Below are 88,663 nucleotides of genomic sequence, written 5' to 3'. Positions count from 1 at the left end.
TTAAATGCTTGGTTGTATTTAGTCATAAAAATCTGCACCTTACTTAGTTGGTTATTAGTCCAACTTTTGGGGTGCAGATCATTTTCACCGCAGTTTTTTGCGATTAGGTTAACGAAAATTGTAAAAATTCGACAAAATGATCCGCCCAATGTTTTTCATGGTGGATCTCATTAGCCATGATACGTAAACAGAGTTTATCGACAGGGTGGCCAGTTCTGATTAAGGATTGATAATAACGCAAGGTGCAATCAATATAGGATTGGCTCATATTGGAAATATATTGCGCATCAGCGTCGTCGCCCTCATTGGTCCCCACCTGAATAAACACACGGCTAGCACGATCAATCGGATTGTGATGGGTGAAATGCAGAAAATCCCCCTCACAAAACCACGAGGCCAAGGAAAACACGCCTAAGTGGCCGAAAATATGTGGATAAGCGGAACCCATATAAGCGGTAATAATCCCCCCCATGGAACTGCCTGCCAATAAGGTATGTTCACGTTCGGGTTTGGTACGATAATGTTGGTCAATAAAAGGTTTGACGGTATTTACCACCCAATCTCCATATTCACCGCCTTTTCCCCCTGTTTGACGAGCTTGTTCGGTGAAACCAACGCTGGCTTGCCAAGGGGAATATTCATCTAGTCTGTCTGAACCGGCGTTGTCTATGCCAACAATGATTAATTTGGGAAATTCTTTATGTTTTTTGATGGTGGGAATAATTTTCCAAGAATAGCCAGAATAAGATTCTTTACTATAAAATACGTTTTGGCCGTCGTGCATATACACCACAGGATAATGCTGCCATTGATCTTTGTGATAGCCTTTCGGTAGTAACACTCGCACACGGCGGTGATGATCGTAATAGGGAACATATAAAAAATGTTCTTCCATTTTTAAATAAAAGCGTTCCGAAACCATTTATTTTCCTTATATCTCAATATAAAAGTGCGGTTATTTTAAAACAAAAAAGAGAAGATGAATATCTTCTCTTTTAGAAGTTACTCATTTCTTTAATCACAAACCACTTTAATCGCCAAGCCACCTTGTGATGTTTCACGGTATTTGGAATTCATGTCCTTGCCCGTTTCATACATGGTTTCAATCACTTTGTCTAGCGTGACTCGTGGGTTAGTGGTACGGCGTAAGGCCATGCGACTGGCATTAATAGCTTTAACTGAGGCAATGGCATTACGTTCAATACAAGGCACTTGCACTTGCCCACCCACAGGGTCACAGGTTAAACCTAAATTATGCTCCATAGCAATTTCAGCGGCAATACAGACTTGCTCAGGGCTACCGCCTAGGATTTCTGCTAATCCAGCCGCAGCCATAGAGCAAGCCACACCCACTTCGCCTTGGCAACCGACTTCCGCCCCAGAGATAGACGCATTCATTTTGTACAATGAACCAATCATGCCACAGGCCAGTAAATAGCGTTCAATAATTTCTTGGCTAATCGGAGAAATAAATTTCTCATAATAAGATAATACCGCAGGAATAATACCACAAGCCCCATTGGTTGGTGCTGTCACTACACGACCGCCAGCCGCATTTTCTTCATTCACGGCTAACGCATACATATTCACCCAGTCAATCACACGCATTGGATCATTGGATAGGTTCGTGTTCGCTTGTAACATACGGTACAAAGTTGCAGCACGTCTTGGCACTTTTAATGGGCCGGGTAAAATGCCCTCAGTATGTAATCCACGTTCAATACAGGCTTGCATGGTGTTCCATACACGAAGTAAATGCTGTTCCGTGGCCGCTTTACCGTTCAAGGCAATTTCATTTTCCATGGCAACGGTGGAGAACGCTAAACCATTTTCTTTGCAATGTTTTAAAATATCCACCGAATTTTGGTAAGGAAACGGAATTTCAATGTCCCGCTTTTCTTCTTGCCCAAAATGTTCTTCATCCACAATAAATCCACCGCCGATAGAATAGTAGGTTTTTTGGTAGATCACCTTGTTTTGTTCATCAAGTGCGGTGATTTTCATGCCATTTTCGTGTAATGACAAAAAGGTTTGATGAAACATCATATTTTCATCAAAATTAAAGATCACCTTTTTTTGGCCTTGAGCAATCGGTAAGAGGGCGGTTTTTTTTAATTCGGCTACAAATCGAGGAATTAACTCAATGTCCACGTCATCTGGCAAATAACCGGCTAATCCCATAATAATCGCCGTATCTGTATTATGGCCTCGACCTGTCATCGATAACGAACCATACACATCAACGTGAATTTTGCCCACTTGTTCAAATAATTGTTGGGAAAGCAAATCATCTACAAATTGCTTTCCTGCTTTCATTGGTCCCACCGTGTGTGAGCTAGACGGACCAATGCCCACTTTAAACATATCAAATACGCTAATCATATTATACTTCTTATAGAGTATTCCCTTTCTCATACCATGAAAAAGGGAATTTGATTATACAAAAAAGAGTGGCATTTTAGCTTAAATTCTAAAATAGTCCATAGACAACCGCAGAAATGGCAATTAATCCCATCACGGTGACAAAGATATTACTTAATTGACCTTGATAACGTTGCATTGCCGGCACTTTACGAATTGCATACATCGGCATAATGAACAAAATCATCGCAATAATCGGACCGCCTAAGGATTCAATTAGGCCTAAAATACTTGGGTTAATGACGGCAACGCCCCAAAGGGTTAACAAGAAAAATACCGCAGTGCCATAATTGAGTTTTTTACGATTAATTTGTTTATTGTCGGTCATTTTAATGTAAAGCCCCTCTAAACCCTCACGAGCGCCTAAATAGTGGCCGAAGAATGAGCTCGTAATCGCAAAGAATGCGACTAATGGGCCGAAGTAAGAGATATAAGGATTATCAAATTTATTGGCTAAGAACGATAAAATACTGATATTTTCTGCTTTGGCTTGCGCTAATTCGGCTGGTGTTAACGTGAGAACACAACTAAACACAAAGAACATCACGAAAATTAATAACATGGTGGATGTGCCTTTTAGCGTTTTGCTCGCATATTTTTCGGCTAAAATCGGATCTTGGTATTCACGTTGTTGTGATTGTGAGAAAGCCGAAATGGCAGGCGAATGGTTAAAGGAGAACACCAATACGGGAATGGTAATCCACAATGTCGTGATAAAACCACTGGCGGTTGGCATTTCTTGCAGCATGGAGCCATTCCATTCTGGAATTAAATAAACGGACAAGGCAAACAGAATGAGAACCAATGGATAGACTAACCATTCGGTGAGTTTTAACATGACTCGTTCATTCATTAACATCACTGAAATTAACACGGCAATTAACACAAGAGAAAGTAATGCTCGGTTAGGCGATGCCATGCCTAATTGGTGGACGATAAAGGAATCCACCGTGTTGGTAATACCGTTACCATAAATTAATAAAATCGGGAAAATGGCAAAGAAATATAATAAGGTAATTAATTTTCCTGCGGTTTTACCAAAGTGTTCTTCTACGACTTCGGTAATGTCGCTCCCCGGTTTAGAAGACGACAAAACAAAACGAGATAAACCACGGTGTGCCAAATAGGTCATTGGTCCGACTAAAATGGCCATAATCACTAATGGCCAGAAACCGGCACGACCCGCATTAATCGGTAAAAATAATACGCCCGCACCCACAGCGGTACCAAATAAGTTAATCATCCAAGCGATGTTAAATTTCGTCCATTTTGTAGACGGTTGATTTGAAGACATATGTACTCCTTGGTCTTGTTATAATTGTTATTAAAATAAAATCCGTGCGTATAATATGCCGAAGATTAAGGAATTTCAGAAATAAATGTCGAAAATGTGATCTAGTTAAAAGATTTTTATATTGATTGCTTAAATTTTTAACAAAATAAATACAAAAAAGGGGAGAGAAATTCAGAAAAAGCAAAAATAGTGACTGATGAATATATTCGTTATTATAATGAAGAACGTATTCAGTTAAGACTAAAAGGACTGGGTCCGATATAATATCGTTGTCAGTCCTTGATATAATTGTCTAATTTTGTGGGTTATTTTTTGTTGCTATTGGCTATTGTTCTACACACTCGTCAGCTAATAGTTGACCCACACTACTACGTAGGCTATTGTTGTTCGTTTCTTCTAGCCATTGCCAGTGAATACTGGTGTAAAATTTCCCCGTTTGGTAAAGTGTGGCGGTCAGCTTTTCAGTTACGCCCTCAAAGGTGAGAAGAATTTCATCGGTTTTTACTTTCTTGGTGTTTTTGCTACTTTCCGTGGTACGGACGACTTTTATTTCTTTATCCTCTTTACATTTATATAGGCTTGCTGAACCTTTTTGCGTGGTTTTGTCTAAGACCACTCGTGGTTTAGGCGGCGGATTATTGTTGTCTAATCCAGCCTCCATATTGCAAGCCGTGATGCCGATAAGGGTGAGTAATAAAAGTCGTTTTAACATAGTGAACCTATTTGCTGTATTTATAGGTGCCGTCTGCTTGACGTGTAAAGACCGAACCATCCGATAAACGCATGCTGTTGACACGGCCTTGGCTGACAGAAACCTGTACTTTGTCATTGGCTTTAAAGCTACTTAATACATTGCCTGCGCCGTTAGCTTTGGTCATAGCATTGGCATCACGAATATCTAAACCGTTGCTACGGAACACTTGGAACAAGGATGTCCCTTGTGGTACGACTAAGGTTTTTGTGCCAGAAGTTGCGTTTGTACTTGTCGCTTTACTAGCAGATGTATTGGCACTGCTTGCTTTATTGCTTGAGGCGCTGCTACTGGTGCTAGCTGGTTTGGCATCAACCACTGGCGCTGTTTTTGCTTTGCTCGCAGCGGTTTTAGTTTCAGCTTTATGCGCTTGTTGAGCGGCAGCTTTAGCCTGTTCTGTTTTGCGAGCTTGTTCCGCTGCCAGTCTGGCTTGCTCGGCTTTACGAGCTTGTTCAGCCGCCAGTTTGGCTTGTTCGGCTTTACGTGCTTGCTCTGCGGCCAATTTTGCTTGTTCCGCTTTGGCCTGTTCTGTGGCACTGTTCACAGGTTGGCTAGCTGCTGCAGCCGTTTCTGGTGTGGTTGGTGCTGCCGTTGTGGTTTCAGCAGTAGCTTGTGGAGCCGGATTTACATTAGCCTGTTCTGCTGGTGCGACAGTGCTGTTGGCCGTGGCGTTGTTATCTGCAGTAGCAACATTTTCCGTTGTTTCTGGTAGTGGCTCATTTGGATTGAGCGACTGGAATTCAATCGGTGTTGATGAACTGTTATTGGCTTGAATTTCTTCTACGGTATTATTACTTGGTTTTAACCATAATAACGCCAATAAAATGGCTACGGCGCCTGCAATGGCAATAAATAAACGACGGTGTTTGGTTGGTAATTTCTGCATAATCGCCCAGTTTTCAGGGTTTTTATTGCTCGCTTTGCTTGATGTAGGTGCCACAACAGGTTGTTCAACTGATTCTGGTGTATCCGTTTGGGGAACCGTCGGGCTTTCTGCTGTCGGGGTTTCTACTGTACCGGTTGTTTCCGCCACAACGGTTTCTGCTGCGGTCGGTTGAGTTGGCTCTGTAACGCTAGAAACAGGCGTTGTGACATTTTCTTGACCGTTTTCGTTGCTGACAGACTGTGCTGTGTGAGTTGTATTGAGGTAGTTACCTTGTTGGAAAGAACTCGAGGTAGCATAATGGGTCACATTTTGTGCCATGCTAGCGGAAACATTCGGGCTTGCATTGATATTCTGGCTCGGTGTTACCGTTGCTTGGGGCGCAGTGGGTTGGCTACCGAATGTTGGCTCTTTACGCACCGCAAATTGTGTCGGCTGGGCGCCCTCTTTTTTGTTAAATAAGCCAGTGACTTTGCTCAAAATCGAATCAGTTTGATTGGTACCCAAATCTAATTCACTTTGACTTGGATTATTTTTTGGTGTGTTTTCCACAATGTTACCTCAGTAAATACTAAACAAAATTGCACTTTACTTTATACCCTAAATAAAGTGCGGTCGAATTTTACTTATTTTAAAGGATCTTTCGTGATTTTCCTAGAATTAACTACGGGGCATACAAAGTTTTATTGGGTTCATGGGCAATTTCACGAGCTAATTTCGGCACTAAATAGCCAGAACTGATTTTTTGTAAATCTTTGTAAATTTTCACCGCACTTTCATCAGAAAGATAAAAATGGCTTGCGCCCTCGACTTTGTCCAATAAATGCAAATAATAAGGCAGAATGCCTACGGAAAATAAGCGATCGCTCAGTGCTTTTAAAATGTTAGCATCATCATTCACGCCTTTTAATAACACCGATTGATTTAACAAAGTGACGCCCGCTTGTTTTAATGCTGTCATGGCGAGGGCGAACTGTTCGTCTATTTCATTGGCGTGATTAATATGGGTGACTAACACCGTTTGAAAACGACCTTCGGCCAAAATTTGGCAGAGTTCGTCCGTAATGCGCTGTGGAATCACTACGGGCAAACGAGTATGAATACGCAAACGCTGTAAGTGCGGTATTTTTTCGAGCGCTTTTATCAGCCAGTCTATTTCATGATCTTTGGCCATTAAGGGATCGCCACCTGACCAAATAATTTCCTCAATTTGTGGATTTTCCGCAATATAGTCTAAGGCTTTTAACCAGTTGGCTTTATTGCCTTTGTTTTGCTCATAAGGGAAATGGCGGCGGAAACAATAACGACAGTTAACTGCACAGCCATTTTTTATCATAAATAACAAACGGTTATGGTATTTATGTAAAATATTGGGGGCAGCGGTTTGCTGTTCTTCAAGGGGATCTTTACTAAACCCCTCTTCCACTAAAAATTCTTGTTGGGCGGTCATCACTTGCAAAAAAAGCGGATCTTGCGGGTTGCCTTTTTCCATTTTTTGCACAAAAGGCAATGGTACACGCATAGGAAATAAACGGCGTGCTTGAATATCTTTTTCAAAGGCATTTATCGGTAAATCCAGCATTTTAAGCAATTTTTCAGGGTCAGAAACCGCATTTGCCAGAATTTCTAACCAATTCTCTGCTTTTTGTTCTTCTCTAATGAGGGGGTTTTGGGTTAAAATACGCACTTTAAAACGTTCTATCTCTAAATTAAGGATAAATATGGCATCATACACTACCACAGACTTTAAACCAGGTCTAAAATTTATGCAAGACGGTGAGCCTTGCGTTATCGTTGAAAATGAATTTGTTAAACCAGGGAAAGGACAAGCCTTTACCCGTACTCGTATTCGTAAACTCATTTCAGGTAAAGTCTTAGACGTGAACTTTAAATCAGGCACTTCTGTTGAAGCCGCTGACGTTATGGATTTAAACTTAACCTATTCTTACAAAGACGAAGATTTCTGGTATTTTATGCACCCAGAAACTTTTGAGCAATACTCTGCGGATGAAAAAGCGGTGGGTGATGCAGAAAAATGGTTACTTGACCAAGCGGATTGTATTATTACTTTATGGAATGGTACACCGATTTCTGTGACGCCACCAAACTTTGTGGAATTAGAAATTGTGGATACTGACCCAGGTTTGAAAGGGGATACCGCAGGAACGGGTGGTAAACCGGCCACATTAAGCACAGGTGCCGTGGTGAAAGTGCCTTTATTTGTTCAAATCGGTGAAGTGATCAAAGTAGATACTCGTTCAGGTGAATACGTTTCACGTGTGAAATAATTCAATGGAATATCGAAATAGCACGGATAACCGTGCTATTTTTTTATCTATTTTACAATCACATTCAATTCTTCGGTGGACGGCCACGCATTGATCACCGCTTTGACCAAGGTGGCCAACGGAATAGCAAAAAACACGCCCCAGAATCCCCATAATCCACCAAAAATTAACACCGAGACAATGATGGTTAAAGGATGTAAATTAACGGCTTCTGAGAATAAAAATGGCACCAGTAAATTTCCGTCAAGTAACTGGCTAACGACGTACGCAATGATAATATACCAGAATGTAGAATGATCGCCGAATTGGAAAAACGCCACCAAAGCTACTGGCACACTGACTAACACGGCCCCCACATAAGGCACTAACACAGACACACCCACCGCAACGGACAGCAAAAGCGGATAATTTAAGCCAAAGAACAGAAACACAATATAGGTTACAAGGGTGACAATCGCAATTTCAAACAGCTTGCCACGAATATAATTGGCAATTTGTAACTGCATTTCTTGCCACACTTTATTGGCAAGATGACGGTTTTGCGGTAAAAATTGGGTAAAGGATTGAATTAATGTATTTTTATCTTTTAACATAAAAAACATCATCAGCGGCACTAAAAACGCATAAATGCCAATGGTGACCAAATTCACAATAGAAGAAAGTGAAAATTTCACCGCACTTTCGCCAAAGGCAAGGATTTTGCTCCGTGTCGCCGTAAAGATTCCCTCAACCATTTGCGCATCCACAAATTCGGGGTGGGTTTCGGGTAACTGCATCGCCCATTCATGCAGTTTGTTAAACATATTCGGCAAATCGCTTAATAAATTCAGGGTTTGGTTAATCAAGTTAGGGAGCAAACCAAACGCCAGTAATAGGGCGAATGTGATAAAGCTACCTAAGACCAGAATAATCGACAGAATGCGAGGCAAGGCAAATTTGTTGGATAGAAATTGAATGGGAAATTCCAACAAGTAAGACAATACGATAGCGATTAACAAGGGGGCAATCAGGTCGCTAAAAAAATAAATAGCGATAAAGCAAAATAATAAAATAGCCGCCAATCCCATGGCTTGAGGATCGCTAAATCGGCGCATGTACCAACTTTTCAGCATTTCTATCATAAATCGCTCCTTACATAATTTTTTCTTGATTATAAGTTAAAATTTGTGTGAATTACATATATAATAAGCAAGTTTATTAATAAGAGAGGAAAATATGACAAATAAAACAGAGATGCAAGGTCGTGTGGCCTACCAACATGGTCGAGGCGTGATTCGTGATAATGCGATTCAAGCATTATTACATGATCGATTATTTCGCCAACGAGTGGAAAAAAAGCGCAAAGGTAAAGGTAGCTATCAACGCAAGGCGAAATATGCGACGAAATGGACTGAAAAGCCCGATAATAAGATTTCTTGGATAAGAGATTTTATTATCGGGTTTTTATTTTTACGCACCATTTAATTAACAAGGAAATTAACTATGTCAGCATTTACGGAAACCTTATTTACCAACACATTAAACGTACGTATCAGCGATCCAGGTGAAGAGGGGGCGACTAGCCATTTTTTTGAAACCATTTATATTACCCTTATCGCCCATATTCAGGACGATCAGGTTGAGTATGAATTTACTCGGAAAATCGAAAACGAAGTCAAAATTCACCGCACTTTTACCGATTTAAATGTGCTATTCAAATTCTTAGCGGATTATCTCGACCCCGTCGCTTTAGGCAATTTAGGCGTAAAAATTGGTCAGATGGGATTAAATAAGTAAATAAAAAACAGCCACTGATGTTATCCGAAAGCACGGCACATCAGTGGCTGATAAGAGAATGAATGCTTTACTGCGAGCGTTGTTCTAGCAGCAAGGTGTCGGTATTCTCCATGACAGGCTCTGCATTTTCCGTTACCAAGGTATCAATGGCCATGGCGGATTTTAATACTTCATCACGTAACTGTTTCGCCAGATCTTGTTCGCCCACTTGCTCAAAGACATAGGTTGCCATGGTGATATCATTCGGCTCAAGATTGTCCTTATTGGCTACCACTTTCTTAAATACTTCAGCGGCTTTCGCAAAATCGGCATTACGGACATACAAATAACCCAAGGCACGATAAGCACAACAGCCCGCTTTTTCGTCTGCACCTTTCACCCGTTTTTGCAAGAGTTTCACTAGCTTGCTGCTATCGGCAGCTTGTAAACGGGTAATTTGGGCATATAAAGGTTGATTAAATTCGCTGTCGGCGTCCAATTTTTTCAAGGTCTCGACGCTTAACTCATAGGCGGATTCATGATCGTTACAATCAATTAAACGTTGAATCAAGGCGATACGAACATAATTGTCGTTATGGCGTTTACGTGGTTGATCTTGCCACCATGCAAGTAAGCCATCTGCACCGTCTTCATTCATGATTTCATCCAATAACCCATTTTCCACTGCTTGTTGAAGTGCGGTGAATTCTTGGGCAGAATACATGCTACTACGTTCAATCATTGGCAATATTTCATCAAGCGCTTCAAATGCTTGAGATTTTTGATAAATCTCAATGGCCAGTTTTAAGACTTCTGGGTTTTTGTTCGTCATCACTAACAAACTATCTACCGAGCTACGTGCGGCTGGCAATTTATGCTGTAATAATAAAATGCGAGTACGGGCTAACTCGACCACTAAATTATCTGGGCCCGCTAATTCTGTGGCCTCCATTAAATATTTATTGGCATTGAAGTCATCACCCCGTTGTTGGGCTGCCTCAGCGGCTTTGATGAAATTTAAAATCGGTTCATCAGAATGTTTAGCATTTTTACCAATTAATTTTTCCGCTTTGGAATAGTTGCCCTCGTCCATTTTGATTAACCCTTGTAGGGTTTGTTTTTGGGCTTTTACCCGTTTACGGCGTGAAAACCAACCGTAGGTACTGTTGCTTAAGCGGAAAAATTTACGTACGGCCCATTCAATAAAATAGACCACCGCCATGGCAATCACGAAGAAAACCACTAAGGTGACGAGGGATAATTCATAGTTGGTATTGGCCGTTTGAATTAACACATAGCCCTGTTTTCCGGCTAAATAAGGTCCTGCAATTAAGCCTGCTAGTAATACAAGCATGAGGAATAAAACTCTAAACATTGTATTGCTCCTTATTGTTGTTCCGTATTGGCGGGTTTCTCATCCGTATTTGTCGGTGTTTCACTGGACGCTTCAGCCGCTTTTTCTGGTTCTTGTGGCGTATTTTGTTCTGCCGATTTCATTTCTTCTACCGCCACTTGATTTGACTCTGTTAAGGCTTTATCAGCAGAAATCTCAATTTTTTGCACCTCTGGAGGGGTTTTATTGAGTAATTTATCCAATGCCGTTAAACTGCTTAACTGATTTGGTACTTCGACATAAATAGATTGATCCGCCAATTCATCTAGGGATTTTAAGAACGTCGTGGCGGTTTCGGAATGGGTATCAAAATAGCTACGAATCCACGCTGCTACTGTTTCAAGTGATTGTTTATAAAGCTCATTTTGTTGACGTGGTACGGCTAAAATGGCAATTTGTAAACGCAAGCGAATGTTTTCACGTAAATAAATATCTTGATTCGGGGCAAGCAAGGCTTGCGTGGTATTTTCAGCCCGTGGGGTGATACGAATAAAGTGATTCAAGAACGAGGTCGCACTCTTCTCAATGTTTTTCTCCCAGTCATTCACATCGTCGGAGATTTTGCTGTCTTGGTTTTGCTCATCGCCAAAGTTAACATTGGCCACCACCAACTCGTCCACATTATTGGCCAGTTGTGATAAACGTTGCATGATGGTATTTTGATCCACGCTATTAACGGACAGTAATTGTTTTAAGTCTTGATTAATGGCCGTGCGAATCGGTTTAACTTGCGGATCGTCCACTTTGGTCAACACTTCATCGGCCACTTTTAACAGCGCAATACTGGTATCAATATCGTTATCTAACAATAATTTACGTAACGCATTGGTGAGTAAGAAATCCGCCTCACTGAGTAACCATTCACTCGGTTGAGCATTACTGTTATTGGCCAATTTATTCACTTGGTCTTTTAACGCAGAATAGGCGTTGTCTTTGTCAGACAGACTTTGTTCAAGGCTCGCCAATTTTTGATCGTTGGCTTTTAAACTGGCGAGAACGTTTTCCAGTTGAGCACGTTCTTGCTCAAAATTTGGCATTTCAGCGAGAGAGGGACGATTATTGGCGGTCGTGACTACATCACCTGAGATTTTTTGCTCAAGTGCGGTGACTTTTTGGTTAATTTTATCCACTTCAAGTTGACCAAAATAATAACCCGCACCGCCTAGGCCTAAAGCAACCAATAAGGCGAGTAAACCCATAGCTGAACCGCCTTTTTTGACCACCACCGTTTCGGTTTTCACGGGTTCGCTTTTGGCTGGCTCGGATGTTGTTGGCTCAGCTGTCACGCTTTGTTTCTCGTCTTTTTTACTTGTTTGAGCGTTGTTAGCGTCGGCTTGCGTGCTATTTAACACCGGCTCAACCTTGGCTTTTTTATCTGCTTTTTCAGTGAATGCTTGTTTCACGTTTTCAACCTCTTTTTCTACAATAGTTTGTGTTTCAACCGCATCAGATTGATTTGCTTTTTTATTGCTCATACCCACTCTCTCTCTAAAATTAAGCTGTTAATAACGTTAGGGTTTCCACCAAACTGGCATTATCTGCTTTGGGTGAAATAATAATCTTCTCGGGTTGCCAACCCACAGCAATGGCTAAATTCGCAATACGGCGACTGATGGTGACAAGTTGACAACTTTTTAACCAAGTTTGGTCTCTCACTGGCACAAAGTCAACCAAAGAATGCAAAATTTCCGTACTGGTGACGATCACAGATTGCACGCCAGCTCGTTTCCATAAGTCAATTTGCGCCTCGGCCTGATACTGAATTGGCAAACGTTGATAACATTCTACCACATTAATCGTGGCACCACGTAATTTTGCTTGCTCGGCAAAATATTCCCGTCCGCCATTGCCTCGCAATATCAAGATATTTTTGTCCGCCAATGTCTGCATGGCTGTTAAACTTAACACGCCCTCGCTGTTTTCTTGCTGAAAAGGATAGTGTACCGCCCTTTCTGCTTGGCTCGCAAAATATTCTGCGGTGCCTTGTCCCACGGCAAAATACAGTAAATCTTCACGCCAGTGAAACCCCGTGGCTTGCAAGGTTTCTGTGGCAAATTTCACCGCACTTTTCGACACGCAGAAAATATAATCTCCCGCATTTAATTGGCTGATTCGGTTGGGTAATTCATTTAACTCTCGGCCAGCGGACAAGGAAAAAAAAGGCAAATGAATATTGGCGATTCCCGCTTTATTCAATTTCTCCGCTAACTGTTTGCCAGCCTCATCTGGTCGAGTAATTAACACCGCCATAACCATTAATCCTGATAGATTTCAGCTAAAATCTTGTCTGCCCCTTGGGCTAAAAGCTGTTCGGCAATCTGCACGCCTAAAACCTCGGCATTTTGCACCGCAGTTTTGCCGCTTGCCCGAATAATTTTTGAACCGTCTAAAGCACCCACTAACGCCTGCAAATAAATTTCATGGTTTTCTATCACCGCAAACCCAGCAATCGGCACTTGGCAACCGCCTTGTAAGTGGGTATTCATTGCCCGTTCGGCTAATACACAAGCGGTGGTTTCCGGATCGGCCAAAGGGGCTAACCATTGTTGAACCTGTTGATCATCAAGGCGACATTCAATACCCACCGCTCCTTGTCCCGCTGCAGGAAGTGAACAATTAATATCCAAATAGGCCGTAATACGTTGTTGTAAACCCAAACGAATTAACCCCGCAGAGGCCAAAATAATCGCATCATAATCGCCATTGTCTAACTTGCTTAATCTGGTCCCCACATTGCCACGTAGCGACTGAATGTGTAAATCGGGACGTAAATTTTTAAGCTGACATTGACGGCGTAAACTAGAGGTACCGACAACAGCCCCAGCTGGCAACGCCGCTAAATTCGGATAGTGATTAGACACAAAAGCATCACGTGGATCTTCTCGTTGGCAAATCACGCTTAACCCTAAACCAGTCGGAAATTGCATGGGAACATCTTTCATAGAATGCACCGCAATATCCGCCTCGCCATTTAATAAGGCCTGTTCTAATTCTTTGACAAACAAGCCTTTTCCGCCAATTTTTGCTAGTGGCGTATCTAAAATGACATCCCCTTTCGTCACCATTTTAACCAGTTCAATGGTTAAATCTGGATACAAGGCTTGCAAGCGATCTTTTACATAATTGGCTTGCCATAACGCCAATGGGCTTTGTCTTGTGGCTATTCTTAAACGGTTATTCATATTATCGTCAAACTATAAAATCATCTTAATTAATTTATCGGCTTTAATGCGAGAAAAACGTTTTAACAAGCGTTGAACCGGTGCAGGATATTGTTCCAGCGTATCCAGTTCTGAATAATGTTTCACAATATGCGTATATTGACGAATTTCACTTAATTCTTGTTGTATTTTCGGTTGTAATTGTTGTTTTGGATCGGAAATAAATAAACCATTTTCCGCATCAAGTCGCCATGCTCGAGGATTTAAATTATTGCCAGTCAATAACATATATTGATGATCCACCCAAATGCCTTTGAGATGATAACTATGATCTTGATCTTTCCAAAGACGAACGGTTAGGTGGCCGTTATTCATTTCATGTTCAAATTTTTTACAAAACGAACGGAGATTTTTTTCATATAAATAAGGCAAACCTCCGGCCATTTTAAAGGGCTCAGATGGCGGAATATAAAAATCGTTGGCGGTTTTATCCCCCACAATAATTTCCACTTGCTTACCGTCATTTAATAGGTCACGAATTTTAATTTGTAAAGTGCGTGGAAAGTTAAAATAAGGCGTACAAATGGTTAATTTTTCTTCCACTAATACAAATAAATCTTGGATGGTTCGGTTAAGTAAATTATCTCTGGCACCTAAGCCAAATAAAGGCGTGATACACAATTCATCGGGTAATGGCTCCGCACCTTTTACCTGATAAGCCCCTTGCGTCATTAAGTGACGACGGAAAGATTTAATGTGATGCTTAATTTCTTTGGTGGTTGGGCGTTGTTTATCGTCCAATGGGAAAACCGCATCGGGTGCGGTTAAATAGGTTTGCATAAATTGCACTAAGCTGTCAGCTAAGAGTGCATTGGTGATTTTTTGATAACGGTCGTAACGATATTTATCTTGTTGATATAAATACACATTATTAATGCTGGCACCGCTGTATAAAATGCGGTCATCAAATACAAAGCCTTTAATATGTAATACCCCAAAGACTTCACGATTATTAATTGGCACCCCAAAAAACATCGGATCATTTTGATGCAACGCACGCTGTTCTGCATACCAATCCGCATTGGTTTTACCTTTTTCGGCACCAATTAAATTGCGTTGCGCTCGATGCCAATCCACAAAGATTTTCACGTCTAAATGCGGATTTTTGGCTTTGGCTTGGTAAATTTCGGCTAAAATTTCTTCACCGGCCTCATCTAATTGCCAGTAAAGTGCGGTGAAATAAATGCGAGTTTTGGCCGTTCGGATTAAGTCAATAATCGCTTGCTTAAACGCCTTGGGCCCTGAAATAAATTCAATATTATCCGCTTGTTGTGGCACATAATTGAGTTGTGCCAAATGCTGTTTAGCTCTATTTCGTCGATTAATAAACATAATATTTCTTCGTTTTATTCCGTTTCATTGAGTTAGTTTACAATATTTATCAGAGAATAGGGTAGAAAAAAGCATTTTTTTGCTATAATAGCCACAATCTTACTTTATTAGTGACCACATTATGAACAAATCTAAATCTTCCTCTTTCAGTCAACCTACTTTTTCGACAGCGTCCAATGAAAAACGTTTCAAACCGGCCTTTAAACAAGAACGTCAATTTGACGATCGTGCTGATAGACGTGAGCGACATGATAAATTTGCCAAAAATAAACCGCACTTTGCGAACAAAAGTCCATCACGACATGAAAACAGGGAGTTTGCTGAACATTCAGATCGCCGTTCAGCTCGTACAACACGCCCGACCTATCGTCAACCTGTGTTAGAGCCACAAATTACCGAAACTACGTTAGGTGGCGTGAAAGTGATGGTGAAATCCACTGGCGTAAGTGACAAACCGAGAGAGAAGAAAACAGGTGCGTTGTCACCAAGAGCCCCTGAAAAAATCAAGAAAAACCGAGCCGAAGAAATGAAGATCTTCGGAGAAAATGCTTGTTTAAGTTTGTTCACTCAACGCCCAGAAACCATTGTCCGTGTCTGGGCAACGGTGGAAATGTCCCATAAAATCGGGGAGATGCTCAGTTATTTGGCCAGCAATAAAAAAGTCTATCACATTGTGGATCGTGATGAATTAGAATTAGTCAGTGGTTCAGAACATCACGGTGGCATTTGTATGTTGGTGAAGAAACCTCGCACCTTTACTTTGAGCGGTTATGTGGATTTGCCACGTAAAGCCGATTGTTTATTGATGTTAGACGGTGTGGCGAATAATCCACAAAATCTCGGTGGCATTTTGCGAACCTGTGCATTCTATGGCGTGAAAGGGATTGTAACCAGTCAACCCGATATGTTGCTCAATGCCAATACCGCACGTGTGGCCGAGGGCGGTTTAGAATATGTGCATATTTTACAAGCTCATGACGGTGAAGCCGCTTTGCAACAATTACGTCAAGTTGGTTATCAAGTGGTACATATTAGCCAAGAAAAACAGGCTCAAAGCGTGAATAGCCTGAAGTTACAAGATAAAGTCGTGTTTGTGTTAGCGAACGGTTGGGCGACAAAAGAGGATACACAAGTGAATTTGAGTTTGGCAAATCCACTAAAATCGGGCTTAAATGTCGCAGTAGCAACAGGGGTGTTGTTAGCCAAATGGGTGGCTCGATAGGTTACAATTTATCCGCATGATGAATTAACACAAAACGCTCCCAAAGCTCTTCTTGGGTTTCCAGATGCTCAGGATCGAGAATAATACATTTCGTGATTGGGCAAACTTTTTGGCACGTTGGGGTGTCATAATGTCCGACACATTCGGTGCAAAGATTGGGATCGATTTCGTAAATATCATCACCAATAGAGATCGCATCATTCGGACATTCCGGCAGACACATATCGCAATTCGTGCATTTATCAGTGATGAGTAACGCCATAACATTCTCGTAAGTTTAAAAGTGGGCGATTATAGCCAATTTTTATATAAATTTAAAGGTTAAAAATGAAACAAAAACAGCAGAAACAACTTCTTCAATTAGGCGTTATCTTGATCGGTTTGGTGATTTATTTTGCCATGGATTGGTTTAAAAGTGAACACAACAAATCATCAACACCAAACACATCCATTCAACAAACCCAAAAACAACGTTCAAGCAACCAGAATTCAACCAATCATCATCAAAGTGCGGTGCAAACGGACTACGATTTTATTATGCGTCATGACGCAATTGGTCCGAATAAAAATGCAAAAACCGATTATTACATGCTCGCTTTATCTTGGTCACCGGCTTTTTGTGACAGTCAGCAAGAAAAATATGGCAACCATCTGCCCCAATCGGCTCAACTGCAATGTGGTACGCAACAACAATATGGCTGGGTGATTCATGGCTTATGGCCACAAAATGCTCACGCACGCAGTACCAGTGATCACCCAAGATTTTGCAAAGGGGATTTGCCGGCAGTAGATTATGCGATCATTCAAAACTATTTAAGCGATAGCCCTAGCCCGAATTTACTGCAAGGCGAATGGGAAAAACACGGTGCCTGTGCTTTTGATTCTGCCGAACAATATTTTAAAAAACAGCAAGATTTATACCGCAGTTTAACCTTACCGACGCAACAATTAAGCAAAAAAGAGCTGTTCCGTTGGATGAAACAACATAATCCAGCGTTAAAAAATGCCTATTTAGGGGCAAGTCGTGCGGAATTATTTATTTGTTATGATTTAAATTGGCAAGTGATAGATTGCAAATAACTGACAATAATTTGATCTAAAGCAGTTACAATAGCATTCAGATCTCGCTATAATAGGGCGGATGTACAGTTTTATTATTTTTAACATAAAGAGGAAATATTATGTCAGTAATCAAAATGACAGACCTTGATTTAGCCGGTAAACGTCTTTTTATCCGTGCCGATCTTAATGTGCCAGTCAAAGACGGCAAGGTGACATCGGATGCACGTATTCGTGCCACCATTCCAACCTTAAAACTCGCCTTAGAAAAAGGGGCGAAAGTCATGGTGACTTCTCACTTAGGTCGTCCAACCGAGGGCGAATTTGATGAAGCCTCTTCATTGCAACCCGTCGTAGATTACTTAAACAAAGCATTAGATGTGCCTGTACGTTTAGTGCGTGATTACTTAGACGGCGTTGAAGTGAATGCAAACGAAGTCGTGGTATTAGAAAACGTGCGTATTAACAAAGGTGAGAAGAAAAACGATCCTGAATTAGGCAAAAAATACGCCGCACTTTGTGATGTATTCGTGATGGACGCTTTCGGTACCGCTCACCGTGCCCAAGCCTCAACCTATGGCGTGGCAGAATATGCCCCAGTGGCTTGTGCTGGCCCATTATTAGCGGCAGAATTAGATGCCTTAGGCAAAGCCTTAAAAGAACCACAACGCCCAATGTTAGCCATTGTGGGGGGTTCAAAAGTATCGACAAAATTAACCGTGTTAGACAGCCTTTCAAAAATCGCTGACCAAATTATTGTGGGTGGCGGTATCGCTAATACCTTTATTGCTGCCGAAGGCAAAGCCGTGGGTAAATCGCTTTACGAAGAAGATTTAATTCCTGAAGCTCAACGTTTAGCTAAACAAACCAAAATCCCTGTGCCAGTGGATGTGCGTGTGGGTACTGAATTCTCTGAAACGGCTCCAGCCACTGAAAAATCAGTAGATGCGGTTCAAGCAGATGAATCTATCTTCGATATTGGTGACAAAACAGCAGAAGAATTAGCAGCGATCATCAAAGCATCAAAAACGATTCTTTGGAACGGTCCAGTAGGCGTGTTTGAATTCCCTAACTTCCGTAAAGGGACTGAAGTAATTTCAAATGCGATTGCTGAGGCTACTGCAAACGGTGCATTCTCTATTGCAGGCGGTGGCGATACATTAGCGGCTATTGATTTATTCGGTATTAAAGATAAAATTTCTTACATCTCAACTGGTGGCGGTGCGTTCTTAGAATTCGTAGAAGGCAAAGTGTTACCTGCGGTAGAAATTTTAGAAAAACGTGCGAACGGTTAATTAATTTAAACCCTCACCCCTGCCCCTCTCCCAAAGGGAGAGGGGAAAAGTGCGGTGAAAAAATGAGAAATTTTTAAACTTCCGATCTCGTCCCCTCTCCCCTTTGGGAGAGGGCTAGGGTGAGGGTAAAAAATTCAAATCTAAATAAGGAAAAAACAAAATGGCATTATTAGACATTGTAAAACCAGGCGTTGTAACTGGTGATGACGTTCAAAAAGTATTCACTTATGCAAAAGCACATAACTTTGCAATTCCTGCGGTAAACTGCGTGGGTTCTGACAGTGTAAATGCGGTATTAGAAACCGCTGCACGTGTGAAATCGCCAGTAATTATCCAATTCTCAAACGGCGGTGCAGCATTCTATGCCGGTAAAGGTATCAAACCAACTTCAGGCACACGTCCAGATGTATTAGGTGCCATTGCGGGTGCAAAACATGTACATAGTTTAGCTGTTGAATACGGTGTGCCAGTGATTCTTCATACTGACCACGCAGCGAAAAAATTATTACCATGGATTGACGGTTTATTAGATGCAGGTGAAAAACACTTTGCTGAAACAGGCAAACCATTATTCTCATCTCACATGATCGATTTATCTGAAGAGCCAATTGCAGAAAATATGGAAATCTGCAAAAAATACTTAGCTCGTATGGATAAATTAGGCATGACCCTTGAAATCGAAATCGGTATCACTGGTGGTGAAGAAGATGGCGTGGATAACAGCGATGTGGATGAATCACGTTTATACACTCAACCAAGCGAAGTACTTTTCGTGTATGACAGTCTTCACCCAATCAGCCCACGTTTCACTGTTGCAGCGGCATTCGGTAACGTACATGGGGTTTACAAACCAGGTAACGTGAAATTAAAACCATCTATTTTAGGTGCGTCACAAGATTTCGTTGAAAAAGAACGTAATCTAGCGAAAAAACCAATCGACTTCGTCTTCCACGGCGGTAGCGGTTCAAGCCGTGAAGAAATCCGTGAAGCGATCGGTTATGGTGCCATCAAAATGAACATTGACACTGATACACAATGGGCATCTTGGAATGGTATTCTTCAATTCTACAAAGCTAATGAAGCCTATCTTCAAGGTCAATTAGGTAACCCAGAAGGTCCAGATTCACCAAACAAAAAATTCTACGACCCACGTGTTTGGTTACGTAAAATGGAAGAATCTATGTCTAAACGCTTAGAACAATCTTTCGAAGATTTAAATTGTGTAAACGTATTATAATTACGTAAAATACGCTAAAATATCACCGCACTTTTGCTAATTATTGAGCGAAGTGCGGTTTTTTTATGGTGATTTTAGGGGAAAAGGAATAAATGAATTTATCACTGGATTTTATTAAGCAGAATAAAATACTGACGTTAACCAATGCAAGTGTTGGGCTATTTTTTCTGACGGTTTTACTGTTTAAAGGCTCGCATAATATCGGGTTTGCCTTATTAGTGGCAATAGGCATTATTTTTGCTATTTATCATGTGGTAAAAAAACAAAAAGCAAATTTCATAACACAAGATAAATGGATAACCGTCAGTTTCGTGTTTTATGTGCTGGTCTTTTTGCTATCACTCTTGGTTAATGGTGGCAAAATGAGCGAACTGGATAACCCAAGCCGAGCCTTATTGGTGTTACCGTTGATTTTATTATTTATCAAATATCCACCAAAATTAAGCGTATTATTAACTTGTATTCCAATCGGTGCCACCCTTGCTGGCATTGTGGCATTGACGCATCGTTTTGTGTTGCATTATGTGAGAGCATTTCAGTACCAAATGCAGATCCAAGCGGGGGATATGGCCATGTCATTAGGCATGTTTAGCTTTGCTATTGCCTTATATTTTGCTTATAAAAAACACACAAAATTGACCGCACTTTGCTTTATCGCCTCATTATGCGGTATTTTAGCCAGTTTACTTTCTACCGCTCGTGGTGGTTGGGTTGGCGTGCCTGTTATTCTTGCGGTGATCTTTTGGGTTTATCGTAAACAGGTATCTAAAAAAGTGATTGGCATAGTTTCTACTATTTTAGTGCTGTTAATTGCCGTCGCTGTGATGATCCCACAAACCAGAATCACCCAACGTATTCAACAAATGGAACATGATATTACCGTTTATATGGATAAAAATAATACTAGCACTTCGCTAGGTGCGAGATTTGATATGTGGAAAAGTGCGGTGTTAATGGCGAAAGAAAAACCACTATTAGGTTGGGGAGCTGAGGGCAGTAACCAACAGCGTAAAGAACAAGCCAAACAAAAATTAGTGAACCCTATCGTTGGTCATTTTACTCACGCCCATAATCAATATTTAGATGATCTTTCTAAACGTGGTATTTTAGGATTACTCGCCTTGTTGGGGATTTTATTGATTCCATTACGTTACTTTTGGAAACACACTGCCTCACAACATGCGACGATAAAATTAACCGCACTTTTGGGCACCATTCATATTATTTCAGTGATCTTCTATGGTTTAAGCCAAGGTTTCTTTGCCCATAATTCAGGCACCATTTTTTATTTTCTGGTGACAATGATTTTTTATGGGGCGTTAAAACATCAAATACAAGAAAATTAAGGTTGGATAATATTTTTATTTGTACCGTAAAACATCACATTAAAAAACGATGTTTTACGGCTCTACCGGACAGGTTATCATGTTTAATATTGTGCTTGCCAGTCTGGAAAAACCACATTTAGCATTTCAATAATAGATGACATGACAGCGGATTTTATTAACTGCTCAATCGCCAAATAATCACCGTTATCGGCTTGTGCCAAGGCCTGATAATAATCATCTCGAGAGTCAAAAGGAATAATCGCCAACGGATAGCCGTTTTTCATCAACTCAAAATTCATTAACAATCGCCCAGTTCGCCCATTGCCATCCACGAAAGGGTGAATAGCAACAAAATCGGCGTGTAATTTGGCAATTAAAGCAATGTTATCGTCTGTTACGGCGAGATTTTTTTGGTAGTCCGACACTAAATCTGCCATTTTGCTCGGCAATAGATACGGCTGTGGCGGAATATGTTCAGCCCCTGAAATCATGACCGGTATCGTGCGGTAAACTCCGGCATAGCGTTCATTTTCACTGCCTTTTAACAGCAGATAATGAAATTCCCTAATAATTTTTTCCGACAGGGGCAGTTTTTCTCGCACAACATCCTGCAAATAAAAAATGGCTTGCTGATGATTGATAATATCCAAATGATCTTTAAAGGGTTTACCTTTAGCCGTTATGCCGTTTTCCAACAATATTTTGGTTTCGCTCAACGTGAGTGAGTTGCCTTCAATCGCATTGGATTGCTGGTTATATTTTAGGTCAAAATGATCTTGTATGGATTTCGCCGTAATCTCGTTAAAAGGGCGTTTACTGTTGAGTAAATCCAATAGTTTTTTGAGTTGATATTTTTTTGTATTCATTTTAGTTCATCTACTTTCTGGCAATTAAGCGAGTTTATGGATATCACCCCAAAATCATCACCGCCCAAACCACCACAAAATTCACAATCGCCACAAACACCGCTGCCGATCCTTGATCTTTGGCTCTGCCTGACAGTTCGTGGCGTTCTGTACCAATGCGATCAATGGCACATTCCACCGCACTGTTGAGCAATTCTGCCACCAACACAATCAAATAAGATCCCAGCATAAATGCCAGTTCAACTTTATCTTTTGCCAACCAAAATGCCAACGGCACGATAAAAATGCCTAAAAAGAGTTCGTGGCGAAAAGCGGCTTCATTTTGCACCGCACTTTTTAAGCCTTGCAAGGAATAGCGAGTGGAATTAATTAAATGGGTGAATCCTGTGGTTTTGTCGGTCATGAAATTTCTCTTTTAAATACGTTTTACATCAATCACATCATCAAGCTGTGCAAGGCGAGCAATCACTTTGCTAAGCATTTCAACGTGACTTAATTCTAATTCTAAATCAAGGGTGGCAAGCTGGCGTTTTTTGTCGGTGCGAGTGGATACGCCGCTGACATTGATTTTATCATTGGCAAGCACGGTGGTAATATCACGCAGTAAACCGTTGCGATCACTTGCCATAACCCGAATATTAATGCTGAAACTGCCTTTTAATTCTTTGCCCCAACTGGTATCAATCACCCGTTCTTCATTGGCTAAACGGAGCTTTTTCAGCTGTTCACAATCGGCACGGTGAATAGAAATGCCTCGCCCTTGCGTGATATAACCCACAATTTCATCCCCTGGGATCGGTTGGCAACAGCGTGCAATATGGTGCATTAAATTACCGACACCATTCACCACCACATAACCTTCGGATTTTTGTTGAGTATTGACCGCACTTTTTTGGTTATTTTTTTGGCTAACATGTTTTAAGATTTCTTCGTCAGCTTGCTCCGCTGTTGGCTTAATCAATTTGCCTTGCAAGAAATTAATCAGTTGGTGCAATTTAATATCACCATTGCCCAAACCATTATATAAATCGTCTAATTGTTTCAAATTATAACGTGGCAAGGCATATTGTTCTGCCTGTTTTAGGGTGATGTTTAAGCGGTTAAGTTCCGCTTCTAACATCTCTTTACCCAACGGAATATTTTTATCCCGATCGAGTTTTTTAAACCACGCCATAATTTTGGAGCGGGCTTTGGCGGTGTGGGTAAAGCCTGAGTTTGGATTCAACCAATCTCGGCTCGGATTGGGATTCTTCTGGGTGATAATTTCCAGCTGATCGCCCATTTGCAATTGATAAGTGAACGGCACAATCCGCCCAGCCACTTTCGCTCCAATGCAGCGGTGTCCCACATCACTATGAATGGCGTAGGCAAAATCCAACGGTGTCGAACCCATTGGCAAATCCACCACTTCGCCTTTTGGGGTGAACACATACACACGGTCGTCAAACACTTGCGTCCGCATTTCTTCCAGCATTTCGCCGCTGTCCACAATATCCGCTTGCCACGCTAACAGTTTGCGTAACCACGAAATTTTTTCTTCGTAGGCGGACATCGATCCTGTGGTGCCTTCCTTGTATTTCCAGTGAGCCGCAACGCCAAGTTCCGCATCATTGTGCATTTGATGGGTGCGGATTTGCACTTCAATGGGTTTATCACCTTCGCCTAACACCACGGTGTGAATAGACTGATAACCATTCGGTTTTGGATTGGCAATGTAATCATCAAACTGTTCGGGCAAATGGCGATAATGGGTATGCACCACGCCCAGTGCGGTGTAACAATCTTGCAAATTTTGCACCAAAATCCGCACCGCCCGAATGTCGTACAGGCCTTCAAACGCCAGATGTTTTTTCTGCATTTTCCGCCAAATGCTGTAAATATGCTTCGGTCGTCCGTACACATCCACCATATCAATGGTTTCGTGCAAATAGCCCGATAGCTGGGTGACAAAATCCTGAATGTATTGCTCACGATCTAAACGGCGTTCGCCCAGTTTATGGGCGATAATCCGATATTGCTCCGTTTGCAAATTGCGGAAACAATAATCTTCCAATTCCCATTTCAACTGCCCGATCCCCAACCGATTGGCAAGGGGAGCATAAATATTGCTACATTCTTTGGCAGCGGCGATTTTTTCCGCTTTGGAATAGCGTTTATCCGCATCACGCAAATAGGTAATACGCTCGGCTAACTTGATGATCACACAGCGGAAATCGTCCACCATTGCCAGCAGCATACGGCGGATATTGTCAATTTGCAGATTATTATCGGATTGGTTGGCGTTGAGTTGGCGGATGTTGTTCATCTCCAACACGCCTTTGACTAATTTACTGATTTTGCTACCAAAATCTTCTTTGACTTGCTCTAGCGTAACAATTTTGGCGTGAACCACTGGGAATAACATTGCAGCAAGCAAAGTGTCGCCATCCATATTCAAACTGTGCAGAATTTCCACCATTTCCACGCCATCACGCAGATACCAATGGCTATTTAAGAAAAGCTGTTCCGCATTGGCTCGGGCGTATTGCCACGCCTTAGTGAGATCCTGTTCAATTTGCTCCGGCAAATCTAAATTTTCACACCAGTGGTGAATATTAAAATCCTTCGGATTTAATAAATGAGAACCACGCACCGCAACCATAATCTTTCCTTATTTTTTCTCAAACAGCGAGATACTTTCCAAATGTCCTGTGTGGGGAAACATATCAATCATCGCTACTTTACGCAAGCGGTAGCCCGATTGCAACAGTTTTTCGGCATCTCGTACCAAGGTGGCAGGATTGCACGAAATATAGAGTATTTTTTCCGCTTGCAACTGACACAGCCCATCAATGGCAAACGCCGCACCGCTACGGGGCGGATCGAGCAAAATTTTATTAAACAGCACCGTCGCCCAAGGCTGATTTAAAAACGGCTGATCCAAATTACCTTGCTCAAATTGGACATTCTGACAGCCATTTTGTTCCGCATTTTTACGCGCTTTCGCCACCATTTCCGCCACACCTTCCACACCAACAACAGTCTGCACTAACTGGCTGATCGGCAAGGTGAAATTGCCCATTCCACAAAATAAATCTAACACATTATCGCTGGATTCCAGCGCCAACCAATCCAACGCCGTTGCCACCATTTGCTGATTTAAGGCTCGGTTAATTTGAATAAAATCCCGAATATCAAACTGGAGCGACAATTCCCCCAAGCGATAAAACGGCGGTTCGCCAAAGACCTGCTGAATTTGCTCATCATCTTGCACAAACAGCATTAACTGCTCTTGTTTCGCAAACGCCAACAACAAAGTGCGGTCTTTTTCGCTTAAGTTTTGGCGATGTCGTAACAACATTGCCACGCCATTATCGGCGGCGGTTAATTCAATATGCCCGAGTAATTTGGGTTGAGAAAACTGATTTAACAGGGTTCGCAGTTTTGGCAACAAGCGATCTAAGGCTGGCTCCAACACATCACATTGCAAAACATTGACAATTTGCACCGCACTTTTTTGCCGAAAGCCCATTTCCAGCTGTTTCGTTTTTGGATTCACATTCAAACTCAACCGCACCCGACGACGATATTGCCAACCTTCGCCCACGATCATTGGCATAAATTCAATACCTTGTGGCTGTAATTTCGCCAGCCGTGAAAACAACGCTTGCTGTTTGGCAAGCCGTTGCATTTCCAACGGAATATGCTGACTTTGACAGCCCCCACAGGCTTGATACACAGCACATTGTGGCGATTGGCGTTCAGGATTGGCACGCAAAATGTTGGTCGCCACCGCTCGTCCATATTGGCGTTTTTCTTCGACTACTCGAACTTGCACGGTTTCATCAGGCAAGGCATTTTCCACAAACCACGTCTTGCCCTGCTGTTTCGCTACGCCCAAGCCTTGATAATCCAAGGATTGAATATCAAGGGTTAAGTGCGGTGTTTTTTCTTGCGGTTTTGGGGTTTTGGGTTGCGTGTAAAATAATGCCATACTAGTTCAAATACAAAATCTGTTGCGAAAATAATTCCCGACTTTTCAGCGGTTTATTGCCTAAATAGGGTTTCAATGCCATTCGGGTAAAGCGTTTGGCGGCTTTTAAAACGTCGGGATCATCAAAAATCAACTGCTCAAAGGCTAACAAATCCCGTCCGTAAAAGGTTTGGTTGTTTTTAATCAAGGACGCAATAAAGCCTTTTTCTTCCCGATATTGATAGGTCATTGTGCTGTCCACGGGTAAGCCTGAACCTGCACAATGCCCGAAATCCACGCCATAACCTAAAATTTGCAATAATTGAAATTCAAAGGTGCGTAACGCAGGCTCGACATTTTCCGCTTGAGCCAATGCCATTAAACATTGTAAATAATACTGGAATAACAACGGATTAGGCGTTTCCTGCTCCAGCACTCGACACAGCAATTCATTCACATAAAAGCCACTAAACAACGCCGTTTGTTGCAACGGTAAAGCAATCGCAGCGGGTTCGGCTTTGGTTAAGGTTTTCAACTCGCCTTTCCCCGACCAACGCAACAACAAGGGCGTAAACGGCTGTAACACGCCTTTCCACGCCGACTGTTTCCGTCTTGCCCCCTTTGCCAACACCGTCAACCGCCCTGTTTCTTCGGTGAATAAATCCACTAACAGACTGGTTTCACTGTACGCTCGGCGGTGTAATACAAAGCCCCGTTGCCAATTTTCGATAATGTATTCTCCGTTGAAAAATCGCCATTGAAAATATTGGCGTATTTTAGCAGAAATTTAGGGGAATGGATTGGAGTTTTTGAAGGGAGAATAAAATCACCACGTTAACATAGTGATTTTATTCATGGTATGACATGTTCAGCCAAATCAATACATGCGTTCACAATCTCAAGTATTGTTTATTGCAATGTGGCAAACTCCCTTGCAATATGGCTTGCCAGTTTGGCATTATTGAGCACTAAATTAATATTAGAATGTAGACTATCTCCACCGGTTAATTCCGCTACTCGAGCAAGAAGGAATGGGGTGCTTTGTTTGCCGTGAATACCTTGTTGTTCCAATTCTTGCAGCGCTTGTTCTATGGCGACATTAATGACATTTTCTGGCATTTCAAATTCCGTTGGAATTGGGTTGGCAATCACTAAACCGCCATTTAATCCGAGATCCCATTTAGCTTGCATAGCTTGTGCAATTTGCTCAGGGGAATCCAATTTAATACTGACCTCAAAGTTGCTGCGGCTGGTGTAAAAAGCGGGTAATTGTTGGGTTTGATAGCCAATGAGTGGCACGCCAAAGGTTTCTAAATATTCGGTGGTCAAGCCTAAATCCAAAATGGATTTTGCCCCAGCACAAATTACCGCTACATTGGTATGCGCCAATTCTTGTAAATCGGCAGAAATATCAAAGCTATGTTCCGCACCACGGTGAACGCCACCGATACCGCCGGTGGCAAAGACTTTAATGCCCGCTAGAGCAGCTACAATCATGGTCGCGGCCACCGTGGTCGCACCATGTTTTTTGGCTGCGACAATAAAGGGTAAATCGCGACGGCTGACTTTGGCAACGTTTTGCCCTTCTTTGCCTAAAATTTCGATTTCATCGCGACTTAATCCGGCTTTTAGTCGTCCATGAATAATCGCAATGGTGGCTGGAATAGCCCCGTTATCTCGAATGACTTGTTCCACTTTTAATGCAGTTTCGACATTCTGCGGATAAGGCATGCCGTGGGAAATAATGGTGGATTCTAATGCAACGACAGGTTTACCTTGTGCGAGTGCGTCGGCCACTTCAGGGGCGATATCAAGAAATTTATTCATTGTTGGGTCTCCAATAATTTTTGAACACTATCATCTGATAGGTTGGGATTGTTAGTAAATTCAGAACTTAATGCTAGTGAGGAACAGGCTTGGGCGTAGTGAATAGATTCAGGAAAATCTTTATTGTCTAAATAACAACAAGCAAGTCCCGCCATCATGGCATCACCCGCGCCAGTGACATTAATGATATTGGTTTTAAACGCGGGAACCATGCCTGAATTGCCTTCTTTCTCACTGTAAAATACGCCGTCGGCGCCGAGGCTCACCACTAAGCGTTGTAAGCCGTGTTGATGGAACCAATGCGCCACCGCATTTAAATTTTTAGGTTGTTCAATTTTAATACCACTTAATACTTCTGCTTCCAAACGATTGGGTTTTAGCGTATGAATTTTATGTAAATAGGATTTAATTTTGCTCGCTTTAAATGTCGAAACAGGATCAACAAAAATAGGTTGATTGCAATTATTAAAAATCCAAGCTAAGGTTTTCTCGGATAAATTGCAGTCGAGTACAACCACATCAGAATGCTGAATAAATTCCAGTCGACTGGATAATAAGGCCGGTGTTAAACGGTCTAAAATTCCCATATCATTGATCGCCACCACCATTTCACCAGAATGATCGTGTAGAGAAAGATAAGTTGAGGTAGTTTCTCCGCTTAGTTGATAACAGCGCTCCACTTTCACCCCCGCGAGGCGTGTGGTTTCCAATACGGTTGCGCCATAGGGGTCATCACCTACCACAGAAATCAAATGTGATTCTTGCCCAAGCATGGCAATATTTTGAGCAATATTCCGCGCCACCCCGCCAGCACTACATTTAATCTTACCTAGATTGGAATCATGTAAACGCAGTGTGAGAGCGGCTGTTCCGGCAATATCCATATTGGTTCCACCAAGGGTCACAATGCGTTTATTGGGCGCGAGAATATAACCTTTCCCACGAATTTTCCCCTTGTTGGTGAGATTCATAATGTATCCTGCCACACTAGAACGCGTTAACCCGAGTGTTTCTGCAATTTCATTTTGTTGTAAAAAAGGGTTTTGGCTAAGTAAAGCGAGAATCTGTTGTTCTTTCGTCATACAAACACCTGTTAATTATTTAACATTTGTTTATATATTCTACTTTGTAAATTAAAAATCAATCAGTTTTTATTGAAATTGTGAGCTGGATCACAAAATAATATCAATATTTTATCCGAGATTATTTCTTCCCCAAACTCCCTTGCACAAAATACCGCTGATCTTCCCAACGTAACAACGTCATTCGATTACCCCATGCACAACCTGTATCTAAGGCATAAATATTACTCGGTGTCGGTGTGTCCACAAGGCTTGCCCAATGTCCAAAAATAATATTTTCGGTTTGGAATAATGGATTATCGCATTGATACCATGCCATTAATTCGGTTGGAGCTTGATCTAACGGCACTTTACAATCAAAATCCAAACGATGATCCGCATAGCAGAAACGCATACGGGTAAACACATTAATAATGTAACGTAAACGATCAATACCCGTTAATTCAGACGACCAACGATCAGGATTGCTATCATACATTTGTTTGAGTAAATCAGCGTAGTGGTCGGATTGTAAAACCGCTTCGACTTCTTTAGCACATTGTTGAGCCGTGTTCAAATCCCAGTCAGGCGAAATACCTGCGTGAACGAGGGTAAAATTCAATTTTTTATGGTGAATAAACAAGGGTTGATGACGTAGCCAATCCATTAATTCAGCAAAATCAGGGGCAGCAAAGATGGCATCTACTTTATCTCGAGCTTTGACTTTTTTAATCCCCAGTGCGGTGGAAAGTAAATGTAAATCATGATTGCCTAATACCGTATGACCACGTTGTCCTAAAGATTTAGCAAAGCGTAAACATTCAAGGGATTTATCACCACGAGCAACCAGATCACCGGTGAAATAAAGTTCATCTTGCGTGGCATCAAATTGAGCTTGTTGCAACAAAAGTTGCAATTCATCATAGCAACCGTGTAAGTCGCCGACAAGGTAAGTTGACATTTTTTATTCCTTTACTGCCTCTCCCAGTGGGAGAGGAGGGAGAAAATCCAACGGATTTTCGGGAGGTGAGGGTGTAAATTGACCCTCACCCTAACCCTCTCCCAAAGGGGGAGGGGATTGATTATATTTCATCAATAATTTCTATTTTTTCTTCCACTGGTGGATTATCATATAACCAGTTGGCTAATCTGGCATAATCCGCAATACTCAAATTTTCTGCACGCGCATTTAAATCCACCCCAAGTGCGGTGAGATTTTCCGCAGAAAATAGCGTTGATAAGGCATTACGCAAGGTTTTACGGCGTTGATTAAAGGCTTGACTGGTCACACGATTTAACCAATACAGATCTTTCACTGGATGTGGCAAATTATGATGGGGAATTAACCGTACCACTGCGGAATCCACTTTCGGTGCGGGTTTGAATGCCGTTGGTGGCACTTCTAATACTGGCATCACTTGGCAAAAATATTGTGCCATAATCGTCAGACGTCCATAAGCCTTGCTATTGGGGGCTGCACACAAGCGTTTGACCACTTCTTTTTGTAACATAAAGTGCATGTCTTGGATTTTGTCGTGGAATTTGAATAGGTGAAACATTAACGGTGTCGAGATATTGTAGGGTAAATTACCAAATACCCGTAATTTTTGCCCTTTCTCCGCCAGTTTTTCATCATCATACAATTTGCCAAAATCAAATTGCATCGCATCGGTTTCAATCACCTTTAATTTTTGATGTAAAAAAGGATGATGGCGTAAGCGTTCTGCGAGGTCTCGGTCTAATTCGACGACGGTTAACTGATCTACTTGCTCACCGACAGGTTCGGTTAATGCCCCTAAGCCGGGTCCAATTTCTACCAGATATTGATCTTTTTGCGGATAAATGGCGGAAACAATGCCTTGAATCACATTGTCATCATGTAAAAAGTTTTGCCCGAAGCGTTTTCGTGCGGTATGGCCTAAATGTCGTTTTGAATTCATGAGTTATCTATTATTGACAGTAAAATAAAAAAGGTGGGCGATGGCCCACCTCAGACAAATGGTTTATTTAACAAGATATTGAATATTCGCCCCTTTACGCAAGGCTTTTACCCAGTCTTTGGATTCTTCTTGTAGTTGTTGATTGACTAAAGTTTCATAGGCTTTTTGGTGGAATGTATTTTCACTCGCCTGACCTTGTTTGCTGTCGGTCACTTCTAAAATATGCCAACCAAATTCCGTTTTAAATGGCGTCGTAATCGTGCCTTTTTTCGCTGTTGTCACTTGTTTTGCAAACTCTGGGACATAATTATCGGCTGGCGCAAACCCTAAATCACCGCCATTGGCGCCAGACAGATAATCTTTTGAATAATCTTTGGCGGCGGCCTCAAAGGTGGTTTTACCCGCAACGATATCGGCACGAATTTGACTTAATTTGGCTTTGGCTTGTGTATCATTTAACAACGGATTGAGTTTCAATAAAATATGACGTACTTTGTAATGCGTGGTGGTTAAGACCTTTTCATTGCCACTTTGTTTGGCTTGTTCCCACATTTTGTGGCTCAAGGCTTCCACTTCTTCGCGGCTGACATCAATATATTTCCCAATACTACGATTACGCACTTCCGACATTAAAATCTGATTAGCAATATTATTACGGAATTGTTGTAATGACATGCCTTGGTAATCTAGTGCGTCTAATAATTGGCCATAGGTTAAACCATTTTGTGCCGCAATGTTTTGTACAATTTGATCCACTTGAGCGGGATTGACTTTAACACCCGATTCTTTAATGGCTTTCTGCACCAAGATATCATCAATAATGCTATCTAAGGCCTTGCTACGGTTGGTTTCGTTGTTTGCTTTGCCGCCTAATGCTTGTCTCACTTGGCTTTCTAGAATAGGGTTGCCATCCACGGTGGCGACAACTTGCTCAACCGCTTGCGCATGGGTTGAGAACGCTAATACACTGATCGCAACAAGGAAAATTGATTTTAAAGCATGAAATTTCATAGTTATCCGTTCATGAAAGTTAATTAAATACAACCTGTTAGAGTATAGGTTGGGTAAAAAGTTCCCATCCTTATTTTGACAGCAAAGCCACATTGTAGCAACTGTCAAATTTCATGGTACGCACTTGCACTTTTTCCTGACGGCTGGTCGGCACATTTTTACCCACATAATCCGCTCGAATTGGCAATTCACGGTGGCCACGATCCACTAAAATCACTAATTCAACTTTGGCAGCCCGTCCAAAATCCACTAAGGCATCCAAGGCGGCTCGAATAGTACGGCCAGTGAACAGCACGTCATCCACCAAAATCACCGTTTTATTTTGAATGTTAATATAATCGGATGATCCTTTATAGACGGGAATTTGGCTCGGTTCTGCATATTCTAAATCATCACGATAGAACGTAATATCTAAATCAAACGCAGGCAGTTCTTGCTCGGTTAAATCGTGAATTTTACGTTTAATCAGTTCGGCAATTTCAGCGCCACGACGTTTAATCCCGACGATAATTAATTCATTCAGATCGGCATGTTTTTCGATGATTTCATGGGAAATACGCGAAATGGTACGCATAAATTGGTCTTCATCAATAATGATCTTTTCCATAAAAATTCCTACTGTCAAATTTGCTACTACTATAACAAAAATTCTGCGAAAAATAACCGCACTTTGATGAAAAAATCTTTATAATAGCGAAAAAAGCACCAAATTCATGGCCATCAATGGCGTTGAGGAGAAAAAATGAAACAAAAAGTCGTACTGGCAACCGGTAATCAAGGCAAAGTCAAGGAAATGTCAGATGTTTTGGCGGATTTCGGTTTTGAGGTGATCGCCCAAACAGAATTGGGCATTGAAAGCCCCGAAGAAACAGGCTTAACTTTTGTAGAAAATGCCTTACTAAAAGCCCGTTATGCGGCGAAATTATCGGGTTTACCCGCCATTGCGGACGATAGCGGATTAGTCGTCGCTGCCTTAAATGGCGAACCTGGTTTATATTCTTCTCGTTATGCGGGGGTAGACGGTGAACAGGCCGATAAGTTAAATCGTCAGAAATTATTACAAAAATTAGCCGATGTTCCCACCGAACAACGTCAAGCCAAATTCGTCAGTTGCATTGTGTTATTACAACACGAAACCGATCCAAGCCCGATTATTGCGGAGGGGGAATGTTTCGGGCAAATTGATTTTGTGGAAAAAGGATCAAACGGTTTTGGCTATGACAGCTTATTTTTTAGTCCAGAAAAAAATTGTACTTTTGCGGAATTAGATCCGGCTGAGAAGAAAAAAATCTCCCATCGAGCCAAAGCCTTAGCCGTATTAAAAATGAAATTACAAAAATAATGACCGCACTTTGTTTACCCCCATTAAGTTTATATGTACATATTCCTTGGTGTGTCCAAAAATGCCCTTATTGTGATTTTAATTCCCATGCACAAAAGAGCGAAATGCCAGAAAGGGAATATGTACAACATCTGTTAACCGATTTACAACAAGATCTTGAACGTTTGAAAGACAGCGTGCAGGATCGTTGTTTACATTCCATTTTTATTGGTGGTGGCACACCGAGCCTATTTTGTGCGAAAAGTATTCATCAATTATTACAGGGGATTGAGCAACAGATCCCCTTTTCACCGGCTATTGAAATCACCTTAGAGGCCAACCCTGGCACCGCCGAGGCAGAGCGTTTTAAGGGTTATGTCAAAGCAGGTGTAACACGCATTTCAATGGGCATTCAAAGTTTTAACGATGAAAAATTACAAGCGTTAGGACGTATTCACAATGCAGACGAAGCCAAAACCGCGGTGCAATTTGCCAAAGATTCTGGGTTAAAAAGTTTTAATTTAGATTTAATGCACGGTTTGCCGAATCAGACCTTGCCACAAGCCTTAGATGATTTACGCCAAGCGATTGCCTTAAATCCACCGCATTTATCTTGGTATCAGCTCACCATTGAACCCAATACGATGTTCGCCTATCGCCCACCACGTTTGCCAGATGATGACGAACTTTGGGATATTTTTGAACAAGGACATCAATTATTGACCGAAGCAGGTTATCAACAATATGAAACCTCAGCCTATGCCAAACCAGATTTCCAATGTCAGCATAATTTAAATTATTGGCGTTTCGGTGATTATTTGGCGATTGGTTGTGGCGCCCATGGCAAAATGAGTTTTACCACAGGTGAAATCTTGCGTTACAGTAAAACCAAACACCCCAAAGGCTATATGCGTGGTGAATATTTATATGAACAAAAAAACGTTCCCGAAATTGACCGCGGTTTTGAATTTTTCATGAATCGTTTTCGCTTGTTGGAGGCGGTGCCGAAAAGAGAATTTGAGCAGTTTACAGGGCTACCGCAAAGTGCGGTGCAAAAACAGATAGATTTTGCGATTAAACAAGGTTATGTACAAGAAACTTACGAGCATTGGCAAATCACCCAACATGGTAAGTTGTTTTTAAATGAATTATTGGAATTATTTTTGCCAGATTGATATGAATGGTTTTATCACTGGCTATGCAATAATTTCCTGTATGATTAGCTTGTCTATCTCGCTTTTTAGTATTAAAGTGTAGCAATCGTTTTACCAAAAACTAAGGATTAAAAATGGATCAACTCGAACTGAAAAAACAAGCAGCGAAAGCAGCTTTGCAATTTGTGAAACCTGATATGATCGTGGGCGTGGGGAGCGGTTCCACGGTGAACTGTTTTATTGATGTACTTGGCAGCATGGCTGACCAAATTAAAGGTGCCGTAGCCGCATCAAAAGCCTCCGAAGAATTATTACGTCAGCAAGGCATTGAAGTGTTCAGTGCCAATGATGTATCGAGCTTAGATATTTATGTGGACGGTGCGGATGAAATTAATCCACAAAAAATGATGATTAAAGGCGGTGGTGCGGCGTTAACTCGTGAAAAAATTGTAGCATCATTGGCGAAGAATTTTATTTGTATTGTGGATAGTTCAAAACAAGTTGACGTGTTAGGTTCAACCTTTCCTTTGCCTGTGGAAGTGATTCCCATGGCACGTTCTCAAGTGGCACGTAAATTGGTCGCTTTAGGTGGCTCACCAGAATGGCGTGAAAATGTGATTACAGATAATGGCAATGTCATTTTAGATGTCCATAATTTTAAAATCCTGAATCCAGTAGAAATGGAGAAAACATTAAACAATGTGGCGGGTGTGGTGACGAACGGTATTTTTGCGTTAAATGCGGCAAATACTGTAATTATTGGCACGCCAGAGGGTGCGAAAATTATTAAATAAAGCACCGCACTTTTTCTTTCATTTATTAAAAACACAACATCATTAGGAAGGCAAATATGACAAACAAAGTGTCTTTAGACAAATCAAAAATTAAGTTCTTATTGCTAGAGGGTGTGCATCAAAATGCGTTAGATATTTTGAAATCCTCTGGTTACACTAATATTGAATACCACAAAAAAGCCCTTGAACCTGACGAACTGAAAAAAGCGATTAAAGATGCCCATTTTGTGGGATTACGTTCTCGCACCAATCTCACCGCTGATATTATTGCCGAGGCCAAGAAATTGATTGCGGTGGGTTGTTTCTGTATTGGCACCAACCAAGTGGATTTAAAGGCGGCGAAAGCCCGTGGGATTCCAGTATTTAACGCACCTTTCTCAAATACACGTTCCGTAGCGGAATTAGTATTAGGCGAAATCCTATTATTAATGCGTAATATTCCAACCGCCAACGCACAGGTTCACCGTGGCGAATGGAATAAAAGTGCGGTGGGTTCTCGAGAAGTGCGTGGCAAACGCTTGGGTATTGTGGGTTATGGCCATATTGGTTCGCAATTAAGTATTATTGCGGAGTCCTTAGGTATGAATGTATTTTTCTATGATGTGGAAACCAAATTACCGTTAGGGAATGCTCAACAAATTTCATCACTAGAAGAATTATTAAGCACCAGTGATATTGTGTCATTGCACGTGCCTGAATTGCCATCCACCAAAAACTTAATGAATGCGGAACGCATTGCACAATTAAAGAAAGGCTGTATTTTTATTAACGCAGCTCGTGGTACGGTGGTGGACATTGACGCCTTGGCCAAAGCCTTAGAACAAGGTCATATTCGTGGTGCGGCCATTGATGTGTTCCCAGAAGAACCGGCCTCCGCTGATGAAGTATTTGAGTCGCCATTACGTCAATTTGATAATGTGATTTTAACCCCCCATATCGGTGGCTCAACCACGGAAGCACAAGAAAATATTGGGACGGAAGTCGCCAGTAAATTTGTTAAATATTCCGATAACGGTTCAACCCTTTCTTCGGTGAATTTCCCCGAAGTGTCTTTACCAGAGCATACTGGCACCAAACGTCTATTACATATTCACCACAATAAACCGGGTGTGTTAAATAAAATCAACCAAATTTTTGTGGAAGGAAATATCAACATTGCCGCTCAATATTTACAAACCGATCCGCAAATTGGTTATGTGGTGATTGACGTGGAAACCGAAAATACCGAGGGTTTATTAACTAAACTCAAAGCTATTGATGGCACTATTCGGGCGAGAGTATTGTTCTAAATTTGATAAGAAAAATGCCGCAGTTTTGTCACAAAATGCGGTGTTTTTTTATGCGTTTTTTACAACCCCAAAATCTCTTTCACAAAGGGAATCGTTAATTTGCGTTGGGCTTGTAATGAGGCCTTATCTAATTTTGCGACGGCTGTAAATAAGCTGTGCATATCTCTATCTAAACGTTTGATTAAGAAATTTGCGGTATCTTCGGGTAACTCAATGCCAAGCTGATGGGCGTTTTGCTGTAAGGCTTGGATTTTTTGCGTTTCGTTGAGTGGGTGAAGTTGATAGATTTCGCCCCAACGTAAACGTGAGGCAAGATCGGGTAATTTCACGGGGAGTGAAGTAGGGGATTGATCGCTACTAATCAGTAAAAGTGCGGTGCCTTTTTCTTTGATTCGGTTAAATAAGTCAAAAATAGCCAGTTCCCAGTCGTGATGACCTATCACGGCTTGTAAATCGTCGAGGCAAATGACATCTTGTTGTTCAAGATTGTCTAAAACTGCGGTGGAAAAATAGGCGTATTTGCTTAACGGCACATAAATACTGCGACGATTTTCGGCCAGAATATAATTGGTCACGGCTTTGAGTAAATGGCTTTTGCCACTGCCAGCGGTTCCCCAAATATAAAAGAATGATTGTTGTAATTGTTGGAAATTTTTGTGCAACGAGTTGAGCAACAAGAGGTTATTGTCGCCGTAGAAATTATCTAGGGTTTCATCATCAAGATGATGAATGGGGAGCGAAAGTTGTTGCACAAAAAATCCTATCAATTTCCCTCTCCTGTTGGGAGAGGGATAGGGTGAGGGTTATTCTTCGATTTTATTCTCTGCTTTTGGTAACACCAAGTTAAGAATAATGGCCACGATAGCACATAAGCTGATACCTTTGACCGAAAGTTCGCCCACGTTGACGAACATACCGCCGATACCAAAACTCATGACCACGGAAATAATACACAAATTACGAGCCTCTGTCACATCCACTTTAGCACGGATTAAGGTGCTCATTCCCACCACGGCAATAGAACCGAACACCAACATCATAATACCGCCCATGACGATGGTTGGAATGGTGGAAAGGAATGCGCCTACTTTGCCACAGAATGAAATAGCAATGGCCCAAACGGCTGCCCACGTCATAATGGTTGGATTGAAGTTGCGAGTTAACATCACGGCACCGGTGACTTCTGCATAGGTGGTATTTGGTGGGCCACCTAATAATGAAGCGGCAGATGTAGCAATACCATCCCCCAATAACGTGCGGTGTAATCCCGGTTTTTTTAGGAAATCTTTGCCCGTCACAGAGCTAATCGCCATAATACCGCCCACGTGTTCAACTGCCGGTGCAATGGCAATCGGGAGTAAGTATAAAATGGCCTCCAGTTTAAATTCTGGTGTGGTGATTTGAGGTAAGCTGAACCAAGCGGCGTCATATACCGGTTGGAAATCAATTAAGCCTAAGCATAAGCATAAAATATAACCAACTGCGATACCGAACATAATCGGAATCAGTTTCATAATCCCTTTGGAGAACACGGCGACACATAGCGTCGTGAGCAAGGTGACTAAAGACACTAATACGGCCAAGTCATATTCATAAACTTGCGTCACACCATCTGGTTTACCCACGGCCATATTTACTGCGGTGGGTGCAAGCCCCATACCAATAATGATGATCACTGGCCCCACGACTACTGGAGGGAAAATGCGCTCTAAAATACCCGCCCCCCGTAATTTTACCAAGGTACTTAAGGCAACATAAACTAACCCAGTACAAGCCAAGCCGCCCATTGTCACGGCAATGCCCCAAGTTTGTACGCCGTATTGAATGGGGGCGATAAACGCAAAGGAGGAGGCGAGGAAGATCGGGACTTGTTTACCAGTGCAAAGTTGGAATAATAATGTCCCTAACCCTGCGGTTAACAGTGCAGTATTCGCATTTAAGCCAGTGATTAATGGCACAAGAACCAAGGCACCAAAGGCAACGAATAACATTTGTAAGCCCACAAAGGCTTGTTTGGTTTTACTTTGAATTTCAGGAGTTGTCATAGTTTTTTACTTCAATAAGCGGCCAAAGCTCACTGACCTTGCACCGCGGTTGCAGAAAAATGCCCTTGATAAACATCAAAGGCATCAGGATTTATTTCGTTCCAAAAATCTTATCACCTGCGTCACCCAAACCTGGGATAATGTAACCATGTTCATTTAAATGGTCATCAATGGAGGCAGTGTATAATTCAATATCAGGGTGAGCTTGTTCTAAGGCTTTCAAGCCTTCAGGTGCGGCGACTAATACCAACACTTTAATTTGTTGACAGCCTTTTTGTTTTAATAAATCAATGGTGGCAATCATGGATCCACCAGTGGCTAACATCGGGTCAACCACGATAGCTAAACGTTCTTCTAAATCACTGGCGAGTTTTTGGAAATACGGCACAGGCTCTAAGGTTTCTTCATTACGGTACATACCGACCACGCTAATTCTGGCACTTGGAATATGTTCTAACACACCGTCCATCATGCCTAAACCGGCACGCAAAATCGGTACCACGGTGACTTTTTTACCTTTAATTCTATCGACCTTAACTGGACCGCACCAACCGTCAATGGTGACTTTTTCCACTTCTAAATCGGCGGTGGCTTCATAAGTTAACAGGCTCCCTACTTCGGTGGCTAATTCACGAAAGTGTTTGGTGCTGACGTCAGCCATACGCATTAAGCCTAATTTATGTTTGACTAAAGGGTGTTTTACTTCGACGATTTTCATAGGAGATCCTTACTTAAAATTTAAGAGAGAATTGCAGTAGATAAATTTCGTGGATTTTAAAATATTTTTAACCAAATTAACAGCAGTATTTTGTATTTTAGGTTTCTTTTTTAGCTGAAAATAGATTAGAATTGGGTATGTTTGAGAAAGTGGTGCGGTATAACGTTGGAGAGAGGCCTATGTCTTTATTATTAGTGGATGATGACCAAGATATTCGTTCTTTATTGGTGGATTTGTTGTCTTTGGAGGGATTCCAAGTCGACGAGGCCGAAAATGGCAAAGTGGCCTTGGAAAAATTGGCGGAAAATACCTATCGTTTGATTTTATTGGATGTGATGATGCCTGTAATGGACGGCATTACGGCGTTAAAAGAAATTCGTCAACGTTATAATACGCCGGTGTTGATGTTAACCGCACGAGGTGATGACTTGGATCGTATTCAGGGATTGGAATTAGGCGCGGATGATTATTTGGCGAAACCCTTTAATGACCGTGAGTTGATTGCGCGGATTAAAGCCATTTTACGACGTACGGATGCGAAAGCGACATTAGGTTCACAACATATTATTAATTTCGAGGGGTTAGTGTTAAACACCGCCACGAAACAAGCCAATTATCAAGGCCATTCTTTAGATTTAACCACCACCGAATTCGGTTGTTTAGAATTGATCATTGCCCGCGTTAATCAAGCGGTGAGCAAAGACGATTTAAGCATGAAAGTGTTAGGGAAAACCCTTTCGCCCTTTGACCGTTCTATTGATATGCACATGTCCAATTTACGTAAAAAATTACCCCCAAGAGAAAATGGTGATGTTTGGTTTAAAACCTTGCGTGGACGGGGCTATGCCATGTTGTCAAACGAATATGCGGGGGGGGGGGTAATTCTATGATTTATAAAGAAAAATTAAACTGGTGGGATGATGATCAAAGCCACATTTAACTCTCTTGCAGTTAAAATTTTCGCATTATTCTGGTTTATTTTTGCCTTGTTGCTGATTTCTGCGCTGTTTATTCCACAATTAGATACGCGTCTGTATGTGCCGTTAACCACAAAAGAAGTGAATAAATATCACCAAGATATTATAAATGCGGTGCGTTTACAGCAATTTTCGCGCTTGCTCGTCACACCCGAGGCGTTTGTGGAAGAAAAATTGAATATTCCTCGGCCGGTGTTGGTGGATGAAGCGCAGAAAATTATCGGTGCCAGAGAAAATGAAATCGGCTATATTCGCGATTTTATGAAATATTCGACGGATGTATTGCGCCCACAACGCAAGACTTTTTATGATTTGTCGATAGTAGGGCCGTTTAGTGTGCATTTGAATGCCGACGATCAACAATATTCCTATTTTGCTTATTTTATCACCTATGTGGATCCGCAAAAGGAAATTGCTAACTATATTTTTGACCGTCCCTTTTTGTTATTGCTGATATTAATGTTGGTCTCCACACCGATTTTGGCATGGTTGGCATATAGTTTAACCCTGCCGATTCGTCGCTTACAACGGGCAGCCAATTTAGTCGCTGCGGGGGATTTTAATGTTAATAAAGAATTGGAAGATACCAGTGTGCTAGAGTTGCGCCAAGTGGGACGCAGTTTCAATCAAATGTCGCAGTCATTGGCGGATCTGATTTATACGCAACGGCGGATGATGTCCATGGCTTCACATGAACTACGCACGCCACTGACCCGCTTACAATTGGCTGCGGGGTTGATTCGCCGTAAAACAGGGGACAGCAAGGAGCTGCAACGGATTGAGAATGAAACCCAACGGTTAAATCTCATGGTGAACGATTTATTGGCAATTTCTGCCGCGCAAGTAAAAAATAATGTGTATCGTGAATGTATTCATCTTCCCGATATTTGGCAAGAGGTATTAGAAGATGCGACCTTTGAAGCGCAAGAATTGAACATTAAAATGAAGGTGAACCAACAGATTAAGTCCCCTGAAAAATATCAAATTTATGGGAATATGGAGGGGTTATCGAGTGCTTTGGAAAATGTCATACGAAACGCACTGAAATATACCCATTCATTGATCGAATTGACATTTTCTATCACTAAAGAAGATGTTTTCATTGCGGTTGAAGATAATGGTGAGGGATTGCCTCCGACGGAATATGAACGGATTTTTGCGCCGTTTTATCGGGTAGACGAATACCGCACCCAACAAAAAACGGGCACTGGATTAGGTTTAGCGATAGTGTACAGCACGGTGCAAGCGCACCAAGGTAAAGTCTGGGCAGAAAAAAGTCCATTGGGTGGTCTGCGAGTGGTGATCAGATTGCCATTATGGCAAGAGTAAATAAAGCAATCTCCCCGCTCATGGCGGGGAGATTTGAGTTTAAAGGGCTTGAATTTTACTTGGACGTTTTAAGAAAAATAACGCCACCACGGCAATGAGTAGCACAAAACCGACCGCAATATACAGGCTTTGTTTTTGCCAACCTAAATCTAATAACGAACCCGCAATGGTCGGTGCCAGAATCGATCCCACACGTCCCATACCAATCGACCAACCCACACCGGTACTACGAATATCCGCCGCATAAATATTCGGGTTGAGCGTATATAAACCGCTGATACAGCCATTCATCAATGCACCCACCAATACACCAAACACCATGGCTAACCATAAAATAGCAGAGGAGAAAATAAAGATAATAATGGCGCAAGAGGAAAGCACCGTAAATAACATTAACACATGACGGGCAGACCAACGACTCGCCAATAAGCCATAACATAAGGAGCCAATGGTGCCACCAATAGAAATCATCATGCCGACCACAATACTGGCATTTTCCGTCATGCCCGCCTCTTTTAATAGGGCTGGCGTCCAAGAACTGACGAAATAGAAACTGAACATAATGGCGAAGAAAGCCGTCCAAATTAACAACGTCGAACGCAAATATTGGGCGTTAAATAATTGCGAAATAGGCAATTTTTTCACCGCACTTTGACCATCTTGTGGTACGGTTTGCATTGGCAATGGCCAATCTTTGCCTAAGCCCATTTTTTGCGTAATTTTGTTTAACCGTTGTTGCGCATTGTGCGGTTGTTTATTTAACAGAAAATCAATGGATTCAGGCAACCATGCCAATAAAATCACAAAGCATAAACCTGTTAAAGCCGCACCGGCTAAATACACCGCACGCCAACCGTACACATCTTGCAAACCGACAGCAAAAAAGCCCCCTAACACGGCGCCTACACCAAAGCCCGCCGCATACACGCTGATGGCGAAACTCCGCCATTTGCGAGAGGAGTATTCACTGGTTAATACGTTGGTGCCAACTAAAATACCGCCTACGCCTAAGCCGGTGAGTAAGCGCCAACCGAATAGGGCGTCATGATGGCTAATAAAGGCAGATCCCAACATTCCCAAGGCGGATAAGCCAATGGCAATCAGTAATAACGGACGACGGCCGATTTTATCCGCCAGTGGGGCCAAAAATAAGGAGCCGGCGGTCATTCCAATTAATCCCGCACTCATTAAATACCCGAGTTGCACGCCAGATAAGGCAAATTCGGCTTTAATGGAGGAGGCAGTAAAGGCTAGCGCCAATACATCAAAGCCATCTAATAAGTTCATAATGGCGGCCATAGCCACAATAGCCCATTGGTAGCCAGACATGGGGCTTTGGTCGATCTTTTCTCGTAAATTCATAGGGTTCCTTAAAGGGATAATAAAAAATAATTATACGTTATCTTCGGTTTTATCTTCTGGCGCCACCTCGTTGCTGGTGGTTTCTTCCGCTTTTTCCACCGCACTTTGAATGGTCAAGTTAATCTCAGCTGAAATCAAACGGGTGAAAATATCCGATAATTGTTGTAATTTAGTCAAATCTGCTTGGCCATTTTCATCAAAATAACCGTTTGTTTTCAAGCTATTAATAAAACCAGAGAACACGGCTTTATCAAAAAATTCTGGCGCATTAATACCATGTAATACCGATAAACGTTGTGCCACCGATTGGCTTTCTTTTTCCAAACTTGCACGAGACATGCTCGGATCGTTACACAGCAAGCTCACCGCAATTTGATAACGTTGCAAAATCTCACGCATACCGGCCGACCACAGTTGTAAACCACGCACTTTTGGTCGGTTGATACTGAGCAAGCTATCGTTGCATTTGATTAATTCTTGGCGGGCTAATTCGGTAATGACACTTTCAATGCGTTGATTCAGTTCTTCGTTACTAAAATGTAAAAATAACTCGGCACGTAAGAATGGATAAATTTTATTCACCGCATCAATGACCAAATCTTTTTGGGTAGCCTCATAATGCAACACAATGCTCGCCACTAAAGACGGTAACACAAATAAATGTTGGATATTGTTGCGATAGTAGGTCATTAATACCGCTGAATTACGTTCTAAACGGATAATTTCCCCGAAATTATCTTTTTCCGTTAACACGCCGACACGATCTAAACTTAACACGTGATTAAGCATATCTTCTGGCGTTTCCGTTGGAATAATCACATCTTGTGAATATGGCGTATTTTGTAATAATTGTTGATAGCTTTCCAACTGCTCCAATAATTGCTCACGGGATAGCGCACGTTGGCGTGAGGACAACAAGGCGGTGCCGGTTAAGTTCATGGCGTTAACGGCGGCGGCGTTATTAATGTTCACCATTACTTGATTGGCTACTTGATCCACCGCTTGATTAAACCAACTTGGGCGTTCTTCTTGGAGGCTTTGTCTCCATTCTGGATAATGTTGCGTGAGGTAGCTATTGAGTGAAATCGGTTCGCCAAAGTTTACGTAACCTTTGCCAAGATTGCGTAATTTTTTAATCACACGCAACACTAAGCCGGCGTTTTCTTTCTCTTTGGCGGCGCCACGCAATTCTTTGGCATAGGTGTCCACTTCTAACACGTGTTCATAACCCACATACACTGGCACCAAGGAAATCGGGCGAGTTTGGCCTTGTTGTAAGGCTTGCAAGGTCATGGACACCATGCCAGTTTTCGGTGCTAATAAGCGACCTGTACGTGAACGACCGCCCTCAATAAAGAATTCCACGGCATAACCACGGTGGAACAATTCCGCTAAATATTCACGGAACAGCGTAGAATAGAGGCGATTGCCTTTGAACGTACGGCGAATAAAGAATGCCCCGCCACGACGGAATAAGCCACCCACCGGCCAGAAATTAAGGTTAATCCCAGCGGCAATATGCGGTGTCACTAAGCCTTGATGATACAGCACATAAGACAGCAATAAATAGTCAATATGGCTACGGTGGCAAGGAATATACACAATTTCATGCCCCTCTAAGGCCAGTTTACGCACTCGGTCGGCATGTTGAACATCAATGCCTTGATACAGTTTATTCCATAACCAACGTAAAAAACGGTCGGCAATACGCAAACTTTCATAGCTCACATTGGCAGCAATTTCATCCAGAATTTTTTGCGCCTCTTGGGTGGCTTTTTCATGGCTTATTTTTTTAGCGGTGGCCTCATCATCAATGGCTTGCAAAATGGTTGGAGATTGCAATAGTTTTTTGAACATGGCTTGACGATTCGGTAAGCGAGGACCCGCCGCAGAAATACGCTGTTTGGCAAAGTGCATTTTCGCTACACGAGCCAATTTTTGAGCGATTTTTTCATCCGAACCATGTTCATCCACCATATAACGTAGTGACACTGCTTGCGAGAAACGCACAAAGGTATCACGGCCAAACCATAACACGGTAAAGGTTTTTTGAATGCCATTGAGTAAGCGCAATTTCGGCAAGCCATTTTTATCTTCTTGCCCTGGTGAACGCCCCCATAACACGGAAACGGGCACCACTTGCACATTTAACTCCGGCAAACTGCGGTGTAATTCTAAGTAGTTATAGAATACTTTTTCCGTTTCTTTTTTGGCACCCTTAGATTTAAAGAAACTATGTCCCTCATCTAAAAATACATAACGAGGTAGTTTTTCACCGTTGATTTCATTGGGTTGCAACGGATCGGGCAACCCCACATTTAAACAGTTACGTTGAAAAATCACTAAATCTGTTTGTGAGGTATAAGGCAGAACATAAACAAAGGGTTGATTGATATCCAATTCCAATTCTTCTATGGGATGATGTGGAATAGAATTGTTTTTGACCAATAATGATAAAGGGAACGCTAAAATTTTACGGTAGAGATTGGCTAAAGTTGACATTGAAAAATCCTTTGGTTTTATCAAATTAGCGCTAGTTTATCATAGCTTAATGATTTGTTTCAAAAACTTATTGTCGATAAGAGAGAACAGTATTAATATGTAACAGAATTGCAACAAAAATAAGGAGCTCCTATGTCTAGTTTTTTACAAAATTACCAAAAACACGTTGATGAGCGTGCTGTACAAGGTGTTGTTCCAAAACCATTAGATGCAGAACAGACGGCACAGTTAATCGAATTGCTGAAACATCCGCCGGCAGAAAAAAGTGCGGTGGATTTACTTGAACTTTTTGAAACTCGCATTCCAGCCGGAGTGGATGAGTCGGCTTATGTGAAAGCCAGTTTTCTGGCGGCCTTAGCCAAAGGAGAAACCAGTTCACCGCTGATTTCAACGGAACATGCCGTCAAGTTGCTCGGTACCATGCAAGGCGGTTATAATATTGAGCCGTTATTGGCCGCCCTCGATAATCCTACTCTCGCTCCCATTGCTGCAAACGCCCTTTCTACTACTCTACTTATGTTTGATAATTTCCACGACGTGGCGGAACGAGCCAAACAAGGCAATACGTTTGCGCAACAAGTGTTGCAATCTTGGGCTGACGCCGAATGGTTTTTATCTCGTCCAAAATTGGCGGAAAAATTAACGGTCACCGTGTTTAAAGTGACGGGTGAAACCAACACCGACGATCTTTCACCGGCACAAGATGCGTGGTCACGCCCTGATATTCCATTGCATGCCTTAGCCATGTTAAAAAATGAACGAGATGGCATTGAGCCAGACGACGCCGGTAATATCGGCCCGATTAAACAAATTGAACGTCTTAAACAACAAGGTTTCCCCTTGGCTTATGTGGGCGACGTGGTGGGAACGGGTTCCTCACGTAAATCCGCCACCAACTCGGTACTTTGGTTTATGGGGGAAGATATTCCTTATATTCCAAATAAACGGGCGGGTGGCGTGGTGCTTGGCGGCAAAATTGCACCGATTTTCTTTAACACCATGGAAGATGCGGGTTCGTTGCCGATTGAAGTGGATGTCAGCCAACTGAATATGGGTGATGTGATTGATATTTACCCTTATGCGGGCAAAATTTGCCGTCATGATACGGACGAGGTATTAGCGGAATTCCAATTAAAAACCAATGTGTTATTGGACGAAGTACGAGCGGGTGGTCGTATTCCATTGATTATCGGCCGTGGCTTAACCCATAAAGCTCGTGTGGAATTAGGTTTGCCAGAAAGTGACGTGTTCCAAAAACCACAAAGTGCGGTGCAAAATCACCGAGGTTTTACCCTTGCGCAAAAAATGGTGGGCCGAGCTTGTGGCGTGGACGGTATTCGACCGGGTCAATATTGCGAGCCACGCATGACCTCGGTGGGTTCACAAGATACCACTGGCCCAATGACCCGAGATGAACTTAAAGATTTAGCTTGTTTGGGTTTCTCCGCCGATTTAGTCATGCAATCGTTCTGCCACACAGCCGCTTATCCAAAACCGGTGGATGTGGTGACCCATCATACCTTACCTGATTTTATTATGAACCGTGGCGGCGTTTCACTGCGTCCGGGGGATGGCGTGATCCATTCGTGGTTAAACCGCATGTTATTGCCTGATACGGTCGGTACCGGTGGCGATTCCCATACCCGTTTCCCGATTGGGATTTCATTCCCTGCGGGTTCTGGCTTGGTCGCATTCGCGGCAGCCACTGGCGTGATGCCATTGGATATGCCTGAATCGGTGTTAGTGCGTTTTAAAGGTGAAATGCAACCAGGGATCACCTTGCGTGATTTAGTGCATGCGATTCCGTATTATGCCATTAAACAAGGCTTGTTAACGGTGGAAAAAGCGGGCAAGAAAAATATTTTCTCTGGGCGTATTTTGGAAATTGAGGGATTGGAACATTTAAAAGTGGAACAAGCCTTTGAGCTTTCCGACGCCTCCGCCGAACGTTCTGCGGCAGCCTGTACCATTAAATTAGACAAAGCGCCGATTATTGAATATTTAAATTCCAATATTGTGTTGCTGAAATACATGATCGCCGAGGGTTATGGCGATGTGAGAACCTTGGAACGTCGTATTCGTGATATGGAAAAATGGCTGGATAACCCAGAATTAATGCAAGCGGATCCCGATGCAGAATATGCGGCGGTGATCGACATTGATTTGGCGGATATTAAGGAACCGATTGTGTGTGCACCAAACGATCCCGATGATGCCCGTTTGTTGTCCGAGGTACAAGGTGATAAAATAGACGAAGTATTTATCGGTTCTTGCATGACCAATATCGGCCATTTCCGTGCAGCGGGTAAATTATTGGCGAAATTTAAAGACATGATCCCGACCAAATTGTGGATCGCACCGCCAACCAAAATGGATGCTTCTTTGTTGAGTGACGAGGGCTATTACAGCATTTTCGGGAAAAGTGGCGCACGGATTGAAATCCCCGGTTGTTCACTTTGTATGGGGAACCAAGCCCGTGTGGCCAATAAAGCCACGGTGGTGTCCACCTCCACCCGTAACTTCCCGAACCGTTTAGGACAAGGCGCCAATGTGTATTTGGCCTCCGCAGAACTGGCGGCGGTGGCCTCCTTGTTGGGTCGTTTACCGACGCCAGCAGAATATTTATCTTACGCCAATGATTTACAGCAAGATAAAGACGATACTTACCGTTATATGAATTTCGACCAAATTAGCCGTTATACGCAAAAATCCGATAATGTGATTTTCCAATCTGCAGTATAACTTTTTGATAAGGTTGATTTTTTAATGAAAGGTGCGTATTATCACGCACCTTCTATTTTTTATTGGAGAGCATAAATTGGAAACTCGTTATTATTTTATTTTTGCCGCTGTTTTCGTGGTATTGCAATTATTTTTGTATATTTTTAACCGCACTTTGGGCTGGTTATATGGCGCATTTTTGCCCCAACAAGGGCGATATCTCTTTGCGATCCTCAGTTATCTCTTGGCGAACGGCATTATTTTATTGACCGTTTTGCGTGTTTCACCGAGCTTATTTCGGGTAACCCCTTATATTTTGGTAATTTTACTGTATTCTGCGTTTATTAGTCTTGCATTCGGGATCATTTGGTGGCTCGGTAAAAGTTACTTCCAGAGTCCTCGTTTATTGGCATGGGCTTATCCCGTGGCCATGTTCGGGCTGATTTCGGTGAGTGTATACAATGCTTACACACCGAAAATTGTGCATTATCAAATTACCCTTGATAAACCGCTCAACCCCCTACGAATCGGGCTAGCCAGTGATTTTCATTTGGGCACGTTGTTTGGCGCCAAACAGATGGATCAACTGGCGGCGATTTTTGATCAACAAAAAGTCGATCTTATTTTGCTCCCTGGGGACATTATGGACGACAACGTGGACGCTTATTTAAGCCAACAAATGCAACCGAGTTTAGCTAAACTCAAGGCACCCTTAGGCGTTTATGCCACCTTGGGAAATCATGATTTCTTTGGTGATCAACAACGGATTGCCGAGCAAATTAAACAAGCGGGTATCAAGGTTTTATGGGACCAAACCGAAACCATTCATCAGGAATTTATGATAGTGGGGCGCAATGATGATTTAGTCAAAGATCGCCCGAGTACCGCACAATTACTCGAATCGGTCGATACCTCATTACCCATTTTTGTGCTTGATCACCGCCCCTCTGAAATTGAACAAATTTCGCAATTACCCGTGGATTTACTGGTGGCGGGGCATACGCACAACGGCCAAATTTTTCCGGCAAATTTGATCACGAAATTAACTTATCGGTTGGCTTACGGCCATGAAAAAATTGGTCATGGTCATTTTATCGTGACCTCTGGTTATGGTTTTTGGGGCATTCCAATGCGCCTCGGTTCGCAATCGGAAGTGGTGATTATTGATGTAAAAGGCAAGGAATAAACAAGCCCCCACGCTAAAAATAACGAAAAAAACACCGCACTTTTTAGGCAATGATCAACGTAGATTAAGCCAAAAAGTGCGGTGTAAAATAGCGCAGAATATTATTTCTTCAACACCACCATATCATCACGATGTATCGCCACTGCGCCATATTCATAGCCCAGAATTTGTTCAATTTGCTGAGATTTTTTGCCTTGAATACGGCTTAAGGCATCACTGTTATAACGTGGCATACCGAGCGCAATGTCTTTTCCACTGCAAGTGCGGATTTTGACCACTTCACCCCGTGAAAAACGCCCTTGCACCTCCACAATACCCGCAGGTAATAAGGATTTTTGTTGGATTAACAGCGCATTTTCTGCCCCCTCATCAATCACCAACGTACCTGCAGACGGCGCAGCAAAGAGCCATTGTTTACGGCTTTCCAAGTGTTCAGCCGGTACGGTAAATTTGGTGCCAATAGGTTTATCATAGGCCAAATCCACGATCACATTTTCACGATTGCCCGACACAATAATGGTTTCAATGCCCGAACGGGTGGCCACATCCGCCGCCGTGATTTTGGTTGACATACCGCCAGTCCCCAAATTGGTGCCACTGCCACCGGCAATGGCACGAATATGATCGTTAATTTGCGCCACCTCGGGAATTAATTTTGCCTCAGGATTTTTGCGAGGATCACTGTCAAATAACCCTTGTTGATCGGTCAAGAGATAAAGCTGATCCGCTTGCACTAAAATCGCCACCAAAGCGGATAAATTATCGTTATCGCCCACTTTAATTTCTGCCGTAGCAACGGCGTCATTTTCGTTGATCACAGGAATAATGCGGTTGTCTAATAACGCATGCAAGGTATCACGTGCATTAAGAAAGCGCTCACGATCTTCAATGTCGGCACGACTTAATAAAATTTGCCCAATGTGAATATCGTAAATAGCAAAAAGCTGCTGCCACGTTTGAATCAGTTGACTTTGACCAACGGCGGCCAATAATTGTTTTGAGGCAATGGTCGGTGGAAGTTCAGGGTGATTGAGATAATCACGCCCTGCCGCAATGGCGCCTGACGTGACAATCACAATGCGAAATCCCGCTTGATGCAGTTGAGCGAATTGACGTACAATTTCAATCATATGTGGGCGGTTTAATGTTGGCGAACCTTGCGTTAAGGTGCTGGTGCCAAATTTCACCACAAGGGTTTTTTGTGTCATAATAAAAGCCTAGAAATGAGAAATGCGCTTAAATTAACATTAAAATCTAAAAAAATCATTAATTTTTTACCGCACTTTTCTTGATTTAAGACAAATTAAATACGGATAAAAACGTTTATAATGGCCCAGTCAATTTTTGCTTAGGATGATGTCATGGAACAATATCAACAAACAGAAACAGAAGCTGAAGAACAGCAACGTGAAATCACGAGGCTTTGTGTTTTGGTGGCACAACTATTATTACAACATGGCGCCGAAAGTATGGTGGTGTCGCAAAGTGCGGTACGTTTAGGCAAAGCCTTGGGGGCGGCGTCAGTAGAATGTGCATTAACCCCGAATGCGATTATTTTAACCACCTTAATGAATGGTCATTGCATTACCACCGCACGGCAAAATAGCGATAAAGGCATTAATATGCAAGTGGTGACCGCCGTACAGCGGATTGTGATTTCGGCAGAACATCATATTTATGACATTCACTTGGTGCGTAAAAAATTAGAACAGATTAAACCGCTGAAATATAACCGTTGGCTTGTGGTGTTTATGATTGGCTTATCTTGCGCCTGTTTTTCCCATCTTTCTGGCGGTAATCATATTATTTTTGGTATTACCTTTGTGGCCTCTGCGGTGGCCATGTTTGTACGGCAAGAATTAGCTAAACGGCATTTTAACCCGCTGATTGTGTTTGGTGTCACGGCCTTTGTGGCGACCTTGATTTCAGGTTGGGCGTTAAAACTCAATTTAGGCAACAACCCTCAGATTGCCTTGGCGTCCAGTGTGTTATTACTTGTCCCAGGTTTCCCGTTAGTGAATTCCATTGCGGATATTTTAAAGGGCCATATCGGTATGGGCTGGGCCCGTTGGACCTTGGCCACGGTGTTGACTTTTGGGGCTTGTATGGGCATTGTTCTCGGATTAAATGTTTTACATATTGCACATTGGGGAAATTAACATGGATTTGATTTTATTATTACTGGACGATATGTTTTTTGCCGCTATCCCTGCGGTGGGCTTTGCGTTGATTTTTAACGTGCCACCTAAAGCCTTGATTTATTGTGGTGTGTTAGGCGCATTGGGGCATAGTTTCCGCACCCTGTTATTGCATTTTGATGTCGCTTTGGTGTTGGCAACCTTGCTTGCCTCTGCGTTGATTGGGTTTGCCGGTGTGCATATTTCACAACGTTATTTAGCGCACCCGAAAGTGTTTACGGTGGCGGCGATTATCCCAATGATTCCCGGGATTTATGCCTATAAAGCGATGATTGCCATTGTACAAATTAACTATCATGGTTATGCGCCCGATCTGTATGAACATATGATTAACGATTTTATTAAAACCGGTTTCTTACTCGGGGCGTTAGTGATTGGGTTGGCTTTGCCAAGATTAATGTTTTATCGCAATACGCCCGTGGTGTAATGGCGACAGAAAGTGCGGTGTTTTTGGGGTGAATTTTGCCAATATTCGCACCGCACTTTAAGTATTTTCAGCCCTTTAGGCACTTTCCATCATTTTCTTATAATGTCGGCGACAGACGGAAAGGTATTTATCATTCCCGCCGATTTCAATTTGATTGCCGTCTTTCACTACCTCGCCTTGTGCATTTAAACGCAACACAAAATTGGCTTTACGACCGCAATAGCAAATGGTTTTCAGTTCTTCTAATTGATCCGCCCAAGCGAGTAAATGTTGACTGCCCTCAAATAAATTTGCCTGAAAATCCGTGCGTAAACCATAACATAACACGGGAATATTGAGCTTATCCACCACATCACTTAATTGACGAACCTGTGCTTGACTTAAAAATTGCGCCTCGTCGATCAAAATACAATGTAATGTCTCCTGTTCCACATGTTGCTTGATTTCTTGCCAGAGATCGCTGTTTTTATTAAATAATCTTGCCTCTTGGCTGATACCAATTCTTGAGGTAATTTTCCCGACACCAAAGCGATCATCAATGGCAGCGGTATAAAGCAACACGTTCATTTGACGTTCCACATAGTTGTAGGCGGATTGCAACAGCGTAGTGGATTTTCCTGCGTTCATGGTGGAGTAATAAAAATAGAGTTTTGCCATGGTTGTTAACCTTTTAAATAGATGCCAATTCCGTCATGGCCCAGCGGGGTTTGACGTCAATGGCGAGATCCGATTGTTCACCATTTTTTAAACGTAAAAATCCCACGTAAGCGATCATGGCACCGTTGTCCGTACAAAATTCGGGGGCAGGGTAAAAGACTTGCCCTTTTAAACTTTGCATTAATTGCTGTAAGCCTTGGCGTAATTGCTTGTTTGCACTGACCCCACCCGCAATAACTAAACGATTGTAGCCCGTTTGGGCTAATGCTCGTTTGCATTTAATCGCTAAGGTATCGACCACGGCAGTTTGGAACGCATGCGCAATATCCGCTTTGTCTTGTTGGCTGAGTTCGCCTTGTTGTTTGATTAATTGGTTGATCGTATTGGCCGCCGCCGTTTTTAAGCCAGAAAAACTGAAATCTAAGCCCGGTCGATCCGTCATAGGTTTGGGAAACACAAAACGCCCCGTTTGCCCTTGTTCGGCTAAACGAGAAAGGGCGGCGCCACCGGGGTAATCTAAACCGAGTAATTTGGCGGTTTTATCAAAGGCTTCACCTGCAGCATCATCAATGCTTTCGCCCAATAATTGATAGCGTCCCACGCCCTCGACTTGCACTAATTGCGTATGTCCACCCGACACTAACAAGGCCACAAAAGGAAACTGCGGTCGATTTTCCGGCCGTTCTAACATGGGCGCGAGTAAATGCCCCTCCATGTGATGTACGCCAATAGCGGGAATATGCCACGCATAAGCCAGTGATCGAGCAATGGTGGCGCCCACTAACAAGGCACCGACTAAACCTGGGCCAGAGGTGTACGCAATGCCATCAATATCCTGAGCGGTGAGATTGGCTTGTTGCAAGGCTTGCTGAATTAAGGGCAAGGTTTTGCGAATATGATCACGGGAGGCCAATTCTGGCACCACACCGCCATAATCCGCATGCAAGGCAATTTGGCTATACAGTTGATTGGCGATCAAGCCTTGTTGTTCATCATAAATCGCCACGCCGGTTTCATCACAGGAAGTTTCAATGCCTAGGATCTTCATCAAATACTCTTTATTTTGTTATTCTGCTAAAAAATAAGTGAGATTTTACCGCACTTTAGCGATTTTGCACAGAAAAGATCAAAATCCTACTTTACTTTTAGGGGTAAATTAGATTAAAATTGCGACCTTTATCTAATAATGCCGTAAAACACAGCCCTTTAGGGTGGTGATATAAGGCACAAAAAGAAATAGAAAATTACTCAAATTTTGAGTATAATTGTACTTGTACTAACAGAGATATGCTAAGGCTTTCTCAATGACGGTATATTCAGGGTAGGACATACCCGTAGAGCTTGTGAAGTGAATCTCACTAGAGATCAGCAGCAAGAACCCTCCGAAAGTAGCCCCGAAAGGGGGAGCTAGTAGGAATCCTCGTCCTTTCGGGAGGGGAGGATGTCAATGAGTAAGTTACTCAGTAATTTTGCAAAATTAACTCAACTTATTTATCAAATTTTAATAGAGGTGATGGCTTATGCCAGTAATTAAAGTTCGTGAAAACGAATCATTTGACGTTGCATTACGTCGTTTCAAACGCTCTTGCGAAAAAGCGGGTATTTTAGCAGAAGTGCGTGCACGTGAATTCTACGAAAAACCAACAACAATTCGTAAACGTGAAAATATTTCTCGTGCTAAACGTCACGCAAAACGTGTTGCACGTGAGAACTCTCGCAACACACGTTTATATTAATTAGACGTTCTAATTAACATTTGCGCTAAACAAACCGTGAAACCGCTTGGAATCACGGTTTTGTTCATTTAATTGTTGTCTTGGTTTGGCTCACATAAAGGGTTATCTATGGCTGGTTTGATTCCACGTTCTTTTATTAATGATATTGTGGCAAAAGCGGATATTATTGATGTGGTGAATTCTCGGGTAAAACTGAAAAAAGCCGGTAGCAATAATTATCAAGCCTGTTGCCCTTTTCATCATGAAAAGACCCCGTCTTTTACGGTCAGCAAAAGCAAACAGTTTTACCATTGTTTTGGTTGTGGCGCCCATGGTAATGCCATCAGCTTTTTAATGGAATACGACAAACTCGAATTTGTTGAGGCGGTGGAAGAATTAGCCGCCATGCTTGGCTTAGAGGTACCACGGGAAGAACGCCAGCATAAGTCTGATAAACCTTATGTGAATTATCAAACCAAAAAAGATCTGTATCAATTAATGCAAGAAATTGCAGAATTGTATCAACAGCAACTGCCACAATTTGCCCATGCACAAGCCTATTTACAACAACGCGGCTTATCCGACGAGATTATTGCCCGTTTTGCCATTGGCTTTGTCCCCGATAGCTTTGATCTGGTGGTGCGTCACTTTGGCCATAACAAAGCCGAACAGGAACGTTTGTTTTCCTTAGGCATGCTAAAACGCAGTGAACGTGGCAAGGTCTATGATACATTCCGTGATCGTGTGATGTTTCCTATTCGTGACCGCCGTGGTCGAGTGATTGCCTTTGGTGGACGAGTGATTGGCGACGGCACGCCCAAATACCTTAATTCCCCAGAGAGCGTGACTTATCACAAAGGCAATGAGCTGTATGGTTTATATGAGGCCTTGCAAATTAACGATAGCCCGAAAGCCTTGTTGGTGGTGGAGGGCTATATGGATGTGGTGGCGTTGGCGCAATTTGGGGTGGATTATGCGGTGGCCTCACTTGGCACAGCGACTACGCCAGAACAAATTAATCAGCTCTTTCGTACCACCGATCAAGTGATTTGTTGTTACGACGGTGACCGAGCGGGTCGAGCTGCTGCATGGCGAGCCTTAGAAAACGCCTTGCCTTATTTAGAAGATGGCCGTCAGCTACAATTTGTTTTTCTGCCTGAGGGGGAAGATCCCGACACCTATATTCGTCAATATGGCAAACAACAATTTGAGGATTATTTACAACAAGCCCAATCCTTGAGTGATTTCTTATTTGATCACCTACTGAAAGACGTCAGCTTAGACAGTAAAGAGGGCAAAAGTAAATTAGCGTCGTTAGCGGTGCCATTAATTGAACGTATTCCGGGTGACATGTTACGCATTTATTTAAAAAATAGTTTAGCCCATAAATTAGGGATTATCGATCCTCAACAAATTGAACGTTTATTAGCACAACCACAACAAAAAAGTGCGGTGAAAAAAATGCCCGAAGTCAAACGAACGCCTATGCGTTTGATGATCGCCCTATTATTGCAAAATCCGCAATTGGCACTAGAATTTGACTATGACGTTTCTCCCCTAGCAAGTTTAAATGAACCGGGTTTGGCTTTATTCGATAAATTAACCACATTATGCCGTGACAATGTGGGGATGACCTTAGGGCAAATTTTAGAACATTTTCGTGATACCGAAGACTATAAGCCCCTTGAAATTTTGGCCACATGGGATCATCTAATAGAAGATGAACATATTAGTGCAACCTACATTGAAACCTACAATTTCTTGTTGGTACAAATTGTTGAACGTCGTATTGAACAATTAATCGCCAAAGACCGAACCCACGGTTTAGACGAAACAGAAAAACAAGAGCTTGCTCATTTATTGACGGTACGAGCAAAATAAATAGTGAAACAGTGATAATAGTGCTAAAATTTAGTGCATTTTATCTTAACCAATCAACGTAAAGGCGGAGCCATTTATGGAGCAAAACCCACAATCACAATTACAATTGTTAATCGCCCAAGGGACAGAACAGGGCTATTTAACCTTTGCTGAGATCAACGATCATCTTCCTGAAGATCTTGTTGAAGCAGATCAAATTGATAATATCTTCCAGATGTTCAATGATATGGGGATTCAGGTATTAGATTCAGCCCCTGATGCAGATGATCTGTTATTAAGTGATAATATTAATGATGATGTGGTGGAAGAAGCTGCCCAAGTGTTATCAAGCGTAGAAGCAGAACTTGGACGCACAACGGATCCCGTACGCATGTATATGCGTGAAATGGGGAGCGTCGAATTGTTGACCCGTGAGGGCGAAATCGACATTGCGAAACGCATTGAAGAAGGGATTAATGCGGTACAAAGCGCGGTGGCTGAATATCCGGAATCCTTGACTTATTTGTTAGAGCAATATCAAAAAGTAGAAGAGGGGTCGGTTCGTTTAGTGGATTTAATTTCTGGCTTTGTGGATCCGAATGTGGTTGAAGAAGAAAGTATTGAGGAAATAGATGGCGATCTGTCGGAAGATGAAGATGATGAAAATGCAGACGTCGCTAATGTGAATTTGGATGATGAGGAAGATGAAGAAGAAGCGGAATCCACCTCTGATGATAGCGATAGTGCCATTGATCCTGAAGTAGCCAGAGAGAAATTTGCCGAATTAAAAGCGCAACATATTAAAGTGTTAGGCTTGATTGGAAAACACGGACGTACGCATAAAAAAGTGCGGTCAGAAATTCAAGCATTATCTGAAATTTTTGTACAATTCCGCTTGGTACCACGTCAATTTGATTTATTGGTGATGTCGATTCGAGACATGATGAAACGCGTGCGTAAAGAAGAACGCCAAATTCAACGTTGGGCGGTGGATTATGCCAAAATGCCAAAAGAGGATTTTACCAAAGCCTTTGCTGGCAAGGAAACCAACGACGCTTGGTTAGTCAAAATTCTAGACAGCAAGAAAACCTATGCACCGAAATTAGCCGGATATGCTGATGATATTCGTCAAGCGATTGTACGCTTACAACAGCTTGAACAAGAATCTCGCTTAACTATTCCACAAATTCGTGAAATTGGCGAACGTGTTGCACAAGGTGAATCCAAAGCCCGTAAAGCCAAAAAAGAAATGGTGGAGGCTAACTTGCGTTTGGTGATTTCCATTGCGAAAAAATATACCAACCGTGGATTGCAATTCCTCGATTTAATTCAAGAGGGGAATATTGGCTTGATGAAGGCCGTGGATAAATTTGAATATCGCCGTGGTTATAAATTCTCAACTTATGCGACTTGGTGGATTCGTCAAGCGATTACGCGTTCTATTGCGGATCAAGCACGGACTATTCGTATTCCAGTACACATGATTGAAACCATCAATAAATTGAACCGCATTTCCCGTCAAATGTTGCAAGAAATGGGACGCGAGGCCACACCTGAAGAATTGGCAGAACGGATGGGCATGCCAGAAGATAAAATTCGTAAAGTGTTGAAAATTGCTAAAGAACCGATTTCTATGGAAACCCCAATCGGTGATGATGACGATTCACATTTAGGCGATTTTATCGAGGACAGTACCCTTGAATTACCGTTAGACAGTGCAACAGCACAAAGCCTACGAGCCGCCACCCATGAAGTGTTGGAGGGTTTAACCCCGAGAGAATCCAAAGTACTACGCATGCGTTTCGGGATTGATATGAACACCGACCATACGTTGGAAGAAGTGGGTAAACAATTTGATGTAACCCGTGAACGTATTCGTCAAATTGAGGCTAAAGCGTTACGCAAATTACGTCACCCAAGTCGCTCGGAAACATTGCGTAGTTTCTTGGATGAGTAATAAAGGTAAGTTGTAATAGAATATCTCCCCTTTTCATTATTGGCACAAAATAAAGGCATTATTCTAAAGGGGATAAAACTGAACATTGGACACGTTTTTGTGTCCTTTTGTTTATTGGTAAGTCTCGCATTTATTTGTTATTTTTCTAAATTTTAGTAAGAAAATATATTGCATATATTGTCGGGAGTGCTACAATCCTTAGCGGAATCCTTAGCGGAATCCTTAGCGGAATCCTTAGCGGAATCCTTAGCGGAATCCTTAGCGGAATCCTTAGCGGAATCCTTTTATAAATACATATAAAGTCAAAGGAGATGCTTATGAAAAAATGTTATATTGCCCTTATCGTTTTGTCTGCTTTAGGTTTGGTGGCTTGTGGCAGTAGTGGTGGCGGTTCTAGCGATTCTTCACCAACTCAGCCAGATAAAACTCTACCAGATAAAACTCCACCTAGTCCTCCACAAATGGAAGAAATTCAAGAATCAGGTTTCCAAACGGAAGCAAAAACTATTTATGGAAGTAATAATAAACAGACTACTGGGGTTTTCTGGACTGTACCTAAACATGGAGGAAATATAGAGCTTACGTTCCGAGCGAGTAATGATCCATTAAATAATATTATAATAGGAGATAAACCTATTGAGCTGTATTCTGAAAATTCAGGAGCTTCTTTTTCCCACATAGCGAATGGTATACTGTCAAATGGCTTGAGAGGAAACTATGTGGTGAATGCAGTAGTATCCGATGAAGATGACGATAATGTTTATATTGTGGAACAAGGCTCAACACTGACACCGGCAATAGATATGCCGACCACCGGTGAATTTCAATACAAAGGAAACGGTTTACATTCTTATACTACTAACGGAGATGTCGTAAACAAATATAATGTTGAGTCTGATGTATCCTTGACGGCGAATTTTGCGGATAAAACCCTAAAAGGAACAATTTCAAGCGCAGATCCAGAGAAGTCATTTGACAGCGTGCAGTTAGCTGCGAAGATTCGGGATAATTATTTTGAGGGAAAAGTAAACGACGTTAAGACTGTGGGCGGATTCTATGGTCCTGCTGCGTCAGAAATAGGCGGTATCTATACAAAAGATAATGCGTATTTCGGTACATTTGTAGCTCAGAAAAAAGCGCAATAATCCATTGAGATTTGTTAATTCTAGAAAATAAACGTACGCTAAGATTAAATTAGCGTACGTTTTTTTGTCTATTTTAAGATTTAAGCGAAATAAAATTATTACTTCATATAAAAAGGTTGTATAATAATCGACGCTTTTTTGTATCCGTTTTAGCGTGCGGCTATCAAAAATATTTTTTTACCCTCACCCTAATCCTCTCCCAGAGGGAGAGGGAACGGAATAGAGATGTATATAATTTGAGCGCACCCAATTCTCTCTCCCTCTGGGAGAGGGTTAGGGTGAGGGGAAAATATTTTTGCTAGTCGCAAATTGGAACAAAAGAGCAGTGTGTTATATCAACCAATCAAATGATTAAAAAAGGAAAAACATTGTGAATCCAATTGTGAAACAATTTAAATACGGTCAACATACCGTGACGCTTGAAACCGGTGCTATTGCCCGTCAAGCAACCGCCGCCGTGATGGCAAGCATGGACGACACAACGGTATTTGTTACCGTTGTCGCCAAAAAAGACGTAAAAGAGGGACAAGATTTCTTCCCATTAACCGTGGATTATCAAGAACGTACCTATGCAGCCGGTAAAATCCCGGGGGGATTCTTCAAACGTGAAGGTCGTCCATCAGAGGGAGAAACCTTAACTGCTCGTTTAATCGACCGTCCAATTCGTCCATTATTCCCAGAGGGATTTTTAAACGAAATTCAAATTATTGCGACCGTGGTGTCAGTAAATCCGCAAATCAGCCCTGATTTAGTGGCCTTAATCGGTGCCTCTGCCGCATTATCTTTATCTGGTGTGCCATTTAATGGCCCAATCGGTGCGGCTCGTGTGGGTTTCATTGATGATCAATTCGTGTTAAACCCAACCATGGCAGAACAAAAACAAAGCCGTTTGGATTTAGTGGTGGCAGGGACAGATAAAGCGGTATTAATGGTGGAATCTGAAGCCGATGTATTAAGCGAAGAACAAATGTTAGCTGCGGTGGTATTCGGTCATCAGCAACAACAAGTGGTGGTAGAAGCCATTAAAGAATTTGCTAAAGAAGCCGGCAAGCCACGTTGGGATTGGGTTGCACCTGAACCAAATACGGCATTAATTAATAAAGTGAAAGCGATTGCGGAAAGCCGTTTAGGTGATGCTTATCGTATTACGGAAAAACAAGTACGTTATGAGCAAATTGATGCCATTAAAGCGGATGTGATTGCACAAATCACCGCTGAAGATGAAGACGTCAGCGAAGGCAAAATTATTGATATTTTCACCGCACTTGAAAGCCAAATCGTGCGTGGCCGTATCATTGCAGGCGAACCACGTATTGACGGTCGTACCGTTGATACCGTACGTGCGTTAGATATTTGTACTGGCGTGTTACCACGTACTCATGGTTCAGCGATTTTCACGCGTGGTGAAACGCAAGCCTTAGCGGTGGCAACTTTAGGTACTGAGCGTGATGCACAAATTCTTGATGAATTAACGGGTGAACGTCAAGATAATTTCTTATTCCACTACAATTTCCCTCCGTATTCTGTGGGTGAAACAGGTCGTGTGGGTTCACCAAAACGTCGTGAAATTGGTCACGGTCGTTTAGCAAAACGTGGTGTCGCCGCTGTAATGCCAAGCATTACGGAATTCCCTTATGTGGTGCGTGTAGTGTCTGAAATTACCGAGTCCAACGGTTCATCTTCTATGGCGTCTGTATGTGGTGCTTCCCTTGCGTTAATGGACGCCGGTGTGCCAATTAAAGCCGCTGTTGCTGGTATCGCCATGGGCTTAGTGAAAGAAGATGACAAATTTGTGGTGCTTTCTGATATTTTAGGTGATGAAGATCACTTAGGCGATATGGACTTTAAAGTCGCTGGTACTCGTCAAGGTGTGACTGCGTTGCAAATGGATATTAAGATTGAAGGTATCACCGCTGAAATTATGCAAATTGCCTTAAATCAAGCGAAAAGTGCTCGTATGCACATCTTAGGTGTGATGGAACAAGCCATTCCTGCACCACGTGACGACATCTCTGATTTTGCACCACGTATTTACACCATGAAAATCGATCCGAAGAAAATCAAAGATGTGATCGGTAAAGGTGGTGCGGTGATTCGTGCGTTAACCGAAGAAACTGGCACATCTATTGATATTGATGATGACGGTACGGTGAAAATTGCCGCCGTTGACGGTAATGCAGTTAAAGCAGTGATGGCACGTATTGAAGATATTACCGCTGAAGTCGTGGCAGGTGAAATTTACAAAGGTAAAGTCACACGTTTAGCTGACTTTGGTGCGTTTGTTGCTATTCTTGGTGGCAAAGAGGGCTTAGTGCATATTTCTCAAATCGCTGAAGAACGTGTTGAGAAAGTGACAGATTACCTTGCGTTAGGTCAAGAAGTGCAAGTCAAAGTGGTGGAAATCGATCGTCAAGGTCGTATTCGTTTAACCATGAAAGACATTGCAGAAAAACAAGAAAATGTTGAACCAGCTGAACAAACAGCGGTCGAACAAGAATAATTTGTAAAAAAGTGACCGCACTTTATGCTGAATGCTTAAAGTGCGGTTTATTTCTCACAAATTTTGTCTAATTTAAGGCATTATAGGCAATGATATTGCTAGAAAGGTTAGTTGGAACCAGTAAAATACTACTGCGTTTAGTTTTTGTTGTTGTGTTATCAGGTTGTGTTAATAGCACGAACGGTGTATTTGTAACAAAAAATAAGGTGACCTTGGCGGAGCAATATCCAAACATTCACTTTGAACAAGAAGTGATGATTGCTCGAATTAGCCAAATGTTGGTGATTGGACAGCTATCAAAAGACGAACGAGCAAATTTACATTTTGAGCGTGGCGTGCTTTACGATAGTCTAGGGCTTTGGGGATTGGCACGTTATGACTTTACCCAAGCGTTAGAACTGCAGCCGAACATGGCCGCAGTTTATAATTATTTAGGTTTATATTCGTTATTAGATGAAGATTATGATGCGGCGTTGGAGGCTTTCAACGTGGTATTTGAATTGGATCCCGATTATGAATACACCTATTTAAACCGTGGTTTAGATTTTTATTACACTGCACGTTATAACCTGGCACAACAGGATTTTTTGAAGTTTTACACTTCCGATAAAAAAGATCCTTATCGTACCCTGTGGTTATATTTAAATGAGCTTAAATTTAAACCCAATGAGGCGAAACAGAATTTAGTAAACCGAGCGGAACAGCTTTCTACTGAATACTGGGGGACTTTTATCGTCCAATATTATTTGGGCAAACTTTCAGAACAAGCATTATTCGACAAAGCCAAATCCTTTGTTGATCCGCAATCATCACAGTATGCGGAAATCTTGACTGAAACGTATTTTTATCTAGCAAAACAAAAACTCAATATTGGTAATTTGAGTGAGGCGGAAACCTTATTCAAATTGGCATTGGCAAATCAGGTGTATAATTTCGTTGAGTATCGTTTTGCATTGTTTGAACTGGCTAAATTGAAAGACATGGAAACCAGCGAGCAAAACAACGTGGTTACACAAAATAGCCCGACAAAATAATCGCCAAAGTGCGGTGATTTTTCTGCTATTTTTGGCGTAATTGAATTATACAAACTGAGAAAGCCCATTGAGCTTTCCTAGGGGCAATGCCCCCTAATAAACAATTCGAGTATTTTAATGACTGAAACAACTATGACTTTTGGCGACTTAGGTTTGCCAGAATTTATCCTTTCTGCAGTAACAGAAATGGGCTTTACTAATCCATCACCTATCCAACAAGCCTGTATTCCACACCTATTAAACGGTCGTGATGTGTTGGGTATGGCACAAACCGGTAGCGGTAAAACGGCGGCATTTTCCTTGCCATTATTGGCACAAATTGATGTGGAACAAAAACATCCACAAATGTTGGTAATGGCTCCCACTCGTGAATTAGCCATTCAAGTGGCAGATGCTTGTGAGCATTTTGCGAAAAACGCCAAAGGTATGCGTAGTGCCACCCTTTACGGCGGACAACGTTATGACATTCAATTACGTGCTTTAAAACAAGGCGCACAAGTCGTGGTGGGGACACCCGGACGTATTTTAGACCACATTAAACGTGGTACCTTAAATTTGTCTGAATTGAAATTCATTGTGTTAGATGAAGCGGACGAAATGTTACGCATGGGCTTTATTGAAGATGTGGAAACCGTGATGGCGGAATTGCCAGAAAAACACCAAACGGCGTTATTCTCAGCAACCATGCCAGAACCGATTCGTCGTATTACCAAGCGTTTTATGACCGATCCACAAGAAGTGAAAATTCAATCTACCCAACGTACCAACCCTGACATTGCTCAAAGCTGTTGGTATGTACGTGGCTATCGTAAAAATGATGCCTTATTGCGTTTCTTAGAAGTGGAAGATTTTGACGCAGCGATTATTTTCACTCGCACCAAAACGGGCACCATGGACATCACCGAATTATTAGAAAAACACGGTTTCAGTGCCGCAGCGTTGAACGGTGACATGACGCAACAAGCTCGTGAGCAAACCTTAGATCGTTTACGTAACGGTAGTCTTGATATTTTAGTCGCTACCGACGTTGCCGCTCGTGGTTTAGATGTGGAACGTATCAGCCTTGTAGTGAACTATGACATTCCACTAGATGCAGAAAGCTATGTGCATCGTATAGGCCGTACTGGTCGTGCTGGTCGTTCAGGCAGTGCATTGTTGTTTGTGGAACCAAGAGAACGCCGTTTATTAGGCAATATTGAACGCTTAATGAAGAAACCAATTGATGAAGTGGGCGTACCGAATCATGAACAATTACAGGCTTGTCGCCGTGAAAAATTCGTGCGTAATATTACCAAACAATTGGAACACCATGATTTGGAAAAGTACCGTGGTTTAATTGAAGATTTGTTTACTGCGGATCAAGATTTAGAAGATATTGCGGCCGCCATGTTAATGTTATTACAAGGCAAACAAAAACTGATTCTTCCACCGGATCCACCAATGGAAAAACGTTCAAGCCGTGATCGTGATGATCGTCGTGGTGATCGTCATGAGCGTCGTGACCGCAGTGATCGTGGTGAACGCCGTGGTTATGGTAATCCTGTGCCAATGGATCTTTATCGTATTGAAGTAGGCCGTGCGGATGGCGTGGATGTGCGTCATATCGTGGGAGCGATTGCTAACGAGGGCGATATTGATAGCCGTAATATCGGTCATATTAAATTATATGATGAGTATTCCACGGTGGAATTACCAAAAGGTATGCCGAAAGAATTATTGCAAACGTTTAGCAAAACGCGTGTGTTAAACAAACAAATTCGTATGACATTTGTCAGTGAGGCACAAGGTGGCGAGCGTGGCGGACGTGATGATCGTCGTGGTGGCAATGGCAATAGCCGACGTCGTAGTAATGACCGTAACGATCGTGGCGAGCGTAGTTTCCGTGGTGATCGTAAATTCTCGGGTAAAAATGACCGCAGTTTCAAGGAAAACAGTGGCAAAGATTTCCGTGAGAAACGCCAACGTTAATTGATCTGTCTAAGATGAAAAAGGGACGCTATATTGTAGCGTCCCTTTGTTTTGCCTGAAGTGAATTAAAACACACCCATATTGCGTAATCCCGTGGTGATAATTTCCACCCCAAGGGACATCAATAATAGCCCCATAATACGAGTGATGACGTTTGAGCCTGTTTTGCCTAATTTTTTAATGACAGGTTCAGAATAACGGAACAAAATATAACAACTTAAGCCAAATAAAGCGATAGTAATGGAAGAATACACATAATCCATTGCCGTATGTTGGCTTGAACCAAACACAATGGTGGCACTAATGGAACCCGGCCCCGCCAAAATTGGCATAGCGAGAGGCACCACGGCGATATTGTTGTAATCTTCTAAGTTCTCATTTTTTTCTTCTTTATTGATTTTATGTTCACCGATTTTACCGTTAATCATGGTTAACGCAATCATGGCCACCACGCCACCGCCAGCAATGCGGAACGAATCAATGGAGATCTTGAATGTGTCTAAAATAAAATTACCGAAAAAGAAACTGACTAGCAAAATGACCACGATAGAAAAGCAAGTGACCAACGCCGTACGGTTTTGTTGTTCTCGGGTTTGTTCTGACGTCATGGAGTAGAAGATTGGCGTGACGCCAATGGGGTTAACCAAGGCGATCAGCCCCATAAAGAACTGGAGATAGATAGCTAATTCCATATTTTATCCTAAGGAAAATGATTTTGGCGTTATTATAATGGATAGCGTAGCAGAGATAAATAAGCCTGATATAAAAAAAGTGCGGTGAAAATCACCGCACTTCAGGGGGAAATTTAAACAGGGGGGATTACATCATACCGCCCATGCCACCCATACCGCCCATACCGGCAGCTGGATCTAATTTATCGTCTTTCGGTAATTCAGTGACCATACATTCAGTCGTGATCATCAAGCCTGCCACTGAAGCGGCAAATTGTAATGCAGAACGAGTGACTTTGGTTGGGTCTAAGATACCCATTTCGATCATATCGCCGTATTCTTCCGTACCAGCATTATAACCGAAGTTACCAGAACCGGCTTTCACCGCACTGGCCACCACAGAACCCTCTTCACCTGCATTTTCTACGATTTGACGTAATGGGGATTCTAAAGCACGTAAGGCTAATTTGATACCGACATTTTGCTCTTCGTTATCGCCAGTTAAGGTTTCAGCCACTTTCGCTGCTGCACGGACTAAGGCCACGCCACCACCGGCAACGATACCTTCTTCCACCGCTGCACGAGTGGCATGTAACGCATCTTCCACACGGTCTTTCTTCTCTTTCATTTCCACTTCAGTGGCTGCACCGACTTTAATTACGGCCACACCGCCAGCGAGTTTCGCTACACGTTCTTGTAATTTTTCTTTGTCGTAGTCAGAAGTGGATTCTTCGATTTGTTGACGAATTTGGGTTACACGACCTTTAATCTGAGCCTCGTCACCGATACCGTCAATAATCGTGGTGTTGTCTTTGTTGATGACCACACGTTTGGCTTGACCTAAATCTTCCAAGGTCGCTTTTTCTAATTCCATACCGATTTCTTCAGAAATCACGGTACCGGCCGTTAAAATCGCAATGTCTTGTAACATAGCTTTACGACGATCACCAAAGCCCGGCGCTTTTACGGCGGCCACTTTCACAATACCACGCATGGTGTTCACGACTAAAGTCGCTAAGGCCTCACCCTCAACATCTTCTGCAATGATTAATAATGGTTTACCGGCTTTTGCTACGCCCTCTAACACGGGTAACAATTCACGAATATTAGCGATTTTTTTATCCACTAATAAAATATATGGATTGTCTAATTCAACGGTGGCGGTTTCAGGTTTGTTAATAAAATATGGGGATAAATAACCACGGTCAAATTGCATACCCTCAACCACCGCTAATTCATCTTCTAAACCGGTACCGTCTTCCACGGTAATTACACCCTCTTTGCCCACTTTTTCCATGGCTTGCGCAATTAATTGACCGACCACGCTGTCGCTGTTGGCAGAAATGGTGCCCACTTGTTCAATTTCTTTCGAGGTTTCACATGGTTTAGACAAGGCTTTTAATTCCGTTACCACTGCAGCCACGGCTTTATCGATCCCACGTTTTAAATCCATTGGATTCATACCCGCAGCCACGGCTTTTAAGCCCTCATTTACGATAGCTTGGGCCAAAACAGTGGCGGTCGTTGTACCGTCACCGGCGGCATCATTGGCTTTAGAGGCAACCTCTTTCACCATTTGTGCCCCCATATTTTCAAATTTATCGGCTAATTCAATTTCACGTGCCACAGACACACCGTCTTTGGTAATTGCTGGTGCGCCAAAGGCTTTATCTAAAATCACATTACGACCTTTCGGGCCTAAGGTCACTTTCACGGCGTCCGCAAGCACATTTACGCCGGCTAACATTTTTACACGAGCATCATTGCCAAATTTTACATCTTTTGCTGCCATTTTCTTATTCCTTCTCTATTATTCTACGATTGCTAAAATATCATTTTCAGAAACGATTAACACTTCTTCGCCGTCAATTTTTTCGGCTTTCACGCCATAACCCTCATTGAAAATCACGGTGTCACCCACTTTTACATCTAACGGTTGCACGGTGCCGTTTTCTAAGATACGGCCTTTGCCTACCGCAAGCACTTTCGCACGAGTGGATTTAGTTGCAGCCGTGCCGGTTAACACGATACCGCCAGCGGATTTGGTTTCTACTTCTTCACGTTTGATAATTACACGATCGTGTAAAGGACGAATTGCCATTTGAATTTCTCCTAAATTAGATTTATTAAAAAAGTATCAATAATATGGGGCGAGAATTTAGGCTTTCAAGAGGAAAAATAAATTTTTTTGCAAAATGTAGGCATAAAAATAGGGCAAATCACTTTCGCCCTATTTTTGAAATTTGCGGATGTTGGCTTTCTAGCCCATACCATATTGTTTTAATTTTTTACGTAAGGTACCACGGTTAATGCCTAACATAATGGCGGCACGGGTTTGGTTGCCACGGGTATGTTGCATAATGATGTCTAGCAAAGGGAGCTCCACTTCAGCTAACACAAGCTCATAAAGATCATTGACATCTTGACCGTCTAATTGAATTAGATAATTTTTAATTGAACGTTTTACTGAATCACGTAAAGGTTTATTCACCGCTTGTGATTGTGCATTTAATTCTGGCACGATAAATTTTGTCGAAATTGTGGTTTGTTCAGTCATTTGAATTTCCATTCTTATTAATAAAATTAAAAAAATCTTCCAATGCAACTAACTGCTCAGTAGCGTTGCTAATGGCATTAAAAGTCCGTTTAAAATCGGAATCGGGTTGAATTCCTTGTAAATACCAGCCAACGTGTTTGCGAGCAATGCGATAGCCTTTTTCAGGACCATAGAATTGATGTAATTCTTCAATATGACGTAAAATTACACCGCACTTTTCCGTTAAGCTAGGGGCGCTTACACAGGGTGTTTCCCCTGTTGAGTTGGTGTCAATGTGTTGTGCCAAAGATTGAAATATCCAAGGATTACCCAACGCACCACGCCCGATCATAATTCCATCTGCACCCGTATAATCAAGTACAAATTTTGCTTTCTCTTGCGAGAGAATATCGCCATTGGCAATGATGGGAATCGACACCGCTTGTTTCACGGCTTTAATATTCTGGTATTCTGCCTCCCCCTCGAATAAACATTCACGAGTACGTCCGTGAATGGTTAACGCAGTAATACCACATTGTTCCGCAATTTGAGCGATTTCTACGCAATTTATATGCTGTCGATCCCAACCTGTACGTATTTTCAACGTAACAGGTACCTCCACGGCATTCACCACAGCGGTTAAAATGTCTGTGACCAAATCGGGGAATTGTAGCAACGCAGAACCCGCTAGCTTTTTATTCACCTTTTTGGCGGGGCAGCCCATATTAATATCAATGATCTGCGCCCCATATGCCACATTCACTTGCGCCGCTTGTGCCATTTCTTGCGGATCAGAACCCGCAATTTGCACGGCATTAATGCCGGCAGCTTGGTGATGAGCCAAACGTAATTTTGATTTTTCCGTATGCCAGACTTGTGGATTGGTGGACATCATCTCCGAAAACGTCAAGCCCGCCCCATAGTGCGAGCAGAGTTTGCGAAACGGTTGATCCGTAATCCCCGCCATGGGGGCAAGCAGAATGCGGTTTTTTAATTGATATGAACCAATCCGCATTTTCTCCCCCAATTTCTCACATACAGAAAAAAATTAAGCCGAATATTGATTAAATATTCGGCATTAATAACCGACAAGGTTGGCTATAATACGCAAATTTTCGTCATTTGCAAAGCATAATTTTTAAACAATTTAAAGAAAATTTGCCTTTTTGCCGTTGACATTTTGAAATTAAGCGAAATTAAGCCAATTTTCCGGTAATTCGGCACCATTCTTCCCGTTCCACCACAGGATCAAGGGCGAATGTTTGCTGATAAGCCTCGCAAACCGATGGCGCTTGGGTGGACAAAATACCCGATAACCCCAAATCGCCATGTGGTTTGACTAACTGGCTAATCACTGGATAAAGCTCTTTGAGTGGGCCTGCCAAAATATTGGCGACCACCACATCTGCTTTTAACGCCGTTGGTTTGTCGTCTGATAAAAATAATTGCAAGCGTTCTGCCACGCCATTGTTTTCCGCATTATTGCGACTGGCTAAAATGGCTTGTGGATCAATATCAATGCCAATCGCCGATTTTGCCCCGAGTTTTAATGCCGCAATGGCCAAAATCCCCGAGCCACAACCAAAATCAATTACGGTTTTACCGTTTAAATCCAAACTATCCAACCATTCCAAACACAATGCCGTGGTTGGGTGTGTGCCTGTACCAAAGGCAAGACCGGGGTCAAGCATGACATTCACCGCCTTTTCATCTGGCACCTCACGCCAACTTGGGCAAATCCATAAACGTTTACCAAATTGCATTGGGTGGAAATTATCCATCCATTCCCGCTCCCAATCTTTATCCTCAATTTGCTCAATTTTATAGGCAAAATCGGGTGCTAACAGTTGGCTGTTGCGAAGTGCGGTTAAAATTAACGCCATTTCCGTTTCCGCATCAAATAACGCCACCACATCCGTATTGCCCCAAAGGCGAGTTTCCCCAGGGAGGGGTTCAAAAATCGGCGTATCTTGACTGTCCATAAACGTCACCGACACCGAACCGATTTCTTCTAAAAAATCACTGATTTTTTCTGCTTTTTCGCTGGTACTGTTTAAGCGAAGTTGTACCCAAGCCATAATTTTTTCCTTTTTTTATTGAATGTGCTAAATAAATTGGGGTTATTTTAGCATAAAAAAAGATCGCCACAGGCGATCTTTCAAGGGAAATCGAATAAAGATTAAAGCTGTGGTTTCACCACATTTTTACGTTCTTCTTCAAGTTGTTTTTGTCTCATTGCCTCATTGTAGGCTTTTTCACGTTCCATTTTTGCATCTAAAAGATCAGTCGAAATTAAGTAAAGGGTTTGATCAGTGGTTCGATAAACAAGCTGATTGGATTGGGCTTCTTGCTCATTTTCTATTTTTCCTGCAGACCAGATTATATTGCCCGCCCATTTAGTGGTGGGTTGACCGTATTTTTCAATGATCGATTGATAAAAGGCCTCTTTATCGGAGGGGGTAAGATACTGTTTGCCTAATGCTTCTGCGGAATTACCAAAGCTATACATAATAGATGTGACACGCACATTTTTAAGACATTCATCAATATTTTCGTCTAACCATCTATCCACGGAATACGCAATATTTACTGTGCCGAGATTAGGGATTGACGCCATGAGTTGCCCAATATCGTCACAGGAATTTCTTTCTTTAATGCGTTTGACAATGGAAAGTTGGTCAGCCACTTCTTGCCCATATTTACTGGTTAATACCTTGTCAACTTCCTCTTGGGTCATGCCCAATTTTAGCCCGAACATATCAAAGTTGTTCACATCGTAGGTATTTGCTGCCATCACTTGTGATGACATGAGTGCGGCACATAACACCGCAGAAGACTTAATGAGATGAGAGATTTTCATAATACATCCTTATTATATTAAGTGAAAAATGATTTTATATTGCTCAAAACAACAATAAGCCTTAGGCTTTTATATAAGCCATAAGCCATAAGCCATAAGCCATAAGCCATAAGCCATAAGCCATAAGCCATAAGCCATAAGCCAAGGCAATTTTGTCCGATTATATGGAAAAATGCAAGGAAGAAATTCAAAAATGTTATTTTTTTGTTACTGAACCACCAACAACCCGATAGCCCCTTTATCCGCCTGCACTAAATCCCCTGAGCCAAAAATAAACGGATGGGTATTGGCAGATAAATTATCAAATTTCACCAAAATACTGGCTTTATTTTCGATCCACAAGGTGTCTTTCCAGACCAATTCATTTTCGGGAGTGTGGTTATCATTTTGGCTTTCCACCACAAATCTTGCCCCTTGAATGCGGAAGCTGACCGGGGAAGAAACGCTGATTTGCCAACGTTCAACGCTGCCTTGTTTAGCACTCACATCAATACGACGGGGGTCAAAGCGTTTTTGGTTAATCATGGCGTTGATATTGTCTAAATGAAATTGGCGTTCTTGCACGATTTCCGTTGGCAAGCTGGCAATCTGGCTAAATTGATAGCGTGGCTTATTGGTAAACGCTGCGAGTAACCCTTCGGGACGCAGTTCTAATATATGGTTATCCGCCAATTCGCCGTCGTTATCAAAGAATAAGCCGATTTTATCGAGTACCCCTCGTTTTTTGCCGGTAATTAAGCTGACATTGCCGCCCTCGTTTAAATCCACTAGGATTTCAAGGCGTTCCCCTGAGCCGAGCATAACGGATTTTACCGTTTTCGGTTCAGGCAAAAAGCCCTGATCTTGGGCGATAATCAGAAAATCCCGTTCATCATCAAAACGCAATTCATACGCACGAGAAAGCGAGGCATTCAGCAAACGTAACCGCACCCAACCCCGAGCCACGCTCAAATAAGGCGATTGTTGGCCATTCACAAATAAGTGTTCGCCCAGAAAGTGCGGTTCATTTTGTTGAAATAATTGCGAGCCACTGCTGTTTAGGCTTAAATCTTGTAAAATCAAGGGAATATCATTGACGCCATAGTTATTGGGTAGCGACGATTTTTTGCTTTCGTCATCTTCCACAATCCATATGCCCACCAACCCACGATAATTTTGATAAGCCGAACTGGCAAGGGAACAAGATTGGTAATAACACAGCCCAGCGGACTGCGTAACCGGCACAATCGGCGCCCAACTTTCACCGGGTTTTAAACTATGCCCAATGCCCCCGAGAAATTCGCTGTTCACTTGCAAACCCTGAATATTCATGGCCACCAGTTGCGGCAGGTTATTGCGATAGTTGAGTTTCACAAAATCCCCTTGACGCACTTTCACCGTCGGGCCGAGATATTGACCGTTAAAGCCCCACACTTCAACCAAATTATTTTCCAATAATTTCACTTGGGTGCTTTCTAAGCCTAAAAACAGCGGTTTACCTCGACGAAGTTCAATCAAAGGCGGAATCACCAACGGTTGATTCACCGCCGCCCACAAAGCTGTCGGCAAGGTGGCTAAAGCGGTGGCAAGGGCGGTTTTTTTAAACAACTGACGGCGAGCATAATCCATGGTGACATCCTTTATGATTGAGCAATTTCCGCATCTAATTCAGCGATACGCTGTTGCATGAGTTGATGGCAATGGTTGGCAAATTCACGCACATTGTCTTTATTAAATTGGCGACTGTCAATGGGTGGTAGAATTTCACAAATCACTTTGCCATTATGCAAGCGATTTAAATCAATTTTGCCTTGTGTGGTCGAACACACCACTGGCACAATCGGCACGCCCGCCGCAATGGCCGCATGAAATGCCCCTGTTTTAAACGGCAACAAGCCACGCCCACGACTGCGAGTACCCTCGGGGAACATCCACACCGACAGATTATCTTGATTGATTCGTTGCGCCACTTGTCCCATGGTGTTGTGGGCTTTATTTTTATTATCACGATCTAGCAGAATGTTGCCCGTTGCCCAGTAAACCAAACCAAAAAAGGGGATCCAGATGAGGCTTTTTTTGCCGATACTGACGGTGCGAGGTTGCACCATATAAGACACTGTGACCATGTCGTAGTTATTTTGGTGATTGGCGATATAGACGCAAGGGCCAATGTTGGCGGATTCGGGGGAATAACGATGTTCAACGGTTAAGCCGAAGAGGGGATATAAGCGGCCAAACCAACGTGCGACGACACTCACGTTATTGGGATTTTTGAAACGAATAAGTGAGTAGATCGTGCCACAAATACAGATAATTAGGCAGAATAGAACGACAATAAGAATTCTGGCGAGTTTTAGCATGTTGTTGTTTTCCTGTTTGGGTTTTTGGGGGATTATAACAGGTTTTTATTGTTTTTTTAATATCGGTTTTCGCCGATGGCGACTTACTTTTTCTTTGCTTGTGCAAAGAAAAAGTAAGCAAAAAGAAAGCACACCCCGACTTCACCGCTTTTCTGAGCTTATTTGGTATTTTCTTTACGCTAAATTTTGAACTCGCTACGCTCAGACATGCAAAATTTAGCTAAAAATACCAAAACGCTCAGGCGGTTCAGACGGGGCCCCAGTGGGGATGAGGGTTGTTAAAGTGCGGTGAAAAATACTGAAATTTTTCACCGCACTATTTAGCTACGAAGTAGCGTTACTATGCTTAACCTAGTACGTTAGTACTAGGTAGATTATGCACTAATTCTCGCTTTCGCCTCTTCAATCGCTTCCGCCACTCGCAACGGAGACACCCCACCCTTGGCATTACGTTTATCCAAACAGGATTGCAATGATAAAATAGGGTAAACATCTTCGCCAATGACATCACTAAATTGACGAAATTCTTGCACGGTTAAATCTTCTAAGCCTTTTTGAACTTGAATTGCATAAACCACGGTTTCACCCACAATATGGTGCGAATCACGGAATGGCACGCCTTTTGCGACTAAGTAATCAGCGAGTTCGGTAGCGTTAGAGTAGCCTTTGAGTGCAGCCTCTCGAGTACGGTTGACATTAACTTTGATGTCCTCTAATACAAATGCAGCCATGGTTAAGCAATCGTGCCATGTGTCTAAGGCATCAAAAATGCCCTCTTTATCTTCCTGCATATCTTTGTTGTAGGCTAACGGTAAACCTTTTACGGTGGTCAACATACCCATAAGTGAACCGATCACACGCCCAGTTTTACCTCGAATCAATTCGCACGCATCGGGGTTTTTCTTTTGTGGCATTAAAGACGAACCAGACGTCACTCGGTCGGAAAGTTCCACAAAATCCGCCTCACCACTGTTGAAAATAATCATATCTTCAGCGAAACGAGAAAGGTGTGCCATACTTAATGACGCAGTGGAAAGCAATTCAATAATATGATCACGGTCAGAAACACTGTCTAAGCTGTTGCGAGTGGCGAAGTCAAAACCAAGATCTTGTGCTAATTGTTCACGGTCGATAGGATAGGCTGTACCTGCTAATGCCCCACTGCCGAGTGGGCAAGTATTCATACGGCGATAGGCATCTGCTAAACGGCTATAATCTCGTTCTAACATTTCTACATACGCCATACACCAGTGAGCAAAGCTGATTGGTTGGGCACGTTGTAAATGGGTATAACCAGGCATCACGGCGTGTTGATTATTTTCTGCGGTTGCTACTAATTTGGCTTGTAGTTCACGTACGCTGTATTGCAATTCCGTGACTTGCTGTTTGCACCACATTTTTATGTCAAGGGCGACCTGATCGTTACGGCTACGTCCTGTGTGTAGCTTTTTACCTAGATTGCCGACTTTATCGATGAGCTTACTTTCTACCCAACTATGAATATCTTCCGCATCATCTTGCAAAATTGCCAGCGGATTTGACCGCACTTCAATTAACAACTGATTTAACGCTTGTTCCAGTTGAGCCTGTTCATCTGTGGTGAGAACACCGACACTCACTAATGCCTTTGACCAACCCACCGAACCCTCAATATCTTGTTCAGCTAAACGATAGTCAAAACGTAGTGAATCATTAAAATCTTTAAAACGTTTATCTGCCGCTTGGGTAAAGCGACCGCCCCATAATGCCATGTTGTTGTCCTTTTATTTTTATTTAGGGATAAATTCTTGTGCCGATAATCTCACCTGCAAAAAGTGCGGTGAGTTTTTCAGGATATTTCCAATTCGCAATATCTACGCCACGTTGTAATAATTGTGCCGCATCGAGTGCCGCTTTTACTTTAACAATCATGCCGTCAGTAATCACTTTTTCCGCAATAAGTTGCTCAATTTGCACCGCAGTTAGCTCGGCAATACGTTGCTTATTGCCGTCCAGTACGCCGTCAACATCAGACAACATCACCAAATCCGCATCAATCAACGCTGCAATAGCGGTGGCAGCTTGATCGGCGTTGACATTCATTAAACGCCCTTGATCATCAACAGCAATAGAGCTAATAATCGGTAAAAATTTGTTGGTTAATAATTGCTCTAATAGCGTAGCGTTTTTTGCTTGTACATTGGCGACATGACCTAATTCAGGATCAAATTGCATCGCACTGGTCAAATTGCCGTCAGCAAGACTTAATCCGACAGGATTTAACTGAAATTTTATGGCTTGTGCCAACAGTTTTTTATTGGCAATGCCAGCCAATGCTCCCACGATAATGTCAATTTGATCGCTTGGGGTTACTCGCAAACCATTTTTCTTTTGCACCGGTAAGCCTAATTTTTTCATTAAATCATCGACTACGCAACCGCCACCATGAACAATAACTAAAGGGCGGTTAGCTTGTTGTAGATAATCAGCCAGAGCCGTGAACAAATTTTGCATAGCATCAGGCGTATCTAATAATACGCCCCCTAATTTAATCACTAAGGGTTTCATCTATTATCCTTAAAATAAGCCTAATGTTTCATTATAACCGAAACGAATATTGGCACATTGTACCGCTTGAGATGCCGCCCCTTTTAACAAATTATCTTCCGCTCCGATAATCACAATATGCCCGTTATGGGTAGCAAAACCAATATCACAATAAGGGGTAAATTCCACCGCTTTAATGCTTGGTAAACCTTGCTCATACACTCGCACGAGCGGGCAATTAGCGTAATATTGTTGATAAGCGGATCTGATTTGCTCGTCGGTGACGCCCTCTTTTAATTTGGCCGTAATGGTGGCTAAAATACCTCGTTTAAAATTGCCTAAGTGCGGTGTAAAAATGACTTCGGTGCCTAAATGGGTAGCAATTTCAGGTTGATGACGGTGGGTAAAGACACCATAAGCGTTCAGGCTCACTTCGCAGAAACTGCTAGTAATGGCTGGCCGACGACCGGCACCGCTCACGCCACTGACCGCATTAATCACCGGTAATTGATTGAGATCTAATAAATTATTTTCAATTAATGGTTTTATGCTTAATTGTGACACCGTTGGATAACAACCGGCTACCGCAATTAAATCGGTTTGTTGAATCTGCTTACTGTTCCATTCGGCAAGGCCATATACCGCAAAATTGAGAAGTTCAGGATATTGATGTTCAAAACCATAATATTGGGTGTAAAATTCTGCATTATTGACACGGAAAGCCCCCGATAAATCGAATACTTGGCAATCTTGTTGTAAAAAAATCGGAGCAAGGTTATGGCTAACTTCATGTGCGGTGGCGAGAAAGACTACATCCACATCATTAGCCAACAAAGACAAATCCTCTGGCAAGGGTTGCAAAATCAAATCGCAATAGGTACGCAATTGCGGATAAAGGCTGGAAATTGGCTTATTGGCATCTAAACTTTGTTGCGAAACATAAAGTCCTGATAATTCAAAATGTGGATGACGAGTTAAAATTTGTGCTAATTCTGCACCAGTATACCCGCTGGCCCCCACGATAATAGCTTTTTGTAACATAACTTCCTCCAGTCTTGTAGTGATTATTTATGCTATTATTCTGCATAAATATTTAAAAAGCAACTGTTATTGCGAAAATGTGCCGTACTCTGAAAAACTCGGTGAAATTATACCGCACTTTTAGCTTTATTGAGGGCTAAATTCCACCATTCAGCGAAATTCTGTAAAAATCCCGTGAGAGATTTGTTAAATAATTGTAATGTATTAATTTTGTTTTTGATATTTATCAAATTAAGGTGATTTTCTTATTAAATATCCTACTATTTTTATCAACTATTTCGTATGATTGAGTAAGAACAATTATCAATCGAGGTGATTTTATGAGAAAACAAACCCTTTTAGCCGTGGCGGTGTGTGCTGCTGTGCAGTCTGCTTTGGCAACCGATCTTGCCGATCCTGATCAAATTCAACCGTTAAAATCCTTTTCCCCACCGAAACCTATCGCTCCCAATATTGCCCAAGGTTATATGATTGAAAATCAATTTGATCGCACTGACCGTTTGTCGTATTTTTCCGTGGCGAATAAAGTCAATGAGGGCGTTGCCCCGTTAAAATTAAGTTCAGGTTTTTATGGGACGAGTTTTTATAATTCCCTGTTTTCAGGTTTCCGTGAAGCCAATTATTATGCGTTGTTTAATGTGAATCACACCAAAGCCAATCGCTATAAAGACGGGCAGCATAACAAGGTGAATTTTGGTTATGAACGCTTTAATCAAGCGGCGGTGTTGGGCTGGTTGCCGAATGACCGCACGGAATTTCGCTTGACTTTTATTCATGATGATTTAGACGAGGATAAACAGCCTGAACATCAAATGGATCCTGTGAGTACCGAGCGTTATGTGGTGCGGTTAAATGGGCGTTTTGGGCTGGAGGATTTGAGCAATACGCTCAGCACCGAATTGACCTATCGCCATGTAAAACGCCATGCGGATAACTATACTTTACGCTCTGTGGCAGGTAATAATGTGTATGTGTTGTTGCACCGTGAAATTTTTGATGCGGCCGTGAAATATGATGTAGATTGGGATAAATTCCACAATCAAATTGGCGTAAGTTATCAGCATGATGACCAAGATGGCGACCGTTATTTGCACACCGCCGCACGGGATATTTTAAACGGTTATCGTTTTGGTAATGTGCATATTGATCGTTATCGGGTGTTTGATAATCTGCATTATACCTTTAATGATCAGCATAAACTGGGTTTAGGTGTCACCTATGAATATAACAGTGTGGATGTGCGGAAATTCAATAGCAATTTGCCAAATCCAATGATGCCTGGCACGCAATTTGCCAATATTCAAACCCTGTGGAAAACCTATTTCGGGCGGAATGCTACCGATGGCAAAATCAAGCAAAATGCTTTGTCTGCGGAGTTGAAATATGAATTTACCCCAACGGCATTCCAGCGTTATGAATTAAGCCTAGGGCATTTAGAACGGGTAGGCGACAATATGGAACGCTTTAATTCCTTGGCGTCTATTGTGGTTCGTCCGAATGGCACAACCATGAATCAACAGCCTGCCAGTGCCATTGTGGATAATCCTTGGCTAAAACCTGAAGAACATAATCGGATTAAATTTGATTTTGATCTGAAAAATGAATTTTACAAAGGTTATCTAAATTCTATTTTGGATAACGGCTGGAATATCGGCGGTTCCTTGGTGTATGACGATGTGAAAAACTTGATTATTTTTGACCGCACTCGTGGACAATCAGGCACGGTAGACCGCAGCGGTGGCATTATTACTCGCAATGTGGATGCCAAGTTAATCGTGGCGAATTTATACGCCAACTACAATTTCTTGCAAAATTGGGCGGTGGGGGCAAAAGCCTTTTATAACTACGGCAAAAACGACACCGATAATCGCCCGTTATATCAAATTCGTCCTTTTGAGTTGAACGCTAATTTGGATTACCGCAACTATTTCCAATACGGCAGTTACAACCTTGGGGCGGCGGTGCGTTATGTGGCGAAACAAAACAAAGGCGATTTTGACCGCACTTCTGGCTTAGGCATTGACAACCGTGAAGCGGCGAAACAATTTACCGTGGTGGATTTGTATGCAGGCATCAATTTTCAGGATAAATACGCCGTGCGTTTGGGCGTGAATAATCTGTTTAACCGTCAATATGCCGAATTTATCAGCGGCGATCATGTGTTGGCACTCACCCCAAATGTGGTGAACGCCCCAGGTCGCACTTTCTGGTTAAGCCTACATGCTTCATTCTAAGATTGGGAGAAAAAAGATGAATACTGAAATGCACTATGAAATTGAGCGTAGAACTTTCTTAAAACTGAGTTCCGCCCTATTATTATCCAGTGCCGCACCCCGTTTGTTTGCGGCAAGCAAAACTGCCTTTACCATTTACGGTGCACCTGCCTTGCCAAGTTTGACTATCGCCGTTGCCACCCTACAAGGGCAATTAGCCAAACAAGCGGACACCAGCCTTAAAATCTGGAAAAATCCTGATCAACTGCGTGCTGGGGTTGCCAGCGGTGAATTTAAAGTGATGATGAGCCCAAGCAATGTGGGCGTGAATTTGCAAAACCAAGGGCAAAATGTCGGCATGATTAACATTTTGACTAATGGCATTGTGCAATTATTAGGCAAAATTGACATCAGCTCCCCTGAGCAATTGGTAGGCAAAAAAGTCATTATGCCCTTTAAAAACGATATGCCTGACATTACCTTTAGAGCCTTGTTAAAACAACGGGGCATTGATGAAAGCAAGGTGGACATCACTTACACTGCAACGCCAGCAGAAGCGGTAAGCCTATTTTTAACTCAACCTTTTGACATTGCCTATTTGCCTGAACCGCTTGCTAGTGCTTGTATTTTGAAAGGCAAAAAAATGGGCGTAGAAGTGGTGCGAACCTTTGATTTCTTGCAAAGTTGGGCGGAAAGTTTTAACACCCAACCGATTATTCCACAAGCAGGGATTATCGCTAATCGTGATTTTTATCAAGCTCATACCGCAGAGTTTGAATTGCTACATCAAGATTTGCAAAGTGCCTTGACTTGGGTGAAAAACAATGCACAAAGTGCGGCGGAAATTGGTACAAATTATTTCCCAGCGCCTGCACCTGCCATTGCAAACGCCATTCCGCACGCCAATTTAACCGTGCGAAAAGGTTCAGAAATCAAGGAAGAATTGCTGAAATTCTATGACATTGTGTTGCGTTACAACCCGAAATTATTAGGCGGAAAATTGCCAACGGACGACTTTTTCCTATGTTAAGCGTGGATAAAGTTCGCAAGCCACAAACGCCCATTTTCTATGTCATTGATTATTTATGGGGTGGTTTTGCCACCCTTGGCGTGGTGGCAATGTTGCTCGCCATTTGGCAATGGGGCAGCAATAGCGTAGGCGAATTTCTGCTCCCTAGTCCGCTTGTGGTGTTTCAACAAGCTGCTGATTTATTGCAAAATTTTGGCGAAAATCAACTTGATCTTTCCCTGTGGCGTGCTTTGGTCGGCGTAAGCAGTGCCTTATTGCTTGGCATGATTGCAGGCTTTATCGCTGGTACATCAAAAACCCTGATGGCAATGCTCAAGCCTTTAATGACCATGTTACTCGCCACACCGCCGATTATTTGGGTGGTGATGGCGTTATTTTGGTTCGGCTTTGGCAACGCCAGCGTGCTGTTTACCATTATTATCATTGTCACGCCACTGACCTTTGCCAGCAGTTCCGTGGGCATTGCCACGGTGAGCCAGCAAATGAAAGAAGTGTTTGATGCCCATCATCTCGGCTGGGCGAAAAAACTGCGTTATCTGTATATTCCCCATTTAACGGGCTACATTATTGCCAGTATCAGTGTCGCCGTAGCATCGGGTATGCGTATCGTGGTGATGGCGGAATTATTGGGGGCGAGTGATGGCGTGGGATCTCGCATTGCTGATGCTCGAGTAATGTTGGATACGCCAACGGTGATGGCGTATGTGTTGTTGGTGATTTTATTAGTGGCGTTATTTGAATATTTGATTATTAAGCCACTGGAAATTTTGTTTATGCCGTGGAAAAGGTAAGCAGGAAAAAGAGAATATGCTGACATTATCCCATTTGCATTTTGCCATTTTACAAGATGTGATCGTGCAAGATTTTAGCCTTGAATTACAACGGGGCGAAATCAAAACCCTGTTTGGGCCTAGTGGTTGTGGCAAAACCACGGTGTTGCGGTTAGTGAGCGGTTTAGACAAACCCAAATCAGGCAAAATTATTAATCAATTCAACAAAATCGGCTTTCTATTTCAAGAAAATCGCCTATTAAACAATCTAACTGCGGTGAAAAATATTGAAATTTTTATGCCAACCCCTGATCGTCAAAAAATTTACGCTCTAGCGGAAGAAATCGGCTTAACCCCAGCGGATTTAAATAAATACCCCACGGAGCTTAGCGGCGGCATGGCAAAACGAGTAGCATTTTTGCGTTTATTATTAAGCGATTGCGACTTGGCGTTATTAGATGAACCCTTTGTGGGTTTAGATCGGGATTTACGCCAGCGTTTAATCGCTTTGTTACAAGAACGCATTGAACAGCAAACCTTAGCTTGTTTATTAGTTACCCACGACCGCTTTGAAGCCGTGCGATTAAGCCACGAAATTTTGTTATTATCAGAAAAAGGCATGCAAATTCAACAACATATTCTACTCAACGAACCACTTGCTTTGCGAGATAATCAGTATGAAGAAAAAATCGTGAAACAGTATTTTCAAGGAAGAGTATATTATGACTAGCCTGTTTTTCTTCGTCCATCTCGCCGTATTGGCAACCCTTTGGGAAAGCGTGAATTTCAGCCTTCGTTTAAGCGCAATCGCCTTAAAAAACAGTCAACTTAAAAATCCGCTTTTTATCCCTAATCTTATTTACCGCAATTTATTGCTGGTATTGCTATTTTTTTATGGCATAAGCTCCATCCTTTTGCCTGACAATGTCAGCGGTTTTCTCGCCATTGGTATCGGTTGTTTGTTTATGGCGAATTTGAAAGAATTTCACTATTGGGATTTACTGCGTTTTCCTGCACTTGCTGTCTATTATCTGCTTCAGTTGATTGGCGGTATGGGGTATTTTTATTTAGGAATTTGCCAACTGAGTCAACAATCTTTGCTCATTGCTCAAGGGTTAATTTTGAGCTATTTGGTTGGGCTATTGAGTTTATATTTGCTTTGGCAACGACATAAATTTTCACTGACGAAATAGTCAAGTTGTGCTATGCTTGCCAGTCAAATCGCCTTTGTAGAGTAATGCAGAAAGTAGCCCAATGAAAAAACACCCGTCCTTTATTCAGATGTATTCCCAGCTGATTGCCATTCCAACGATCAGCAGTATTGAAAAAAACGCCGATCAATCGAACCGCAGTTTAATTGAGCTGTTAGCAAATTGGCTAAAGGATCTTGGTTTTCAGACAGAAATTTTACCTGTGCCGAATAGCAATGAGAAATATAATTTACTGGCAACCTATGGTGAGGGCGAAGGCGGTTTATTATTAGCTGGGCATACGGACACCGTGCCTTTTGATGAGGGGCGTTGGACATTCGATCCCTTCAAATTAACAGAACAAGACGGCAAATTTTACGGTTTAGGCACGGCGGATATGAAAGGCTTTTTTGCTTTTGTTCTGGATGCCATTCAGCAGATTGATTTAACCCAACTCACCAAACCTTTACGCATTCTAGCCACGGCTGACGAAGAAACCTCCATGTTGGGGACAAGAACCTTTATTCAACATGCCCATATTCGCCCCGATTGTGCGGTGATTGGCGAACCCACGTCTTTACGCCCAGTGCGTGCCCACAAAGGACATATTGGCAAAGGCTTGCAAATTATTGGCAAGTCGGGCCATTCTAGCGATCCCGAAAAAGGTGTGAATGCCATTGAAATTATGCACCAAGCCACAGGTTATTTAATGCAAATGCGAAATGAGCTGAAAGAAAAATATCATCATGCGGATTTCGCCATTCCTTATCCCACCATGAATTTTGGTTCCATTCACGGCGGTGATGCGGTCAATCGTATTTGTGCTTGTTGTGAATTGCAATTTGATATTCGTCCCTTGCCTGCTATGCAGTTAGACGATTTGGAAAGCATGTTGCGAGAAAAATTGGCTCCGCTATTTGAACAATATGGTGATCTTCTCACCTTGCGAAATTTGCATGAGCCGATACCGGGTTATGAATGTGAGCATTCTGCACAAGTCGTGCAAGTGGTGGAAAAATTGTTGAGAGAAAAATGTGAAGTGGTAAACTACTGTACCGAGGCACCCTTTATTCAACAACTTTGTCCGACGCTTGTGTTAGGGCCAGGTTCCATTGAACAAGCCCATCAGCCGGATGAATTTTTATCGGCAGAATTTATTAAACCAACACAACAACTGTTGACGAAGTTGATTAACCATTTCTGTTAAGGATTAAATTAGAAATAATCTAATTGAAAAGCATTAATTTTAGATATAATATAACAATAGTATTTATTTGTTAAATGTAACCAAAAATATTATTGTGATCTTTGAAATAATTGGTTACTTTTTCTATGCAACCACATTGCAAGAATTTACTGACTCTTAAAATTTAACTTGGAAGGAAGTTTCTATGTCAAACACACAAGCGATTGCTAACGTATTTAAACTTATCGAAGAAAACAATATCAAATTTGTTCTTCTTCGTTTTACGAACATCAAAGGCAAAGAACACGGCGTATCATTACCTGCCAGTGCCATTGATGAAGATTTCTTTGAAGAGGGCAAAATGTTCGACGGATCTTCCGTTGAGGGCTGGCGAGCGATTAATAAAGCCGATATGCTATTAATGCCAATTCCAGAAAGTGCCGTAGTGGATCCCTTTGCACAAATCCCAACCCTATCAATTCGTTGTAGTATCTATGATCCGAACACCATGCAAAGCTATGATCGTGACCCACGTTCTATTGCCTTGCGTGCCGAACAATATATGCGTTCAACCGGTGTCGCAGATAATGTCATGTTTGGGCCAGAACCAGAATTCTTTTTATTTGATGATGTGCGTTTTTCTACGGAGCCAAATAAAGTATCTTACGCCATTGATGACGAAGAGGCCATGTGGAACACTAACCGCAAATACAAAGAACAAGGCAACAATGCTTATCGTCCATTGAAAAAAGGCGGTTATTGTGCCGTAGCACCGATTGATAGCGGACATGATATTCGTTCTGAAATGTGTTTATTGCTTGAAGAAATGGGCTTAGTGATTGAGGCACATCACCATGAAGTAGCGACTGCAGGTCAAAATGAAATTGCGACAAAATTCAATAGCTTAACTTTGAAAGCGGACGAAACTCAAATCTACAAATATATCGTGCAAAACGTGGCATTAGAACACGGCAAAACCGCTTGCTTTATGCCAAAACCGTTTGCCGGTGACAATGGTTCAGGTATGCACTGTAATATGTCATTAAGTAAAGACGGTAAAAATATCTTTATGGGTGACAAATATGCAGGCTTGTCTGAAACGGCGTTATATTATATCGGTGGTATTATCAAACACGCCAAAGCCTTAAATGCCTTTACTAACCCTAGTACAAACTCATACAAACGTTTAGTGCCAGGGTTTGAGGCGCCCGTATTATTAGCTTACTCGGCCAGCAACCGTTCTGCATCTATTCGTATTCCTGCGGTGACCAGTCCGAAAGCAACCCGTGTCGAGGCTCGTTTCCCTGATCCAATCGCAAATCCGTACTTATGTTTTGCAGCCTTATTAATGGCGGGGTTAGACGGTGTGGTGAACAAAATTCACCCAGGCGATGCCATGGACAAAAACCTTTACGACTTGCCACCAGAAGAATTAAAAGAAATTCCAGCGGTGTCAAGCTCATTAGAGGAGGCTCTTGATAATCTTGCAAAAGATTATGAATTCTTAACCCAAGGTGGTGTATTCACTAAAGACTTTATCGAAACTTATATCGGTATGAAACGTAAAGAAGTGGAACGTTTGAACATGACCCCACACCCAGTGGAATTTGAAATGTATTATGCGTAGTTAGTTAAGTAAGAGAAAACAGGATTAGTGATAATCCTGTTTTTTTATGGAAATCTTGTCATGGTCTAGTCATTCAAGGGCATAATTTAAAAAAGAGAGTTAAAACCAATATCAGGCTTTAACCCTCTTTTTAACAATTGTTTTGCCTATTAAGTCTGCAATATAATATCGACAAAATAGGCGAGCGTTTAAATTACCAACCTTTCACTACACCATCTTTAAAGTGTTTTACCGCTTCTTGGTAAACTTCTTCGGTTTGGTAAGATTTTACGAAGTTTTGTACCGCTGCGCTGTCTTTGTTATCGGTACGTGCAACGATGATATTCACGTATGGGCTGTCTTTATCTTCCACGAAAACGCCGTTGTCAGTGGTAGTTAACCCGACTTGGCTGGCATAAGTGTTATTGACTACGGCTAAATCTACATCATCTAAAGCACGAGCGGCGACGGCTGTGTCAACGGGTACAACTTGTAGATTTTTTGGATTTTCTACAATGTCTAACACGGTTGAGGCCAAGTTAGTGTTGTCTTTTAATTTTAATAAGCCTTGTTTTTCTAACAAGATTAATGCACGGCCGCCATTGGTTGGATCGTTTGGAATGGCAACTTTGGCACCGTCTTTTAATTCAGACACGTTTTTAATGGTTTTTGAATAACCCGCTAATGGGTAAACAAAGGTGTTGCCGACGATCACAAGATTAGTGATGTTGTTGGCTTTGGTGTCTGTGTCTAAATAAGGTTTGTGTTGCATCGCATTGATGTCTAAGTCGCCTTTGCTGACCGCTGGATTTGGTAAGGCGTAGTCGTTAAATTCAACGAATTTAACCTCTAAATTGTATTTTTCTTTCGCAATTTTTGCTGCAATTTCAGCGACTTGATGCTCAGGGCCTGACATCACACCGACGGTGATGGTTTGTGGCGCAGCTTGTGCTGCAGCAGCGGCCTCTGGTTTTTTGTCATCTTTACACGCCGTTAACGCAAAAACAGAGCTAAGTGCGGTGATGGTGAGAAGTTTTTTAAAATTCATGGAATGTTCCTTATTAAGTAAAGTTAAATTAACGATGATCGAAACGATCAGCGAGTTTGTTGCCGTATCTTTCGCAGATCATCACGATTAATACGATGATAATGGTGGCGATCCAAAGCACATAAGGCATATTGCGGTGTAAACCGTAAGAAATCGCAGTATTACCTAAACCGCCACCGCCCACGGCACCTGCCATGGCAGAGTAGCCGATTAGGGTGACGAGAGTGAGAGTAGTAGCCTTTATCAGCATTGGCAAGGCCTCAGGCAGATAAAACTTGGTGACTAATTGCCATACACTGGTTCCCATGGCTTTGGCCGTTTCGGTTAATCCGCTCGGAATATCGCCTAAAGCATTAGCCGTTAAACGTGCAAAAAATGGCATAGCCGACACACCTAAGGGGATGATGGATGCTGTGGTGCCAAGCGTCGTGCCGACTAAGAAACGGGTAACCGGCATTAAGTCGAATAACAAAATGATAAAGGGAATGGAGCGCCCGATATTAATCACGGCCTCCAACACACGATTGACTTTGGCGTTTGCCAAGGCTTGTTGTGGTTGGGTTAAAAATGTCCACACGCCCAGAGGTAAGCCAAATACAATGGCAAACAGGGTAGCGGCGAAACTCATATAAATGGTTTCGTAGGTGCTTACCCCGATAAGTTCCCATACTTGGGGGCTGATGTTGTTAAAGCCGTTGATAAAATTATCCCACATAACCAAGCACCTCCACACGTACATTGCTTTCCATTAAATAAATTTTTGCTTGGGTGATTGCATCTTCATCTCCCTCGACTTCAGCGATGGTAAAACCAAATTTGGTGCCGCCTGCATAATCAATCTGTGACATTAAGATATTAAAGGACACATTAAAACGTCGTGAAGTTTGGGAGATCAACGGTGCGTCCACAGAGCGACCAGTAAATTCAAAGCGAATAATTGGCGAAGAATGCGCAGATTTCGGTGTGTCAGATAGCAAGGCCAAATATTCTTCGGGTAAATAGTTTTGGAATGTGGCTTGAATAAAGTCTTGTGCCAACTCGGTTTTCGGATTGGAGAAAATTTCGCTCACCGTGCCTTGTTCAACTAAACTGCCACGGTCGATAACGGCTACTTGGTCGCAAATGCGTTTGACTACGTCCATTTCGTGGGTAATCAATAAGATAGTGATACCTAAAGTGCGGTTAATATCTTTTAATAATTTTAAGATCGATTGCGTGGTGGCCGGATCTAATGCACTGGTGGCTTCATCGCAAAGTAATACGTGGGGATCGCTCGCTAAGGCACGTGCAATGGCAACCCGTTGTTTTTGTCCACCGGATAAATTGGCTGGATAAACATCTTTTTTATCGGTTAAGCCAACTAATTCTAAAAGTGCGGTGACTTTTTGTTGAATTTTTTGTGGGGTCGCTTTTTCAAGTTCTAACGGCAGGGCGATGTTGCCAAAGACCGTACGTGAACTCAAGAGGTTGAAATGTTGGAAAATCATGCCGATATTACGGCGTTCTGCGATGAGTTGCGTGTCATCTAGCGCCATAAGATCTTTGCCGTCAACAATAACAGCACCTGATGTTGGGCGTTCTAATAAATTAACGCAACGAATAAGCGTGCTTTTGCCTGCACCAGAGGCACCAATCACACCACAAATACTGCCCGCAGAGACATGTAATGACACATTGTCTAGTGCCTTGAGTTTTTTTCCTGCACTATCAAAAATTTTGGTGATATTTTCTAGCTTAATCATATAAGCCCTTTGATAAATGATTAAAAATGTCGTCTGGTTATTTTAGATGTCTATATGGCTATGTCAATCATTATTCGTGGGCTTTTTAGAATATATCGTTATCAATTATAATATTTGTGTGATAATAAGCGGATAAATCGGACAGATATATAAAAGGAAAAGCAAATGAATAAAGCAATTTTTTTGGATCGAGACGGTACGTTAAATATCGATCATGGCTATGTTCATCAAATTGATGATTTTCAATTTATTGAGGGCAGTATTGAGGCGTTAAAAGCATTGAAAGCAATGGGCTATTTGTTGGTGGTAGTGACGAATCAATCGGGCATTGCGCGTGGTTATTTTAGCGAAGATCAGTTTTTGCAATTAACCGAATGGATGGATTGGTCGCTCGCTGATCGGGGCGTGGATTTGGACGGCATTTATTATTGTCCACATCACCCAGAGGGAGAGGGTGAATTTCGTCAAGATTGTGATTGCCGTAAGCCGAAATCGGGAATGTTGCAACAAGCAATTAAGGAATTAAAGATTGATCCTCGCCGATCTTTTATGGTGGGCGATAAAATCGAAGATTTGCAAGCTGGTTTAGGGGCGAATGTGGCGTATAACGTGTTAGTGAGAACGGGAAAAGCGATTACGGCGCAAGGGGAAACCTTGGCGGATTATGTGATTGATAGTGTCGCAGATTTGCCCCAATTAATTAAACAGTTGAAAAACTAAGCAGTCAGAGAGAATTCGCAAAATTTTTGCAAAAAACACTTGCAAAGGATTTTCAGATCACTATAATACGCCACACACAACGACGCACTGTTGTGAAAATCGAAGTTTCTAGCGTGCGTCGTTGTTTTTTGTTCTTTAACAATTTATCAGACAATCTGTGTGGGCACTTGTTGATTGACTTGTTTTAAAA

At 42.2% G+C, this 88,663-nt stretch carries 80 protein-coding genes and 1 pseudogene; 34 read left to right on the top strand and 47 right to left on the bottom strand.

Annotation, left to right across the window (positions count from 1 at the left end; all coding sequences use genetic code 11):
* Positions 1-103 precede the first annotated feature (103 nt).
* The 3 genes from ACTG7X_RS09405 to ACTG7X_RS09395 all read right to left on the bottom strand — a co-directional run bounded on the left by ACTG7X_RS09405 (position 104) and on the right by ACTG7X_RS09395 (position 3,715).
* Complete coding sequence (locus ACTG7X_RS09405; RefSeq protein ID WP_439258213.1) at positions 104-922, bottom strand: alpha/beta hydrolase; 819 nt, start codon at positions 920-922, stop codon at positions 104-106.
* 92 nt (positions 923-1,014) lie between these two features.
* Positions 1,015-2,382: an L-serine ammonia-lyase gene (locus tag ACTG7X_RS09400; RefSeq protein WP_439242770.1), complete on the bottom strand. Its 1,368-nt coding sequence runs from the start codon at positions 2,380-2,382 to the stop codon at positions 1,015-1,017.
* Between the two features lie 88 nt (positions 2,383-2,470).
* Positions 2,471-3,715: an HAAAP family serine/threonine permease gene (locus ACTG7X_RS09395; RefSeq protein WP_439258212.1), complete on the bottom strand. Its 1,245-nt coding sequence runs from the start codon at positions 3,713-3,715 to the stop codon at positions 2,471-2,473.
* A gap of 183 nt (positions 3,716-3,898) precedes the next feature.
* Here ACTG7X_RS09395 and ACTG7X_RS09390 point away from each other — a divergent pair.
* Positions 3,899-3,979: pseudogene (locus tag ACTG7X_RS09390) on the top strand (IS3 family transposase); the annotation flags it as partial.
* A 61-nt stretch (positions 3,980-4,040) separates the two neighbouring features.
* Here the strand turns inward: ACTG7X_RS09390 and ACTG7X_RS09385 are convergent.
* The 3 genes from ACTG7X_RS09385 to epmB all read right to left on the bottom strand — a co-directional run bounded on the left by ACTG7X_RS09385 (position 4,041) and on the right by epmB (position 7,036).
* On the bottom strand, positions 4,041-4,427 hold the full coding sequence (locus ACTG7X_RS09385) for an MliC family protein (protein ID WP_439258211.1): 387 nt from the start codon (positions 4,425-4,427) through the stop codon (positions 4,041-4,043).
* A 7-nt stretch (positions 4,428-4,434) separates the two neighbouring features.
* Positions 4,435-5,901, bottom strand: a complete 1,467-nt coding sequence (locus ACTG7X_RS09380) for a LysM-like peptidoglycan-binding domain-containing protein (protein ID WP_439258210.1) — start codon at positions 5,899-5,901, stop codon at positions 4,435-4,437.
* A 112-nt stretch (positions 5,902-6,013) separates the two neighbouring features.
* Complete coding sequence (gene epmB / locus ACTG7X_RS09375; RefSeq protein ID WP_439258209.1) at positions 6,014-7,036, bottom strand: EF-P beta-lysylation protein EpmB; 1,023 nt, start codon at positions 7,034-7,036, stop codon at positions 6,014-6,016.
* A gap of 34 nt (positions 7,037-7,070) precedes the next feature.
* On the opposite strand from epmB, the gene efp reads away from it, so the two are divergent.
* The gene (efp, locus tag ACTG7X_RS09370) at positions 7,071-7,637 is read left to right on the top strand and encodes an elongation factor P (protein ID WP_132300040.1); all 567 of its coding nucleotides are present in this window, start codon (positions 7,071-7,073) and stop codon (positions 7,635-7,637) included.
* Positions 7,638-7,684: 47 nt separating this feature from the next.
* Here the strand turns inward: efp and ACTG7X_RS09365 are convergent, their stop codons facing one another.
* A complete protein-coding gene (locus ACTG7X_RS09365; RefSeq protein WP_439258208.1) occupies positions 7,685-8,758 on the bottom strand; it encodes an AI-2E family transporter in 1,074 nt (357 codons plus the stop codon).
* Between the two features lie 94 nt (positions 8,759-8,852).
* On the opposite strand from ACTG7X_RS09365, the gene ACTG7X_RS09360 reads away from it, so the two are divergent.
* Both ACTG7X_RS09360 and ACTG7X_RS09355 read left to right on the top strand, forming a co-directional pair.
* Positions 8,853-9,101, top strand: coding sequence for an alternative ribosome-rescue factor A (locus ACTG7X_RS09360; RefSeq protein ID WP_439258207.1), 249 nt, complete (start codon positions 8,853-8,855; stop codon positions 9,099-9,101).
* A gap of 18 nt (positions 9,102-9,119) precedes the next feature.
* A complete protein-coding gene (locus ACTG7X_RS09355) occupies positions 9,120-9,413 on the top strand; it encodes a DUF5377 family protein (protein ID WP_439240105.1) in 294 nt (97 codons plus the stop codon).
* Positions 9,414-9,480: 67 nt separating this feature from the next.
* Here the strand turns inward: ACTG7X_RS09355 and ACTG7X_RS09350 are convergent, their stop codons facing one another.
* Genes ACTG7X_RS09350 through pssA form a run of 5 tightly spaced genes read right to left on the bottom strand, consistent with a single transcriptional unit; the run spans position 9,481 to position 15,338 of the window.
* On the bottom strand, positions 9,481-10,767 hold the full coding sequence (locus ACTG7X_RS09350; protein ID WP_439258206.1) for a heme biosynthesis HemY N-terminal domain-containing protein: 1,287 nt from the start codon (positions 10,765-10,767) through the stop codon (positions 9,481-9,483).
* An 11-nt stretch (positions 10,768-10,778) separates the two neighbouring features.
* Positions 10,779-12,260, bottom strand: a complete 1,482-nt coding sequence (locus ACTG7X_RS09345; protein ID WP_439258205.1) for a uroporphyrinogen-III C-methyltransferase — start codon at positions 12,258-12,260, stop codon at positions 10,779-10,781.
* A 19-nt stretch (positions 12,261-12,279) separates the two neighbouring features.
* Positions 12,280-13,035, bottom strand: coding sequence for a uroporphyrinogen-III synthase (locus ACTG7X_RS09340; RefSeq protein WP_439258204.1), 756 nt, complete (start codon positions 13,033-13,035; stop codon positions 12,280-12,282).
* 5 nt (positions 13,036-13,040) lie between these two features.
* Positions 13,041-13,967 carry a hydroxymethylbilane synthase gene (gene hemC / locus ACTG7X_RS09335; RefSeq protein WP_439258203.1) on the bottom strand — a complete coding sequence of 309 codons (927 nt, stop codon included), beginning with the start codon at positions 13,965-13,967 and terminating at the stop codon, positions 13,041-13,043.
* A 12-nt stretch (positions 13,968-13,979) separates the two neighbouring features.
* On the bottom strand, positions 13,980-15,338 hold the full coding sequence (gene pssA, locus ACTG7X_RS09330; protein ID WP_439258202.1) for a CDP-diacylglycerol--serine O-phosphatidyltransferase: 1,359 nt from the start codon (positions 15,336-15,338) through the stop codon (positions 13,980-13,982).
* A 121-nt stretch (positions 15,339-15,459) separates the two neighbouring features.
* Between pssA and ACTG7X_RS09325 the strand changes: the two genes are divergently transcribed.
* The gene (locus ACTG7X_RS09325; RefSeq protein WP_439258201.1) at positions 15,460-16,560 is read left to right on the top strand and encodes a TrmH family RNA methyltransferase; all 1,101 of its coding nucleotides are present in this window, start codon (positions 15,460-15,462) and stop codon (positions 16,558-16,560) included.
* A 1-nt stretch (position 16,561) separates the two neighbouring features.
* On the opposite strand, the gene ACTG7X_RS09320 is transcribed toward ACTG7X_RS09325, so the two are convergent.
* Positions 16,562-16,822 (bottom strand): YfhL family 4Fe-4S dicluster ferredoxin, encoded by a 261-nt coding sequence (locus tag ACTG7X_RS09320; RefSeq protein WP_439240090.1) that lies wholly within the window; start codon positions 16,820-16,822, stop codon positions 16,562-16,564.
* Between the two features lie 65 nt (positions 16,823-16,887).
* Here ACTG7X_RS09320 and ACTG7X_RS09315 point away from each other — a divergent pair, with 65 nt between their 5' ends.
* The 4 genes from ACTG7X_RS09315 to ACTG7X_RS09300 all read left to right on the top strand — a co-directional run bounded on the left by ACTG7X_RS09315 (position 16,888) and on the right by ACTG7X_RS09300 (position 21,497).
* Positions 16,888-17,640 (top strand): ribonuclease T2 family protein, encoded by a 753-nt coding sequence (locus tag ACTG7X_RS09315; RefSeq protein WP_439258200.1) that lies wholly within the window; start codon positions 16,888-16,890, stop codon positions 17,638-17,640.
* Between the two features lie 101 nt (positions 17,641-17,741).
* A complete protein-coding gene (locus ACTG7X_RS09310) occupies positions 17,742-18,914 on the top strand; it encodes a phosphoglycerate kinase (protein ID WP_439258199.1) in 1,173 nt (390 codons plus the stop codon).
* A gap of 160 nt (positions 18,915-19,074) precedes the next feature.
* The gene (gene fbaA / locus ACTG7X_RS09305) at positions 19,075-20,151 is read left to right on the top strand and encodes a class II fructose-bisphosphate aldolase (protein ID WP_439258198.1); all 1,077 of its coding nucleotides are present in this window, start codon (positions 19,075-19,077) and stop codon (positions 20,149-20,151) included.
* Between the two features lie 92 nt (positions 20,152-20,243).
* Complete coding sequence (locus ACTG7X_RS09300; protein ID WP_439258197.1) at positions 20,244-21,497, top strand: O-antigen ligase family protein; 1,254 nt, start codon at positions 20,244-20,246, stop codon at positions 21,495-21,497.
* A gap of 83 nt (positions 21,498-21,580) precedes the next feature.
* Here the strand turns inward: ACTG7X_RS09300 and ACTG7X_RS09295 are convergent, their stop codons facing one another.
* The 11 genes from ACTG7X_RS09295 to pyrR all read right to left on the bottom strand — a co-directional run bounded on the left by ACTG7X_RS09295 (position 21,581) and on the right by pyrR (position 32,743).
* Positions 21,581-22,345, bottom strand: coding sequence for a Fic family protein (locus ACTG7X_RS09295; protein ID WP_439258196.1), 765 nt, complete (start codon positions 22,343-22,345; stop codon positions 21,581-21,583).
* Positions 22,346-22,388: 43 nt separating this feature from the next.
* Complete coding sequence (locus ACTG7X_RS09290; protein ID WP_439258195.1) at positions 22,389-22,748, bottom strand: diacylglycerol kinase; 360 nt, start codon at positions 22,746-22,748, stop codon at positions 22,389-22,391.
* A gap of 12 nt (positions 22,749-22,760) precedes the next feature.
* Entirely contained in the window at positions 22,761-24,986 is a 2,226-nt protein-coding gene (gene relA, locus ACTG7X_RS09285; protein WP_439258194.1) for a GTP diphosphokinase, read from the bottom strand.
* Positions 24,987-24,995: 9 nt separating this feature from the next.
* Positions 24,996-26,318 carry a 23S rRNA (uracil(1939)-C(5))-methyltransferase RlmD gene (rlmD, locus tag ACTG7X_RS09280; protein ID WP_439258193.1) on the bottom strand — a complete coding sequence of 441 codons (1,323 nt, stop codon included), beginning with the start codon at positions 26,316-26,318 and terminating at the stop codon, positions 24,996-24,998.
* 1 nt (position 26,319) lies between these two features.
* Positions 26,320-27,030 carry a DNA repair protein RecO gene (gene recO, locus ACTG7X_RS09275; protein WP_439258215.1) on the bottom strand — a complete coding sequence of 237 codons (711 nt, stop codon included), beginning with the start codon at positions 27,028-27,030 and terminating at the stop codon, positions 26,320-26,322.
* Positions 27,031-27,206: 176 nt separating this feature from the next.
* Positions 27,207-28,124, bottom strand: a complete 918-nt coding sequence (locus ACTG7X_RS09270) for a pseudouridine-5'-phosphate glycosidase (protein WP_439258192.1) — start codon at positions 28,122-28,124, stop codon at positions 27,207-27,209.
* The gene (locus tag ACTG7X_RS09265) at positions 28,121-29,206 is read right to left on the bottom strand and encodes a PfkB family carbohydrate kinase (protein ID WP_439258191.1); all 1,086 of its coding nucleotides are present in this window, start codon (positions 29,204-29,206) and stop codon (positions 28,121-28,123) included. The genes ACTG7X_RS09270 and ACTG7X_RS09265 overlap by 4 nt, the downstream gene beginning before the upstream one ends.
* A 121-nt stretch (positions 29,207-29,327) precedes the next feature.
* The gene (apaH, locus tag ACTG7X_RS09260) at positions 29,328-30,146 is read right to left on the bottom strand and encodes a bis(5'-nucleosyl)-tetraphosphatase (symmetrical) ApaH (RefSeq protein WP_439258190.1); all 819 of its coding nucleotides are present in this window, start codon (positions 30,144-30,146) and stop codon (positions 29,328-29,330) included.
* 121 nt (positions 30,147-30,267) lie between these two features.
* Positions 30,268-31,125: a 16S rRNA (adenine(1518)-N(6)/adenine(1519)-N(6))-dimethyltransferase RsmA gene (gene rsmA, locus ACTG7X_RS09255; RefSeq protein ID WP_439258189.1), complete on the bottom strand. Its 858-nt coding sequence runs from the start codon at positions 31,123-31,125 to the stop codon at positions 30,268-30,270.
* A 63-nt stretch (positions 31,126-31,188) separates the two neighbouring features.
* Positions 31,189-32,136, bottom strand: a complete 948-nt coding sequence (locus tag ACTG7X_RS09250; RefSeq protein WP_439258188.1) for a peptidylprolyl isomerase — start codon at positions 32,134-32,136, stop codon at positions 31,189-31,191.
* A gap of 70 nt (positions 32,137-32,206) precedes the next feature.
* Positions 32,207-32,743: a bifunctional pyr operon transcriptional regulator/uracil phosphoribosyltransferase PyrR gene (gene pyrR / locus ACTG7X_RS09245; RefSeq protein ID WP_439258187.1), complete on the bottom strand. Its 537-nt coding sequence runs from the start codon at positions 32,741-32,743 to the stop codon at positions 32,207-32,209.
* Positions 32,744-32,878: 135 nt separating this feature from the next.
* Between pyrR and rdgB the strand changes: the two genes are divergently transcribed.
* The 4 genes from rdgB to serA all read left to right on the top strand — a co-directional run bounded on the left by rdgB (position 32,879) and on the right by serA (position 36,694).
* A complete protein-coding gene (rdgB, locus tag ACTG7X_RS09240; protein ID WP_439258186.1) occupies positions 32,879-33,478 on the top strand; it encodes an RdgB/HAM1 family non-canonical purine NTP pyrophosphatase in 600 nt (199 codons plus the stop codon).
* Positions 33,478-34,632 carry a radical SAM family heme chaperone HemW gene (gene hemW / locus ACTG7X_RS09235; protein ID WP_439258185.1) on the top strand — a complete coding sequence of 385 codons (1,155 nt, stop codon included), beginning with the start codon at positions 33,478-33,480 and terminating at the stop codon, positions 34,630-34,632. The genes rdgB and hemW overlap by 1 nt, the downstream gene beginning before the upstream one ends.
* 113 nt (positions 34,633-34,745) lie before the next feature.
* Positions 34,746-35,405: a ribose-5-phosphate isomerase RpiA gene (rpiA, locus tag ACTG7X_RS09230; protein WP_439258184.1), complete on the top strand. Its 660-nt coding sequence runs from the start codon at positions 34,746-34,748 to the stop codon at positions 35,403-35,405.
* 56 nt (positions 35,406-35,461) lie between these two features.
* Complete coding sequence (serA, locus tag ACTG7X_RS09225) at positions 35,462-36,694, top strand: phosphoglycerate dehydrogenase (protein WP_439258183.1); 1,233 nt, start codon at positions 35,462-35,464, stop codon at positions 36,692-36,694.
* Positions 36,695-36,753: 59 nt separating this feature from the next.
* Here serA and hda read toward each other — a convergent pair whose 3' ends face one another.
* From hda to upp, 3 genes are all read right to left on the bottom strand, one after another.
* Positions 36,754-37,446, bottom strand: a complete 693-nt coding sequence (hda, locus tag ACTG7X_RS09220) for a DnaA inactivator Hda (RefSeq protein WP_439258182.1) — start codon at positions 37,444-37,446, stop codon at positions 36,754-36,756.
* A 51-nt stretch (positions 37,447-37,497) separates the two neighbouring features.
* Positions 37,498-38,739: a nucleobase:cation symporter-2 family protein gene (locus tag ACTG7X_RS09215; RefSeq protein WP_439258181.1), complete on the bottom strand. Its 1,242-nt coding sequence runs from the start codon at positions 38,737-38,739 to the stop codon at positions 37,498-37,500.
* A 91-nt stretch (positions 38,740-38,830) separates the two neighbouring features.
* Positions 38,831-39,457 carry a uracil phosphoribosyltransferase gene (gene upp / locus ACTG7X_RS09210; RefSeq protein WP_439258180.1) on the bottom strand — a complete coding sequence of 209 codons (627 nt, stop codon included), beginning with the start codon at positions 39,455-39,457 and terminating at the stop codon, positions 38,831-38,833.
* A 179-nt stretch (positions 39,458-39,636) separates the two neighbouring features.
* Between upp and ACTG7X_RS09205 the strand changes: the two genes are divergently transcribed.
* Both ACTG7X_RS09205 and cpxA read left to right on the top strand, forming a co-directional pair.
* A complete protein-coding gene (locus ACTG7X_RS09205) occupies positions 39,637-40,347 on the top strand; it encodes a response regulator (protein WP_439258179.1) in 711 nt (236 codons plus the stop codon).
* 30 nt (positions 40,348-40,377) lie between these two features.
* Entirely contained in the window at positions 40,378-41,763 is a 1,386-nt protein-coding gene (gene cpxA / locus ACTG7X_RS09200; protein ID WP_439258178.1) for an envelope stress sensor histidine kinase CpxA, read from the top strand.
* A 39-nt stretch (positions 41,764-41,802) separates the two neighbouring features.
* On the opposite strand, the gene ACTG7X_RS09195 is transcribed toward cpxA, so the two are convergent.
* On the bottom strand, positions 41,803-43,125 hold the full coding sequence (locus ACTG7X_RS09195; protein ID WP_439258177.1) for an MFS transporter: 1,323 nt from the start codon (positions 43,123-43,125) through the stop codon (positions 41,803-41,805).
* Between the two features lie 30 nt (positions 43,126-43,155).
* Positions 43,156-45,627, bottom strand: a complete 2,472-nt coding sequence (plsB, locus tag ACTG7X_RS09190) for a glycerol-3-phosphate 1-O-acyltransferase PlsB (RefSeq protein WP_439258176.1) — start codon at positions 45,625-45,627, stop codon at positions 43,156-43,158.
* Positions 45,628-45,759: 132 nt separating this feature from the next.
* Between plsB and acnB the strand changes: the two genes are divergently transcribed.
* Together acnB and ACTG7X_RS09180 are read left to right on the top strand one after the other, a co-directional pair.
* Positions 45,760-48,369, top strand: a complete 2,610-nt coding sequence (gene acnB, locus ACTG7X_RS09185; protein ID WP_439258175.1) for a bifunctional aconitate hydratase 2/2-methylisocitrate dehydratase — start codon at positions 45,760-45,762, stop codon at positions 48,367-48,369.
* 76 nt (positions 48,370-48,445) lie between these two features.
* Entirely contained in the window at positions 48,446-49,534 is a 1,089-nt protein-coding gene (locus ACTG7X_RS09180) for a metallophosphoesterase (protein WP_439258174.1), read from the top strand.
* Between the two features lie 101 nt (positions 49,535-49,635).
* Here the strand turns inward: ACTG7X_RS09180 and proB are convergent, their stop codons facing one another.
* Complete coding sequence (gene proB, locus ACTG7X_RS09175) at positions 49,636-50,742, bottom strand: glutamate 5-kinase (protein WP_439258173.1); 1,107 nt, start codon at positions 50,740-50,742, stop codon at positions 49,636-49,638.
* 153 nt (positions 50,743-50,895) lie between these two features.
* On the opposite strand from proB, the gene ACTG7X_RS09170 reads away from it, so the two are divergent.
* Together ACTG7X_RS09170 and ACTG7X_RS09165 are read left to right on the top strand one after the other, a co-directional pair.
* Positions 50,896-51,693, top strand: coding sequence for a threonine/serine ThrE exporter family protein (locus tag ACTG7X_RS09170; protein WP_439258172.1), 798 nt, complete (start codon positions 50,896-50,898; stop codon positions 51,691-51,693).
* 1 nt (position 51,694) lies between these two features.
* On the top strand, positions 51,695-52,159 hold the full coding sequence (locus ACTG7X_RS09165; protein WP_439239944.1) for a threonine/serine exporter family protein: 465 nt from the start codon (positions 51,695-51,697) through the stop codon (positions 52,157-52,159).
* Between the two features lie 75 nt (positions 52,160-52,234).
* Here the strand turns inward: ACTG7X_RS09165 and ACTG7X_RS09160 are convergent, their stop codons facing one another.
* Together ACTG7X_RS09160 and tsaD are read right to left on the bottom strand one after the other, a co-directional pair.
* The gene (locus tag ACTG7X_RS09160; protein WP_439258171.1) at positions 52,235-52,816 is read right to left on the bottom strand and encodes a thymidine kinase; all 582 of its coding nucleotides are present in this window, start codon (positions 52,814-52,816) and stop codon (positions 52,235-52,237) included.
* 13 nt (positions 52,817-52,829) lie between these two features.
* On the bottom strand, positions 52,830-53,864 hold the full coding sequence (gene tsaD / locus ACTG7X_RS09155) for a tRNA (adenosine(37)-N6)-threonylcarbamoyltransferase complex transferase subunit TsaD (protein ID WP_439258170.1): 1,035 nt from the start codon (positions 53,862-53,864) through the stop codon (positions 52,830-52,832).
* Positions 53,865-54,336: 472 nt separating this feature from the next.
* On the opposite strand from tsaD, the gene rpsU reads away from it, so the two are divergent.
* The 7 genes from rpsU to ACTG7X_RS09120 all read left to right on the top strand — a co-directional run bounded on the left by rpsU (position 54,337) and on the right by ACTG7X_RS09120 (position 64,995).
* Positions 54,337-54,552: a 30S ribosomal protein S21 gene (rpsU, locus tag ACTG7X_RS09150; RefSeq protein ID WP_439239938.1), complete on the top strand. Its 216-nt coding sequence runs from the start codon at positions 54,337-54,339 to the stop codon at positions 54,550-54,552.
* A gap of 108 nt (positions 54,553-54,660) precedes the next feature.
* Positions 54,661-56,412, top strand: a complete 1,752-nt coding sequence (gene dnaG, locus ACTG7X_RS09145) for a DNA primase (protein WP_439258169.1) — start codon at positions 54,661-54,663, stop codon at positions 56,410-56,412.
* A gap of 76 nt (positions 56,413-56,488) precedes the next feature.
* Positions 56,489-58,348: an RNA polymerase sigma factor RpoD gene (gene rpoD / locus ACTG7X_RS09140; protein WP_439258168.1), complete on the top strand. Its 1,860-nt coding sequence runs from the start codon at positions 56,489-56,491 to the stop codon at positions 58,346-58,348.
* Positions 58,349-58,665: 317 nt separating this feature from the next.
* A complete protein-coding gene (locus ACTG7X_RS09135; RefSeq protein WP_439258167.1) occupies positions 58,666-59,493 on the top strand; it encodes a transferrin-binding protein-like solute binding protein in 828 nt (275 codons plus the stop codon).
* A 370-nt stretch (positions 59,494-59,863) separates the two neighbouring features.
* A complete protein-coding gene (gene pnp / locus ACTG7X_RS09130) occupies positions 59,864-61,993 on the top strand; it encodes a polyribonucleotide nucleotidyltransferase (RefSeq protein WP_439258166.1) in 2,130 nt (709 codons plus the stop codon).
* Between the two features lie 92 nt (positions 61,994-62,085).
* Positions 62,086-63,027: a lipoprotein NlpI gene (gene nlpI / locus ACTG7X_RS09125; RefSeq protein ID WP_439258214.1), complete on the top strand. Its 942-nt coding sequence runs from the start codon at positions 62,086-62,088 to the stop codon at positions 63,025-63,027.
* 117 nt (positions 63,028-63,144) lie between these two features.
* Positions 63,145-64,995, top strand: a complete 1,851-nt coding sequence (locus tag ACTG7X_RS09120; protein WP_439258165.1) for a DEAD/DEAH box helicase — start codon at positions 63,145-63,147, stop codon at positions 64,993-64,995.
* Positions 64,996-65,060: 65 nt separating this feature from the next.
* On the opposite strand, the gene ACTG7X_RS09115 is transcribed toward ACTG7X_RS09120, so the two are convergent.
* The 12 genes from ACTG7X_RS09115 to argC form a co-directional block, all read right to left on the bottom strand.
* Positions 65,061-65,687, bottom strand: coding sequence for a YchE family NAAT transporter (locus tag ACTG7X_RS09115; protein ID WP_439258164.1), 627 nt, complete (start codon positions 65,685-65,687; stop codon positions 65,061-65,063).
* A gap of 127 nt (positions 65,688-65,814) precedes the next feature.
* Complete coding sequence (gene groL / locus ACTG7X_RS09110; protein WP_439239870.1) at positions 65,815-67,458, bottom strand: chaperonin GroEL; 1,644 nt, start codon at positions 67,456-67,458, stop codon at positions 65,815-65,817.
* 18 nt (positions 67,459-67,476) lie between these two features.
* Complete coding sequence (locus ACTG7X_RS09105; RefSeq protein WP_439239869.1) at positions 67,477-67,767, bottom strand: co-chaperone GroES; 291 nt, start codon at positions 67,765-67,767, stop codon at positions 67,477-67,479.
* 159 nt (positions 67,768-67,926) lie between these two features.
* Positions 67,927-68,223, bottom strand: a complete 297-nt coding sequence (gene fis, locus ACTG7X_RS09100) for a DNA-binding transcriptional regulator Fis (protein ID WP_439239868.1) — start codon at positions 68,221-68,223, stop codon at positions 67,927-67,929.
* On the bottom strand, positions 68,216-69,217 hold the full coding sequence (gene dusB, locus ACTG7X_RS09095; protein WP_439258163.1) for a tRNA dihydrouridine synthase DusB: 1,002 nt from the start codon (positions 69,215-69,217) through the stop codon (positions 68,216-68,218). The genes fis and dusB overlap by 8 nt, the downstream gene beginning before the upstream one ends.
* Before the next feature lie 181 nt (positions 69,218-69,398).
* Positions 69,399-70,280: a 50S ribosomal protein L11 methyltransferase gene (gene prmA, locus ACTG7X_RS09090; RefSeq protein WP_439258162.1), complete on the bottom strand. Its 882-nt coding sequence runs from the start codon at positions 70,278-70,280 to the stop codon at positions 69,399-69,401.
* A 101-nt stretch (positions 70,281-70,381) separates the two neighbouring features.
* Positions 70,382-71,062: a hypothetical protein gene (locus ACTG7X_RS09085; protein ID WP_439258161.1), complete on the bottom strand. Its 681-nt coding sequence runs from the start codon at positions 71,060-71,062 to the stop codon at positions 70,382-70,384.
* 207 nt (positions 71,063-71,269) lie between these two features.
* A complete protein-coding gene (locus ACTG7X_RS09080; RefSeq protein ID WP_439258160.1) occupies positions 71,270-72,670 on the bottom strand; it encodes a multicopper oxidase domain-containing protein in 1,401 nt (466 codons plus the stop codon).
* 11 nt (positions 72,671-72,681) lie between these two features.
* On the bottom strand, positions 72,682-73,401 hold the full coding sequence (locus tag ACTG7X_RS09075) for a 1-acylglycerol-3-phosphate O-acyltransferase (protein ID WP_439258159.1): 720 nt from the start codon (positions 73,399-73,401) through the stop codon (positions 72,682-72,684).
* 374 nt (positions 73,402-73,775) lie between these two features.
* Positions 73,776-75,152, bottom strand: coding sequence for an argininosuccinate lyase (gene argH / locus ACTG7X_RS09070; RefSeq protein WP_439258158.1), 1,377 nt, complete (start codon positions 75,150-75,152; stop codon positions 73,776-73,778).
* Between the two features lie 22 nt (positions 75,153-75,174).
* Complete coding sequence (argB, locus tag ACTG7X_RS09065) at positions 75,175-75,948, bottom strand: acetylglutamate kinase (protein WP_439258157.1); 774 nt, start codon at positions 75,946-75,948, stop codon at positions 75,175-75,177.
* Positions 75,949-75,957: 9 nt separating this feature from the next.
* A complete protein-coding gene (gene argC / locus ACTG7X_RS09060; RefSeq protein ID WP_439258156.1) occupies positions 75,958-76,968 on the bottom strand; it encodes an N-acetyl-gamma-glutamyl-phosphate reductase in 1,011 nt (336 codons plus the stop codon).
* A gap of 320 nt (positions 76,969-77,288) precedes the next feature.
* On the opposite strand from argC, the gene ACTG7X_RS09055 reads away from it, so the two are divergent.
* From ACTG7X_RS09055 to glnA, 7 genes are all read left to right on the top strand, one after another.
* The gene (locus ACTG7X_RS09055; RefSeq protein ID WP_439258155.1) at positions 77,289-79,202 is read left to right on the top strand and encodes a TonB-dependent receptor domain-containing protein; all 1,914 of its coding nucleotides are present in this window, start codon (positions 77,289-77,291) and stop codon (positions 79,200-79,202) included.
* Between the two features lie 16 nt (positions 79,203-79,218).
* Positions 79,219-80,211 (top strand): ABC transporter substrate-binding protein, encoded by a 993-nt coding sequence (locus ACTG7X_RS09050; RefSeq protein WP_439258154.1) that lies wholly within the window; start codon positions 79,219-79,221, stop codon positions 80,209-80,211.
* Positions 80,205-81,002, top strand: coding sequence for an ABC transporter permease (locus ACTG7X_RS09045; protein WP_439258153.1), 798 nt, complete (start codon positions 80,205-80,207; stop codon positions 81,000-81,002). Before ACTG7X_RS09050 ends, ACTG7X_RS09045 begins: the two co-directional genes overlap by 7 nt.
* A gap of 16 nt (positions 81,003-81,018) precedes the next feature.
* A complete protein-coding gene (locus ACTG7X_RS09040) occupies positions 81,019-81,711 on the top strand; it encodes an ATP-binding cassette domain-containing protein (RefSeq protein ID WP_439258152.1) in 693 nt (230 codons plus the stop codon).
* Entirely contained in the window at positions 81,704-82,174 is a 471-nt protein-coding gene (locus ACTG7X_RS09035) for a hypothetical protein (protein ID WP_439258151.1), read from the top strand. Before ACTG7X_RS09040 ends, ACTG7X_RS09035 begins: the two co-directional genes overlap by 8 nt.
* 61 nt (positions 82,175-82,235) lie before the next feature.
* Positions 82,236-83,378 carry an acetylornithine deacetylase gene (gene argE, locus ACTG7X_RS09030; RefSeq protein ID WP_439258150.1) on the top strand — a complete coding sequence of 381 codons (1,143 nt, stop codon included), beginning with the start codon at positions 82,236-82,238 and terminating at the stop codon, positions 83,376-83,378.
* Positions 83,379-83,562: 184 nt separating this feature from the next.
* Positions 83,563-84,984: a type I glutamate--ammonia ligase gene (gene glnA / locus ACTG7X_RS09025; protein WP_439239853.1), complete on the top strand. Its 1,422-nt coding sequence runs from the start codon at positions 83,563-83,565 to the stop codon at positions 84,982-84,984.
* Between the two features lie 193 nt (positions 84,985-85,177).
* Here glnA and ACTG7X_RS09020 read toward each other — a convergent pair whose 3' ends face one another.
* Genes ACTG7X_RS09020 through metN form a run of 3 tightly spaced genes read right to left on the bottom strand, consistent with a single transcriptional unit; the run spans position 85,178 to position 87,753 of the window.
* Entirely contained in the window at positions 85,178-86,011 is an 834-nt protein-coding gene (locus ACTG7X_RS09020; protein WP_439242853.1) for a MetQ/NlpA family lipoprotein, read from the bottom strand.
* 28 nt (positions 86,012-86,039) lie between these two features.
* On the bottom strand, positions 86,040-86,726 hold the full coding sequence (locus ACTG7X_RS09015; RefSeq protein ID WP_439258149.1) for a methionine ABC transporter permease: 687 nt from the start codon (positions 86,724-86,726) through the stop codon (positions 86,040-86,042).
* Positions 86,716-87,753 carry a methionine ABC transporter ATP-binding protein MetN gene (gene metN / locus ACTG7X_RS09010; protein WP_439258148.1) on the bottom strand — a complete coding sequence of 346 codons (1,038 nt, stop codon included), beginning with the start codon at positions 87,751-87,753 and terminating at the stop codon, positions 86,716-86,718. The genes ACTG7X_RS09015 and metN overlap by 11 nt, the downstream gene beginning before the upstream one ends.
* A 165-nt stretch (positions 87,754-87,918) precedes the next feature.
* Here metN and gmhB point away from each other — a divergent pair, with 165 nt between their 5' ends.
* A complete protein-coding gene (gene gmhB, locus ACTG7X_RS09005; protein WP_439258147.1) occupies positions 87,919-88,473 on the top strand; it encodes a D-glycero-beta-D-manno-heptose 1,7-bisphosphate 7-phosphatase in 555 nt (184 codons plus the stop codon).
* Positions 88,474-88,663: the final 190 nt, after the last annotated feature.

Source organism: Lonepinella sp. BR2271, from assembly GCF_051851515.1.
GTDB lineage: Bacteria > Pseudomonadota > Gammaproteobacteria > Enterobacterales > Pasteurellaceae > Lonepinella.
The sequence above is the reverse complement of the archived record's forward strand: the minus strand, read 5'-3'. Positions and strand labels throughout refer to the sequence as shown.

Coding starts and splice junctions, on each gene's coding strand:
- ACTG7X_RS09400 (WP_439242770.1), bottom strand. CDS start 2,382: ATGATTAGCGTATTTGATATGTTTAAAGTGGGCATTGGTCCGTCTAGC.
- ACTG7X_RS09350 (WP_439258206.1), bottom strand. CDS start 10,767: ATGTTTAGAGTTTTATTCCTCATGCTTGTATTACTAGCAGGCTTAATT.
- efp (WP_132300040.1), top strand. CDS start 7,071: ATGGCATCATACACTACCACAGACTTTAAACCAGGTCTAAAATTTATG.
- plsB (WP_439258176.1), bottom strand. CDS start 45,627: ATGTCAACTTTAGCCAATCTCTACCGTAAAATTTTAGCGTTCCCTTTA.
- metN (WP_439258148.1), bottom strand. CDS start 87,753: ATGATTAAGCTAGAAAATATCACCAAAATTTTTGATAGTGCAGGAAAA.
- ACTG7X_RS09135 (WP_439258167.1), top strand. CDS start 58,666: ATGAAAAAATGTTATATTGCCCTTATCGTTTTGTCTGCTTTAGGTTTG.
- ACTG7X_RS09195 (WP_439258177.1), bottom strand. CDS start 43,125: ATGAATTTACGAGAAAAGATCGACCAAAGCCCCATGTCTGGCTACCAA.
- ACTG7X_RS09385 (WP_439258211.1), bottom strand. CDS start 4,427: ATGTTAAAACGACTTTTATTACTCACCCTTATCGGCATCACGGCTTGC.
- ACTG7X_RS09055 (WP_439258155.1), top strand. CDS start 77,289: ATGAGAAAACAAACCCTTTTAGCCGTGGCGGTGTGTGCTGCTGTGCAG.
- ACTG7X_RS09170 (WP_439258172.1), top strand. CDS start 50,896: ATGGAACAATATCAACAAACAGAAACAGAAGCTGAAGAACAGCAACGT.
- dusB (WP_439258163.1), bottom strand. CDS start 69,217: ATGCGGATTGGTTCATATCAATTAAAAAACCGCATTCTGCTTGCCCCC.
- ACTG7X_RS09340 (WP_439258204.1), bottom strand. CDS start 13,035: ATGGCGGTGTTAATTACTCGACCAGATGAGGCTGGCAAACAGTTAGCG.
- argB (WP_439258157.1), bottom strand. CDS start 75,948: ATGAAACCCTTAGTGATTAAATTAGGGGGCGTATTATTAGATACGCCT.
- ACTG7X_RS09405 (WP_439258213.1), bottom strand. CDS start 922: ATGGTTTCGGAACGCTTTTATTTAAAAATGGAAGAACATTTTTTATAT.
- fbaA (WP_439258198.1), top strand. CDS start 19,075: ATGGCATTATTAGACATTGTAAAACCAGGCGTTGTAACTGGTGATGAC.
- acnB (WP_439258175.1), top strand. CDS start 45,760: ATGTCTAGTTTTTTACAAAATTACCAAAAACACGTTGATGAGCGTGCT.
- ACTG7X_RS09015 (WP_439258149.1), bottom strand. CDS start 86,726: ATGTGGGATAATTTTATCAACGGCTTTAACAACATCAGCCCCCAAGTA.
- ACTG7X_RS09300 (WP_439258197.1), top strand. CDS start 20,244: ATGAATTTATCACTGGATTTTATTAAGCAGAATAAAATACTGACGTTA.
- argC (WP_439258156.1), bottom strand. CDS start 76,968: ATGTTACAAAAAGCTATTATCGTGGGGGCCAGCGGGTATACTGGTGCA.
- fis (WP_439239868.1), bottom strand. CDS start 68,223: ATGACTGAACAAACCACAATTTCGACAAAATTTATCGTGCCAGAATTA.
- rpoD (WP_439258168.1), top strand. CDS start 56,489: ATGGAGCAAAACCCACAATCACAATTACAATTGTTAATCGCCCAAGGG.
- ACTG7X_RS09050 (WP_439258154.1), top strand. CDS start 79,219: ATGAATACTGAAATGCACTATGAAATTGAGCGTAGAACTTTCTTAAAA.
- argH (WP_439258158.1), bottom strand. CDS start 75,152: ATGGCATTATGGGGCGGTCGCTTTACCCAAGCGGCAGATAAACGTTTT.
- ACTG7X_RS09355 (WP_439240105.1), top strand. CDS start 9,120: ATGTCAGCATTTACGGAAACCTTATTTACCAACACATTAAACGTACGT.
- ACTG7X_RS09395 (WP_439258212.1), bottom strand. CDS start 3,715: ATGTCTTCAAATCAACCGTCTACAAAATGGACGAAATTTAACATCGCT.
- ACTG7X_RS09265 (WP_439258191.1), bottom strand. CDS start 29,206: ATGACGAAAGAACAACAGATTCTCGCTTTACTTAGCCAAAACCCTTTT.
- proB (WP_439258173.1), bottom strand. CDS start 50,742: ATGACACAAAAAACCCTTGTGGTGAAATTTGGCACCAGCACCTTAACG.
- serA (WP_439258183.1), top strand. CDS start 35,462: ATGACAAACAAAGTGTCTTTAGACAAATCAAAAATTAAGTTCTTATTG.
- ACTG7X_RS09290 (WP_439258195.1), bottom strand. CDS start 22,748: ATGACCGACAAAACCACAGGATTCACCCATTTAATTAATTCCACTCGC.
- prmA (WP_439258162.1), bottom strand. CDS start 70,280: ATGGCTTGGGTACAACTTCGCTTAAACAGTACCAGCGAAAAAGCAGAA.
- ACTG7X_RS09115 (WP_439258164.1), bottom strand. CDS start 65,687: ATGGAATTAGCTATCTATCTCCAGTTCTTTATGGGGCTGATCGCCTTG.
- relA (WP_439258194.1), bottom strand. CDS start 24,986: ATGGTTGCGGTGCGTGGTTCTCATTTATTAAATCCGAAGGATTTTAAT.
- cpxA (WP_439258178.1), top strand. CDS start 40,378: ATGATCAAAGCCACATTTAACTCTCTTGCAGTTAAAATTTTCGCATTA.
- apaH (WP_439258190.1), bottom strand. CDS start 30,146: ATGTCAACTTACCTTGTCGGCGACTTACACGGTTGCTATGATGAATTG.
- pyrR (WP_439258187.1), bottom strand. CDS start 32,743: ATGGAAAAGATCATTATTGATGAAGACCAATTTATGCGTACCATTTCG.
- ACTG7X_RS09270 (WP_439258192.1), bottom strand. CDS start 28,124: ATGAATAAATTTCTTGATATCGCCCCTGAAGTGGCCGACGCACTCGCA.
- rpiA (WP_439258184.1), top strand. CDS start 34,746: ATGGATCAACTCGAACTGAAAAAACAAGCAGCGAAAGCAGCTTTGCAA.
- hemW (WP_439258185.1), top strand. CDS start 33,478: ATGACCGCACTTTGTTTACCCCCATTAAGTTTATATGTACATATTCCT.
- ACTG7X_RS09250 (WP_439258188.1), bottom strand. CDS start 32,136: ATGAAATTTCATGCTTTAAAATCAATTTTCCTTGTTGCGATCAGTGTA.
- ACTG7X_RS09325 (WP_439258201.1), top strand. CDS start 15,460: ATGAACAAATCTAAATCTTCCTCTTTCAGTCAACCTACTTTTTCGACA.
- ACTG7X_RS09215 (WP_439258181.1), bottom strand. CDS start 38,739: ATGACAACTCCTGAAATTCAAAGTAAAACCAAACAAGCCTTTGTGGGC.
- rdgB (WP_439258186.1), top strand. CDS start 32,879: ATGAAACAAAAAGTCGTACTGGCAACCGGTAATCAAGGCAAAGTCAAG.
- dnaG (WP_439258169.1), top strand. CDS start 54,661: ATGGCTGGTTTGATTCCACGTTCTTTTATTAATGATATTGTGGCAAAA.
- ACTG7X_RS09160 (WP_439258171.1), bottom strand. CDS start 52,816: ATGGCAAAACTCTATTTTTATTACTCCACCATGAACGCAGGAAAATCC.
- groL (WP_439239870.1), bottom strand. CDS start 67,458: ATGGCAGCAAAAGATGTAAAATTTGGCAATGATGCTCGTGTAAAAATG.
- ACTG7X_RS09035 (WP_439258151.1), top strand. CDS start 81,704: ATGACTAGCCTGTTTTTCTTCGTCCATCTCGCCGTATTGGCAACCCTT.
- ACTG7X_RS09345 (WP_439258205.1), bottom strand. CDS start 12,260: ATGAGCAATAAAAAAGCAAATCAATCTGATGCGGTTGAAACACAAACT.
- ACTG7X_RS09315 (WP_439258200.1), top strand. CDS start 16,888: ATGAAACAAAAACAGCAGAAACAACTTCTTCAATTAGGCGTTATCTTG.
- hemC (WP_439258203.1), bottom strand. CDS start 13,967: ATGAATAACCGTTTAAGAATAGCCACAAGACAAAGCCCATTGGCGTTA.
- argE (WP_439258150.1), top strand. CDS start 82,236: ATGAAAAAACACCCGTCCTTTATTCAGATGTATTCCCAGCTGATTGCC.
- rsmA (WP_439258189.1), bottom strand. CDS start 31,125: ATGAATTCAAAACGACATTTAGGCCATACCGCACGAAAACGCTTCGGG.
- ACTG7X_RS09105 (WP_439239869.1), bottom strand. CDS start 67,767: ATGGCAATTCGTCCTTTACACGATCGTGTAATTATCAAACGTGAAGAA.
- rlmD (WP_439258193.1), bottom strand. CDS start 26,318: ATGGCATTATTTTACACGCAACCCAAAACCCCAAAACCGCAAGAAAAA.
- ACTG7X_RS09360 (WP_439258207.1), top strand. CDS start 8,853: ATGACAAATAAAACAGAGATGCAAGGTCGTGTGGCCTACCAACATGGT.
- ACTG7X_RS09165 (WP_439239944.1), top strand. CDS start 51,695: ATGGATTTGATTTTATTATTACTGGACGATATGTTTTTTGCCGCTATC.
- tsaD (WP_439258170.1), bottom strand. CDS start 53,864: ATGAAGATCCTAGGCATTGAAACTTCCTGTGATGAAACCGGCGTGGCG.
- ACTG7X_RS09310 (WP_439258199.1), top strand. CDS start 17,742: ATGTCAGTAATCAAAATGACAGACCTTGATTTAGCCGGTAAACGTCTT.
- pssA (WP_439258202.1), bottom strand. CDS start 15,338: ATGTTTATTAATCGACGAAATAGAGCTAAACAGCATTTGGCACAACTC.
- ACTG7X_RS09365 (WP_439258208.1), bottom strand. CDS start 8,758: ATGATAGAAATGCTGAAAAGTTGGTACATGCGCCGATTTAGCGATCCT.
- gmhB (WP_439258147.1), top strand. CDS start 87,919: ATGAATAAAGCAATTTTTTTGGATCGAGACGGTACGTTAAATATCGAT.
- ACTG7X_RS09120 (WP_439258165.1), top strand. CDS start 63,145: ATGACTGAAACAACTATGACTTTTGGCGACTTAGGTTTGCCAGAATTT.
- ACTG7X_RS09080 (WP_439258160.1), bottom strand. CDS start 72,670: ATGGATTATGCTCGCCGTCAGTTGTTTAAAAAAACCGCCCTTGCCACC.
- ACTG7X_RS09295 (WP_439258196.1), bottom strand. CDS start 22,345: ATGAATACAAAAAAATATCAACTCAAAAAACTATTGGATTTACTCAAC.
- ACTG7X_RS09045 (WP_439258153.1), top strand. CDS start 80,205: ATGTTAAGCGTGGATAAAGTTCGCAAGCCACAAACGCCCATTTTCTAT.
- rpsU (WP_439239938.1), top strand. CDS start 54,337: ATGCCAGTAATTAAAGTTCGTGAAAACGAATCATTTGACGTTGCATTA.
- upp (WP_439258180.1), bottom strand. CDS start 39,457: ATGAAAATCGTCGAAGTAAAACACCCTTTAGTCAAACATAAATTAGGC.
- glnA (WP_439239853.1), top strand. CDS start 83,563: ATGTCAAACACACAAGCGATTGCTAACGTATTTAAACTTATCGAAGAA.
- ACTG7X_RS09020 (WP_439242853.1), bottom strand. CDS start 86,011: ATGAATTTTAAAAAACTTCTCACCATCACCGCACTTAGCTCTGTTTTT.
- ACTG7X_RS09085 (WP_439258161.1), bottom strand. CDS start 71,062: ATGAAAATCTCTCATCTCATTAAGTCTTCTGCGGTGTTATGTGCCGCA.
- ACTG7X_RS09205 (WP_439258179.1), top strand. CDS start 39,637: ATGTCTTTATTATTAGTGGATGATGACCAAGATATTCGTTCTTTATTG.
- ACTG7X_RS09075 (WP_439258159.1), bottom strand. CDS start 73,401: ATGCTAAAACTCGCCAGAATTCTTATTGTCGTTCTATTCTGCCTAATT.
- ACTG7X_RS09040 (WP_439258152.1), top strand. CDS start 81,019: ATGCTGACATTATCCCATTTGCATTTTGCCATTTTACAAGATGTGATC.
- ACTG7X_RS09320 (WP_439240090.1), bottom strand. CDS start 16,822: ATGGCGTTACTCATCACTGATAAATGCACGAATTGCGATATGTGTCTG.